The following is a 115343-nucleotide window of genomic DNA, read 5'->3' as shown; positions in this document are numbered from 1 at the left end:
CGCCGCCGAGATCGCCGCAGCCGTAGCGAACCGGAGCACCACTGCGCTCGCCGCCACCGAGGCCGCACTCAGCCGTATTACCAAGGCCGATCCGACCCTCAACGCTTTCACCGATGTCGTCGCCGAGCGGGCCCGCGCACGCGCCCGAGACATTGATGCCGCGATCGCGCGCGGCGAAAGCGTTGGCCCGCTCGCTGGCGTGCCGTTCGCGGTGAAGAACCTGTTCGATGTCGCCGGCCTCGCCACCCGCGCCGGCTCCAAGATCAACCGCGACCGCAGCCCGGCCGCCAGCGACGCGCCGCTGATCCAGCGGCTGGAAGCGGCCGGCGCCGTGCTGATCGGCGCGCTCAACATGGGCGAATACGCCTACGACTTCACCGGCGAGAACATCCACGACGGCCCGTCGCGCAATCCGCACGATCCGACCCGGATGACCGGCGGATCCTCCGGCGGATCGGGTGCCGCGGTGGCCGGCGGCGAGGTGCCGCTGGCGCTCGGGTCGGATACCAACGGCTCGATCCGCGTCCCCTCCTCGCTGTGCGGCATCTTCGGGCTCAAGCCGACCTACGGACGGCTGCCGCGCACCGGCTCGTTCCCGTTCGTGGCGAGCTTCGATCACCTTGGTCCGCTGGCGCGCAGCGTCGCCGATCTGGCGCTGGCTTACGACGCGATGCAGGGGCCGGACGACGGCGACGCCGCCTGCACCACGCGGGCACCGGAGCCGGTCTCCGGCTCGCTCGCGGAAGGCATCGACGGCCTGCGGATCGCAAAAGCCGGCGGTTACTTCGAGGCCAATCTGTTTCCGGAAGCGCGCGAGGCTGTCGACCGCGTGGTGAGGGCGCTCGGCATTACCCGCACGGTCGAACTGCCGGAAGCCGCCCGCGCCCGCGCCGCGGCTTACGTGATCAGCACGACCGAAGGCGCCTCGCTGCATCTCGACCGGCTGCGGCAGCAGCCGAACGATTTCGATCCCGCGGTGCGCGACCGGCTGCTGGCCGGCGCGATGGTGCCGGCGCCGTTGGTCGACCGCGCGCAGAAATTCCGTCGCTGGTACCGCGCCCGGGTGCTCGAATTGTTCGAGCAGGTCGACGTCATCATCGCCCCGGCAACGCCTTGCGTGGCGCCCAAGCTCGGACAAGTCACCTTCACGCTCGATGGCGTCGAACTGCCGGTGCGTGCCAACGTCGGCATCCACACTCAGCCGATCTCGTTCATCGGCCTGCCGGTGGTGGCCGCCCCAATCCCGCTCGAGCCCTTGCCGATCGGGGTGCAAATCATCGCCGCGCCGTGGCGGGAAGACATCGCGCTGCGCGTCGCCGCAGCGCTGCAGCGCGCCGGCGTCGCCCGCGCGCCGCGACCGAAGGATTTCTGACCATGGATATCGATCTGCCCGACGTTGTCGCCGAAGTCGGCGATGCCTTCGCCCGCTACGAGGCCGCGCTCGTCAGTAACGACGTCGCCACGCTCAACGAACTGTTTCACGACGATCCGCGCACGCTCCGCTATGGCGGCGGCGAAAACCTCTATGGCTACGACGAGATCAAGGCGTTCCGGGGCGCCCGCTCGCCGGTCGGACTGATGCGTACCACCGCGCGGACGATTATCACGGCTTACGGCCGTGACACCGCGGTCGCATCGACCTTATTCTACCGCGACAACGCGCCCGGCAAGGTCGGACGTCAGATGCAGACCTGGGTACGGTTTGCCGAAGGCTGGCGCATCGTCGCGGCTCATGTCAGCATGATCGACGAACCGCGGGCGTCGCCATGAGCTTCGATGATGCGCAGACTTCACGCCGAACACGGTCGCCTCTCGCACCGCCGGGATTAATCACTCCGGACGCGCGGATCGTGCGGGCCCCTCCTCCAATCAAGATCACCCGCGCCGAGGAGCTGCGGCGCCAACTCGCCGACGAGATCGTGCGCGGCACGCTACGCCCCGGCGCGGCGCTCGACGAAACCGATATCGCACAGCGTTTCAAGGTCTCGCGCACGCCGGTGCGCGAGGCGCTACGACAGCTCGTCGCCAGCGGCCTCGTCGAGTCGCGGCCGCATCACGGCGCGGTGGTGGCGCAGCCGTCGTTCGAACGGCTGACCGGCATGTTCGAAGCGATGTCCGAACTCGAAGCACTGTGTGCGAGCTTCGCGGCCGAGCGGATGACGCCGCTGGAGCGGCGGACGCTGGAAACGATCCACGAGGAGCTGCGAATGCTCAGCTCACAGGGCAACCCAGAGCGCTTCCACGACGTCAACGAGCACTTCCACAACGCGATCTATGCGGGCGCGCATAACGACTACATCGCCGAGATTACCCTGGCGACGCGGGTGCGAGTGCAGCCGTTCCGCCGCGCCCAGTTCCGCAATCTCGGACGGCTGGCGAAATCCCACGCAGAGCACGACCGCGTGGTGATCGCGATCCTGCGCGGCGACCGCGACGGCGCCGCCAAGGCCATGCGCCATCACATCGATCTGGTGCGCGACGAATACGAAATTTACGCGGTGTCGGTATGAGCAAGTTTGAAACGATCAGTGAAATCGTCGCCGCGCATCGCGCCGGCACCACCACCCCGGCGCAGACGATCGCGCGCTGCTATCAGCGGATCCGCGCCTATGCCGACCCGGCGCTGTTTATCACCCTGCGGGACGAGGCCGATGCGATCGCCGAGGCGGTTGCGCTGGCAGCACGCGATCCGTCGCTGCCGCTGTACGGCGTACCGGTCGCGGTGAAGGACAATATCGACGTCGCCGGCCTGCCGACCACCGCCGCCTGCCCGGCATTTGCGTATCAGCCAGCCCGCGACGCCACCGCGGTCGCCAAGCTGCGCGCCGCCGGTGCGATCGTGATCGGCAAGACCAATCTCGATCAGTACGCAACCGGTCTGGTCGGAGTCCGCTCGCCCTATGGCGTGCCGCGCAACGCGATGCGCAGCGATCTCGTGCCCGGCGGATCAAGCTCAGGCTCAGCGGTCGCGGTCGGTGCCGGTCTGGTGCCGCTGTCGCTCGGCACCGATACGGCGGGCTCTGGCCGAGTGCCGGCGATGCTCAACAACATCGTCGGGCTGAAGCCGAGCCTCGGAATGATCTCGACCACGGGTGTCGTACCGGCGTGCCGCACGCTCGACTGCGTCTCGGTGTTCGCGCTGACCACCGATGACGCGATCACCGCCCTGCGGGTGATGACGGCACCGGATGCTGAAGATCCGTTCTCGCGCGAGCGGCCGGTGGCGGCAGTCACGGCGATGCGGCCGCGGGTCCAACTCGGCGTACCGCAGAAAGGCCAGTTGCGTTTCTTCGGCGATGACCTCGCGGCACGGGGTTATGAGGAAGCGCTGGAGCGTTGGCGGCGGCTCGGCGCGGAGCTGATTGAGATCGACGTCGAGCCTCTCTACGAGACGGCGCGGCTGCTCTACGAAGGGCCATGGGTGGCTGAGCGCTATCTGACCATTCGGGAGCTGCTCGAAACCCAGCCGGACGCGGTGCATGCGGTGACGCGGCAGATCACGCTCGCCGGCGCCAGGCTGTCAGCCGCCGACACCTTCGCGGCGCTCTACCGGCTGCAGGCGCTGCGCAAGATCGCCGAGCGTAGCTTCGCCGGCATCGACGCGCTGGTGCTGCCGACCGCGCCAACCGCCTACACGGTCGACCAGGTGCTGGCCGATCCGATCACGCTGAACAGCCGGCTCGGCACCTACACCAATTTCGTCAACCTGCTCGACCTCTGCGGCCTCGCGCTGCCGGCATCGATCCGCAGCGACGGCATTCCGTTCGGCATCACCCTGCTGGCGCCTGCCGGGCGCGATGCCGAACTTGCCAGCCTCGGCCGCGTCTTCCATGCTGACACCGCGCTGCCGATCGGCGCCAGCGGCCAGTCCCAGCCACCGCTCGCGGACGTCACAGACGGTGATGCGCCCGAGGAGATCGCAATCGCGGTGGTCGGAGCGCATCTGTCCGGCATGCCGCTGAACCGCGAACTGACGGCACTCGGCGGCCGGCTGCTGTCGGCTACCGCCACGGCACCGGACTACAAACTCTATGCGCTGAAAGGCACCGTGCCGCCGAAGCCTGGCCTGCTGCGCGTGGCTCCCAGTGGTGGTTCTGCGATCGCTGTAGAAGTGTGGGCGCTGTCGCCGGCCGCATTCGGCTCGTTCGTCGCGGCGATCCCATCGCCACTGTCGATCGGCACGCTGACGCTCGCCGACGGCACCGCGGTGAAGGGCTTCCTCACCGAGCCGGCGGCGATCGAAGGCGCCCGCGATATCTCGCATTTCGGGGGCTGGCGCGCCTATATGGCCGATCTGGCGGCGACTGGCTGAACGGTCGCCGCCATCAGCGGAAGAACACTTCCTGATTACGGCGCTCGAGCTCGGTCGAATAGGTCCGCAGCACGTGCGCCTCGCTGACGGTGCCGATCGCGCGGCGATCCTCGGCATTGTCGATCACCACCAGCACGTCGGCCTCGGTGCGATCGAACGCTGCGAGAATGTCCCGCACCGTCACTTGCGGCAGCAGGAACTGATCGCGCTGCTGCGCCAGGGTCTCCAGCAGTGTCTCTCCGGGATCGGCAACGCCGTGCAGTTCGGCCGAGTTGACGATGCCGGCGTAACTGCCGTCGACATGCCGCAACACGATCTGCTTGACGCGGCCGGGCGGGAACAGCTTCTGCGCCTCGACGATCGGCAGGTCGGCCGGCGCGGTCGGGAAATCCGTCCGCATCAGCGTGGCGGCGCTGATCTGCTTGACCCAGCCGATGTCCTGTGGCCCGCGGATGGTCTCGCCGCGCAGATGGAAGCGCCAGGTGGCGAAGCTGTAGCCGAACAGCTCGCGCACGATCAGCGCGCTCATCGACGCCGCCACCACCGCGCCGATCGTCACCCAGAAGTCGCCGGTCAGTTCGAGCGCGAGACAGATCATGCTGAACGGCGCACCGATCACGCCGGTGCCGAGCGCCACCATGCCGGCGACCGCAGCCGTGCCGGGCTGCAGCGCGATGTCCGGGAAGTACGGCGTGAGCACCGTGCTGTAGAGCTGGCCGATCAACGAGCCGAGCATCAGCGAGGCGAAGAACAGGCCGCCGCGGAAGCCGGCGCCGAGCGAAATCGCCGACGCCAGCGTCTTCAGGATCAGCGTCGTCAACAGCATCAGCCAGGTCGGGTTGGTGATCAGCAACAGCTGCATCGCGCCATGGCCCGAGCCGAGCACGGTCGGGCTGAGTAGCGCCAGCCCGCTGAGCAGCAGTGCGCCGATCACCAGCCGCAGCGCGCCGCGCCAGATGCTGATGCGCTGAAACACCCGCTCCGAGAACGCCACCGCCAGCATCACCAGGATGCTGAAGAATGCGCACAGCACGCCGAGCAACATGGTCTGGCCGATCATCTCGACCGAGGCCGGCGTCGGCACGCCGGGGATCTGCAGGAACGACGGGTGCACCAGATTGCGCATCACCAGCCACGACGACACCGCGCTGGCGATCACCGGCACCAGGCTCGCCGAGGTGTAGGCGCCGAGTACGACCTCGAAGGCGAAGAACGTACCGGCGAGCGGCGCGGTGAACGCCGCACTGATCGCGCCGGCGGCGCCGCAGGCGACCAGCAGCCGCATATCGGCCCGCCGGGCGGCGAGCCGCTGGCCGATCTGCGAGCTGAACGCCGCGCAGATCTGAGTGTAGCCCGCTTCCAGGCCGACCGACGCGCCGCAGCCATTCGACAGCAGCGTCTGCAGCGAGATCAGCAGGCTGCCGCGCATCGACACCCGTCCGCCGTACAGCGCGTTGGCTTCGATCGCGTCGGCGAGCCGGCCCTTGAACCGGCCGGCGTAGAACAGGCCGATGAGGGTCAAGATAATGGCGCCGCCGAGCGGCACCAGCAACGTGCGCTGCCAGGAGATCACGCCGTTGGCGCTGAGCCGTGTATCGAATGGGATATTGAACAGCACCGCATGAGCGAATTCGCTCAGGCGCCAGATGATCGCCACTAACAGGCCCGACAACAGCCCGATCACCACCGCGACCAACACCAGACCGATTTCCCGGTTGCGCACGAAATTGCGCACCACCGCAGGCAGTCGCCACGGCGTGGACGCCGCCGGCACCGCGGAGGTGGGGCCTGCAACAGCGGGCGTATCCGGGCGCGAGACCACGCTCATCGGGCGGCCCCGCCGGCAAGGACGGTCATCGACATGAAGCGGGGCACATGGCTGCGGGCGATCCTCGGGAAAATACAAGCCCGTGCCGGCTCGGACGCCGCACGAACTCGGCTGATTGGCGCCAGCTTCTACCGGCTGATCAGACGGATCGCCAGTGCAGAGCTGGCAACCAATTAAGGCAGCATCGTCGGGCTCGATTTTCGTCGTTTTGGCTGTATGGTCCGAGGGTTGTCAGGGAGGACAGGATGACTGGCAGAGCGGTGGTCGGCGTGATCGGCAACGCCCATCTCGTCGATAATCGGTTTGCCGTCCAGCATGTGGGCGAACGCAACCTGCGCGCGGTGGCCGAGGTGGCCGATGCGCTGCCGCTGATGTTCGGCGGCTCGTCCGAGTTCGCCCAGATCGAGGATCTGCTGGCGGTGGTCGACGGCATCCTGCTGACCGGCGGCCGGGCCAATGTGCATCCGACCTACTTCAAGACCGAGCCCAATCCGCGCCACGAGCCCTACGACCAGCCGCGCGACGAGCTGGCGCTGGCGCTGGTGCGCACCTGTGTCGAGCGCGGGGTGCCGCTTTTCGGGATCTGCCGCGGCTTTCAGGAGATGAACGTCGCCTATGGCGGCTCGCTGCATCCGGAGATCCGCGAGCTGCCGGGGCGGATGAACCACCGGATGCCGCGGCTGGAGAACGGCGAGATCCATCCCGATCCGACCGTGGTGTTCGCCGATCGCCACGACGTGCAGCTCACGCCGGGCGGCGTGTTCGCGCGGCTGTTCGGCCGCGATCTGATCCGGGTGAATTCGCTGCACGGCCAGGGCATTCTCGAGCCCGGCCCGCGCATTGTGATCGAAGGCGTCGCCGAAGACGGCACCATCGAGGCGATCCGCATCGCCGATGCGCCGGGCTTCGCGCTCGGCGTGCAGTGGCACGCCGAATATGATCCGCAGGTCAATCCGATCAACCGCGCGCTGTTTTTGGCCTTCGGCGAAGCGGTCACCGCGTATCGTACGGCGCGGCAGCGGCCCCCCGTGCTGCGGCGGTCGGGCTGAGGCACAGCATCATTGCTACATGCAATGCGTCCTCGCCCTGAGGATGTCGTTGTATTGAGAGCGGTCGCGGGCAGTTCTGCGTTCATCAACACAGAACTGCCAGCCCGTCAGTCAGCCGCTTAGTTCGGCTTACCGAACCGGCGTTTCACATCGCGCACCGCGCCGTTGGCGGCGCTGGTGGTCAGCATCGCGTAGGCCTGCAGCGCCGCCGAGACGTTGCGCTTGCGGTCCTTCGGCGTCCACGCTGCTTCGCCGCGCGCGCGCTCTTCCTCGCCGCGCTTGGCGAGTTCGGCCTCGGAGACGTCGAGGCTGATGGCACGGTTCGGAATGTCGATCGAGATCCGGTCGCCGTCGCGCACCAGGCCGATCAGGCCGCCTTCCGCCGCTTCCGGCGAGACGTGGCCGATCGAGAGGCCCGAGGTGCCGCCGGAGAACCGGCCGTCGGTGATCAGCGCACAGGCTTTGCCGAGGCCCTTCGACTTCAAGTAGCTGGTCGGATACAGCATCTCCTGCATGCCCGGACCACCGCGTGGACCTTCGTAGCGGATCACCACGACGTCGCCGGCGACGATCTTATTGGTCAGGATCGCCGACACCGCGTCGTCCTGACTCTCGAACACCTTGACCGGGCCGGAGAAGGTCAGGATCGAGGCGTCGACGCCGGCGGTCTTCACGATGCAGCCGTCCTGCGCGATGTTGCCGTACAGCACGGCAAGACCGCCATCCTTGCTGAACGCGTGCGCGGCGTCGCGGATCACGCCCTTCTCACGGTCGAGATCGAGCTCGTCGTAGCGACGGTCCTGGCTGAACGCGGTCTGCGACGGCACGCCGCCCGGGGCCGCTCGGAAGAAGGTGCGGACGCTCTCGCTGTTGCTCTGGCGGATGTCCCACCGCGCCAGGGCTGCGCCGAGCGTTTCGGAATGCACGGTGCCGCAGGAGGTATCGAGCAGGCCGGCACGATCGAGCTCACCGAGGATCGCCATGATGCCGCCGGCGCGATGCACGTCTTCCATGTGCACGTCGGACACCGACGGAGCGATCTTGCTGAGGCACGGCACCCGGCGCGACAGCCGGTCGATATCCTTCATCGAGAAATCGAGTTCGGCCTCGCGCGCGGCAGCGAGCAGATGCAGCACGGTGTTGGTCGAGCCGCCCATCGCGATGTCGAGCGTCATCGCGTTCTCGAACGCCTTGAAGTTCGCGATGTTGCGCGGCAGCACCGAGGCGTCGTCGTTTTCGTAGTAACGCCGCGCCAGATCGACGATGGTGTGGCCGGCCTCGACGAACAGCCGCTTGCGGTCGGCGTGGGTGGCGAGCACCGAGCCGTTGCCGGGCAGCGACAGGCCGAGCGCTTCGGTGAGGCAGTTCATCGAATTGGCGGTGAACATGCCCGAGCACGAGCCGCAGGTCGGGCACGCCGAGCGCTCCATGGTCTGCACATCTTCATCGCTCATCGCGCTGTCGGCGGCGGCCACCATCGCGTCGATCAGATCGACCGCGTGGGTCTTGCCCTTCAGCACCACCTTGCCGGCTTCCATCGGGCCGCCGGAGACGAACACGGCGGGAATGTTCAGCCGCATCGCCGCCATCAGCATGCCGGGCGTGATCTTATCGCAGTTGGAGATGCACACCATCGCGTCGGCGCAATGCGCATTGACCATGTACTCGACGCTGTCGGCGATCAGTTCACGCGACGGCAGCGAATACAGCATGCCGTCGTGGCCCATCGCGATGCCGTCGTCGACCGCGATGGTGTTGAACTCCTTGGCGACGCCGCCGGCCGCCTCGATCTCGCGCGCGACGAGTTGGCCGAGGTCCTTGAGATGGACGTGGCCGGGCACGAACTGGGTGAACGAATTGACCACCGCGATGATCGGCTTGCCGAAATCGGAATCCTTCATACCGGTGGCGCGCCACAGGCCGCGCGCGCCGGCCATATTGCGGCCGTGGGTCGTCGTTCTCGAGCGATAAGCAGGCATTGAACTGTTCCGTGAAAATGTCCGTCGCCGGAAAGGCGCGCCGGCGGCCGAAAACAGGCTTCAGTGAAAGGCGCGCCGAAGCAAAGCGACCATCAACAAGCCTTACTGCAGAACCAACGGCCTCTCAATGGTCGCCGGGCGCGCAGCTCGATGCGAGCGGCACGAAAGCAACGCCGATCGCAGGCTAGCTCCAGGCCGCCACTGCCTGCGCACGATCAATTGAACGGCGTCCGTCCAAGCCGAACCGCGGCCGCTTGCCCACCTCATATGTAATGTTATAACGTTGCATTCGCAATCCTCCAGTACCTGCAACGAAGGCCTTCCTCGTCATGGATCACCCCCTGCTCCCGGTCACCGTGCTGTCCGGCTTTCTCGGCGCCGGCAAAACCACCCTGCTCAACCGGATGCTGTCCAACCGCGAGGGGCGACGGCTGGCGGTGATCGTCAACGACATGAGCGAGGTGAACATCGACGCCGAACTGGTGCGGCAGGACGGCGGGCTGACGCGGTCGGAGGAAACGCTGGTCGAGATGACCAACGGCTGCATCTGCTGCACGCTGCGCGAGGACCTTCTGCAGGAAGTGCGCAGACTCGCCGAAAGCGGCCGGTTCGACGGCCTGGTGATCGAATCCACAGGGATCGCCGAGCCGCTGCCGATCGCCGCGACGTTCGAATTCCGCGACGAGAACGGCGCCAGCCTGTCGGACATCGCGCGGCTCGACACCATGGTGACGGTGGTCGATACCGCGAGCCTACTGGCCAACTACTCCAGCCAGGAATTCCTGCGCGACCGCGGCGAAGTCGCCGGCGCGGACGACGAGCGCACGCTGGTCGATTTGCTGGTCGAGCAGATCGAATTCGCCGACGTCATCGTGCTCAACAAAGTGTCGGCGACTTCACCGAGCCGGCGCGAAACTGCGCGATCGATCGTACGGGCGCTGAACTCGGATGCGAAGATCATTGAGGCCGATTTCGGCGACGTCCCGCTGTCGTCGGTGCTACACACCGGGCTGTTCGATTTCGAGCGCGCGCATCAGCACCCGCTGTGGTTCAAGGAGCTGAACGGCTTCGCCGACCACGTGCCGGAGACCGAAGAGTACGGCATCCGCTCGTTCGTGTACCGCGCGCGGCGGCCGTTTCATCCGCTGCGGTTTCAGTCGTTCTGCAACCGGAGCTGGCCGGGCGTGATCCGGGCCAAGGGCTTTTTCTGGCTGGCGACACGACCGCAGCATGTCGGCGAAATCGCACAAGCCGGCGCGATGGTGCGGACTTCCAAGCGCGGGTTGTGGTGGTCGGCGGTGCCGAAGACGCATTGGCCGGATAGCGACGACTGGCATGAGGCGATGAAGCCGTACTTCGATCCGGTGTGGGGCGACCGCCGCCAGGAGATCGTGTTCATCGGCACCGGCGAGATGGACGAGACAGCGCTGCGTCGCCAGCTCGATCTGTGCCTCGTCGGCGAGGATGCTGAGTTCACACCGGATGCGTGGCGTCAGTTGCCCGATCCGTTTCCGAGCTGGGCGCCGGCACAGAACTGATTACCGACCTCCCGTCACGCCAAGCTTGATCCGGTCGTGCGCTCTGGCACATTTGGATCAAGCGCCGCGCTGCGTTCGCGGCAAAGCCTTGGCGTTGGGGGATACCGTGCATCGAACAATCGCTCCGTCCGCAGCAGCCGTTGTGGCTGCGCTGATGACGTACTGCCTGCCGGCGCGAGCCAATGATACCACCGCAGCCCTGACGACCGGCGGGCTCGAATTCCGCACCAACGCCGACATCGAGATGCTGTCGGAGGATCTGTCGATCTCGCGCGAGCGGATCGAAGTTCGCTACCGCTTCCTCAATCGCTCCGGCACCGATCAGCACGTCACCGTGGCGTTTCCGATGCCGGAGATCGACTATTCGGACGCCAACAATATCGAAGTGCCGAACAACGAGGCCGACAACTTCCTGAACTTCCGCACCAAGGTCGATGGCCGCGACGTTGCGGCTCAGCTCGAACAGAAAGCGCTGGTCGGCAAGACCGACGTCACCGCCCGGCTGCAAGCACTCGGCGTGCCGCTGCAGCCGCGGGCGAAAGCGACGCAGACCGCGCTGGAAGCGCTGCCGGCGCAGGCGCAGCAGCAACTGCTCAAAGACGAGATCGTCCGGCCCGACGACTTCGACGCCGGCAAGGGCATGGAGCATCACCTCGCGCCGAACTGGCGGCTGCGGGCAACCTATTATTGGGATCAGACCTTCCCGGCCGGCCGCGAGCTGGTGGTCGAGCACAGCTACACCCCGAGCGTCGGCGGCAGCGTGCAGACCGGCATCACGGGCCCATATTCGACGGCAGAGGAGCGCGCCAACTACACGCGCAAGTTCTGCGCCGAGCCTTCGTTCGTCCAGGCGGTCGCAGCGATGACGCGGAAGAACGGCAACCAGCCGCCGCCGCAACAGCGCGTCTCCTACGTCCTGACCACCGGCGCCAATTGGGCCAAGCCGATCGGCGATTTCCATCTGACGATCGACAAAGGCAAGCCGAACTCGCTGGTCAGCTTCTGCGAGACTGGCGTGGTCAAAACCGGCCCCACCCGGTTTGAAGTGCGCAAGACCAACTTCAAGCCGAGCCGCGACCTCGACATCCTGATCATCGACGCCCCGCAATAGCGGTCGCGAACGTCTGCCGCTGATCGGCTGGAACTTCCATCCGGCGCCGTACTTGACCTGGGTTTCCGCTAGGCGGCGAGCGATCCGGCTTGCGTGCCTTTGCGGCCAAGGACCGTCGATGGCGTCAGCGCAGCACCACACAGCATCCTCCTCGTCGCGCCGGCCCGACGATCCGCAGGACAATCACGCCGCGATCACCGAGCGCGAGGTCGAGGACGTCGAGTCGCGATCGAGTCCGCGGACGCCGGTGATCTACGAGATCGTCCGCCGCCTCGGCGAAGAGGAGATGGCGCGGCCGGTGGTGTCGCTGTGGTGGTCGGGGCTTGCCGCCGGCCTGTCGATCAGCTTCTCGCTGCTCGCGCAGGCGGTGCTTCAACAGCATTTGGAGCCGACCGGCTGGCGGCCGCTGGTCACCAGCTTCGGCTATTCGATCGGCTTTCTGATGGTGGTGCTGGCGCGTCAGCAGCTGTTCACCGAGAACACCATCACAGTGGTGCTGCCGGTGATGGCGAATTGGTCGCTGCGTAATTTCGGCTGCGCCGCCCGGCTATGGGCCGTGGTGCTGCTGGCAAATTTCGCCGGCACGCTATTCGCCGCAGCATTCTGCAGCTTCACGCCGGCGATTACGCCGGAGCTCAAGCACGAGATGCTGGAGATCAGCCGCCACGTCGTCGAATACGGCTGGTTCGCCGCGATGATGAAGGCGATCGCCGCCGGCTTCCTGATCGCCGCGATGGTGTGGCTGCTGCCGAGCGCGGAAGGCAGTCAGGTCTGGATCATCGTGGTGATGACCTGGCTGATCTCGGCCGGCGGCTTCATGCACATCGTCGCCGGCAGCATGGAGGCGTTCATGCTGATGTTGGACGGCTCGGTCAGCATCGCCCAGGTGTTCGGCGGATTCGTCGCGCCGGTACTGATCGGCAACGTCATCGGCGGCACCGCGCTGTTCGCGTTGCTGACCTATGCGCAGGTGATGAAGGAGATGGAGTGAGCGGCAGCCGCCGGTCACCCCATCAGGTTGCGGTAGATGCCGGGGAGCGCGGCGGGCAGCCGGCCGATATGTCCGACGATCGCATAACCGGCGCGGCCGAACAGCGTCGGAAAATACGACTGCGCATCGACATCGATGGTGACGCCGAACACCGCAATGCCGCTGCGGCGCGCTTCCTGCACCGCCCTGCGGCTGTCCTCGAGCGCGAACCGGCCCTCGTAGTGGTCGACGTCGTTGGGCTTGCCGTCGGTCAGCACCAGCAGCAGCTTCTTGCGCTGCGGCTGTTTGGCCAGCTCCGCGCTGGCATGGCGCAGCGCCGCGCCGATCCGGGTGTAGTAGCCGGGCTTCAGCGCGGCAATCCTCCGCTCAACCAACGGGCTCATGCTCTCGCCAAAGCCCTTCACCGTCTCCACCCGCACCCAATCCCGGCGGCGCGACGTAAAGGTCAGGATGCTATGCTGATCGCCGCAGGCTTCGATGCCGTGGGCCAGCACCGTCAGCGCTTCTTTCTCGACATCCAGCACGCGGCGATTGTCGATCCAGGCATCGGTCGACAGTGAGACGTCGACCAGCAACGTCACCGCGAGATCGCGCGCCTGCGGCCGGGCCGCGAGATGGAAGCGGTCAAAGCCGCCATCGCCGGCGGCAATCTCGCAGCGCGAGCGCACCAGCGCGTCGAGATCGAGATCATGACCGTCGGCTTGCGCCCGCAGAACCTCGTGCCGCGGCCGCAACGCTTCGAACTGACGCCGCACCCGCTTGACCAGCGCCCGCGTCGCCTCACCGCATTGCCAAGCCTCGCCCTGCTCCGGCGCGTCCTGCGCCAGAATGCGGCAATGATCCGCAAGATAGGCGCCGCGCTTGTAGTCCCATTCCGGATACAGCTTGCCGGCGGTGAGCCGGCTGTGCTCGATCGCCTGCGGCGGCAGATCGAGATCGAAACGGAATTTGCTCGCGGGCTTCTTGGTCGATTTGCCGATGATGATCTCGTCGAGATCATCGGCCGCCTTGTCGGCGTGCTCGTCGTCGTCCTCGTCGGTCGGCCGATCGACATTGACCATCTCGGCCATTGCCAGGATCTTCTCGAACCGGTTGAGCGCCAGCGGATCGCGCTTCGGCCCGTCGTCCGCCTTTCGCTTCGCCGCCTTGCGCCGCGGCTCCGAACACGGCTTGGACGCCGCCTCGTCGGTTTCGTCGGGATCGCGGACCGGAGCCTCGACATCGCGGGTCCAGACTTCACCCCACAATGGGCACGGCAGGAACGGCTGATAGCCCGGTGGCGACCGAACCGAGATCTCCCTATCAGTCACGATCATCCGCCACAGCTCGGGGTCCGGCGTGATTTCCGCGCCGAGCAGTGCCTGGATCGCTGTTTCGAGATCGCTCTCCATCCGCGGCAAGGTCCGCCGCGGCCGCGCCGCCGCAGTCGCGGCCGCAAGCTGATGATAAGAGCGATGAAGCCCGGGATAGGCCGCGAGCACCTGCTGGGTCGTGGCGTGCGCGCGCCGCAGCAGCAGCACGTCCCGCCGCAGCGGATCGGCTTCGTGTACGTTGCCGGTCGGCGCCACCGCGAACCAGGCCGCCAGCCAGCGATACAGTGCGCGATTCAGCGCGACATCGGCGAACAGCGCGATTCGGTCGGGCAAGAACAGCGTCGCGTCGTCGCGGCCGGGCTGCATCAGCCGCTCCTCGCCGAGCCCGATGCGCTGCCGCCAGCCGAGCCGGTGGCCGGAGGTGCGGGCGCTGCTGCCGGCAAGCTGCACCGCGGTCTCTCCCCCGAGCCCGCGATACATCACGCCAAGCGCGGCGCGGCAGTCGTTCAGCGTCGCCGCGTGCTCCGGATGCTCCGGATAGCTCGCCGCACGCCCGACCATCCGGTGCCAGGCGCGACCGACGGTTTCTTCGAGTTCGAGGAAGTCGAGCATGGCAGGCCTCTCAGCGGAGTTCGGACCATCGACTCGTCATTGCGAGGAGCGAAGCGACGAAGCAATCCATCGCCGTGCAGTGACCTGGATTGCTTCGCTTCGCTCGCAATGACGGAGGAGACGCATCACCCCATCACCGCGCTGGCAACTTCGATCAGGGCGGCCTTCACATCGGCATCGTCGGTCAACGGCTCGATCAGGCCGGCGAGGACGGCGTCGCGCACCGAGAGGCCTTCGCTGATCAGGCTGGCGCAATACACTAATAGCCGGGTCGAGACGCCCTCTTCGAGATCGTGACCCTTGAGCTTGCGCAGCCGGCCGGCGAGTGCGACCAGCGGCGCGACGCGCTCGCTCGGCAGACCGCTCTCGGCCGCCACCACCGCGACCTCCTGTTCGGGCGCGAGGAAGCCGAATTCGATGGCGGCGAAACGCTGCCGGGTCGACGGCTTCAGCGCCTTGAGTAGGCTCTGGTAGCCGGGGTTGTAGGACACCACGAGCATGAAATGCGGTGGCGCCTGCAGTTCCTCGCCGGTGCGCTCCAGCGGCAGCACGCGGCGATCGTCCGCGAGCGGATGCAGCACCACTGCGACGTCCTTGCGGGCCTCGACCACTTCGTCGAGATAACAGATGCCGCCTTCCCGCACCGCGCGGGTCAGCGGACCATCGACCCACACCGTCTCGCCACCCTTCAGCAGGTAGCGGCCGGTGAGATCCGCCGCGGTGAGATCGTCGTGGCAGGACACCGTGAACAGCGGCAGGCCGAGCCGCGCCGCCATGTGCGCGACGAAGCGCGTCTTGCCGCAGCCGGTCGACCCCTTCAGCAGCAGCGGCACCCGCCGCTTCCAGGCGTGTTCGAACAGCGCACATTCGTTGCCGGCGGGCGTGTAGGGCGGCGGAGCGGGCAGCGTCGCATCAATGGCATGCAGAGCGGGCTTCATGGCGATCTCCGTGAATGGAAAGAGGCGGCCACGGATCCCCGTGGCCGCCAGGGGGCCTATTCGGCCGGTTGCAGGGCGCCAGTCAGCGTGGCCTGCTTGGTGCGTCCGGCGACGAGGATCGCCCAGACGAACATCAGCGCAGAGATCAGCACGGCGACGCCGGAGCCGAGCCGCACCCAGTAGAACAGCGCGATCTGGTCCTGCACCTCCATGTAGCCCTGGCCGAGCACGCGCTGCAGATGCACCTGGATGATGCCGGCGAAGGTCAGCGCGAAGGTCATCACGCTCATCGCCGTGCACATCAGCCAGAAGCTGGCGATCGACAGCGCCTGGTTGTACGGCGCCCGGCCGCGGAGCTGCGGGATCGCGTAGGTCATCATCGCCAGGTTCAGCATCACATAGGCGCCGAAGAAGGCGAGGTGGCCGTGCGCCGCGGTGACCTGGGTGCCGTGGGTGTAGTAGTTCACGCTGGACAGCGTGTGCAGGAAGCCCCAGACGCCAGCACCGAAGAACGCCATCACCGAACAGCCCACCGACCACAGCAGCGCGGCTCGGTTCTCATGCTTGCGGCCGGCCTTCCAGGTCATCTGCACGGTGAACACCACCATGGTGAAGAACGGTGCGACTTCGAGGGTCGAAAACAGCGAGCCGATCCACTGCCAGTAGCCCGGCGCACCGATCCAGTAATAATGGTGGCCGGTGCCGAGGATGCCGGAGAACAGCGCCAGGCCGATGATGACGTAGAGCCACTTCTCGACCACTTCGCGATCGATGCCGTTGAGCTTGATCATCAGAAACGCCAGCACCGACGCCATGATCAGCTCCCACACGCCCTCGACCCAGAGGTGCACGACGTACCACCAATACATCTTGTCGAGCGCGAGATTGGCCGGGTTGTAGAACGCGAACAGGAAGAAGATCGCCACGCCCCACAGCCCGAACAGCAGTATGTTGGTGATGGTGGTCTTGCGCCCTTTCAGCACCGTCATGGTGATGTTGAACAGGAAGATCAGGCAGACCACGACGATGCCGACCTTGATCACGAACGGCTGCTCGAGAAACTCGCGCCCTTCGTGATAGTGGAAAAGATAGCCGACCACCGCGGCACCGGCAGCGCCGAAGAACAGCCAGAACTGCACTTTCGCCAGCAGCGGACTGAACAGCTCGTTCTCGGCCTCTTCGGGCACCAGATAATAGGCACAGCCCATGAAGCCCATCAGCAGCCAGACGATCAGCGCGTTGGTGTGGATCATCCGGACGATGTTGAAGGGCAGAAGCTCCGACAGCGTGTTCGGCAGCACATAGATGGTGCCGGCGAGCACGCCGAACGACACCTGGGCGAGGAACAGCGTCAACGCGCCGTAGAAATACAGCAACGCGACCTTTTGGGTTTGATATTTCATCACGAGGTCTTTCTGATGCGGATGCGTGAAGGTCGGATCAGCCGGCGTCGTTCGGTGGCCAGTGCTGGGTCTTGATCTTGCTGGTCCACTCCAGGAAGTCGGCGAGGTCACCCACCTCCTGATCGGTCAAATGGAACTGCGGCATCTGCCGCCGTCCCTGGACGCCGGACGGCTGCGACGCCATCCAGGATTTCAGCATCTCGCGGGCCTGAGCCGGATCCTTATCGCCGCCCCAGCGCACCCAGACGTTGCTGAGTTCAGGAGCGAAATACGCACCCTCGCCGAGCAGGGTGTGACAGTTGATGCAGGAGTTCTTTTCCCAAACATGCTTGCCGCGGGCCACCGAGGGGGTCAGCGTCGAGACGTCGGTCGACTTGGTCGCGATGTAATAATGGCTGTGAGCGGTGAGCCCGATGAAGATCGCGAAGAAGAAGGCCGAGCCGCCGAAGAACACATTGCGCGCGGCAGACTTGGTGAGGCGTTCAGCCATCACGTGATTCCTTTTCGATGTGGGGGAGGCGAAGGTGCGGCGCTGCAGCTTCGTCAGCGACACTAATCGACCGGATCGCCGCAACTTTGTGCTGGCTCAAGGTTCGGAACGATTAGCGAATGGTTTGTACCAATGGCGAGGCGAGTGCGCCGCACGCCACCAGCGCGATCCAGCCGAACAGCAGCGCCCGCCACGGCCCGGGCGCACCGCGGAACCCGAAATAATCGAGTACAACTAGGCGGGCTTTTAGCACTGCGATCACCATCAGCACGGCGCCGCCGGCAAACGCAGCAGCTGCACCACGACTGAGTAAAACACCGAGGATGGTCAGCAGCAGGAGAGCAATCGCGCTGCGATCTCGGCGCTGAGCGAACCGGATCATCGCGTCACCGCATCAGATAGACGATCGGGAACATCACCAGCCACACCAGATCGACCATGTGCCAGAAACAGGTTCCGCTTTCGACCGCAGCCGCATTGGCGCGCCACGCCACGCCGAGCAGGATCGCGATCCCGAGCCCGACATGCAGCAGATGGAATCCGGTAAGCAGAAAGTACAGCGTGAAGAAGGTGCTGCCATCGATATCGGCACCGCGGCCGATCTCGCCGGCATATTCGAACAGCTTGATGGCGATGAACCCGGCGCCGAGCAGACAGGCACCCAGCGTCCAGTGCCACGTCGCCTGGCGTGAGCCAGCATGAGCAGCGGCGTTGGCCTTGGCGGCGAACCAGCCGCTCGACACCAGGCAGAGCGTATTGGCGGCGGCGAGCGCCGGATCGAGCTGGCCCTGCCCGACCGCGAACGCTTCAGGCTGCAGCGCCCGCGCGATCTGGAACCCGATCAGCAGCGCGCCGAATGCGGCGAGTTCGCTGAAGATCAACACCCACATCATCAGGTGACCAGGCAGCGAATCCAGCGCGCTGGCACTGGACGTTGCGCGGCTATCGGTGCTGTCGGAAACCGCGGGCAGGCCCGCTGCGATCGCGTCGGTCATGGCGCGACGATAGAGGCGGCTCCTGCCGGAACGTTGTGCCGCGACAAACTCGCAGGCAACTCACCCGAGCTTGCGCCCCGACAAACAGCCCGTCCCGCCGGCCGCTAGGATGGCTCCGTCAAACCATGAGGGACCCATGACCGAAGCCAAGCTGGGGCTGATCGTCGTCTCGTTGATCATTATCGCCTTCGCATTCGCGATGCGGCGGTTCGGCGCACTGCAAACCACGGGCGTGGTCGCCACCGCGATCATCACGGTGGCGATTGCGGCCAGCCTGTTCCTGACCCAATAGGCAAGACTATCCCGTCGGATACAGCGCGGCGTATTCCTGCGCATAGGGGCCGTAGGAGTCCTTCAGTGTCGCCGAGTTCAGCAGCATGGTCGCGACCAGGCGATCGGTCGCGTCATAGGCTTCGCTGCGCACCCACATGCTCTCGGTTCGCTTGCTGCCGGACAGCGCCACCACTTTGCGCTCAATCCGATACGGCTCGCCGACATAGAGCGGCCCCTCGATCAGCCGGATCTCCTGATCGGCGAACAGGCCGACCACCGGGCCACGCACCGGCAAACCATCCTGCTTGCTGAGGTACTGGAACAGCACGCTCAGCATCTCCAGCGGGATGATCGCCTTGCCCCACGGCGAACCGCCTCCCGGTCGATAATATGGCGACGACTCGGTGATGACCTCGAGCTTCTGCGCCAGCGAGAACGGATACAGCTCGCCCATGACCTGATCGTGGTCCATGCGCGCCGCCTGAGTCTTGGTCGTCATTCCGACCGAGACGTCGCGCAAGATCACCGGATCGGCCAGCGGCTTCAGTTCGGTAAGGCGGACGTCGAGCGCGGACGGCGGCGCGTCGCGGCCGACCGAGACCGTGCCGCGCAGCACTTCGGTGCCGTCGCGCTTGACCATGCGGATGGTGGTGTGACGGCCACCGGCCGCGGGCTTGTCGACGATCGCCTGAACGTCTTCGCCCTCGAACGCGGCGTTACGGTAGTGAGCCGAGATGCAACCGGTCTCGAACCATTCCTTGCCCCACAGCCGTTCGCACAGCGGCGCGAACTGGCTGAAATGCGTCGGGCCTTCGATCGTGCCGCCCTTGAAGCCGAGCTTCTGAGCGGTGGCGTCGTCGTGGATCGAGGCGTGCGAATCGTACACCTGGGCATGCAGCATCTGCCGCGGCTGCCGCCACGGCCCGACCAGCGCCTCGCCGGTGTCGTCGATCGGCGTCTCGAATGCAGCTTGCGTCATCGTTTCGCTCCCAATCGTTTCCGCGCCGGCTGTTACCAAGTGTCGATGCAGGGCCGCTTGCGCTCGCTGCGCTCCGGCGGCGTCGGCACCGAGCGCAGCCCGGCCATGATCCAGCGCCGCGTCTCGGCTGGATCGATCACATTGTCGATCTCGAACACCGACGCGATCGAGACCGCCTTGCCGTTGGCATACAACTCCGCGACCTTGTTCTTGTAGTAAGCCTCGCGCTCGGCCGGATCGGCAATCGCCTCCATCTCCTTGCGGAAGCCGAGCCGCACGTAACCCTCAAGTCCCATGCCGCCAAATTCACCGGTCGGCCAGGCCGCGGTGAAGAACGATGCGTGGAAACCGCCGCCGATCATCGACTGCGCGCCGAGGCCGTAGCCCTTGCGCAGCACGATGCCGAACAGCGGCACGGTGAGGCTGGCGCCGGTGACGAACATCCGCGCGACGTGGCGAACGATCGCGGTCTTCTCGGCTTCCGGGCCGACCATGAAGCCGGGCGTGTCGCACAGCGACACAATCGGAATGTCGAACGCATCGCAGAGCTGCAGGAAGCGCGCCGCCTTGTCGCCGGCATCGGCGTCGATCGCACCGCCGAGATGCTTAGGATTATTGGCAATCAGGCCGAACGGTTTGCCTTCAATCCGGATGAAGGCGGTGATCATGCCGACGCCGAAATCGCGGCGCAGTTCGAGCACCGAGTCCTCATCGGCAATCAGATCGATGACGGTGCGGATGTCGTACACCCGCAGCCGGTTCTCGGGGATTGCTCGGCGCAGCAGCCGCTGATCCGGAGCCTTCCACTCGCTCACCGCGCCCTGGAAGTAGGACAGATATTTCTGCGCGACGCGAGTCGCCTCTTCTTCGTCCTGCACCAGGATGTCGACCACGCCATTCGGCGACTGGAACGACACCGGGCCGACTTCGGCCGGATGATACACGCCGAGGCCGCCGCCTTCGATCATCGCCGGCCCACCCATGCCGATCGAGGCGTTCTGGGTGGCGATGATGACGTCGCAGCAGCCGAGCATCGCGGCGTTGCCGGCGAAGCAATAGCCGGAGACAATGCCGACCACCGGCACCAGGCCGGACAGCTTGGCGAACTGCACGAACGACGGACCGTCGAGGCCGGTCATGCCGAGCCGATCGGTGTCGCCCGGACGGCCGCCGCCGCCTTCGGCGTAGAACACCAGCGGCATCCGCCACTGCTCGACCAGCGTCAGCATCCGGTCGATCTTCTTGTGGTTCATGTGGCCCTGGGTGCCGGCCAGCACGGTGTAGTCGTAGGCGATTACCATGCAGCGCGCGGCGTGCTCGCCGAACTGCTTGGCGTTGACGGTGGCGACGCCGGTGACGAGGCCGTCGGCCGGCGTATTCTTAATGAGGTCGTCGAGCGGACGGCGGCGGCGCTGCGCGGCGATCGCGAGGCTGCCGTATTCCATGAACGAGCCTTCGTCGACGAGCTGCGCGACATTCTCGCGCGCGGTGCGCTGGTTGGTCTTGCGCCGCCGCCCGACCGAGTCGGGGCGGTTCTCGTCGAGCGTATTGGCCTGGCGCGCCAGCATCTCGGCGAGGTCCGGCCGGATTGCATCGAGATCGATATCCTCTTCGGCGACGACGTGGTCGCCTTCGACGTCCTGCGGCTCGAAATACAGGATCGGCTCGCCCTGCATCAGCGTCACGCCATCGGCGGCGACGATGCGCCGGATACGGCCGCCCTGCTCGGCCGCAACCAGATGCTCCATCTTCATCGACTCGATCACCGCGAGCTGCTGCCCCGGCCGCACCACGTCGCCCTCTGCAACGGTGATCGCCACCACGGTGCCCTGCAGCGGCGCGGCGATCGCGACAGCGCCTTCCGGCACCGGCTCGGCGTTGGCAGCAGCGGCACCGCTGCTCCGCTTGTCGGCGCTCTCCGTCGCGATCAGCGGCTGACCAAACTGCTGCGCGGCTTCGACCAGATCGGCGACGTGCCGATCGATGAAGCTGGTGCTGACGCGATTGGCCTTGAAGTCGGTATGCGCGAGGATCGCCTGCAGCAGCGGGATGTTGGTGGCGACGCCGCCGATGCGGAACTCGCGCAGCGCACGGGATGCCTTGGCGACCGCCTCGGCCCAATCGCCGCGGCCATGCACGATCACCTTGGCGAGCAGCGAGTCGTAAGCCGCGCTGGTGGTGTAGCCGGCGTAGCCGAACGTATCGACGCGAACGCCGGGGCCGGACGGCGGCTCGAAGATCGCCAGCGTGCCGCCGGTCGGCTTGGTCGCGCCCTTGGCGTCCATCGTTTCCATGTTGACGCGGAGCTGGATCGCGAACCCGCGCGGCCGCGGCACCGAGGCCTGATCGAGCCCGAGCGCTGCCAGCATCGCGCCGCCGGCGACGGCGAGCTGCGAGCGCACCAGATCGACCGACAGCACCTCTTCGGTGACGGTGTGTTCGACCTGCAGCCGCGGATTGGCTTCGATGAAAGCAAAAGCGCCGTCGCCCTCGCCGGCTTCACCGTCGACCAGGAATTCGAAGGTGCCGAGGCTGTCGTAGTTCGCCGCTGCCGCGAGGGTCTTGGCCGCCTCGACGATGCGGCTGCGCAGCCCCTCCGGCAGCGACGGGCTCGGTGCGATTTCGATCAGCTTCTGATTGCGCCGCTGGATCGTGCATTCGCGCTCCCACAGCTGGCTGACATTGCCGTGACGGTCGCCAATGATCTGCACTTCGATGTGCCGGGCATTGCGGATCAGCCGCTCGGCATAGACGCCCTCATAGCCGAACGCCGCCTTGGCCTCGGATTGGCAGCGCGCATAGGCGTCGGCGAGATCCTCGGCGCGCTCGACCACGCGCATGCCGCGGCCGCCGCCGCCGGCCATCGCCTTGATCATCACCGCCGGCTTGTCGCCGAGCGAGGCGAAGAACGCCTGCACCTCTTCCAGCGTCGAAGGCCCGACCGTGCCGGCGATGATCGGCACGTCGCAGCGTTTCGCCAGTTCCTTGGCAGCGACCTTGTCGCCGAACAGCCGCAGCGCTTCCGGCGACGGACCGACGAAGGTGATGCTCTCCTCGGCGCAGCGCCGCGCCAGATCGGCATTCTCGCTGAGGAAGCCGTAGCCGGGATGCAGCGCATCGCAGCCCGCCGCCTTCGCCGCCGCGATCACCGCTTCGATATCGAGATAGGCCCGCGCGCCGCGGCCGGGAATCTGTTCTGCGTGATCGGCGATGCGGACGTGCAGCGACGCCGCATCGTCGGCGGGATGGATCGCCACCGTGGTCAGACCGGACTCGGCGGCGGCGCGCGCGATACGGATCGCGATCTCGCCGCGGTTGGCGATCAGCAGTTTTCGGAACGGCATTGGGGATTTCCTCGGCAGGTAGCTTTGGGCCGGCAACGCCTGTGCGTCGCCGGCCGTCTCGTTTCACAGCGGCGCGTTGGCGTTGAGCTCTTGCTTCTTCACCTTGCCGGTCGCGGTCATCGGCAGCGCGTCGATAATACGGATCTCCGGAACCTTGTAGACCGCCATCCGCTCGGCGCACCAGGCCTGCAACTCAGCCGGCGTGATGGTGCCTTCGGCCTCCGGCTTGAGTTGGACGAAGGCGACCGGCACTTGGCCCTTGCCGGGATCGTCGCGTCCGACCACGCCCGAACCGAGCACCTTCGGATGCTGACCGAGCAGCGCTTCGATCTCCGGCGGAAACACGCTCATGCCCTTGACCTTGAGCATTTCCTTGCGGCGGCCGAGGAAGTGCAGAAAGCCCTGCGGATCGATGGTGCCGATATCGCCGGTGCGCAGCCAGCCGTCGACCAGCGATTGGGCGGTCGCCTCCGGCTTATTCCAGTAGCTCTTGAGCAGCGACGGCGTGCGGACACGGATTTCGCCTTCACCGCCGAGCGGCACCAGCTCGCCGGTCTCGAAGTCGGTGATCTTGAACTCCGCACCCGGCACCGGCAGGCCGACGAAGATCGGCTGGGAGACCAGATCGAAATCGTCGCCCTGGAAGCCGGCCGTGAAGGTGTTCGAGGTGTGGGTCTCGGTCATGCCCCACGCGGCTTCGGTGAGGATCGTGCCGGTGAGATCCTTCCAGCGCTTGCGATAGGTGGGGTTGAGCTTCTTGACGAACGAAACCACCCGCACCTGGCTGAGCGAGGACAGATCGAATTCCTTGAAGCGCGGATGATCCATCAGCTCGACCGCGCCGTCGACCGGCATCGCGGTGACGTTGACCTTGTAGCGCTGGATCGCGGTGAGCACGCCGAGCGCATCCCAGCGCGCCAGCAGCACCAGCGTCGCGCCGGTGAACAGGGGGAAGATCAGGCCAAAGTTTTCACCCGCGATCCAAAACTCGGGGAAGAACGACAGGAACACGCTGTTCTGATCGGCCACCACCGAGATGCCGTGATTGGCTGCCGCCGTGTAGACCATGTCGCGCTGGGTGTGGACGCAGCCCTTCGGCATGCCGGTGGTGCCGCCGGTGTAGTTGAGCGCTGCGACCTCGTCGAGCGCGGCCGGCGGCAACGGCTCCGGCTTGGGCAGCGCGGCGAGCGCCGGCAGCAGGTCGGTCGCGCCTGGCACGGCGATCCGCGGGCCGCTCACCGAATCCGGCACCGGGATCGTCGGATTGGCCGGGATCACATCGGCAAAGCTGGTGACGATCACTTCGCGCAGCGAGGTCTCGGAGCGGACCTGCTCGACCACGCCGGCGAGCTGGTCGAGCGCCACGATGACTTCGGCGTCGGTGTCGTTGAGCTCGTAGGACAGCTCGAAGGCGCGCGACAGCGGGCTGACCGGCACGTGGATCGCGCCGAGCTTGAGGATGCCAAAGAACACGATGTGGAACTGCGGGCAGTTCGGTAGGAACACCGCGACGCGGTCACCCTTCTTCACGCCCTTCTGCATCAGCAGCGCCGCGAAGCGATCGCTCTGCTCGTCGAGATCCGCATAAGTGGTGACGTGACCGTAGAAGATCACTGCCGGCCGCAGCGGCGCGGATTTGGCCCAGGCGCGCAGATATTCGCTGAGGGCGACCTCGCCGTGCAGATATTGTGGCTCGCGCGGCGTGCCCTTCGGCCACGCCTTGGCCCACAGCTCGTGCAGCTTTGCCAGATAGTCAGCTTCCTTGGCGTCCACGGTCATGTCTCGTCCTTGTTGTTCTTGTTTGATCAGTTGCGCTTCATCGTCGGATCGAGTGCCGCCCGCAAGGACTCGCCGAGCGTGTTGTAGGCGAGCGCCGTGAACAGGATGGCGAGCCCGGGCGGATACATCTGCTCCGGCGCGATCTCCATGTTCTGATAGGCGCGCGCCAGCATGGCGCCCCAGCTCGGATCGGGCGGCTGAATGCCGAGACCGAGGAAGCTGAGGCTGGCCTCGGCGAGCAGCGCGGCAGCGAGCAGCAGCGTCACCTGCACGATGACCGGCTGGATCGCGTTCGGCAACACGTGGCGCCACAAGATGCGCGTGGTCGAACCGCCGAAGCAGCGCGCCGCATCGACATACAGTTCCTGCCGGACCACCAGCGTGCGGGCCCGCACCAGCCGCGCAAGCTGCGGCGCGAACACGATGCCGACCGAGATCATGCCATTGGTGAGACCGATGCCGAGCGCGCCGGTGACGGCGATCGCCAGCACGATCGCCGGGAACGACAGAAAGCTGTCGATGACGCGGCTGATCATGGTGTCGACCCAGCCGCCGAGATAGCCGGCCAGGATGCCGACCGGCACACCGATCAGCACCGCGATCGCAACCGCCAGGAAGCTTGCATACAGCGACGCCATGCCGCCGTAAATCAGCCGGCTCAGCGTGTCGCGGCCGAGATCGTCGGCGCCGAGCCAATGCTGTGCCGACATCGGCGCCAGCGCCGCATCGATGTCCTGGGCGACAGGGTTATACGGCGCAATCCACGGCGCCAGCAGCGAGATCACCAGCAGGATCAGCAGAAACGTCAGGCTGATCGCGCCGCGCAGATCGGACACGAACCAGCGCAGGAAGCGGCGCATCCGGCGGCGGCGATGCTGATGCGGAGGGGCGGTGAGCGAGACCGACGTCATGACGCGATCCTCGGGTCGAGCACGCTGTAGAGGATGTCGGTGAGCAGGTTCAGCGTCACCACGATCAGCACCATGGTAAACACCACCCCCTGCACCACCGGGAAGTCGCGGTGCATCGCGGCGTTGACGATCAGCCCGCCCATGCCGGGGATCGCGAACACCGCCTCAACGACAACGGTCGCGGCCAACATCCGGTTCGCCAGCAGGCTGATGACGGTGAGCAGATTGACGCTGACGTTCTTCAAGCCGTGCCGCCACAGGATCGACGATGGTGGCAGGCCTTTGGCATGCAGGGTGCGGACCTGCTGCGACGACAGGATCTCCACCAGTGAGGAGCGTAGCTGACGCGCCACCTCGGCGATACCACCGGAGGCCAGTGCGAGCGCCGGCAAGATGGCATGGCTAAGCGCGGCGGCAGGGTCCTTCATCAGCGACACGGCGCCGGTTGCCGGCAACCAATTGAGCTGCAGCGAGAAGAACGCCACCAGCAACATGCCGAGCCAGAAATTCGGCACGGCGACGCCGAGCGAGGCGATCGCCATCACGATGCCATCGATCCACGAGCCCGGCTTTGCCGCCGCCGCGATGCCGAGCGGCACGCCGATCACCAACGCGGTCAGCAGCGCCAGCGCCACGATCAGCAGCGTGTGCGGCAGGCAGCGCTCGATCGAGGTCAGCACCGCCTCGCTGGACACCAGCGAGGTCGACAGATCGCCCTGCACGGCCTTCCACAGCCAGGCGCCGTATTGCACCAGGAACGGCTGGTTCAGGCCATACAGCTCGCGGATCTCGGCGATGCGCTGCTCGGACGCGTTGTCGCCCGCCAGCGTCACCGCGACGTCGCCGGGCACCAGCTTGAGCAGCCCGAACACGATGAAGGTGGACAGCACCACCACCGGCACCGCGTGCAACAGGCGGCGACCGATGATGCGCAGACGCATGGCGTTCAACATGACCAAACCCATTTGGCAGAACGGCGCCGCGAGCAGTCGCGGCGCCGTTTGATCAGGCGAGCGAGATGTTCTCGAACTTCGGCTTGCCGAGCAGGTTCGGCTGGAAGTCCTTGACCTTCGCCGACAGCGCGTCGAGCTCGTATTGGAACGCCAGCGGCGCCGACAGCGCCTGCTCCACGGTGAAGCGCTGGATCTTGGCGAACACGGCGGCGCGCTCGTTGAGATCCTGGCTGGCGCGGCTTTCCTGAATCAGCTTCGACAGCTCAGGATCGGCGGTGCGGCCAGCATTGTAGTAAGCGCCCTTATCGAAGCCGAGCCCGTAGGTCATGCTCGGATCCGGGCGACCGGTCCAGGCCGACACCAGCATGTCAAACTTCTTCTCCTGGGCGAAGAACTGCGCGCTAATCTCGGCAATGGTGCCGCGAGTAAACTTCAGCTTGATACCGACCTTACCGAGCTGGTCCTGAATGACCTCGCCACGCCGCACCGAGTCCTGATCGGTGTAGCCGCCGATCGTCATCTCCAGCCCGTCCTTGTAGCCGGCCTCGGCGAGCAGCTTCTTCGCCTTCTCCGGATCGTACGGATAGGTGCCGGCAACGTCCTTGGCATAGGCCCAGTGCGAGCTCGGCAACGTCATCCGCGCCGGCTCGCCAAGGCCGCTCAGCGCCGCCTTGACGAAGGTATCGCGATCCAGCGCATAGTTGATCGCCTGGCGAACCTTGACGTTGTCGAGCGGCGCACGGGCGTAGTTGAAATACACCTGAATGCAATACAGCGTCGGCGACGACACCAGCTTGAGGTCCTTGGCGCGTTCGATCACCGGCTTCAGCCGCGCCGGCAGCTGGAACGCCATGTCGTTCTGGCCGGCGACCACCGACCGCAGCGCTGTGGCATTCTCCGGGATGATGTTGAACTCGATGCCGTCGAGGAACGGCCGCCCCTTGCGCCAGTAGTTTTCGTTGCGCGCGACGACGACGATCTCATTGTCGTTCCAGCGGACGAACTTCCACGGGCCGGCGCCGACCGGCTTGCGATCGGTGTCGTTGCCGAGCGCCTTGATGTTGGTCGGCGACACCATCATGCCGGCGCGATCCGACAGGATCGCCGGCAGCGCGGTGTCGGGATTCTTCAGCTTCAGCGTGACCTGCAGCGGGCCGGTGACTTCGACGCTGTCGACACTGGACAGGTCCGGCTTGACGTTGGAGCGCTGGTCGGAGCGGTTGCGATCGAGGTTGAACTTCACCGCCTCGGCGTCGAGCGGCGTGCCGTCGTGGAATTTGATGCCTTCGGAGATGTCCAGCACCATGACCTTCGGATCGGGATACGACCACTTCGCGAGGCCCGGCTTCGGCTTCAGGGTGTCGTAGTCCCATTCCACCAGGGTGTCGTAGATCGTCCACAGGATGCTGTGATCGGAGCCGGCGCCGCCGGTCGCCGGATCGAGCGACGACGGATTGGCGGGCGCAGCGACCTTCAGAATGCCGCCGGTCTTGGCGGCGAATGCCTGCCCCGGCAGTCCGAGCACGCCGGTCGCAGCCGCGCCGCCGAGCAGCGCCAGAACCTCGCGACGGCGCAGCGTGCGTTCACCGAAATCGATCACGCGCATGTTGGTCCTCCCATGATTGTTGTGTTTTGTGCTTGTCGTTGATCGGGCGGCGGACCGTCGGCGGTCGCGAAATGGCAAGCGACGCGGTGCCCCGGCCTGACCTCGCGCCACGCCGGCATCTCATCCGCGCAGCGCGGCTGCACCGACGGGCAGCGGGTACGAAACCGGCAGCCGGACGGCGGCGCGACCGGACTCGGAATCTCGCCTTCGAGAATGATGCGGCGATCGACCCGCAGGTGCGACGGCAGCGGAATCGGCTCGGCCGACAGCAGCGCGCGCGTATAGGGATGCAGCGGATGCTCGATCACGTCTTCGGCGGGGCCGAGCTCCATCAGCTTGCCCAGATAGGTGACGGCGATCCGATCCGAGATGTGCGACACCACGGAGATGTCGTGGGTGATGAACACGTAGGTGAGGCCGAACTCGCGCTGCAGATCGGCGAACAGGTTGAGCACGTCGCCGCGGATCGAGACGTCGAGCGCCGCCACCACCTCGTCGCAGACGATCACCTTGGGGCGCAGCGTCAGCACCCGCGCGATGTTGACGCGCTGCTTCTGTCCGCCGGAGAGCTGATGCGGATAGCGATCGGCAGCTTCCGGAGACAGGCCGACGCGCTCCAGCGCCGCGATGCAACGGCGGCGGCGTGACGCCGCGTCGCCCTCGCCGACGATCTCCAGCGGCTCCATCACGCTGTCGATGATCGTCATCCGCGGGTTGAGCGCCGCATTGGGGTCCTGAAACACGATCTGATAGTCGCGGCGATGCTTGCGAAACGCCCTGGCGCCCAGCGCGGCGGGGTCGACGCCCTGATGCAGGATCTGGCCCTCGGTCGGCTTCAGCAACGACACCAAAGCGCGGCCGAGCGTCGTCTTACCTGATCCTGACTCGCCGATAATGCCGAAGGTTTCGCCGGTGCGAACCTCGAAATCCATACCATCGACCGCCTTGACGGTGTCGTGGCCGTCGCGCGTCGGAAACAGGATGCGCAGATCGCGCACCGCGATGACATCGCTCGGAGACGCGGACACTGGCTCGGTCAATTCACTGCTCCCGGCAACGCCAGTTCGGTCGCCCGCCAGCAGCGGGCATCATGGCCGGCATCGACCGCGACCATCGCCTGCTCGCGCTCGCAACCAGCCGCCGCATGCGCACAGCGCGCGCGAAACCGGCAGCCGGCCGGCATCGCATTTGGCGACGGCACCCGTCCTGGGATTGACGACAGCACACCGCGGCGGGCGCTGAGCCCAGGTAGCGAACGCAGCAAGCCCGAGGTGTAAGGATGGCGTGGCCGCATCAGCACGTCGTCGACCGGCGCGTCCTCAACGACCTCCCCGGCATACATCGTGATCATCCGCGTGCAGGTTTCGGCGACGACGCCGAGATCATGGGTGATGAAGATCAGCGCGGTGCCGGTACGCTCGCTCAGCGACCGCAACAGGTCGGTGATCTGCGCCTGCACGGTGACATCGAGCGCCGTCGTCGGCTCATCGGCGATCAGAAGCTTCGGCTTGCAGATCAGCGCCATCGCGATCATCACGCGCTGCCGCATGCCGCCGGAGAGTTGATGCGGATACTCGTCGCAGCGCCGCTCCGGCGCCGGAATGCCGACTTCGCGCAGCGCCTCGATGGCGCGGTCGCGACCCTCGGCGCGGCTCACCGGAAAATGCACCCGATAGGCTTCGCTGATCTGATCGCCGACGGTGAACACCGGATCGAGCGCGCTCATCGGCTCCTGGAAGATCATCGCGATATCGCGGCCGCGCACCGCACGCATTCGCCGCGGCGACAGCTTCAACAGATCGACGCCGTCGAACACGATCTCGCCGCGTACCTGTGCGTTGTGCGCCGGCAGCAATCGCAGCAGCGACAGCCCGGTCACCGTCTTGCCGCAGCCGCTCTCACCGACCAGTCCGACGCGCTCGCCGGGCGCGATCGAGAAGCCGACGTTGCGCGTGATCGGCAGCGAACCGCCGGCGGTCGCGAACGACAGCGACAGATCGCGCACCGAAAGCAGCGGCGCTCCGGCATTGCCAGGCACGGCTGCACGATCCAGCGTAATGGTTTGACTGGCCGACATCACGACACGTCAGCTCACAAGGCCGCAAGCAGCTACAGCAATAGCCGAAGCGATTTGCTTGAACTCGGAGGCGTGCTGCGGCGCTGCGGATAGTGAGCGCACCTTCGCCCCGACATTTCGGGTGCGGGTTCGCATCTGCGCGAACGTCATCGCCGGCTACCTCCCTTGATCCGCAGCGTGCGCATGCGGTCCGTCGCCTGTCCGGCTTTGGCGCCGGTATCTGTCCGGCGACGGTGAGGCCATCAAAGGGCACCGGTTGTCGATTGTCAACAATCGACTGTCACGCTACGAATGAGAACCAGCACGCGAACCGCCGCGGGGAGCCGAGGAGACAATATGGCAGCGACAACCTATCGCAGGGCCGCTGGCGACGATGAGGCCGCACCGGTGGGGCGGTTCTCTCTGCGCACGCTGCCGGATCAGATCGCCGAGGAGCTTGGCGCCGACATCGTGTCCGGGCGTCGTAAGGCAGGCGAACGTTTGGTCGAGCTCGACCTCGCGCGTGACTTCGGCGTCAGCCGCGGCCCGATCCGCGAAGCGATCCGCATTCTCGAGCGGCGCCGTCTGGTCGAGCTCAATCCGCGCCGCGGCGCTTACGTCAAACCGCTGTCGCTGAAATCCGTCGCCGATCTGTTCAACGTCCGCACCGCGCTGTCGATGCTGGCGGTGCGGACGATGGCGACCTCGCCGATCGAGAGCTTCGTTGATACTTTGGCGCGGCGCTGCGATGAGCTGAATGCAGGTGTCGAGATCGACGATCCGCTCAGCTTCGCGCGCACCACGACGCGCGCCGTGCGCACCATCGCGCGCGGCTCCGGCAACGAGCTGCTGGTCGAACTCCTCGCCGACCTCGCCAACCAGACGGTGTGGACGACGATCTGGAAATCACCGCTCGACTATCAGACCCGCAAGATCCGCCGGCAGAGTGCCGACCTGATGGCCTCGACGCTGCGGGCGATCCGTCAGCGCCGCCCGAATGCGGCCGAGACGCACTATCGCGAACTGCTCGAGGGCGACCGCGACCGGGCGCTTGCGACGCTATCGCGGATGCGCGGCGAAGCGATCGACTTCAGCGGGATTGCGGCTGCGGAGAGCGCCGGTATTGCAGAACGTTCGGCCCGCTCTCCGGGACGTCCAGTGGCTCAGCCCTGATACAGCCCATCTGTACGCCAAATGACGCTTCGCAAAGCTGGCAGCGTCGTCACCGACAGCTACATAACGCCTTGAATTTACTCATTAATAGCTACTATTTCTAATTGACGGACAGATCCGTTAGCGACACATTTGGCGGGTTCCACCAAGGAGCCAGCTACCGCAACTGTTTCGGTTTGCGGTGCTCTGCTGCCAGACGGCCGAGGCCCCTGCCTCCCATAAACGCCAGCGCGAATCCCTCTCTGACGCCGCCCCGGCAGCGTTGACCTGCCTATGCACAAGGAATCTTTCATGGCCCACACCCCTGCGGAGCTCGAAGCGCTGCTGATGCAGCGATCGATGTCCGATCCCGAGCTTCTGGCCGCTACCGAAGCTGCAGCGGATTATCGCATCCTGCCCGACGCCACCGTGATCAAGATCGGAGGCCAGAGCGTGATCGACCGCGGCCGTGCTGCGGTCTATCCGCTGGTCGAGGAGATCGTCTCGGCGCGCAAGGACCACAAGCTGCTGATCGGCACCGGCGCCGGCACACGCGCGCGGCACCTGTATTCGATCGCGGCAGGCCTGAACCTGCCGGCCGGCGTGCTGTCACAGCTTGGCGCTTCGGTCGCCAGCCAGAACGCCGAGATGCTCGGGCAACTGCTCGCCAAGCACGGCATCTCGTCGGTCGGCGATGCCGGGCTGTCGGCGGTGCCGCTGTATCTCAAGGAAGTAAATGCCGTCGTGTTCTCGGGCATGCCCCCCTACGGCCTGTGGATGCGCCCCTCCGCCGACGGCGTGATCCCGCCGTATCGCACGGACGCCGGCTGTTACCTGATGGCCGAGCAGTTCGGCTGCAAGGCGATGATCTACGTGAAGGACGAGAACGGCCTTTACACCGAGAACCCGAAGACCTCGAAGAACGCCACCTTCATTCCGAAGATTTCGGTCGACGAGATGAAGGCCAAGGGTCTGCACGATTCGATCCTCGAATTCCCCGTGCTCGACCTGCTGAAGTCCGCACGCCACGTGCGCGAGGTTCAGGTCGTCAACGGCCTGGTGCCGGGCAATCTGACGCGCGCGCTCGCTGGCGAGCACGTCGGCACCATCATCACCGCGAACTGAGGATCGACCATGGCTGATACCAACCACATCAAGCACGTCGCCTCGCCGCTCGCGCGCCAGACGCTGCTCGACAGCAATCTCACCCGCCCGGTCGCGGGCAAGAAGCCAATCCGCATCCTACCCTGGCTACAGGTCGTGAAGATCGGCGGCCGCTCGATCATGGACCGCGGCGCCGAAGCGATCCTGCCGGTCGTCGACGAACTGCGCGCGCTGCTGCCCGAGCATCGCCTGCTGATCCTGACCGGCGCCGGTGTCCGCGCCCGGCATCTCTACAGCGTCGCGCTGGATCTCGGCCTGCCGGTCGGTTCGCTCGCGCCGCTGGCAGCCAGCGAGGCCGGACAGAACGGCCACATCCTCGCGACCATGCTGGCGCCGGAAGGCGTATCGTACGTCGAGAAGCCGACGGTGGCGAACCAGCTCGCGATCCATCTCAGCGCGGCGCGTGCGGTGGTGGCGAGCGCCTTCCCGCCCTACCACAACCACGAATTCCCCGGCGCGCGGCTGCCGCCGCATCGCTGCGACGTCGGCGCCTTCCTGCTGGCGGATGCGCTCGGTGCCGCCGGCCTGACAATCGTCGAGGACGTCGACGGCGTTTACAGCGCCGATCCGAACGCCCCCGGCGGCGACAAGGCCAAGCTGATCGCCGAGACCAGCTATGCCGATCTCGCCAAGCACGACGGCACCCTGCCGCTCGACCGCGCGCTGTTCGACGTGATGGCCAATGCGCGCCACATCGAGCGGGTACAGGTCGTCAACGGCCTGAAGCCCGGCAAGCTTACCGCGGCGCTGCGCGGCCAGCATGTCGGCACCTTGATCAAGACCGGCGCGCAGCCGGCCTGACCGTTGCGACACGGAGGCGCGCAGCTTTTGATGCAGCGCGCTTCCATCTCTCGCCGCTTTTGCTATCCTGATGACGGTGCCGCGCCGTAAGCGCCCACCGTCGTCAGGAACGAGGGTTCCAACCATCTGCAACTCGACCGCATTTTCTGCGGGTCGAAGGTTGGAGCCTGCATGATGTCGATCGCACGCGCCCCGCAGGCCGCGATCATTTTGATCCTTCTCGGAATTTCCACCATCACGGCCGGCGCCGCGGAGCCGAGCGGCTGCGCCGCGTTCAAATGGCCGATCGATCGGGAGCGCGCCAGCCTGACCGCGCCCGACAAAACGCAACTCACGTCCGGTCAGACATTAGACGCGCTGCCAACGCGCGCGATCGTGCTGGCGTTGAAGCCGGCGGCCGAAGCTTCTCTGCCGAAGCCGCCCGAACGCGGCTCGGCGCCGGAGCGTTTCGCCGGCTTCGTCCGCATCAAGCAGGTCGGCAAGGCCGGCACCTATACGGTGGCGCTGCCGGCGGCCGCGTGGATCGACGCCGTGCAAGCGGACCGAACACTTAAGCCCGGCGGCTTTAGCGGCGCCACCGATTGTGAAGGCGTGCGCAAGCTGGTGCGCTACGAGCTCGGCGCAGGCGAGTTGCTGCTGCAACTCAGCGGCGTCAGTTCCGAAACGATCGCTCTGGCGATCCTGCCGGTGGAGTGAGCGATGCCGATGGCCCAAAACCAACGCCGCGTCCCCGCCGATCCGGTGCAGCCCGAGCGCGCAAAGCGCCTGACAACGCTCGACCTCGGCAACGAGCCCGAAGGCTTCGTCGACGAATTCACGCACTGCTTCACCGGCGAATGCCGGGTGAACGTGTTGCAAATCCTGTTTCGCATCAATCAGGTCCTGACGCAGAACGCCGACCTCGCGACGCTGGTGTCGATCATTCTCGACGGCATGCGCCAGCAGATGCGGATGCAGCGCGGCGTGATGATGCTGTACGACCGCCACTCCGACGCGATCTTCATCCACGACAGCTTCGGACTGACCGAGGAAGAGCGCGGCCGCGGCATCTATGCGCCAGGCGAAGGCATCACCGGCAAGGTGGTCGAGACCGGCAAGCCCATCATCATCCCGCGCGTGATCGACAGCCCCGATTTTCTCGATCGCACCCGCGCCCACAACAAGGGCCGCAAGCAGGACAAGCTCGCGTTCTTCTGCGTGCCGATCGTACTCGCCCAGAAGGTGGTCGGCACCATCTGCGCCGAGCGAGTCTATATGAATCAGCGCCTGCTGAAGCAGGACGCCGAGCTGCTGGCGATGGTCGCCTCGCTGATCGCGCCGGCCGTCGAGCTGTACCTGATCGAGAACGTCGACAAGGTGCGTCTCGAGACCGAAAACCGGCGGCTGAAAAGCGAGCTGAAGCAACGCTTTCGCCCGGCCAATATCATCGGCAACTCCAAGCCGATGCAGGAAGTTTACGCCATGGTGCACAAGGTGGCCTCGACCAAGGCCACCGTGCTGCTGCTCGGCGAAAGCGGCGTCGGCAAGGAGCTTGTGGCGAGCGCCCTGCACTACAACAGCCCGGTCTGCGATGGCCCCTTCATCAAGGCGAACTGCGCGGCGCTGCCGGAGGCGCTCGCCGAAAGCGAACTGTTCGGCCACGAGCGCGGCGCTTTCACCAGCGCAGTGGCGACTCACAAGGGCTATTTCGAACAAGCCTCGGGCGGCACGATCTTTCTTGACGAGGTCGGCGAACTCAGCCTGCCGACGCAGGCCAAGCTGCTGCGCGTGCTGCAGGAGCGGACGTTCGAGCGGGTCGGCGGCGCCAAGCCGGTCAAGGTCGACGTCCGCATCATCGCCGCGACCAACCGCAACCTCGCCGAGATGGTCGCTGAGGGCACTTTCCGCGAGGACCTGTTCTATCGCCTCAACGTGTTCCCGATCACCATCCCGCCGCTACGCGACCGCGGCTCCGACGTGATCACGCTCGCGGACCACTTCGTCACCACCTATTCGGCCGAAATCGGCAAGCCGATCAAACGGATCTCCACGCCTGCGATCAACATGCTGATGAGCTATCACTGGCCCGGCAACGTGCGCGAACTGGAGAACGTGATCGAACGCTCGGTGATCCTGGCCGAGGAAGGCGTGATCCACGGCTACGACCTGCCGCCGTCGCTGCAGACGCCGACCGAGACCGGCACCGGCTTCAGCGGCACGCTGGAAGACCGCGTCACCGCAGTCGAATACGAGATGATCGTCGAGGCTCTGAAAGCCTCCAACGGCAATGTCGGCCAGGCCGCCACCGCGCTCGGCCTGACGCGGCGCATGCTCGGCCTGCGGATGGACCGACACGGCCTCACCTACAAGACGTTCCGAACCGCAGGGCTGCGACCAAGGAACTGACGTCCTCTCGCCCGATGCGTTGAAGACCCTGACGGCGGCTCTCACGAGCCGCCGTTTTGCGTTGGTGAGGGGGTCCCGCGCAATCGACCGCCAGGTAACTCTTGTCCCTGAAATCTACGCCTGACGTAACTTTTGCCGCGCCCGGCACAAAGGAGCAGGAAGTTACGCCGTGCGTCACGCCTCCATCAGAATTTACGCATCCAGAACATTTTCGCTGCGAGCTCGCGACGCGACCAGAGATCGATCCTTCTCGTCCACTCATCGGCTCGCCGCCGCCGCGGCCGAAGTACCGGATTCCATGGCGCTCGCCACGATCCGTCATCGCGCCGCAACGTTACGTTATCGTCGACGGATGCGAACGCTTAGCATCCTTCTCGCTTCGGTCTCACGCGCTTTTGCCACTTCGCGTACTTCCGATTCAGCACCGCGCAATACGCACGCGTTGGCACGTCCGTTGCTCTTAAGGATGGCGAGGCGATGGATCACTCATCGTCCCGTCAATTCATCGCAGGAGCTTCGGACCATGACCCGCAAGGTGGCGATCTACGGCAAGGGTGGCATCGGCAAATCGACGACTACTCAAAATACGGCGGCGGCGCTCGCTTACTATCACGACAAGAACATCTTCATTCACGGCTGCGACCCCAAGGCGGACTCGACCCGCCTGATCCTCGGCGGCAAGCCGCAAGACACCGTGATGGACACGCTGCGCACGCTCGGCGCCGAGAAGGTGACGCTGAACAACGTGGTGAAGAGCGGCTTCAAGGACATCCGCTGCGTCGAATCCGGCGGTCCCGAGCCGGGCGTCGGCTGCGCCGGCCGCGGCGTCATCACCGCGATCGATCTGATGGAAGCCAACAAGGCCTACACCGACGACCTCGACTTCATCTTCTTCGATGTGCTCGGCGACGTGGTGTGCGGCGGCTTCGCGATGCCGATCCGCGACGGCAAGGCGCAGGAAGTCTACGTCGTCGCCTCGGGCGAGATGATGGCGATCTACGCCGCCAACAACATCTGCAAGGGCCTCGTCAAATACGCCAAGCAGAGCGGCGTGCGTCTCGGCGGCATCATCTGCAACAGCCGTAAGGTCGATGGCGAGCGCGAATTCCTCGAGGAGTTCACCTCGGCGATCGGCACCAAGATGATCCACTTCGTGCCGCGCGACAACATCGTGCAGAAGGCCGAGTTCAACAAGAAGACCGTCACCGAGTTCGATCCCGCCGCCGATCAGGCACTCGAATACAAGCAGCTCGGCGCCGCCATCATCGACAACAAGGACTTCGTGATCCCGAAGCCGCTGACGATGGATGAACTCGAAAAGATGGTCGTGAAATACGGCCTGATGGACTGACCTGCGCACCCGCGCCTGACGGCGTACTTCCCGCACGAGGACAACAAGATGCCATATCACGAGTTCGACTGTTCGAAATGTCTCCCCGAACGTCAGAAGCACGCCGTCACCAAGGGCGCGGGCGACAATCTGGCGACCGCACTACCGCTCGGCTATCTCAACACCATCCCGGGATCGATCTCCGAGCGCGGCTGTGCCTATTGCGGCGCCAAGCACGTGATCGGCACGCCGATGAAGGACGTGATTCACATGAGTCACGGCCCCGTTGGCTGCACCTACGACACCTGGCAGACCAAGCGCTACATCTCCGACAACAACAACTTCCAGCTCAAATACACCTTCGCCACCGACGTCCGCGAGAAGCACATCGTGTTCGGCGCTGAGGGCCTTTTGAAGCAGAACATCATCGAGGCGTTCAAGGCCTGCCCCGACATCAAGCGGATGACGATCTACCAGACCTGCGCCACCGCGCTGATCGGCGACGACATCAACGCGGTCGCCGCCGAGGTGATGGAGGAGATGCCGGACGTCGACATCTTCACCTGCAACTCGCCCGGCTTCGGCGGCCCCAGCCAGTCCGGCGGCCACCACAAGATCAACATCGCCTGGATCAATGACAAGGTCGGCACCGTCGAGCCGGAGATCACCTCGGATTACGTGATCAACTATGTCGGCGAATACAACATCCAGGGCGACCAGGAAGTGATGCTCGACTATTTCACCCGGATGGGCATCCAGGTGTTGTCGACCTTCACCGGCAACGGCACCTATGACGGCCTGCGGGCGATGCACCGTGCCCATCTCAACGTGCTCGAATGCGCTCGCTCTGCCGAATACATCTGCAACGAGCTGCGCGTCCGCTACGGCATTCCGCGGCTCGACATCGACGGCTTCGGATTCGAGCCGCTGTCGCAGTCGCTGCGCAAGATCGGCATGTTCTTCGGCATCGAAGACCGCGCCGAAGCGATCATCGCCGAAGAGACCGCGCGCTGGAAGCCGGAACTCGACTGGTACAAGGAACGGCTGAAGGGCAAGAAGGTCTGCCTGTGGCCGGGCGGCTCCAAGCTGTGGCACTGGGCGCACGCCATCGAAGAGGAGATGGGCGTCAAGGTCGTCTCGGTCTACACCAAGTTCGGCCACCAGGGCGACATGGAGAAGGGCATCGCGCGCTGCGGCGAGGATGCGCTGGCGATCGACGATCCCAACGAACTCGAAGGCCTCGAGGCGCTGGAGAAGCTGCAGCCCGACATCATCTTCACCGGCAAGCGCCCCGGCGAAGTCGCCAAGAAGGTCCGCGTCCCCTACCTCAACGCCCACGCCTATCACAACGGCCCGTACAAGGGCTTCGAAGGCTGGGTGCGGTTCGCCCGCGACATCTACAACGGCATCTACTCGCCGATGCACCAGCTCTCCGGGCTCGACATCAGCAAGGACGAGATCCCGACCGACCGCGGCTTCGTCACGCCGCGGATGCTGTCGGACGCCAAGCTGCCGGAGGAGATCGCCAAGTCGGAGACGCTGCGGCGCTACACCGGCAAGGACGACATCATCTCCGATCTTCGCAAGAAGAACGCGCCCTACTTCACCCCGATCGTCAAAGCCGAAGCGGCCGAGTGAGACGAGAGCCCCATGACCAAGATCACCTACAAAGTCGCCTCGGAACATCCGTTCCCCGCCGACGCCGCCGCAGCGGCCGCCTCGCTCGCGGCCTATGAGGCTCTCGACGACGTCACCAAGGCCCGCGTCGACCAGATGGTCGACTGGATCATGAAGAACTGCCTCTGGCAGTTCCACTCGCGGGCCTGGGACCGCAAGCGGCAGAACGAGGGTATCCTCGGTATCGCCGCCAAGCTGCTCGCCGGCGAGCCGTTCACGCCGGAGACGCCAGAAGACCGCTGCTACTGGGTCGATTCGGTGACACTGCAGCGCGCCTATCAGGCCACCTGTCCGTGGCTCGCCACGATGTCCAAGGACGACATCAAGGCGCTGATGAAAGAGCTGCACGCCCGCGTCGACTATCTCACCGTCACCGGCTCGCTCAACGAAGAGCTCACCGACCAGCACTACTGATTGGATCCCGCCATGAACTGTCAATTCAAGCCGAAGGACCGGATCGGCACCATCAATCCGATCTTCACCTGCCAGCCGGCCGGCGCGCAATACGCCTCGATCGGCATCAAGGACTGCATCGGCATCGTCCACGGCGGCCAGGGCTGCGTGATGTTCGTCCGCCTGCTGATCTCGCAGCACCTGAAGGAGAGCTTCGAAATCGCCTCCTCGTCGGTGCACGAGGACGGCGCGGTGTTCGGCGCGCTCGACCGTGTCGAGGAAGCGGTCGACGTGTTGCTGATGCGCTATCCCCACGTCAAGGTGGTGCCGATCATCACCACCTGCTCGACCGAGGTGATCGGCGACGACGTCGACGGCGTCGTCACCAAGCTGCAGGAAGAACTGCTCGACGTGAAGTATCCGGACCGCGAGGTCCACCTGATCCCGATCCACTGCCCGAGCTTCGTCGGCAGCATGGTGACGGGCTACGACGTCGCGGTGCGCGACTTCGTCAAGCACTTCTCCAAGAAGGACAAGCCGAGCCTGAAGATCAATTTGATCACCGGCTGGGTCAATCCGGGCGACGTCAAGGAGCTCAAGCATCTCTTGGCCGAGATGCAGGTCGAGGCCAACGTGCTGTTCGAGATCGAGAGCTTCGATAGTCCGCTGATGCCGGACAAGAGCGCGGTGTCGCACGGCTCGACCACGATTGCCGACCTGACCGCGACCGCGGATGCGCAAGGCACCATCGCGCTCAACCGCTACGAAGGCGGCCTCGCCGCCACTTGGCTGCAGACCCGCTGGGACGTGCCGGCGGTGATCGGCCCGACTCCGATCGGGATCCGCAACACCGACACCTTCCTGCGCAACGTCAAGGAGATGACCGGCAAGCCGATTCCGGAATCGCTGGTCAAGGAACGCGGCATCGCGCTCGACGCCATCACCGACCTCGCCCACATGTTCCTGGCCGACAAGAAGGTGGCGATCTACGGCAATCCGGATCTGGTGCTCGGCCTTGCCGAATACTGCCTCGATCTGGAAATGAAGCCGGTGCTGCTGCTGCTCGGCGACGAGCACGCCGGCTACGCCACCGACCCGCGGATCGCGGCGCTCAAGGACAACGTCGACTATCCGATGGAGATCATCACCAACGCCGACCTGTTCGAACTCGAGGATCGCATCAAGAACGGCCTCGAACTCGATCTGATCCTCGGCCACTCCAAGGGGCGGTTCGTCGCGATCGACTACAACATCCCGATGCTGCGGGTCGGCTTCCCGACCTATGACCGCGCCGGCCTGTATCGCTACCCCGTCGTCGGCTACGCCGGCGCGACCTGGCTCGCTGAACAGATGGCCAACACGCTGTTCAACGACATGGAGGTCAAGAAGAACCGCGAATGGATCCTGAACGTGTGGTGATCACGGTCATGATCTGGTCCGGCGACGGTTTGCCATGTCCGTCGCCGGACTCTTCTTTCTCCTGACGGCCGCGAGACAACCGATGAAGATCGCAGCTTACGTCAACGCCGAGGGCGAGGTCGCCAAGGTCTCGGACAAGGGCGTGATCCTGCTGTTCGAGCAGCAGGGCGAAGTCTGGAAGGTCCGCAAGACGATCCGCTTCGCGGTGCGGCCGGACGATGGGCTGGCCGAGATTCACGCATCGCTCGCCGCGATGGTCCCCGAGCTGGAAGACTGCCGGCTGTTTCTCTCCAGAAGCGTGCGCGGCGTCGTCAATTCGCTGCTGCAGGAGATGGGCGTGCAGACCTGGCAGTCGCACGGCCCGCTGTTCACCCAGCTCGAGACCATCGCCCGCAAAGAGAACGAACGCGCGCAGCAGAGCGCCAAGGCCGCACGCGCCGAGCGACGCTCGCGCCGGCGGCGCCGACGTCAGGACGATGCGGGCAGCGATCTCGACGACATCAAGCCAGTGCTGGTCGGCGATGACGACAGCGGTCACTTCCGGCTCGATCTGGTGCGCCTGCTGCAGGACGATCCCGGGCTAAATTCCTGGGACATTCTGATCCCGTTCCTCACCGGCACGCCATTCCGTCAGCTCGACCTCGTCTGCGACCACATTCCGCGCTGGTTCTCCCGTGCCATGCGCGCGCTCAACATGGATGCCGAGATCATGGAGCTACCAGGCCTCGGCGTCGCCGCCACCATCACCCCGAAACAACAGGCTGAGGCGACATGACCCCGACAATCACCACGCCGCTCCCGACCGCGCCGCGCGCAAAGCCCGCCCGCCGGCCGACCACGCTGCTGTTTGCCTATGGGGCGACGCTGAACCCCGAGCACATCATGGTGCGGCTGTGCCAACCGAAGATCCGCACGATCGCCCGGCTGCCGGACTACCGGCTCGGCTTCCACGGCCATTCGGAGATCTGGGACAGCGGCCTCGAAACCCTGGTGGATGAACCCGGCGCTGAGGTGTGGGGCGTGCTCTACGAGCTATCGGCCACCGAGCTCGACCGCTTCGATGCTTGGCAGGGCATCAAGCTCGACGGCGGCGGATCGTATTTCCACTACCCGGTCGAAGTGATCGATGAGCGCGGCCAGGCGCTCGACGCGCTGTTTCACCGCAAGACCGAGATGGGGCCGCAGCAGCCGGCAAGCCGTGACTATCTCGACTTCATCCTCGCCGGCGCACGCGCCCGGGGCCTACCGGCACATGCAATCGCAGCGCTCGAAACCTGCCCTGCGGTGCAGCCGCGCTATCCGGTGCCGAAGATGAACACCGACATCAAGGCACTGGCCTCGAAGCTGTCCTGCGCTTGCTGACAATCCGATCCCGAGGTCCCGGCCAAGCCGGAGCACCGCGCCATTAGGAGACTTGGAATGACCGACCCCGCCTCCGACCTGTTGTCCCGACCGATGCGGCGGCGGAGCCGCGAAATCACCGACCGCGCCGAAATCGATGCGATCCTGGCGAGCGACAAGGTGCTGCATTTGGCGCTGGCGCGCGACAACGTGCCGTTCCTGGTGCCGGTGTTCTACGGCTTCGACGGCAAGGCGCTGTATGTCCATTCCGCCAGCGCCGGCACCAAAATCGAGATCCTCAAGACCAACAACCGCGTCTGCTTCGAAGTGACGACCGAGAACGGCGTTGTGACGGCCGAGGCGGCCTGTGATTTCGAAGCCAAGCATCGCACCGTGATCGGCTTCGGCCGCGCCAGCTTCGTCGACGACGTCGCCGAGAAGACCCGGGCGCTGGACCTAATCGTCAGCCGCTTTACCGACCGCAAGTTCGATTACCCGGCGGAAAAGCTCGGCATCACCAAGGTGATCCGGATCGACATCGACAGCATCAAGGGCAAAGCCTACGGCTTCGGCGAGCCCCGTCCCGAGCAGCCCGGCGAGACGGATTGATCACTCCTGCCACCGCACGTCATTCCGGGGCGCGGCCCAAAGGGCCGTGAACCCGGAATCCCGAGATTATTCTTCGGGGCCGAGATTCCGGGTTCGCTCGCTGCGCGAGCGCCCCGGAATGACTCGTGGAGGCGCGGGACGCTTCACCACCGCACAAACGCTGAGTGACCCTCAAAACCACCCGTGATACGCGCGCACCTTGTAGTTGCCGCCGATCACCAGGAACTCGCCTTCATAGCCGAGCACCTGGCGCTGCAGAAGGCCGGGAAAGAACAGCAGCTTCACCGTCGGCACCTCGGTCTCCAGCACCCAGTCGCCGAACTCCTCGGCGCGCTCTTTGGAATCGCTGAACGACACCAGATTGTTCAGCCGCACGGTGCATAGCCGCTGCCTTGCATCGCCCTCGACCAGCTGCTGCTCGACATCATTGGTGCCGCGCCACAGCCGCACGAAGCGCGGGCCCGGCGTCTTGAAGCGGCGGATGCTCCATTGGCAATATTCGTACAGCAAATCGAATTGCTGGAAGATGCAGTTATTGTGAAAGCGGACGTCGGTCTTCTCCTGCAGATAGGTCGCCCACGCCGCCGACGGAAACAGCCCGAGCCGCTGCTTATGGAAGGTCGGCACCAGCCCGAACCGGCTCTCGACCCAGCCCTTCAGTACGGCCGCCTTCGGGCAGTCGGACTCGACGCCCCAGCCGCGTAGCAGATCGAGATAGCTGGTCGGATGCCGCGCTGAGCCGGGCTGCTGCGCTCCCGGCGCGAGACCAAACTCGAGTTCCATGTAGTGCTCGAACACTTCGGCCGCCGTCGCCGGATACTCGCAGGCGGCCAGCAGCCGGAACAGCCCCGGATGGGTCTCTCGCGTGCCATGGATAGTGATCCGCCGCAGGCAGCGATTGAACGCCGTCGAGCCGATCAGCCCGACCGGCACGCCCACCATATTGGTGCAGTACCAGCGTTCGGGATCCTCGCTCACCGGAGGAGAAGGGATAGGTTCGTCCATGCGTGGCTGCGAGACCGGAGTGGCGGCGCGCCATTTGATCGGGACATCAGTCCCTCATCAAGCCCACCTGTCGGAGGGGGGCTGCGGCTCTGATCACGAGTGACTCGCAACTTATCCTGAATGACACCTCTTCAAGCGAGCCATCGTTTCCGTACCCGACAGAGAGTCGCGAACAGAGTGCCTGTTTCGAGCCGGTTCGCGGGTGCGTGCGCTGCAGCAGAAAGTTCTCTTCATCCGATCGCGCAAACCGCGGCGTTTTCTCATTCGCGCGATCCCGCGCCAAATCGATCTTATTTTTCGGCGCACGTTGACTTCACAACGGCGTTTGGCAGAGTTGGCTCGTCCGATGTTCTTCGTGAGCGCGGATCGCGGGATTTGACGGAGCAGCTTGCGCCGCGGGTTTAATCGCTAAAGCGCCACGACACGGCTCGTGGGCTCCTTTGTTGACGGAGATCGGCTCATGAACGCCAACATCTCGACCATTGCTGACTTAACTGCACCGCAATTCGGTACTCCGCTTGCGCTCATCACGGCCGTCTCGGCCTCGCGCGGCGTGATCTCGTCGGAGCGCGCACTCTCCCGCTCCGGCCTCTGTTGTAGCTGTCGAATGAATCTCGGCTGACGCCGACACCGTTTCGACACCACCGACATCATCAGAGATCAGAAGGCGCTGGCTTTGCCAGTGGGAGAGTCATGTCCGACGCTTACGTTATCGAAGTTCAAGCCCGCACTGCCGGCATCGTCGTCCGGGATGGACGCAAGTTCTGCTTCTTCGCCGCGCATCACGACTTCAACAGTCTGGAGCGCCGCTCGTTCGGTTCGCTGGTCGCCGCCCAGAAGGCCGCGACCCGCTGCTGGAAGGAAGGCCGTCCGCGGCTGCAATAGCCCGGAGCGGCAGCGTTTCTCACTCCTATCCAAAACGGCTCGCCAAAGCCGCTTTCGCGACGTGATCGTCGCGGAGGCGCGGCTGGCACCATGAGCCGCGCCCACGACACGAATCTTCTGCGGCAGCGCAGGATCGGGGAATGCCGATCTCGCTCCGCCGCGGATTTTGAAATGGCCGCCGGATCAGGCGGCCGATAGTTTCCCCGCAAACCACGACCACCAAGATGGTCACGTATCGAGGTTGAATTCCCATGGCTCGTAAACTCGTTTTCGCCGCGGCCGCCTTTGCTGCGCTCACCGCCGCGGCTCCGGCCTTCAGCACAGAGGTGGTCCGGATCGGCACCACCGCCGGTCCGTACGCCGAGATCCTGCGCTACGCCGGCGACATCGCCGCCAAGCAGGGCATCGAGGTGAAGATCACCGAATTCACCGACTACACTGTGCCGAATGCGGCACTGGCGCAGGACGATCTCGACATCAACAACTTCCAGCACCAGCCTTATCTCGACAACCAGGTGGCGCAGCGTGGCTACGACATCGTCTCGATCGCCAAGAGCATCATCGTGCCGATCGGGATCTATTCGAACAAGGTCAAGACGCTGACCGACATCAAGGACGGCGCCAGCGCCGCGATCCCGAACGATCCCTCCAACGGCGCCCGTGCGCTGCAGCTGTTCGAGAAGGCCGGGCTGATCAAGCTGAAGCCGGGCATCGGCATCAAGGCGACGATCGCCGACATCGCCGAGAACCCCAAGCATCTGAAGATCGTCGAACTCGACGCCGCGCAGCTGCCGCGCTCGCTGAACGACCTCGACTTCTCGGCGGTCAATCTCAACTACGCACTCAGCGCCGGGCTTGATCCGAAGAGCGCGCTGCTGCTTGAGGGCGCTGACACCAACTGGAACCTGGTGTTCGCGGTGCGCGCCAAGAACAAGGACAACGCCACACTGAAGAAGTTCGTTGAGATCTATCGCTCGCCGGAGGTGAAGGCCTTCACCGAAAAGCGCTTCAACGGCACCATTCTCACCACCTGGTGAGACCGGCCGCCGCGACGACGATCCACGCCATTTCTGTCATCGACAACGCGACCGGCCGCCCTGCGGCCGGTCGTCGGCATTCAGGAACACTGCAAATGACCACGACTTCCGACGAGCGGCCGTATTGGGACGCCAAGCTCGAAACCCAATCGCGCGCCGACTGGGACGCGCTGAAACTGTCGCTGCTGCAAAAGCACGTCGCCCATGCCTATGCGGGCTCGCCGGCCTATCGCGCCGCTTTCGACGCCGCGAAGGTTTCGCCCGACCAGATCAAATCGCTCGACGACATCCGCCGCTTTCCGTTCATCGACAAGCGCACGCTACGTGACCGCCAAATCGCAGTGCCGCCGTTCGGCGATCTCGTCGCAGTGCCGGAGCGCGACATCGTCTACATCTCCGCATCGTCCGGCTCGACCGGCGTGCCGACCGCCTCGCCGTTCACGCAAGCCGATTTCGACGGCTGGATCGACTATGAGGCGCGGCAGTTCTGGTCGTCCGGAATGCGGCCAAGCGATCGCTACGTGCATTCGCTGAACTTCTCGCTGTTCATCGGCGGCCCGTGCGTGCTCGGTGCGCAGAAGCTCGGCGCGCTGACGATCCACGCCGGCACCATTCCGTCCGACCGGCTGCTGCAGATCCTGCGCCAGTTCCAGGCCACGGTGATCTGGACCACACCGTCCTACGCCTGGTACCTCGGCGAGACCGCGATCAAGGAAGGCTACGATCTCCGCAAGGATCTGGCCGTGCGCCGGATCTTCGTCGCCGGCGAGCCCGGCGGCTCGATCCCCGAGACCCGGGGCCGCATCGAACAACTGTGGGGTGCGTCGGTGTACGACTATTACGGCCTGTCCGACATCTTCGGCTCCTGCGCCGGGATGTGCGAGCAGAAGGAAGGGCTGCACTGGGCCGAAGACCACATCCTGGTCGAAGTGATTGATCCCGACAGCGGCGAGCCGGTGAAGCCGGGAGACCGCGGCGAAATGGTGCTCACCACGCTGCAGAAAACGGCGCGGCCGATGATCCGTTTCCGCACCGGCGACATCGTCAGCTTCAATCCGGAGCCGTGCCGCTGCGGCCGCACCGCGATCCGGCTCAACGGCGTGCATGGCCGGCGCGACGACATGCTGATCATCAAGGGCGTCAACCTGTTCCCGAGCGACGTCGAAGCCGTAGCGCGGCAGGATCATGAGCTGACCGGCGAATATCGGCTGGTGGTCGACCGGATCAATCACCTCGACCGTCTCACCGTCGAGGTCGAGCACATCCACGGCTACAACGGCGAGACTCACACGCTCGCCGACCGGTTCGAACGCAAGCTGAAGGCCATCACCGGCGTCTCAGCCGCGGTCTCGGTGCTGAAGCCCGACACCCTGCCGCGCGCCACGCACAAGGCCAAGCGGGTCGAAGACCGGCGCAGCGGGGTGTGGAGCTGAGGAAGAAGACGGAGGACCAGGCGGCGGAGCGTCAGCGTTCCGCCGCACCTCTCCACACCGTCATTGCGAGGAGGCGAAGCCGACGAAGCAATCCAGCTCCGTACATGAGGCTTTGTGGATTGCTTCGCTGCGCTCGCAATGACGGGGAGAGGACGTGATTAACCAGCGAAGCAGGCGCGCGTGCCGATCCCTGCCGTCATCGCCCGCGAAAGCGGGCGACCCAGTATCCCAGAGAGTTGCTGTTGGGGTACTTTGCTTCAATCACTGAAGCACTGAAATACTAGATCCCCCGCTTTCGCGGGGGATGACGGTGATTTGTGTGGTTTGCGCGCAGTTTTATCCAACTCACCACGCCGGGATATACGTGCCCTTGAAGCGGGTTTCGACGAACTGCTTGACCGGGTCGGAGTGATAGGCGTCGATCAGCTGCTTGACCCAGGGCTTGTCCTTATCCTCTTCGCGCACCGCGATGATGTTGACCCAGGGGCCTTCGACATTCTCACGGGCGAGCGCGTCCTTGGACGGGTCGAGGCCGGCCTGCACCGCGTAGTTGTTGTTGATCGACACCAGATCGACGTCCTGCAACGAGCGCGGCAGCTGGGCGGCGTCGAGTTCGACGAATTTCAGCTTCTTCGGATTGTCGATGATGTCGGCGACCGTCGCGGTGGCGCCAACGCCCTCCTTCAGCTTGATCAAGCCATGGAGCGCCAGGATCTGCAGGCCGCGCGCGCCGTTGGACGGATCGTTGGCGATAGCCACAGTAGCGCCCGGCTTCAGATCGGCGAGCGCCTTGACCTTGACCGAGTACACGCCCTGCGGCGACGCGATGGTATTGGCGACCTTGACGATCTTCCAGCCAGTCTTGGCGACCTGCGCCTTCAGATAGGGCTCGTGCTGAAACGAATTGGCCTCGAGTTCCTTCTGCGCGAGCGCTTGGTTCGGCACCACGTAGTCGGTGAACTCGACAGGCTTGATGTCGAGGCCGCGCTCGGCGGCGACTTTCTTGACCACGTCGATGATCTCGGCATGCGGACCGGCGGTGACGCCGACACGGATGGTTTCGGCATGGGCAGCGCCGGCGAAAGCCAGCGCGATCAGGGAAACGGCAAGACGGCGCATTCGAATACTCCTGGTCTGAACAGCGAAAATTAGTGACGACGGATGCGGCGCTTATCGAGCTTGCGCGCCAGCGTGTCGCCGAGCGTCTGCACGCCCTGCACCAACGCGATCAGCACCAGCACCACGGTCAGCATCACCTCCGGCATGAAGCGCTGGTAGCCGTAGCGAATCCCGAGGTCGCCGAGACCACCGCCGCCGACGGCACCGACCATCGCCGAATAGCCGAGCAGGCTGACGATGGTGAGCGTCAGCGCCATCGTCACCGCTGGCATCGCTTCGGGCAGCAGCACCTTACGGACGATCTGCAGCGGGCTGGCGCCGAACGCACGCGCGGCTTCGATCAGGCCGTGATCGACCTCCCGGATCGCCGCTTCGATGACGCGGGCAATGAACGGGATCGCAGCGATCGTCAGCGGCACGGTCGCCGCCGCGGTGCCGATCGAGGTGCCGGCGATCAGCCGGGTCAACGGCACGATCGCCACCACCAGGATGATGAACGGCGTCGAGCGCGTCGCGTTGACGACGACGCCGATCAGGCGATTGGCGATCGGCGCGGCAAACAGCTCGCCGGCCTGAGAGGTGGCGAGGAAGATACCGAGCGGCAGACCGATCAGCGTGCCAAACAGCCCCGCCAAGCCGACCATATAGAGGGTGTCGAGCGTCGACGACGCGATCATGCGAATGAGTTCAGGCGACATAGCCGAGCTGCTCCACCAGATTGTTGCCAGCCGAGAGTTGCGCGATCACCTGGCGCAGCACGTCGGGACCAGCGTCGAGCGACACGATCAGCGTGCCGAACGGATGGCCGGCGATCATCTCGACTTGCCCCGACAGAATGTTGAGATTGACGCCGAGATCGCGCGACACCCGCGACAGCAGCGGCTGGTTGGCATCGCTTCCCTTGAAGGTGATGCGCAGCACCGCCTGACCGCCCGGCGGCTGCTGCGGCTGCAACTTTTCCAAGAGCCAATCCGGCGCGCCGCTGCCGGTCACTGACGAGACAAACCGCCGCGTCACCTCATGACGCGGGGTGGCGAACACATCGAAGGTTGCGCCGTCCTCGACGATCCGGCCGCCTTCGATCACCGCGACGCGGTCGGCCAGCGCTTTCACCACCGCCATCTCGTGGGTGATGAACAGGATGGTAAGATGCAGATCGCGATTGATCTGCTTCAACAGCTCGAGGATCTGATCGGTGGTTTCCGGATCGAGCGCCGATGTGGCTTCGTCCGACAGCAGCACCGAGGGTTCGGTCGCGAGCGCGCGGGCAATGCCGACGCGCTGCTTCTGACCGCCGGACAGCTCCGCCGGATAGCGATCACGCTTGTCGGCGAGCCCGACCATGTCCAAGAGCGGCAGCACGCGCTTTTCGATCTCGGCTTTGGGCGTGCCGGCGATCTCGAGCGGCAGTGCGACGTTGCCGAACGCGGTGCGCGACGACAGCAGATTGAAGTGCTGGAACACCATGCCGATCGAGCGCCGCGCGGTGCGCAGATCGCGTTCGGACAGCGCGGTGATTTCGACGCCGTTGACGACGACGCGACCGCTCGACGGCTTATCGAGGCCGTTGATCAGCCGGATCAGCGTCGACTTGCCGGCACCGCTGCGGCCGATCACGCCGAGGATCGAGCCTTTCGGCACGGTCAGGCTGATGTCGTCGAGGGCGACCACTTCGGCGCTGCTCTTCCGCGCCGGATAAACCTTGCGGACGCGGTCGATCAGGATACCGGTCGTCGGCTGCGACGATACAAAGGCGGGGCGCTCTCCCGCGGGCGGTTGCCAGGGAGCATTCATAATGGGCTCGTTCATCGATTCCAGGTGGCCGCCCGCGTGGCGGCGTTCCCTATCGACTACCGGCCGGCCTCCCGCATCGCAATGCCTGGAGAATAAAAACAACGCGTCGGTCGCGCTGACAGTAAATCGCGACCAAGATCTGACCCGAAAGCGCCAATCGGGAGAAAATTCTTTCGCAGGCGCGCGGCCTCAGATACCGCCACCGTCCTCGAAGGCGTCATACCGCGCCTTCGCCTGGGTGATGACGCTGTTCGGCGGAACGTCGCGCGTCAGCCAGACGCCGCCGCCAATCGACGAGCCCTGCCCGATCGTCACCCGCCCGAGCACCGTGGCGCCGGCATAGATCACGACCTCGTCCTCGATGATTGGATGACGGTCGCCACCCTTGACGATGCGGCCGTGCTCATCGGTCTCGAACCGCTTGGCGCCGAGCGTCACCGCTTGATACAGCCGCACCCGCTTGCCGATCCGCGCGGTCTCGCCGATCACCACGCCGGTGCCGTGATCGATGAAAAAGCTCTCGCCGATGGTCGCGCCGGGATGAATGTCGATCCCGGTCTGCGCATGGGCGATCTCGGCAACGATCCGCGCCAGCATCGGCACGCCGAACACGTAGAGCCGGTGCGCGATGCGATGCCGGATCATCGCGGCAACGCCCGGATAGCAGAACACGACTTCGTCCAGGCTCTTCGCTGCCGGATCGCCATCGAACGCGGCGCGGATATCGCTGTCGAGCAGCGCGCGGATGCGCGGCAGATCGTGGGCGAACTCCGCCGCGATGGTCAGCGCTTGCTGTTCGATCTCGCCGGGCTTGGCGGCGCCGTCGAGATCGGCAAGGCGCAGTTCGCGGCCGACCTCGCGGCGCAGCCGGCGCAGCGCCTGCTCGATGGTGTCGGCAACATAGATGTCGAGGCTGTCTTCCGACAGGCCAGCCGGCCCGAAATGACGCGGATAAAGCGCCGCCACCAAGGCATCGACGATGCCAGCCACCGCTTCGCGCGACGGCAATTCCGGCAGCGATCGGCTGCGATAGCGCCGCCGCTGAGAGATGGCGCGGAGCCCTGCGAGTTCGGCGACGATCTCGCCGAGGTCCCATGCTGGCTCAGTGACGACACGGGGCTCGGCGGATTGCGACATGCAGGCGGCTCCGGTGAGTTGGCCTTACAGCGTTCAGTGACAATCTCTCCCCGTCATTGCGAGCCGAAGGCGAAGCAATCCAGCTCACTGCACGAAGCTGGATTGCTTCGTCGCTTCGCTCCTCGCAATGACGACATCCTGAGACGCGACATCTTCCCATCAGTTCCCGCGCACGCCCCGCCCGCTCTGCAATCGGCGCAACGCGTCGACCAGCGCGTCGATGTCGTCATGGGTGTTGTAAAGAGCGAGCGACGGCCGCACCGTGCTTTCCAGCCCGAACCGGCGCAGGATCGGCTGGGCGCAATGATGGCCGGCGCGCACTGCGATGCCTTCACGGTCGAGCGCCTTACCGACATCCTCGCTGCGGCAGCCATCGAGCACGAACGACAGGATGCCGGCCTTCTCGCGCGCGGTGCCGATCAGCTTGAGGCCCGGCACCGTCAGCAGATGCTCGGTGCCATAGGCGAGCAGCTCGTGCTCGTGCGCCGCGATGTTGGCCATGCCAATGCGGGTCAAGTAATCGATCGCCGCGCCAAGACCGACCGCATCGGCGATATTGCCGGTGCCGGCTTCGAACCGATCCGGGGGCCCCTGGAAGATCGTCTTCTCGAACGTGACATCGGCGATCATGTTGCCGCCGCCCTGCCACGGTGGCATCGCTTCGAGGACATCGGCCTTGCCGTACAGCACGCCGATGCCGGTCGGCGCGAACATCTTGTGACCGGAGAAGGCGTAGAAGTCGACATCCAGCGCCTGGACGTCGACCGGCATGTGGCAGACGCCTTGGGCGCCGTCGACCAGCACCTTGGCGCCGTGGCGATGCGCCAGCGCGGTCATCTCAGCAACCGGGGTGACCGTGCCGAGCGCGTTGGAGACTTGCGTGAACGCGACGATCTTGGTCTTCGGCCCGAGCAGCTTTTCGTATTCGTCGAGCAGGATCTGGCCGTGATCGTCGACCGGCGCGACGCGCAAGCGAGCGCCCTTCTCGGCCGCGAGCTGCTGCCACGGCACGATGTTGGCATGATGCTCGAGATGCGACACCACGATCTCGTCGCCTTCGCCGACATTGCGGCGGCCCCAGGCCTGCGCCACGAGGTTGATCGCCTCGGTGGCGCCGCGCACGAACACGATATCCTTCACCGAGGGCGCATTGATGAAGCTGCGCACCTTGTCGCGGGCGGCCTCATAGGCATCGGTCGAACGCGCCGCCAGCGTGTGGGCGGCACGATGGATGTTGGAGTTCTCGTGCGTGTAGAACTTCACCAGCCGGTCGATTACGCATTGCGGCTTCTGCGTCGTGGCGCCGTTGTCGAGCCACACCAGCGGCCGACCGTTGACGGTCTCGCGCAGGATCGGGAAATCACGCTTGAAGACGTTGGCGTCGAACGGCCGCGCGCCGGACAGATCAAGCACATGAACGTCGGTGCGATGCTGCGGCGCCAACCCGGTGAGGTCGAAGGTCTCGACACGGGGCGGCGCGGCTGATGCCGGCGTCGCATGGGCCAGGGTCGTATTGTCCGCAAGAAAGTACAACGGCGCTGCCGTCGCCGCGGCGTCGGCACCGAACGGCCCGGCGCTCGGCAATGCGGTGCGCGGCACGAAGCTGCGGGATTCGTCGAGCCGGCCTGGGAGCGCGGCCAGATCGGTGTCGCGCGCGAACACCGGCTGAACCGCCGGTGCAGACGGAGGCGGCGGCGCCACAGGCGGAGCCGCGAGCGGCACCTTCAGCTCCTGCGGCAGCGAGCCAACCGCCGTGGTCGGCTCCGGTCCCAGATTGGGATCGAGCGCGAAGATCGGTGCCGACGGCCGCGCCGCGCCCACGGTGGGGATCGGCGAGGCCGCGCCGGGATTGTGGTTCGGCTTATAGGAGGGCGATAGCGCCGGCGTGCCGGGAATCGCGTTGTGCAGCGGCTCGGCGGCAAACAGTGGCGCCGAGCCGAGCGCGGCGCCGGGCTCCGGCACCGCCCCGGTCGGCAGCGCCGAGAAGAACGCATTCGCCAGCCGCGCGATCGAGGCAACATCCGGTGCACCGACCGCTGCGGCGGACGCCTGCTCCAGCGAGGCCGGATGCGGCAGCGCTCCGCCTTGCGGCAGCGCCGCAGAGCCCGGATGCGGCAGGGTCGGCTCAGGCGTACTCATGATACGTACCGACCTCGACGTCATCGAGCACACCGAGCGCGTCCTCGGTCAGCACCGCCAGCGAGCAGTACAGCGAGATCAGATACGAGGCGATCGCCTTGCGGTTGATGCCCATGAACCGCACCGACAGGCTCGGCGCCACTTCGCCCGGCACGCCGGGCTGGAACAGGCCGACCACGCCCTGCTTCTTCTCGCCGGTGCGCAGCAGCAAGATCTTGGTGCGGCCGGCTTCGTCGAACGGCACCTTGTCGGACGGCACCAGCGGCAGACCGCGCCATGTGAGAAACGGCGAGCCAAACATATTGATGGTCGGCGGCGGCACGCCGCGGCGGGTGCACTCGCGACCGAACGCCGCGATGGCGCGCGGATGCGCCAGGAAGAACGCCGGCTCCTTCCAGACCTTGGTGATCAGTTCGTCGAGATCGTCCGGGGTCGGCGGCCCCTTCCGGGTCGAAATCCGCTGCGACGGCGCGGTGTTGGCGAGCAGGCCATATTCGGCGTTGTTGATCAGTTCGCCTTCCTGCCGCTCCTTGACCTTCTCGATCAGCAGCCGCAGCTGCTCCTGGATCTGATCGAACGGATGGCTGTAGAGGTCGGACACGCGGGTCTGCACGTCCAGCACGGTCGTCACCGCATTGAGGAAGTACTCGCGCGGATGCTCCTCGTAGTCGACGAAGGTCTCCGGCAGATCCGGATCGCGGTCGCGCCGCGGGCTGCATTCGACATCGAACGAGGCAGATGCGGTCGCGCCGCGCGTTTCCTTGACGCGGTTGAGACGGAAGATACCAGCCTCGACCGGGGTCCATTGCAACAGCGGCACCAGCCAGCGCGGGGAGATGCCGCCCCATTGCGCGCGGGTCTTGGTCGCGTTGGCGAGTTGGCGCGCTGCGCCTTCAGCGAGCGTCCTGCGAACTTCGGTATCTTCAGTCATGAATCACTACCCTCGGCGCCGCGGCACCTAAGTGCCGGCGCGTCGCTCAAATGGACCACCTTTGCGGAATAGGAGAAGATTTGAGCTGTGTCCATGTCAGCGATCTGTCGCGGGACACGCAACTAATAGAATAGATTTCTACTAACAGATGCACTCAACTCATTGCTGTCGATTCAGCCCGGGTGATTAGCAGTGCATTTTCTCGAAGGCTGCCGCCGAAGAATGAGTTCCTTCGCGCCACGAGAATAATTCTTTAGATGGATGTGGAATTGTGTCCCGGCGGCCACTGCAGGGCCGGCAGCAGGCAACGGACAGGTGTCACCGCACCAGGGAAGGCTCGATGTGGCGCCCGGCGCGCGCCCAGCCCCGTGGCGGATGCCGAAACGCCCCCCCTTGCGCCTGGATACCCTGCAGGGGTATGATCGATCAAGTCGAGACCGTCGCGCCTTCCATAAGCGTCGGTCTTGAAATTGACGCGTGACAAGTCTTACCTCTGGCGTCGTGCTATCGGATCACCGATAGACCTTGGCGAGCTGAAAGCGGGATGCGACTGTTCCGGACGATCTTGGCGCTGATGATTGCGTTGTCGCTGGCGGCTTTGCCGGTCGGCTCGGCGTCGGCCGTCATGCTGCCTATCGGACCGGCGGAAGCCGCGCAGCACGTCCAGCACCACGAGCATCACGCTGGCACCCACTTCACCGCCGCCGTCGAATCCTGCCACGGCGCTACCGCCGATGCGGCGCCAATAACGCCCTCCCTGCCGGAACATCCGGCCAAGTGCCCGCTCGGGTTCTGCTGCGTCGGCGCCTCGGTCGGCTTCTCGCCGGTGGCTACGGTGCCGGTGAAGTTCATCGCCCAACGCGCAGGCACGGTGTTTCCGCCGGCCGACCTGTTCGTGCCGGACCACGCCGGCAGCCCGCCGTTCCGGCCTCCTCGCGTCTGATCTCTCGCTGACCGCCGCGCGAGCGTTTCGCCCGCGCCGATAAATGCTGCGTGCCGTTCGGCCGCGGCACGAGATCAGACACGTTTGGAGATCATGATGACTGCGAAATTCAGCACCGCAGCGGCCTGCGCCGCCGCGCTCACCCTGTTTGCGACCGCCGCAATGGCCGGCGCGGGTGACTACACCTTCGAGCCCAAGACCCCCGAGATGAAGAAGGGCGACGACGTCACCGTCGCGATCCGCCTCACCCACAAGACCACCGGCAAGCCGGTGGAAGGCGCGGTGATCTTCAAGACCCGCGTCGACATGGCGCCGGACAACATGGCCGACATGGTGTCGCCAGTGACGGCACTGCCGTCGCCGGAGCCCGGCGTGTATGCCTTCAAGACCGACCTGCCGATGGCCGGCCGCTACCAGATCACGCTGTTGGCGAAGGTCCAGGGCGAGCCCGAGACCGTCACCGGCAAGGTGATCGTCAAGGCGTTCAAGTAGGCGCAAGCGGCGCCGCAAGCCGCGGCGCCGCCGTCCCTCACTTCTCCCGACAATCGAACTGCGCCCTCGCGGCGCGCGACGGTGCACGTCATGGCTACACTGCGCTCACCCTCCCTGCTGCTTCTGATCGGACTCTGTCTCGCTGCGCCTGCCGCGGCTGACGAGCGGTCGCCGCTGTACTACCGCGATCCATCCGGCGCGCCGCGTTGGTCGGCCGTGCCGGCGACCGACGCCCAAGGCCGCGCCTATCTGCCGGTGTATGAGGTCGACGAGCCCTCTGCACAGCCGGCGCCGAAGCCCGCGGCCGATCCCACCCGCAAGATCCTGTACTACCGCAATCCAATGGGGCTGCCCGACATCTCCGAGGTGCCGAAGAAGGACTCGATGGGGATGGACTACGTCCCCGTCTATGAGGGCGAGGACAGTGCCGACGGCACGGTGAAGCTGTCGCCCGGCAAGATCCAGCGCAGCGGAGTCAAATCCGAGCCAGCCGAACGCCGCGCCCTGCATGTGATGGTGAAGGCGCCGGGCGTGATCCAGCTCGACGAGCGCCGTGTCTCGGTGATCGCGATGCGCAGCGAGAGCTTCGTCGAGAAGATCGCCGACGTCACCACCGGCAGCTTCGTCAAGGCCGGGCAGCCGCTGATGCAGATCTACAGCTCGGCAATCGCGTCGGCCGCAGCCGAATATCTGTCGACCATCAACTCGAAGACCACCAGCACGATCGAAGCGTTCGGCCGCGGCTCGCGGCAGCGGCTGGTCAATCTCGACGTGCCCGACGAGACCATCGCCGAACTGGAGCGGACGCGGACCGCGCCGGTGACGGTGCAATGGCGCGCGCCGCGCGACGGCATCGTGCTCGAGCGCAACGCGATCGACGGCATGCGCGCCAATGTCGGCGACGTGCTGTTTCGGATCGCTGACATTTCGACGGTGTGGGCGCTGGTCGACGTCGCCGAACGTGATCTCGGCTCTCTCGCTGTCGGCCAGAAGGTAGCGATCCGGGCCCGCGCCTTCCCGGACCGCGCGCTGTCCGGGACGATCGCGGTGATCTATCCGCAAGTCAATCGCGACACTCGCACCACGCGGCTGCGCGTCGAACTCGCCAATCCGGATCTGAAGCTGCTGCCGGACATGTATGTCGATGCCGAGATCGACATCGCCGGCAATGAGCCGGCGCTGACGATCCCGACCTCGGCCGTGCTCGATAATGGCAGCCGTCGCATCGTGCTGGTGGACAAGGGCGACGGCCGGTTCGAACCGCGGACGGTGACGCTCGGACGCCGCGGCGACGGCGTCGTCGAGGTCAAACACGGCATCGACGAAGGCGAGGCGGTGGTCACCTCCGCCAACTTCCTGATCGACGCCGAAAGCAATCTGAAGGCCGCGCTAAAGGGCTTTGCCGACGGAGCGAACGCCCCCACCACCGAGCCGCAAGCATCGTCTCACAATCACGCACACGACCATGCCGGAGCCCAGCCATGATTGCCCGGATCATCGCCTGGTCGGCACGCAATCTGCTGCTGGTGCTGTTCGGCACCGGATTCGCAGCGGCTGCGGGCCTCTACGCCCTGCTGCATCTGCCGCTCGACGCCATTCCGGATCTCTCCGACACCCAGGTCGTCGTCTACACCGAATATCCCGGGCAGGCGCCACAGGTGATCGAGGATCAGGTCACCTATCCGCTGACCACCGCGATGCTGACGGTGCCGAAGTCGAAAGTGGTGCGCGGCTTCTCGTTCTTCGGCGTGTCGTTCGTCTACGTGATCTTCGAGGATGGAACCGACATCTACTGGGCGCGGTCGCGGGTGCTGGAATTCCTCAACGGCGCCGCCTCGCGCCTGCCGGCAGGCGTCGCGCCGAGCATCGGCCCAGACGCCACTGGCGTCGGTTGGGTCTATCAATACGCGGTGATGTCGAAGCAGCTGAACCTTGCAGACACCCGCACCATCCAGGACTGGAATCTGCGATTTGCGCTAGCCAAGGCCGAAGGCGTTGCCGAAGTCGCGAGCATCGGCGGCTTCGTCAAGCAGTACAACGTGGTGCTCGATCCGCAGCGGATGCGCGACCGCGGCATCACCATGGCGCGGATGCGCGAGGCGATCCGCGCCTCGAATGCCGATGTCGGCGGCCGCACCGTCGAGCTGTCGGAGTTCGAATACGTCATCCGCGGCAAGGGCTACATCAAGGACATCAACGACCTCGGCAACATCGTGCTGAAAGCCAGCGGCGGCACGCCAGTATTGCTGAAGGACGTCGCGCGTGTCGAGCTCGGCCCCGATGAGCGCCGCGGCATCGCCGAGCTCAACGGCGAAGGCGAAGTCGCGAGCGGCATCGTGCTGCAGCGCTTCGGCGTCAACGCGCTCGATGTGATCGAGCACGTCAAGAAACGCTTCCAGGAGATTGCCAGCAGCCTGCCGAAATCGGTCGAGATCGTGCCGGTGTATGATCGCTCGACGCTGATCTACAGCGCGATCGACACGTTGAAGCACACCCTGCTCGAAGAGAGCCTGGTGGTCGCCGCGGTGTGCATCATCTTCCTCCTGCACGTCCGCAGCGCGCTGGTGGCGATCCTGATGCTGCCGATCGGCGTGCTGATGGCCTTCGCCGCAATGAAGCTGCTCGGCCTCGGCTCCAACATCATGAGCCTCGGCGGCATCGCGATCGCGATCGGCGCCATGGTCGACGCCGCGATCGTGATGATCGAGAACGCCCATAAGCACCTGGAGCGCGCCGAGCCGGGCAAGTCTCGCGTCGTGATCCTGATCGAGGCAGCCTCCGAGGTCGGACCGGCGCTGTTCTTCAGCCTCTTGATCATCACCGTGTCGTTTCTGCCGATCTTCACGCTGGAATCGCAGGAGGGGCGGCTGTTCGGACCGCTCGCCTTCACCAAGACGTTCGCGATGGCGGCGGCCGCGCTGCTGTCGGTGACGCTGGTGCCGGCGCTGATGGTGATCTTCGTCCGTGGCAAGATCGTTCCGGAGCATCGCAACATCATCAACCGGGCGCTGATCTGGATCTATCGTCCGGTGATCCGCGGCGTGCTGCGCGCCAAGACGCTGGTGATCGTGCTGGCTTTGGTGGTGCTCGGCGTCTCGATCTGGCCGGCGCGCCAACTCGGCACCGAGTTCATGCCCGCGCTCGACGAAGGCACGCTGCTCTATATGCCGACCACCCTGCCCGGCCTGTCGATTACCAAGGCGGCCGAGCTGCTGCAGATGCAGGATCGCATCATCCGCGGCTTCCCAGAGGTCGCCTCGGTGTACGGCAAGGCCGGCCGCGCTTCGACTGCGACCGATCCGGCGCCGACCGAAATGTTCGAGACCGTGATCAACCTGAAACCGAAAGCAGAATGGCGACCGGGTCTGACCACCGACGGGCTGATTGCCGAGATGGACAAGGCGCTGCAATTCCCCGGCGTCTCCAATGCCTGGACAATGCCGATCAAGGCGCGGATCGACATGCTGTCGACCGGCATCCGCACGCCGGTGGGCGTCAAAGTGATCGGCACCGATCTGGTCGAGATCGACCGCCTCGCCAAACAGGTCGAGCAGGTGCTGAAGACCGTCCCCGGCACCTCATCGGCCTATGCCGAACGCACCATCGGCGGCTACTACTTGGAGATCGTTCCGGATCGAACGGCGCTCACACGCTACGGCCTCGCGATCCAGGACGTGCAGGACACCATCGCGACCGCGCTCGGCGGCCAAACCGTGACTACGACGGTGGAAGGCCGGCAGCGCTTCACCGTCAACATGCGCTATCCGCGCGAGCTGCGTGACGATCCGCAAGGAATCGCCCGGGACGTGCTGGTGCCGCTGCCGGCCGGCGGCGCCGTGCCGCTGGGCGAGGTGGCGACGGTACAGCCGGCGCGCGGCCCAACCTCGATCCGTACCGAGAACGGCCAGCTCGCGACCTATATCTATGTCGATATCCGCGACCGCGACCTCGGCGGCTACGTCGCCGACGCCAAGCAGGCGGTGCAGGCCGGCGTGAGCTTCCCGTCCGGCACCTATGTGACCTGGAGCGGGCAGTACGAGTACCTCGAACGCGCCACCGCGCGGCTGAAGATCGTGGTGCCGCTGACGCTCGCGATCATCTTCCTGCTGCTCTACCTCAACTTCCGATCGCTGACCGAAACGCTGATCGTGATGCTGTCGCTGCCGTTCGCGCTGGTCGGCGGGCTGTGGCTGATGTGGGCGCTCGGCTTCAATCTGTCGGTCGCGGTCGCGGTCGGCTTCATCGCGCTGGCGGGCGTCGCAGCCGAGACCGGTGTGGTGATGCTGATCTATCTCGACCACGCCCTGGCCGCCGCCAAAGCGCGATGCGCCGCAGAGGGCCGGCGGTTGACGCCGCGCGATCTGCAGGAGGCGATCATGGAGGGCGCGGTAGAGCGTGTCCGGCCGAAGATGATGACCGTGGTGGCGATCATGGCCGGCCTGCTGCCGATCCTGTGGAGCAGCGGCACAGGGTCCGAGATCATGCAGCGGATCGCCGTGCCGATGATCGGCGGCATGGTGTCGTCGACACTGCTGACGCTGATCGTGATCCCGGCGATCTACGGCCTGATCGAAGGCTTTAGGCTGAAGCGCGCGGCTCGCCGCCGCGATGCGGGGGCAGCGCTGGCGCCGGGAGCGTAGTCGCTCCCGGCCGCGATGGCCGGCTTACGACGCCGAAGCCGGCCGCGGCTCCGGGCCGCGGCGGCGCAAGCTGCGCCACGCCCGTTCGGCGAGCGGCAGCAGGCCGCGCGGTGTGACGAGGATCACCACGATCACGACGACGCCGTAGATGAAATAGTGCAGGCCTGGCACCGCCCCGCCGAGCTGGCCGCGCAGCACCTCGCCGAGCGGCACCAGCAACAGCGCACCGAGCGCCGGACCGAACGCGCGGCCAAGCCCGCCGACGGTGGCGAACAGCACGATCTCGATGGTGATCGTCGGGGTCGCCAGCAGATACGGATCGGCGAAGGTCAGGTAACGCACATAACAGGTGCCGACGATTGAGGTCAGCACCGCCGAGATCGTCATCGCGGTGATCTTGTGGCGCAGCACATTGACGCCGATCGCCTGCGCGGCCTTCTCGTTGTCGCGGATGGTGCGCAGATAATAGCCGAGCGGCGCATTGAGGATCGCGACGTTGACCAGCACCACAGCGGCCGCCAGTCCCAGCATCACCCAGAATGCACCGCGTCCGCCGCCGAACTGGAATGCCCAGAAATCACCGGTGTCACGCGGCAGCAGCAAGCCTGAGGCGCCGCCGAGGAATTCCCAGCCTTCGACGATGATCGCGCCCATTTCGGCGAACGCCAGCGTGATCAACACGAAGGAGAGATGGCCGAGCTGAAAGCGGAAGTCGATCCAGGCGATCATGGCGCCGAGCGCGCCGGCGATCGCCGCGGAGATCACCAGCCCGGCCCACATGTTGATGCCGAACTTGACCAGCAGCGCGGTCGACAGCATCGCGCCGATGCCGATGAACAGGCTGTGCGCCAGCGACACCTGCCCGGCCATGCCGCCGACGATGTTCCAGGCCGACGCCAGGGCCACATAGACCAGCGCCAGAGTCAGAAGGTGGAGATGGTAGCTGTTCAGCGCCAACGGCAGGCAGGCCGCAAGCACCAGAATGCCCCACAGCCACGGCGACGCCAGGGTCTGGTAGAAGCCCTTGCCGATCATGACGTCCTCCAGGTCAGGCCCTGCGGCCGGAACAGCATGATCAGCACGAAGATCGCGTAAGGCACCAGACGGCCGAGCGTATCCGACACGTAGATCTGGCCGAACGCCTCGGAGATACCGATCACCAGGCCGCTGAGCATGATGCTGACGAAATTGGTCATACCGCCGAGCACTACAACGAGCAGCGTGATCACGGTGTACTGCAGGCCCTGGGTCGGGGTGATCGGCGTGCCCGGCAGCAGCAGCGCCGCGGCGACGGCGAGGATGGCGACGCCGATCGCGAAGGTGACGACCTGAACCCGCCCGACATCGACCCCCATCAGCGCCGCGGCACGCGCGTTCTGATGCACCGCGCGGATCGAACGGCCGAAATCGGTCGAGCGCAGCATCACGTAAAGCCCGATCGCCATCGCAAACGCGACCGCAAACGCGATCAGATGCGGCAGCCGCAGCACGACGTCGCCGAGGATGATCAGCTTGGATTCGACGATCGACGGGGTGCGCGCCGGCTGGCCGCCGAACACCATCAGGATGCCGTTCTGCAGCACTAGACTGAGACCCAGCGTGAGCTGCACAATCATCAGAAACTGGTGCCCGGCCATCGGCCGTAACAGATAGCGATAGACCAGCCCGCCGATCAGCGCCATCACCGGGATGGTGATCAGCGCCGAGACGTAAGGATCGAGCGCGAACGCCGAGAACAGCGCCAGCGCCATGAACATCGCCAGCGAGATGAAATCGCCGTGGGCGAAGTTGACGATGCCGGACACGCCGTACACCAGGCCCATGCCCAGCGCGAGCAGCCCGTAGGTGCTTCCGATCAGGACGCCTTGCGCCAAGGCCTGCCAGAATTCGCTCACTTGCCGTCTCCGTTCACAGGCCCAGATAGGCCTGCCGCGTGCGCGGATCGTCCCTGACCAAATCGGCCGCGCCCTCGACCGCGACTTGGCCGCGTTCGAGTACGTAGCAGCGCTGCGCATGGCGCAGCGTCAGATTGAGGTTCTGCTCGACCAGCAACATGGTGAGACCGCTCTGGTGCAACTGGTCGATGATCTCGAAGATGTACTGAACGAACAGCGGCGACAGGCCGAGCGAGGGCTCGTCCAGCATCAGGATGCGCGCTTCCGCCATCAGCCCGCGGCCGATCGCGAGCATCTGCTGCTCACCGCCGGACAGCGTGCCGGCGGCCTGAGTCAGCCGCTCCTTCAGCCGCGGGAACAGATCCAGCACCTTTTCCATCTGCGCCGGGCGATGCGGCCGGGCGCGGTCGCAGAACCCGCCGAGCAGCAGATTCTCGCGCACGCTCATCTCCGGAAACACCAGCCGCCCCTCGGGCACCTGGATGATGCCGAGTTCGACGCGTTCGCGCGCCGTGGTGCGGGTGACGTCCTGCCCCTCGAACAGGATGCGGCCGGACATTGGCGTCACGATTCCCGACAGGCAGTTGATCAGCGTGGTCTTGCCGGCATTGTTGGCGCCGAGCAGGCCGACGATTTCGCCGGATGCGAGCCTGAGCGACACGTCGCGCAGGATCGGCGAGCCGCCATAGCCTGCGACCAGACCTTCGACCTCAAGCATCGAGATGCTCTCCGAAGTAAGCGTCGATCACCTTGCGGTCCTTGATGATCTCGTCGGGCGTGCCCTCGGCGATCTTCTCGCCGAAATTGATCACCACCATTCGGGTCGCCATCCGCATGATCACCGGCATGACGTGCTCGACCATCACGATGGTGACGCCGGAGCGGTTCAGTTCGCGGATGATCGTCATCGGCGCTTCGGTCTCGGCCATGGTGAGGCCGGCCATCACCTCGTCGAGCAGGATGCACTGCGGATCGGTCGCGACGCATTTGGCGACCTCGAGCAGCTTCTTGTCCTGCAGCGACAGCGTCGCCGGCGTTTCATCGAGCTTGGCGCCGAGGCCGACGCGGGTAAGAACTTCGGCCGCATAATCGATCGCCTGCCGCAATGGCCGCCGGGTCAGCGCCGCCGTGGTGACGACCTCCAGCGTCGTCATGTCGGCGAAGGTCTGGACGATCTGGAAGCTGCGCACCAAGCCGCGGCGCGTCAGCCGGTCGGGCGAAATGCCGGTGATGCGCTGGCCGTCGAACCGGACGTCGCCGCTCGACGGCGCAATGAAGCCGGAGACGACGCCGAACAGCGTCGTCTTGCCGGCGCCGTTTGGGCCGATGATGCCGAGGATCTCGCCCTTCTCAACGCCGAACGAGACGTCGTTCAGCGCGAGCAGGCCGCCGAAGCGTTTGCTGATGTTGTCGACTTCGAGAAGGGCCACGACGAGATCAGCTCTTGGGACGCGGAGCTGCCTGTGCGAACTCCTTCGGGAACACGACCTCCTGGCTCTGATCCGGCATCCACTGGATCATCATCGCCGAACCGTCGGTCAGCAGCCGGTCTTCGGCGAACTGCAGGCCCTTCGGCTTGGCGATGTAAAGATGCGGATCGCCGAACGGGATCTTGAAGCTCTTAAAAGCGTCGAGCAGCGCGTCCGCCTCGAGCGACTTGGCGTTCTCCAGCACCTGCTGCAGCACACGTGCGCCCTGGGCATATTGAACCGCGCCCTGACCGATGCGATCGAGCTTGGCGACGTCACGCAGCTCGGTGATGATCTTCTGCATCGAGTCCATTTTGGCACCGGCGCTGAAGCCGGTCATGCCGAACAGGTTGCGCGTCAGCACCGCCTTGCCGATCTCCGGGCCGAGATCCTTCCACAGCGACAGGTCCGAATAGCCGCCGGTGCCGCCGACAAATAGGCTGCCCTGGTAATTCAGGTTATAACGCGCCTGATGCATCAGAATGCCGTCGCGTGGCGTCACCAGCCCGGTGACCACGTCCGGCTTCAGCGAGCGGATGCGGATCATCGCGGAGGTCTGGTCCTGCGCCTTGGTGTCGAGCGGCGCTTCGCCAATCACCTCGATGCCGCTGGCCTTCAGCTTCTCCACCAGGAACTTGTTGACCTGCTGGCCGGCCTCGTAGTTCGAGTAGCACATCACCGCGGTCTTGATCGGGAACTTGTCGTTGTCGCGCAGCGACACGATGAAATCGTGCATCGACTGCGCGTAGCCGCGGTCATACGGATAGCCAAGCGAGAACATGTAGTTCGACTTGGCGCCGCCGGCCCAGATCGACAGCGTCGGCACTTTCAATTCGTCGAGCACCGGCGTCAGCGCCAGCATCTGGGCGCTGAGGATGGTGCCAGTGAGCAGCGGCACCTTTTCTTCGGTGATCAGGCGGCGCGCTTCGGTCGCGGTCCGCGCCGGCTGGCTGGCGTCGTCGGCCTGCAGCAACTGAATCTTGGCGCCATCTTTGCTCTTGATGCCGCCGTTCTTGTTGATCTGGTCGATGATGTAGTCGAACGCCGGCTTGCCTTCCTGCGCGTAGGCCGACAGACCACCGCTCATCGAGTTGATCACGCCGATCTTGATCGGGGCCGGCTCGGCGCTGGCGTTGCGAACCCAAGGCGCTGCGACCGTTCCGAGCACCAGACCAGTCGCACCGATTCCGAATGAACGTCGGGAAATGGACACGGGCGTTCCTCTTTGTTGTTCGTTGTTGTTGCAGCGTCGGCGGACTTATACGTGATGCCCACCGAAAGTCACTCTCCGCAGGCCGGCCCTTCGTTTTCCTGCGCGCGGAATAATCCAACCAACGTCATGAAACCGCGGCGAGACCGTTGTTGATCACAACGACATCTCGTTCGGCCACTTTGGCGCGGAACGAAACTCGTCCTTCCGTATCGTTCCACACTTCGGTGACGATGGTTTCGCCGGGATACACCGGCGATGAGAACCGCACCTGCATCTTGGTCAGCCGCGTCGGATCGCCATCGCAGCACAGCTCGACCAAGGCGCGGCAAACCACGCCGAAGCTGCACAGCCCGTGTAGAATCGGCTTGTCGAATCCGGCCTTGCGCGCGACTTCGGGATCGGCGTGCAGCGGATTGTAGTCGCCGGACAGCCGATACAGCAGCGCGGCGCGCGGCGAGGTCGCGATCCGCAGCGACAGATCGGGCATACGCTCGGGCAGCGCATGCGGCACCGGCAATGGCCCCGAGGGGCCGCCGAACCCACCGTCGCCGCGCAGCATCGTGGTCGAGGTCAGGCGGCACAGCAGCTCGCCGGTCGCCTTGTCGACGACGTCGCGCTCCGACAGCAACACGGCGCCCTTGCCAGCACCCTTGTCGAACAGACCGGTGACGCGCGAACGTCCCACCACCGTTGCCTTCGGCGGTAGCGGCTTGAAAATCTCGAAGCCCTGCTCGCCATGCAGAACCTTGCGCCAGTCGACGCCGGTCTCCTCATTGCCGAGCCAGAACCCCGGATAGCCGAGCACCACCGACATCGACGGCAGCACTTGCAAATCCTGCTCGTAGACGTAACGCAGTTGCTTCGCGTCGAGCGGGGCGTCGCCATAGCCGACGCCGAGCGCGTACAGCATGGTGTCGCGTTCCGTATAGCTCTGCTCGATGTCGGGAATGGGCCAGTTGCGCAAGCGCGCGGGGTCGATCGGCATCCTTCCGCTTCCTCTTGTTTTTTGTGCAGCTTGCCACCGCGGTGGCTGTCGCACAATATGCGAAATCGATTTTCGCAAACATCTTTGACTCGCGGCCGCGCCGCACGGAAACCACGATCATGGCGGCGAAGACAACCACGCGCGGGCCCGCAGCCGCCAAGCGACGCGGTGGCGCGAAAGTCGCGAAGCGACCTCCTGCTGCGAGCTCGGAAGATCGCGCGCAACGCCGCGCCGAGCGGCAATCGTTGCAGCGCGCATCGCGCCGGCCCCGCGCCGACGCCGCCGAGCGAGATGATGCCGGCGGCCGGCTGTTCGTCTCGGCGCTGGCGCGCGGCCTCGACGTGCTCGGCGCGTTTCGCGCGGGCGACCGTGCGCTCGGCAATCAGGAGCTCGCCGAGCGCACCGGCCTGCCGAAGCCGACGATCTCGCGGATGACTCACACGCTGATCCAGCTCGGCTACCTTACCTACGAGCCGCGCTCGGCGACCTATCAGCTTGGCGCCCGCGCGCTGGCGCTGAGCTACGCGGCGCTCGCCAATCTCGACGTCCGCAAAGCCGCGCTGCCGATCATGACCAAGCTGGCCGAAGACAGCCAGCTGCATGTCGGGCTCGGCACCCGCGAACGGCTGATGATGCTGAACATCGAAAGCTGCGAGAGCGACGCGCTGATCGGCCTGCGGCTGCCACCGGGCTCGCGCGTGCCGCTCGCCACGACGTCGCTCGGCAAAGCCTATCTGGCGACGATCGGCGACGACGAGCGCCGGACGCTGCTGGCGGAATTGCGCGAGCATCACGGCTCAGACTGGCCAAAGATCGAAAAATCGATCACCAAGTCGATGCGCGAAATGGCCCGACAGGGCTTCTGCATCTCCACCGGCGAGTGGCGCAAGGACATCAACGCAGTCGGCGCCGCAATCGTGCCGCCGAATGGCGGCCCGGTATATGCCTTGAGCTTCGGCGGCCCGGCCTATCTGGTGTCGCAGCAGCAGCTGATCGAACACCACGGCCCGGCGCTGGCACATGCAGCGAGAGCAATCAGCGCGGCGCTGGGCGGGTGATGAACACTCATCATATTCGGTCGGGAGTTTGCCGACGGCCTCTCCCCGTCATTGCGAGCGAAGCGAAGCCATCCATCGTCCGGCGCACGAAGCTGGATTGCTTCGTCGCTGCGCTCCTCGCAATGACGACGCGGGTGACGCTGTGCCTGAGACAGAGCCTCAATTCATCCGCCGATCCTTGTCGTTCCAATACGGCGCGCGTAGCGCCGCCTTGTTGATCTTGTTGACGCTCGACAGCGGCAGCGGGTCGTCGCGAAATTCGATGCTGCGCGGCGATTTGTAGTCGGCGATCACCGAGCGGCAGAACGTGATCAGCTCTTCCGCCGTCAGCGAGGAGCCCGCACGGCGCACCACCACCGCATGCACCGCCTCGCCCCATTTGGCATGAGGGATGCCGATCACCGCGCATTGCAGCACGTCGGGATGCGCCGCGATCGCGTTCTCGACCTCGATCGAATACACGTTCTCGCCGCCGGTGATGATCATGTCCTTGATCCGGTCGGAGATGTAGAGATAGCCATCAGTGTCGAACCGGCCGGAATCGCCGGTATGCATCCAGCCGCCGCGCAGCGCCTGCGCGGTCAGTTTCGGCTGTTTCCAATAGCCCATCATCACCATGGGGCCACGGACCACCACCTCGCCGACCTCGCCAGGTTTCAGCTCGCGGTCCTCGGCATCGACGATCCTCACTTCTGCCGACACCACCGGCCGACCGGCGGAGCGCAGCCGATGCCGCGGCGCAGACGGCAGGTGATCGTCAGGTGACAGAATGGTCGCGACCGGCGACAGCTCGGTCATGCCGTAGGATTGGCCGAACCTGATCGACGGAAATCGCCGCAGACACTCCTGCAGCACCGCTTCGGGCATCGGCGAAGCACCATAGGTGATCAGCTTCAGGCTCGACAGATCGTAACTGTCGAGATCCGGCAGTTGCAGGATCATGCCGAGCATCGTCGGCACGAACGTCGCCACCGTCACCTTGTGCTGGCTGATCGCAGCCAGCACGTCGTTCGGCGAGAACCGTGGAATCACCACATGGCGCCCGCCCATGATCGAGGTGGTGTAGACGCGGGCACCGGCGCCGAGATGGAACAGCGGCCCGGCGTGCAGCGCCACCGTGGTCTGATCGAAGCCGAAAGACAGCGACGTCACCACCGCGTTGACCCACAGATTGCGGTGGCTGAGCATCACGCCCTTGGCGCGCCCAGTGGTGCCACCGGTGTAGAACAGGCAAGCAAGATCGTCATTGCCACGGCCGGCGTCGGCGCAAGACTTCTCGTCCGCGAGCAGAGCCTCGTAGTCGTAGAGCTTCGGCAGCCCTGCGGTGTTCGGCGCGGCAGCGATCACAGCGGTGATGCAGTGGCAGGCGTCGGCGAGCTGCAGCGCACTGTCGAGAAAGCTGCGATCGCTCACCAGCACCGTCGGCTCGGCATCGGTCACCTGCTCGATCATCTCGGCGAGCGAGAACCGCGAATTGATCGGCACCACGACGCCGCCAGCCCACAGCACGGCGAAATAGCACTCAATGTAAGCGTTGCCGTTGGCCGCCAGGATCGCAACCCGTTCGCCGGCTGCAATGCGGAAGCGGCGGAACACGCTTGCGAGCCGCGCCACGCGGTCCAGCACCTCGCCATGGCTGAAGCTGCGCTCGGGGGTCACGAGCGCGATATCGTCGGCGCGGAACGAGGCCGCCTTGCGCAAGCCCGCCGTCAACTGCATGTCGCGCTCCCACCCTGTTCGTGTTGTTGCTTGAACGCGTTTTAGCATTGCGAAAATCGTTTTCGCAAATCGTCGCCGACTGCGTTATCGTCACCGGAAACAAAACAAGGGTGGAAACACATGCCTGCAAACAGCGCCGCCGACGGCGATGCCGTCGCGTTCGAACGCCATGCCGACGTCATGGTGGTTCGCCTCAACAGCCCGTCGACGCGCAATGCACTGCAACCGGCGGTCAAGCAGCATCTCGAACTCCGCATCCCGGAATTGCTCTCCGATCCCACCGTGCGCTGTCTGGTGATCACCGGCAGCGAGGGCTCGTTCTGCGCCGGCGGTGATATCAACAATATGGGCGAGCGCGCCGCGCCGCAGGTGCGGCGGCGGATGCAGGTGACGCACGGCTGGGCCAAAATGTTGCTCACCGCCGAGAAGCCGGTGATCGCCGCAGTGAACGGATCGGCCGCCGGCGCCGGCTTCTCGCTGGCTCTGCTGTGCGACATCGTGCTGATGTCGGAGCAGGCTTACTTCCGCGCGGCGTTTCCCGGGCTCGGTGCCGCGCCGGATCTCGGCCTGGCGCTGACGCTGCCGCGCGCGGTCGGCGCGATGCGCGCAAAGGACATCCTGCTCACCAACCGCCGGGTCGAAGCGGATGAGGCGCTGGCGCTCGGCATCGCCAAGCGTGTGGTGCCGGCAAATGCACTGATGGACGAAACGCTGAAGCTCGCCGCCGACCTCGCCGCCGGTCCCGCCACTTCGCTCGGCCTCACCAAGATGCTGGTCAACGGCGCGTTCGAGCCGATCGAACAGTTCTTCGCCCTCGAAGCTTTCGCCCAGGGCGTCGCCTTCGGCAGCACCGAATTCGCCGAAGGCGTCGCCGCGTTTCAGGAAAAGCGGAGGGCGGACTTCAGGCGCTGAGAAAGCCTCGCAGAAGATACAGCCGAGCTCGGTAGCAGATCTGTGCAGATCGGTAAGGCTGGTCGTCGCGACCACACGATCATACCGATACCGCCGAGCCGCTGGGCAGTTGACCGAACTACCGCCAGGGATTGCACATTGTTTGTGCCGTGCGGACCTTCAAAGATGCCGTCCGTTCGGGCAACAATTGATGCAGAGTTGGTGGCTAGGGTTCCGGCCTGTTTCAGGCGCTGGTCCGAGAGCTGCCCCCCGAAGGGAGAAATCCTTCGGACGCACGGCGGGACAAAAGCCCGGGAGACCTCGTAAGCCGAGGAATTGGCAAACGATGGTCCACGTCAATTCCTCATCGCGACCAGATTCTGAGGAATGATCCGATGCGGAAGACTCGTTTCCTATCTTCTCTGATCCTTGCTGGCTCGATCGTCGCGCTGAGCGTCGCCGGAGCCTCCGCCGCCCCCAAGAAAGACTTCAAGGTCGCCTGGTCGATCTATGTCGGCTGGATGCCCTGGGGCTATGCCGCCGACACCGGCATCGTGAAGAAGTGGGCGGACAAATACGGCATCACCATCGAGGTGAAGCAGTTCAACGACTACGTCGAGTCGATCAACCAATACACCGCGGGCTCCTATGACGCGGTGACCATCACCAACATGGATGCGCTGTCGATTCCCGCCGCCGGCGGCGTCGACACCACCGCGGTGATCGTCGGCGACTTCTCCAACGGCAACGACGCGGTGATCCTGAAGGACAAGAAGGACTTTGCCGCGATCAAGGGCCAGAAGGTCAATCTGGTCGAATTCTCGGTGTCGCACTATCTGCTGGCGCGCGCGCTCGAATCCAACAAGCTGAGCGAGAAGGACGTCAAGGTGGTCAACACCTCCGACGCCGACCTCGCCGCCGCCTACAAGACGGCCGACGTCACCGCGGTGGTGACCTGGAATCCGATCGTCTCCGAAATCCTCGCCTCGCCCGACGCCCATAAGGTGTTCGATTCCTCCCAGATCCCCGGCGAAATCATGGACCTGATGGTCGCCAACACCGCGGTGGTGAAGGACAATCCGAACTTCGCCAAGGCGCTGGTCGGGATCTGGTACGAGACCATGGCGAAGATGACAGCGGAAGGCGCCGAGGCCAAGGCCGCCAAGGAAGCGATGGCTAAGGCGTCCGGCACCGATCTGGCCGGCTTCGAAAGCCAGCTCGCCTCGACCAAGCTGTTCAGCAAGGCCGCCGACGCCGAAGCCTTCACCAAGAGCGCCGCGATCGGCAGCACCATGGACCGCGTCCGCAAGTTCCTGTTCGACAAGGATCTGCTCGGCAAGGGTGCGAAGTCGGCCGACGCCGTCGGCATCGAGCTCGCGGACAAGAGCGTGCTCGGCGACAAGGCCAACGTGAAGCTGCGGTTCGACCCGAGCTTCATGAACGCCGCCGCGGCCGGCAAGCTGTAAGCGATCACGTCACAAGCCAAGCCGGAGCACGACGATGCGATGGGTGAACATCAGGCCTGGACGGCAACTCGCCATCTACATGGCGGCGCTGCCGTTCGTGCTGGTGATCATTGCGTATCTGCTGGGCTCCGGCGCGCGGCTGGCGGACAATCCGAACGACAAGCTGCTGCCGGCGCTCTCCAGCATGGGCCAGGCGGTCAAGCAGATGGCCTTCCAGGTCGATGCCCGCACCGGCAGCTATCTGCTGTGGTCGGACACGCTGGCGAGTCTCGAACGGCTGGGCGCGGCGCTGGCGATCTCGACCTCGCTGGCGCTCGTGTTCGGCATCGTGATCGGCCTGCTGCCGGCCGCGAATGCCCTGCTCGGCTCGTTCGTGTCGGTCACCTCGATGGTGCCGCCGCTGGCGCTGCTGCCGATCCTGTTCATCGTGATGGGTCTCGGTGAGAATTCCAAGATCGCACTGATCGTGATCGGCACGCTGCCCTGCATCATCCGCGACCTGTCGATGAAGGTGCTCGAACTGCCGCGCGAACAACTGATCAAGGCGCAGACGCTCGGCGCCTCGACCTGGCAGATCGCGCTGCGCGTGGTGCTGCCGCAGATCCTGCCGCGACTGATCGACTCGCTGCGCCTGCAACTCGGACCGGCCTGGCTGTTCCTGATCGCCGCCGAAGCGATCGCCTCGGACTCAGGGCTCGGCTATCGCATCTTCCTGGTGCGGCGCTATTTGGCGATGGACGTGATTATCCCCTACGTGGTGTGGATCACGCTGCTCGCCTTCTTGATGGACCTGGCGTTGCGACTGATCCAGCGCAAAGCCTTCCCCTGGTTCGCCGCGGTGAGGGCGGAATGAGCGCGATCCGTTTCGACAACGTCTGGAAAGAGTACGGCGACCACATCGTGCTGGAGCGGATCACGCTCGACGTCGCGCCGCGCGCCTTCGTCGCGCTGGTCGGGCCTTCCGGCTGCGGCAAGACCACATTCCTGCGCATGCTGCTCGGCGAGGAGACGCCGACCCGCGGCCAGATCCTGATCGATGGCCAGCCGATGCCGAGCGAACCCGACGCCGATCGCGGCGTGGTGTTCCAGCGCTATTCGGTGTTTCCGCATCTCACCGTGCTCGACAATGTGCTGCTTGGCCGTGAGCTGCAGCAGTCGCGTCTGCTCGGCCGGCTGTTCGGCCGGGCGCGGCGCGAGGCGACCGAGCAGGCGCTGGCGCTGCTCGACGAGGTCGGGCTGAAGGGCCACGAGAGCAAATATCCGTCCGCGCTGTCCGGCGGCATGCAGCAGCGGCTGGCGCTGGCGCAGGCGATCATGCGCGGCCCGAAGATCCTGCTGCTCGACGAGCCGTTCGGCGCGCTCGATCCCGGCATCCGCGCCGACATTCACGTGCTGATGAAACGGCTGTGGAACGAGACCGAGCTCACCGTGGTGATGGTCACGCACGATCTGTCCGAGGCCTTCAGCCTGGCGACGCGCGTGATCGCCTTCGAGCGCAATCGCAACCGCCCCGAGGAACGCGAGCGCTACGGCGCGACGATTTCCCGCGATCTCGAAATCTTCCCGCGGCGCGTCGCGCAGCCGCGCACCGACCATCCAATCCGCTCCGGCCGGGACGACCCGGCCGCACAGGGAGCATGAGCCGGGACGACCCGGCATTTGTTCACCGTGAGGACAGCATGATCCTGACCGAGCAAGAGAAGGCCGAAGTCGAGGCCAACCGCCGGCGCTACGAACAGCATAAGGCGCTGGGCCAGCAGCAGGCGCCGAAGGCCCTGCCGCCGCCGACGCCGCGCGACGGCGCGCCGATCGCCGCCGAGGCAATCATTCATCGCGAGACCGTGCCGGGCGGCTGGTACTACGTGACTAAGCTCGGCCGCGGCGAAGCGCTGCGCCTCGTCAACACCAGCGGCACGTCCTGCGTCAGCATCCAGGCCTGGAATGCGCTCGATCCGAGCGAGCGGCTGAACCACGCCGACACCATCAAGGTGCAGTGGGCGGCGTCCTTGCGCAAAGGCCGTGTGATCCTGTCCGACATGGGCCGTGCGCTGCTGTCGATCATCGAGGACACCAGCGGCGCACACGATACCATGGTGGGCGGCTCCAACGCCGCGACCAATGCGGCCCGCTATGGCGCCGGCGATTTCCGCAACACCCGCGACAACTTCGTGCTCGCCGCCGGCAAGCTCGGGCTCGATCGCCGCGACGTGCATCCATCGATCGGATTCTTCGCGCCGGTCGCCGTCGACTCGCAGGGCCGGTTCGAATGGCACGGCGAGCGTCGCCACAAGGGCGACTTCGTCGACCTGCGTGCCGAGCTCGACCTGCTGATCGCGGTGTCGAACTGTCCACACCCGCTCGATCCATCGCCAAGTTACGCCCCGGGCGACATCGATCTCATTCGCTACCAGGCACCTCAACCCGCTTCCGACGATTTGTGCCGCACCGTGTCACTCGAAGCCAAGCGTGCGTTCGAAAACAACGCCTTCTATCTCGCTGGCGCCGCAGGGAGGGCCTGAGCATGACCGCGATTCCCGCTTCCGCCCGCATCGTGCTCGATACCGAGATCCCGGCGCGCGTGCCGTGGTCGGCGATCATCCGTAAGGGGCAGACGCTGCGCATCGTCGACAGCCACGGCCAGCAGGCGGTGGACACTCTGTTCTACGCCGCCGACGATCATGGCGAGCGCTACAGCGGCCAGGACACGCTGCGCGCCCAGGGCTCGGCCTACGTCACCACCGGCACGCGGATCATGTCCACCGAGGGCCGCACCATGCTACGGATGGTGGCCGACAGCTGCGGCCTGCACGACACCTCCGCCGGAGCCTGCTCCTGCGAGAGCAATACCGTGCGGTTCGGGCATCAGACCAAATATCTGCACGCCTGCCGCGAGAACTTCGTGCTGGAAGCTGCCAAGCATGGCCTGTCGAAGCGCGACATCGTGCCGAATCTGAACTTCTTCATGAACGTGCCGCTCGATCCCGACGGCAATTTCACCGTGGTCGACGGCGTCTCCAAGCCCGGCGACTACGTCGAGATGGTCGCCGAGATGGACGTGCTGTGCCTGATCTCGAACTGTCCGCAGGTCAACAATCCCTGCAACGGCTTCTTCCCGACGCCGATTCAGGTGGTGATCTACGAGGCAGGCGAGGACTGATCATGTTCAGCAAAGTTCTGATTGCCAACCGCGGCGAGATCGCCGGGCGGATCGGCCGCACCTTGCGTCGGATGGGGATCGCATCGGTCGCCATCTATTCGGACGCCGACCGTTTCACCCGTCCGGTGCGCGAGGCCGACGAAGCGGTTCGTGTCGGCGGCGACGCCGCCAGCGACAGCTATCTCAACGTCGACGCCGTGATCGACGCCTGCCTCGCCACCGGCGCGCAGGCGGTGCATCCCGGCTACGGCTTCCTGTCGGAGAACCGCGGTTTCGCCGAGCGGCTGAAGCAACACGGCATCGCCTTCATCGGTCCGCGTCCCGAACATCTCGAGGCGTTCGGCCTGAAGCACCGCGCTCGCGAACTGGCGGAGGCCAGCAACGTTCCGCTGCTGCCCGGCACCGGGCTGATCGACAGCATCGAGGAAGCGCTCGAGGCCGCAGGCCGCATCGGCTTTCCGCTGATGCTGAAGAGCACGGCGGGCGGCGGCGGCATCGGCATGCAGCTCTGCCACGACGAGGTGACGCTGCGCGAGCGCTTCGCCACCGTGCAGCGCACCGCACGCGCCAGCTTCGGCGACGCGCGGGTCTATCTCGAACGCTTCGTCGCCGACGCCCGGCATATCGAAGTGCAGATCTTCGGCGACGGCCAAGGCGACGTGATTGCACTCGGCGAGCGCGACTGTTCGCTGCAGCGACGCAACCAGAAAGTGGTCGAGGAAACCCCGGCGCCCGGCATCTCGGATGAGATGCGCATCCGGCTGCATCAGGCCGCGGTCGCGCTCGGCCGGAGCGTGAACTACGAGTCCGCCGGCACCGTCGAATTCATCTACGATGTCGCCCGCGACGAATTCTATTTCCTTGAGGTCAATACCCGCCTGCAGGTCGAGCATCCGGTCACCGAAGCGGTGTTCGGGGTCGATCTGGTCGAATGGATGGTGCGCCAGACTGCCGGCGACAGCCCGCTTGCGACCTACACACCGCGTCCGCCGCAAGGCGCGGCGATCGAAGTGCGGCTGTATGCCGAAAATCCCGGCGCCGGCTTCCGGCCCTCGGCCGGCCGGCTAACCCAGGTGGCGTTTCCGGATGACGCGCGTATCGATGGCTGGATCGAAACCGGCGACGAGGTGACGCCGTTCTACGATCCGATGCTGGCCAAGCTGATCGTGCACGCCGCCGACCGCGACGCCGCGATCGACAAGATGATCGGCGCGCTCACCACGACCACCGTGGCCGGAATCGAGACCAATCTCGATTATCTGCGCGCGATCGCTGCGTCCGACCTGTTCCGCAGTGGCAAGGTCGCCACCAAGGTGCTGACGGATTTCAGCTTCGCGGCGCGTACCATCGACGTGGTGGCGCCCGGCGCGCAGTCCGGCCTGCAGGAGCTGCCGGGCCGGCTGCATCTGTGGCACGTCGGCGTGCCGCCGAGCGGGCCGATGGACGAGCGCTCGTTCCGCCTCGCCAACCGGATCGTCGGCAATCCCGAAACCACCGCAGCATTCGAACTCACCGTGAGCGGCCCGACGCTGCGCTTCAACGCCGACGCCGTGGTGGCGCTGTGCGGCGCCGCCATGGCGGCCAAGCTCGACGGCGTGGCGGTCGGCAACGACGCGCCGATCGCGGTGCGTGCCGGCCAAGTACTGGCGATCGGCAAGATCGAAGGCGCCGGCCAACGCTGCTACCTCGCCATCCGCGGCGGCTTCGACGCGCCCGAAGTGTTCGGCTCCCGCGCGGTGTTCACGCTCGGCGCGTTTGGCGGCCATGCTACCGGCGCGCTGAAGGCCGGCGACGTGCTGCATTTCGGCTCGATCGCTCCTGTCGCGCAGCCCCGTGCGCTCACCGATGAAGAAAAGCCAGCGCTGACGCGAACCTGGCAGATCGGCGTAATCTACGGCCCGCACGGCGCTCCCGACTTCTTCCGGGATGACGACATCGCGACGCTGTTCTCCTCGGACTACGAGGTGCACTTCAACAGCGCCCGCACCGGCGTGCGGCTGATCGGACCGAAGCCGCAATGGGCGCGTGCCGACGGCGGCGAAGCGGGCCTGCATCCCTCCAACATCCACGACAATGCTTACGCGGTCGGCGCGATCGACTTCACCGGCGACATGCCGATCATCCTCGGCCCCGACGGTCCGAGCCTCGGCGGCTTCGTCTGCCCGGCCGTGGTGGCGCGCGACGAATTGTGGAAGGTCGGTCAGCTCAAGCCCGGCGACAAGCTTCGCTTCGTGCCGGTGACGCGCGCCGATGATCCGGTCGCGGGGCCGACTGTCATCAGCACGCCTGCCGAGCTCGGCTCGGCGATCGTCGGCCGCCGTGACGATGGCGAGATCCCGGTGGTGTATCGCCGCGCCGGCGATGACAATCTGCTGGTCGAATATGGCCCGATGGAGCTCGACATCGCGCTGCGGCTGCGGGTTCACGTGCTCGCCGAGGCGGTGGAGAAAGCGAAGCTGCCTGGCCTGATCGATCTCACCCCGGGAATCCGCTCACTGCAGATCCACTACGACAGCGCGGTGATGTCGCGCCGCAAGCTGCTCGACGCGCTGGCGAGGATCGAGCGCGAACTGCCCTCGGTCGAAGCGATGGCGGTGCCGAGCCGCATCATTCACCTGCCGCTGTCGTGGAACGATCCGCAGGCGGCGCTGGCGATGCGCAAGTATCAGGAGCTGGTGCGGCCGGACGCGCCGTGGTGCCCGTCCAACATCGAGTTCATCCGCCGCATCAACGGCCTCGCCAGCGAGGACGACGTCAAGCGCATCGTGTTCGACGCCAACTACCTCGTGCTCGGCCTTGGCGACGTCTATCTCGGCGCGCCGGTCGCCACGCCGGTCGACCCGCGGCATCGCCTGGTCACCACCAAGTACAATCCGGCCCGCACCTGGACGCCCGAAAATGCCGTCGGCATCGGCGGTGCATATATGTGTATTTACGGCATGGAAGGCCCCGGCGGTTATCAGCTGTTCGGCCGCACCATCCAGGTCTGGAACACCTGGCGCAGCACCGAGGTGTTCAAGCCCGGCCATCCCTGGCTGCTGCGGTTCTTCGACCAGATCCGATTCTTCCCGGTGACGCCGGAAGAACTGCTGGACGCCCGCGCCGCATTTCCGCACGGCGGCTATCCGCTCAAGATCGAAGAGACGACGTTCTCCTACGCCGACTACAAGGCGTTTCTGACGCGCGAAGCCGAAGGCATCGCGACGTTCAAGACCCGCCAGCAATCCGCGTTCGAAGCCGAGCGTCAGCGCTGGCGCGACGCCAAGCTCGACGAGGTGGTGGAGGACGACACCGCGGCCGCGCTCGGCTCCGGCGGCGATGTTCCGGACGGCTGTGTCGGCCAGTTCACCGAAGCGCCGGGCAACGTCTGGAAACTGACCGTCGAGCCGGGCGAGCACGTCGAGATCGGACAGACGCTGGCAGTGATCGAGTCGATGAAGATGGAGATTGCGATTCCGGCGACCGCGCGCGGCATCGTCAGGGCGCTCAACGCCAAGCCGGGGCAGACGCTGCGCGCCGGCGACCTGATCTGCGCGCTGGAGGAAGTGTGATGTCGGCTGCACTCGCCTCCTTCCCGACGATCGTAACGCTGCACGCCGCTTATGCGGCCGGCGCCTCTCCGGCCGAGATCATCGCTACGACGTATCGCCGGATCGAAGCCGTGGCCGATCCCGGCATCTTCATTACGCTGCGGCCGGAGCATGATGTTGTTGCCGACGCTGCCGCGCTCGGATCGTTCGATCCCGATACCAAGCCGCTATGGGGCGTGCCGTTTGCGGTGAAGGACAACATCGACGTCGCGGGCCTTCCGACCACGGCCGCCTGCCCGGGCTTCGCCTATACGCCGAGCGAAACCGCGTTTGCGGTTCAGCGTCTGCTCGATGCCGGCGCAATTTTGATCGGTAAGACCAACCTCGATCAGTTCGCGACTGGGCTGGTCGGCGTCCGCACGCCCTATCCGGTGCCGCGCAATGCGGTCGATCCGCGCTACGTGCCCGGCGGATCGAGCAGCGGCTCGGCGGTCGCAGTGTCGCATGGCCTGGTCACGTTCGCGCTCGGCACCGACACCGCAGGCTCCGGCCGCGTGCCGGCTGCGCTCAACAACATCGTCGGGTTAAAGCCATCACTCGGCAGCGTGTCGTCGCGCGGCATGGTGCCGGCGTGCCGGACCCTGGATACGATCTCGGTGTTCGCCGGCACGGTCGACGACGCCCACGCGATCTATCGCGTCATGGCGACGTTCGACCGCGCCGATCCCTGGTCGCGGCCGCATCTCAGTGCAGCTATTAAGCCCGCGGCTTTGCCGCCCGGTCTGCGCGTCGGTGTGCCGGACACGGCCAGCCGCAAATTCGCCGGCGATCTGCAGTCCGAACGCGCGTTCGATCTTGCGGTGACGGACCTTGCGACGGTGGTGTCTGCACCCGCTCGTGCAGTTGATATGTCGCCGTTGTTCGAGGTCGCCAGCCTGCTCTACAGCGGGCCGTGGGTCGCAGAGCGCTATCAGGCGATCCGTCAGGTGATCGAGACCACCCCGGACCTGCTGCATCCGGTGACGCGGAAGATCATCGGGTCTGCGACGGCGTTCAGTGCCGCCGATGCGTTCGCCGGGCTGTATCAGCTGGCAGAGCTGCGCCGCGCCGCGGATACGATCTGGAGCAGCATCGACGTGCTGATGGTGCCGACCTATCCGCGTCCGCGCACGGTCGCAGATTTGGAGGCCGATCCGATCGGCCCCAACAGCGAGCTCGGCACCTACACCAATTTCGTCAATCTGCTCGATTTGTGCGCGCTGGCCGTACCCGGCCGATTCCGCGACGACGGCTTTCCGTCCGGCGTGACGCTGATCGCCCAGGCCGGCCGCGACGATCTGCTCGCCGCGCTCGGCGAACGCCTTCACGCCGCAAGCGGTGTTCACTTGGGCGCCAGCAGCACCAAAGTGCCTGCCCCAACGGACACTTCGACATCTGCGGCTGCAAACGAGATCGAGCTGGTCGTGGTCGGCGCACATCTCTCCGGCATGCCGCTCAATCACGAACTCACCAGCCGCGGCGCGCGTTTCCTGCGCGCGGTGCCGACCGCGCCCGACTACAAGCTGTTCGCCCTGCAAGGCGGTCCGCCGTTCCGGCCCGGCCTGCTGCGCGTCGCGGCCGGCGAAGGCGTCCCGATCGCCACAGAGGTCTGGGCGATCTCCGCCGAAGGCTTCGGCAGCTTCGTCGCCGGCATCCCCGCCCCGCTCGGCATCGGCACCACGCGCTTGTCTGATGGCACCACGCCGAAGGGCTTCATCGTCGAAGCCGAAGGCCTGAAAGGCGCAACCGACATCTCGGCATTCGGCGGATGGAGGGCTTACATCAAAAGCCTTGCCGGGTAAGGCCGACGCCGAACGGCAAATTGATCTGGAGAGCGCTGATCTGGATTTCGAAGTCGCGGACCACGGTCGAGAGGGCGTCTGCACGACGAGCTCATCGTCCGCGATCAGCAGGCCAAATCCGCGAGGACGGTTTTGTCCGTCTCGAAGCGCGCGTTCCAGCGATGTCAGGAGAATGTGGTAGCGGGAGAGGGACTCGCTACCACATTCTCTCAGGCCCGCCGGGCTATAAATTTCTTGATATTTTTCAGATACTTGGTCGAATTCGAGCGCGCAGAGCGGGATGTGACATGTCAGCCGCATGTCACGTCCTCTGGCCCTCGAGGAGCTCAACTTGGCCCGGCCATCTTATCTAGCTCGGAGTCCATCGGGACGATATTACCTCCAGCGAAGGCTGGGGAAATCGGCGAATCAGATCTTCGGGCAAGCTGTTCTGCGTGTCAGCCTAAGGACAGGAGATTTTCAGGAAGCGCGCCGAAGGCTGCCAATGATGCTGGACTGGGCCAATCAGGCTGTAGCTGCGCCGGATTTGGAGGCGCTCGGGCGGTTGTTCGACCAACAACTCAAGCGTCATGTTGAGGAGGGTGAGCCGCGGGACGATCGAACGCTCGCCGTCCGCCTAGGCCTTGAGCATCAAATTCGAAATTTTATGCTTCGAGCCAATGAACGCGGATTTCTATTCGCGCGTCTCTTCGAAGGTTTTGCTTATCGGTGGGGAGATTTCGTCAACCAGAATAAAGACGCGGAAGCGAACCTCGCCGCCGGATTGCCCTCTGCGTTCACACCGGCGGTCCTTCCGGTCGTGGGATCTCCAGCACTCGGTTCAGTGGACGTCGGCTTTATCCGAAATCTCGTGCAGCAGGAATTGGCTGCAAAGGAAGTCCGCTGTCTTCCGATTGACACAGCAACAACGGCTGTTGTGACGCAGCAAGAGGGCGAGCCGCCGATTCCTAGTGCCTCCTGTCCCCACCGAATGGCTGATCTGTTAGAAAAATTCCTCGCGCCACCGGATCGTAAACGCGCACGCAACTTCAAAGGCCGCCCAGAGGCCAAGCCGATCGTGCAGTTCGCGATCGATTTTTTCAAAGACCCTATCTTGGAGCAGATTGGTCCGGCCCAATGGGCTGCCCTTGACGAGCCATTATCCGATATTCCCCATCCGACCAATGTGCCCCGCAACCATGCACACTCCCTTTTTGCGCGCTACAAATATGCCCAGGACCATGGTTGGGACGATCTGGTCCGACTTACTGAAAAAACTCTAAAGTCACGTTATTGGTACGGACTCTACAAATTTATCGACTGGGCAATTGCCGAACGATTTTACTCGGGGGTCCGGCCTAAATTCGAGTGCATTGATCCCGAAAATCTCGCGAGCCTGCCCCGCGATGCCTTCGAAGATGAGGAGATCTTAAGGATCTTGCGCCTCCCGTTGTTTACTGGCTGCCTCAATCGAACCAACGTCTGGAAGCCTGGTGTCTGCTTCGTTCAATCCGCGATTTATTGGGGTTATTTAGTCTGTCTCTTTACCGGGATGCGTCCTGGCGAAGTCGGACAGCTCGAATGCGCCCAGATCCGGACAGACGGGACATTTTTTTATTTCGACCTCCGCCCGTTCGAGGCGCGAAACGGCAGGGTTGCTTTGCAAGACCTCCGAAACCTGAAAACGAACGCCGCTGGCCGTGTGATCCCGATCAACCCTCTGCTGATCGAACTTGGACTGCTCGACCGGATGCAGGAATTATCCGACCAAGGAGAGAAGCGAGTGTTTCCTGAATGGGAACAATACGTGAGGCGGGATGGCACGGTTCGCTGGTCACAGCCATTGTCGAAGTCATGGCAATACTTAAAAAATAAGGTCCTCACAGGTCTTAGGGCAGACGTGAGCCTCTATTCCACCCGGCATTTTTTCGCTGACATTCTCGACTCCCACTCGATTGCGCAGAGGACAAGAGATCGAATCCTTGGACATGTCGGAGATGTGCGCGGCCGTTATGGCCGAAAAGGCATTCTTGATCCGACTGTGGCTGCGCAGATTGAATCTCTGGAGCCTGCCATCATGAAAAGTGCGCGCGAGATCCTTCTAAGTGCCAAGCAAAAGGCAGATCGGGGCGAGCTGACCATCTTGAGGACATACCGCTGATTCGCGACGCGAGCCGTCGAGGAAGGCTGCGGCGAAGAAACGTTGATCAAGCAGGCCTTTGCAGAGCAAACCGCGGTTCTTCTCACATTTTATAGAAGTTACCGTCGTAACAAGCGAAGCTACCTTGTGGCAGGTCGATCGTCTTTTCATACCTTAACAGTCTGTCGCTCCGCAGCGAGGCGTTCTCAGCAACGGTAGCCCCTTGAATTGGCGGGGCACGACCTCACGACTCCATGTCAGCTAGTGACCCTAAGCGGTCGTCTTCGACAATTGCTGCCTCCGATTGCCGCCTTTGACACGCCTACAATACGTTTGCTCAAATCCCGGGTTGCGAGCGGCACGAGCGAGACCATCCTGTTTCTCCCATGCGCATCCGTTGTCAACTCTGAGGAACGTGTCTAAATCGGACCGCCGCCTTCTGATACTCCCCCGGTGAAACTCCATAGGCCGCCTTAAATCGACGGCCGAAATAGGTCATGTCGGAGAAGCCCCATCCCCGAGCGATTTCACTCACTGTCCGATGCGCCTGGTTCGGGTCCTCGAGGGCGGAGCGGCAACGGGCGAGCCGTCGGGATAGAATGAGACGGTGAAGTGACGAGTCTTGATCGGCGAGCAGCTCATTGGCGTATCGGACGCTAATTCCGACAATATCGGCGACCGTCTGTCCGTCGAGATCGGGATCAGCAAGCTTCGCATCCACTATCGAACGAATCTGTCCCAGCAGCAGCGCTCTTGGATTTGAGACGCGGCCTGCAACGTTTGTGATGGTTCTGGCGACGGATAGTCCCACGAGGTCGAGCACATGGTTGGCCATCAATTCTTCCGTCACAGTGCTCGTTTGCCCTGCGAGCGATGGCAACTTTGTAGCCCCGTCCAAAGTTAGCGCATCGTCCAGCCGCTCCGCCGTCACGCGATGCCCGATTAGTTCGCGGTTTCGACCAACCCTTGCGCACATCTCGCGCCGCGGCGCCTTGATGAGCAGCGTCCGGGAATTCTCAGAGAATTCGGCACTGTAAGGCATCAGCGGCTCAATCAGCATCAATGTGCCTGCACACAGGTCAACCTCGCGAGCATTCTGAACGACACGCATCTTTCCCGACAGCTGTATACAAACAAACATCGTGTCGGGCCTGGTGCGCTCGACGTGGGCCAGTGTGTGGGCCACCCGCATCGGCGAGTTGCTGAACTCGACTAAATCCAGGTTTGCAAAGCTGGCTGCTCTGATATCGGCCTGGAAAGTCAGCCGATCATCCGGCACCGAGTCGTGACCGACGATCTGCTTGCAGGCGACGCTGTGCCAATAGTCAAATCGATCGCGAGGATGGACCAACGCGGTGGAGAACAGGGATCGCAAGTTTAGTGTTTCCTAACTGTAATTAGGCCCATGAATCGCGCCGTTTAGGCCGATCCAAAGGTTCGCGCGTCGATTATCAGTGGGATTGATCGTTCAATCGGGCCGGCGCTGCGCCAGCACTTGGCGTGGAGTTGGCACGTATTGACTCAACTCTCAAGGTTCGCGTGCCCCGCAAGGAGCGCGGACGATGGGCACCTGCTATGCAAGACAGCGTTGCCGCGACTGCAACCGGAACTCATTCATCATCCGGGGTGAAAACTCCTACTCGCCGCGCGATCGTGCTTCGATCCGCTGACGAGAGCACGACACCAGCCGCTTCGACTGTCAAGACAACTAGACAGAAGACCGTGTGGCTGGATCCTCCTTGGCCCGTCCTCTGCATTATCAATGGAGAGGCATCAAACGTCGAGTGTCTCGTCCTCGCGATCTGGGACGGCGGTGCCACACTGCGCACGAAGGACGTCAATCTGCTCACGGAATTCGACCTGCAGTTCTCTTCCGGACCGAGGCCGGTGCGGCGGCGATGTAAGCGCTCTGTCGTGCGGGGAAACGTGATGGATGTCGAATTCAAGCCCGAGACGCTTCGATGATCAGTCCAAGAGCGGGTGCGTAGACATGAGCTTTCCAGTACTACCGGACGAAACGACGCGGTTGGCGGCTCTGCGCACCTTGCAGATACTCGATACCGCACCGACTCTGGACTTTGATAGTCTAGTCAGGCTGGCCTGCGATCTGCTCGAGGTCCCGATCGCCGCGGTCTCGTTCGTCGACGAGCACAGGCAGTGGTTCAAGTCTGTCGAGGGGCTCGCGTGCAGACAGACACCTCGCGACCAGGCCTTCTGCGCTTATACCATCTGTTCGGCCGAACCGTTGATCGTGCCCGACGCCACGGAGGACGAACGGTTTCGGGACAATGCCCTGGTCACAGGCGCGCCGAACATCCTGTTCTATGCGGGCGTCCCTCTGCAGATCGCAGGTGGACCGCGAGTCGGCAGCCTCTGCCTCATGGACATGAAGCCGCGGACCATGACGGAGCTGGAGCTCACCCGGCTCAAGCATCTGCGCGACGTCGCCGTCGGCCTTCTCAGCAACCACGCCAGATCGATGCAGGCGAGTCAGCATGAGAAGACGATCAGGGAGCAGGAGCAGCTGCTCTGGAAGAATAATCGGCTGCTCGAGTCCGCTTGCGAGATCGGGAAGCTCGGCGCCTGGGAATATGACGTCGCGACCGGGGAGCTCAGGTGGACACGCGGCATGTTCAGTCTGCACGAGATGGCCGCGGGAACGGAGTGCAATGTCGCGGAGCAATTCGGCCTCTATCCCGAGCCGGAACGGTCGCGCCTCGCCGCTCTGGTCAGCGAAGCGGATCTCGCACGGCGCCCGTTCCGCTTCGAGGGGCGCATGTACACGGCCAAAGGCAATTTGAAGTGGATGCGGCTTGTTTCTGAGGTGGAGCTCGACGGGGACCGGCTGGTGCGCCGCTATGGACTGAAGCAGGACATCACGGAAGAGAAACTGCTGCTGGAGCGTGTCAGGCAGTTGGCCAATTCCGACGACCTCACCGGGCTGGGCAACCGTCGCGCGGCACGACGAACACTGGTCCAGCTCGGAAGATCTCCGCGAACTCGCATCACGCTGCTGGCGCTCGACCTCGACGGCTTCAAGGAGATCAATGATACCCACGGCCATGCGGCCGGCGACGCCTGCCTGCGCCGCATTGGACGACGCTTGCGCTGCGTTGCAGGACCTGAGGTGGTGGTTGCGCGAACCGGCGGAGACGAATTTTCCCTGATCTGGACCGGGACCGACGAGGCCACGCCCGAGCGCCTGATCGAAGGTGTTCTGAAGTCCGTTCGCGAGCCGATATCATGGCGCGGTCACAGCTTCCATTTATCATGCTCGATCGGCGTCGCGACCCGTCAGGATAGCTGCTGCTTCGTGCCGGACGATCTGTTCCACGAAGCAGATCTGGCGCTCTATGAAGCCAAGCGCGATGGGAAAAACTGCTGGCGTCGCTTCCGCGACGAACTTCAGGCGGCAACGATGGAGCGCAAGGCTGTTCTCACATCGGCCAAAAAGGGATTGAGCGAAGATCGGTTTCGGCTGTTTTTCCAGCCCAAAGTGTTGCTGGCCAACCGAGCCCATTCCGGCTTCGAGGCGCTGTTGCGCCTGGTCGGCGAAGATGGCTCGGTGCTCACGCCCGGGTCGTTGTCGGCGGCTCTGGAGGACCCGTCTCTTTCGAGGTCGTTGGGTGACTTCGTCGTCGAGGCCGCGTTCCAGCAGGCGCGTGCCTGGAGCGATGCCGGTGTCGAGTTTGGCCACATCGCGATCAACTTGAGCGCAAGCCAATTGCGATCGCCAGGCTTCTCCCGACACTTTCTCGATCGACTCGATGCGTACAGGCTGCCTCCTCGCCTGATTTCGGTCGAGGTCACGGAAAATGTCCTGCTGTCGTCCCACACCGATGACATCACCGCGAACTGCCTTGTCCTCAAAGAAGGAAGCATCAGCATCGCCTTCGATGACTTCGGAACCGGATATGCCTCGTTGACCCACCTCCGCGATCTTCCCGTCGACACGATAAAGATCGATCGCTCGTTCATTGCGGGGCTCAACGACGGCGCGTGCTCGCTGGCGATCGTCAACGCCATCGTCGGCTTGGGAAACAATTTGGGGTTGGACGTTGTTGCTGAGGGCGTAGAAACGCAGCCGCAGCAGGAATATCTCGCCGCGATTGGCTGCCAGTTCGCTCAGGGATTCCTGTTCGGGAAGCCGATGCCTGCCGAAGACGCTGAACGATTGCTGATCCGATCACCCAAATCCGTCGATGAAGCGGCCTAGAGCAGCTCTGCTTTTCGTGGAATCAGACCGGCCGCTTCATCTGAGCAGTCTCGTCACGGCGGCGATCGCTGTCGCGTACCAGCCAATACACCGTCCCAAGCGCGAGGATCACCGCCGCAAATGCCAGCGTGTGGAATGCGTCCGTTTCGGTGAGATCCAGAATGATGACCTTTCGGCAGACGGCAAGCAGCGCAATCACGATCACGGACCGGATCTGCACCACCGCCTCTCGGCGTTCGGCCACCACCAGCAGCGATTTCTTGAATTCCAAAGCAATGATCACGGTGAGGATCATGCCGAACACAGACTGGAATACCCGGTAATCTGACGGATCCAGACTGCCGGCGAGTACCAAACCGAATAGAATCTTCAGGCTGAGCGTCCAGACCGCCGCGATCACAACGATCGCGATCAGCAACGTCAGCAACAGTACGACGGCTCGCTCAAACCATTCATAAAGTGATGCCAGCCCCGGTTCGCTCTTCGTCTCCTCGACTTCATCCTTGTTCGACATGATCACCTTCGCCCTCAACGTTTCGCCGGCCAGCCGCGGAATGTCGGGCGACGGCTCATCCACGATCGAAGGGCACGATATGGCCGACGGATGGTGTTGCGCACTGACTGCTGTCAGCAGACGTCGAGCGCTCGAGGCGTCGCGCTCCTTATTTTTAGGGCGACCGGATTGAGACCTATCAATGCGCGACACCGCGGCTGTTGCGATGATGCAGGTGCGATGCGTCGCACCATTGTGGCCCGTTCTCGGGCGTCCTCCCTAGACTTGGACCGTCGTCAGCACACAGCTGCGCGGTCCTTTCTCTTTCGACACGATGCTGCCGCTGCAGGATCATGCGCACAGTTTCCTGTCGGACGGATCCGGTTTGATAAGCGCGAGGATGGCAGGCTGCGTGTTCCGGTTCGCTTTAGTCAGCTTCCTCGCCTCGTCATCGCTCTCCAACTGGTCACGTCATTCAGGATGAAAGTGACCAATTTGATCAACCGCGCTGGCCGCATGACTGAAAGAGGACCGAAATGATCAAGGACATCCTCGTTCGTCTCGACGGAACGGCGCAGGACGACCTTCGTCTGGCGGCCGCTGATCAGCTAGCCACGACATTTTCATCTCACATCACCGCTCTCTACTTCAATGTGCAGTCTGATCTCATTACTGCCGAAGCCGCGAACGAAGATGGCCGCGCCGTCGAAGCAGCCGCGTTGGCGCGTCTGCAACGTCTGCAGCCGGAGACGCACCTTCGTCGCTTTGAGGTCGCCGGCGAGGAGGACGTTCCCGATACGGCCATGCGGCCGGCGCGCGCTGCCGACACATTCGTGGAACTGTGTCCCGATAGCCTATCGGGCACCTCGGAACGTTTGATCGAGCGGCTCCTGTTCGGCGCGGGCCGCCACCTTTTCCTGATGCCGAACGAGCTCAGACCGCTCAGTTTCCTGAAGCATGTCATCGTCGCATGGAACGGCAGTCGTGAGGCGGCGCGCGCCATGGCCGAGGCCATGCCGTATCTGCAACTGGCTGAGAAGGTCGGCATTTTGGTCGTCGAAGGTGAGAAGACGACGGAGGAAGACCGCCTCATGGGAAACGATGCGGTGCAACATCTCCGGCATCACGGCATCAATGCCGTCAAGCACCGGGCATCTGGCGAAGAAGACGAGACCGCCGGCGTGCTGATCGAAGAATGCGGCACGTTGGACGCCACTCTGCTGGTGATGGGCAGCTACGGGCATTCCGCCCTTCATGACCTGTTGCCCGGCAGTACGACGCGCCGCCTGCTTCGTCGCTCGCCGATCCCGCTGGTCATTGCGCATTGATAAGCGAAATCATGCTCGACAGAAGCTGTCGTGCCGACAGCTCTCCGCCCCTCCTCCCCGATCGCGGCAAACGCGTGCTGACAGTTTACGTGCCTGATTGCAGCAGCTCCTCCTCTACGAGGGGTGACCCGGATCCAGATAATAGAGCGGCGTCTTCTTGGCGCGCTGCGGCGTCATCTTGGCGGGGTCGGGCGCTCCAGGAACACCACGGGGGCCCAACAGCTCTCGTTGGATGTCATCCTCGGACTTCTCGGGTTCGACCCCATTCATGGGAGGCTTAGCTTGCATTGCATCGTCTCCTTGGTCTCGGCACAAATCCTGCTGCACCGGCGCAGAAGACTGCCCGTGACGCCGCGATACTGCGATTCAGCAATACTACGTAAGCCGCGAGATCCGGATGGTCCCGCAGCCAGCACAGCCTGACAGCTGTCAAGGCACGTCGTCGTGGAAACTCATCACTATGGTTACACACGAGGCGACAGCCATTTGCGGAGCCAGACATGACCAGTACGACGGAAAACAGGACTGCCGACATTCAGATCGACACTGCCTCCGCAAGGCTTGCCACCAATTGGTGGCTGTTTTTGCTGCGAGGCGCATTCGGAATTATCTTCGGATTGCTCGCGTTTCTCTTGCCGGGTCCCACGATGCTCTCGCTGGTGCTGTTGTTCTCGGCCTACATGCTGGTCGACGGCATTGCAGCGATCATTTCCGCCGTTCGCGCGATGCGACGGTCGGGGCAATGGGGATTGCTGATGTTTGAAGGCCTTCTCAATATCGCCGTAGGCGTCGCCGCCTTCATCTGGCCTGGCCTTACGGTGATTGCCTTTCTCCTGCTGGTCGCCGCTTGGGCGATCGTCTCGGGTGCGCTGCTGACGATTGCTGGCTTCCGCCTCAAGCTTGACCATGGCCGCTGGTGGATGGTTTCGGGCGGGCTGCTGTCGATCGTCTATGGCGCGCTGCTCGTGGCTATGCCGCTGATCGGGGCCGTGGTGCTGACCTGGTGGATGGGAGCTTATGCGATGGCCTTCGGGGCCGCGTTGGTCATTCTGTCCTTCAAACTGCGCGCCCGCCAGCGCGAGCAGACTGGCTCCCTCGCTGCAGCGGTGTGAGCCATTCTGCTGAATGATCTCGAGGCGCCGGTCGTGAAGGACTCTGGCGCCCCAACAAGGCGCGACGCATCAATTTGGGCGCAACTCGGCCGAGACGGCGGCGAGGCCGGCGTTCGGATACTTTCTGCCGATTTGGTGCTGCAGTGCATTGCGATCCACGATGCGGACTGTTCGTATCCCGATCAGGGCAATGACCCCGCGGTGCTGCAGATCCGAAAACGCACGACACACCGTCTCCACCGACACCGCTAGGTACTCCGCCAGATCATATCGGGTGATCGGAAGCCTTATGTCTCCCCGCTGATCGCCATAGCGCTCCTCGAGATGCAGCAGGAATGCGCTCACCTTGTCCGCCGCCGTGACGCCGCCGAGCACGACGAGCTGCTGGCGGGAGCGTTCGAGTGATTGAAACGTGATCTCTCGCAGCTCTCTGGCAAACCGATGATCCCGCTCGCCCAGATTTTCGAGCCGAGTTCCGGAATAGCTCGCGAGCACGGTCTCTTCCGTGACGGCCTCGATGGTGTCTTCTCGCTGGCTGCTTCCGACAAGGAAGAAATCCCCTATCAGCATCAGGTCAAGGAGCTGTCGGCGGCCGTCGGGACGGATTGTCGAATAACGCACGGCGCCGGCAATGACGTAGTACCAACGCCCCACGGCGCCTGCTTCCTCGGGAACTTGCTGATCACGGCTCAATTTGACGATCGCGACCGAAGCATCGAGCGACTTCAGCGCATGCGGCTGAGCGGCGAGAAGCTTCCGATAATAGTCCGCGGGGTGAATGATCGGCTTCATTTCCCTGTCCTTCCCTTCCTGGCGCCCTCGGCGGCAGTTACGCTCCGCCTTCCGGTCATCAACTATCAGCCACGCGTGCGGGTAAACTTGGGAAATTCTCGTAACGTAAAAATACGTAAAGGAACTTCGGCCACACTCCTCGACCGTGTGAAGCGATCCGCGGCGAGCTTCGCCATCCGGCGACGCACTACAACGCGTTCCACAGCCGGACAGTGTCATGACAGGTTGCGCGGCGACAATCTCGGCGGGATGCGCGGCCGAAGCCATGCCATTCCGCTCTTCTCCCCCCCCCCCGCTTGAGCCACGATGGTCGCTCGCGATGTCGTATTTCTCGGGCACACTATGCGGGTGCAGTTGCAGCGAATGTGCAGCCCGCGGGTTTGACAATCGGCGCATGCACCGACGCCGTCGATTAAGCGGCCTGCAAATTGACAATGGTCAGCGCACTCCAGGGGCGAAGAGAGGTACCTGCTAGATCACGGATCGCCCCCGAGGAGAGAAATATGAAAACAACCCCATCCGCTCGCCTTTCGAATCTCATCATCAACGCACCTCCGCCGAGCCACCGCAGCGTGGTGCGGCGGCTGCGAAACTGCAGCCTGGCGGCGCTTGTCGGAGTGTTGGCTGTGCTGAGCAGCAATCCCGCACTGCCACAGGCGGGCGTCGCCCTCGTCAAGGTCGACGTCAGCGTCGTCGCTCAGGGCTATCGCATGAGCAAGCTGATCGGCGGCACCGTCGTGAACGACAAGAACGAGAAGATCGGAAGCCTCGACGACGTGATCGCCGGAAAGGACAAGAAACAACTCGACTATGCGATCCTGCAGGTCGGCGGCTTTCTCGGCGTCGGCGCTCGTCTCGTCGCAGTGCCGTTCAACAGCTTCGTCATTGACGAAACCGGCAGCAAGATCACCCTGCCCGGCGCATCCAAGGATGAACTGAAGAAGCTGGCGGAATTCCACTACTGATCAGACCGACGGTCTCATCACATGACGACGGCAACATCAACCGACACGATCCTGGACCGCGACCGGACCCGCGAAGTGACCGGCGTCTTTCACTCGCGACGCACGCTCGACGACGCGGTCCAGGATCTTCTCCTGTCGGGGGTCGATCGCTCCGACATCGATGTCAGCGCATCTCCCGACGAATTTCAGCGTCCGCTGGACTACGTGGTGATTCCTCCCGCTGATCTCGCCGACCGACCGACCACGCCGAGGCAGCCCTTCTTTGGCGACGACGATTTGCTCGGCGCCGAAGCCGTTGCCAGCGGCGTGCTCGGTTGCATGGCGGCAGTCGGGGTCACCGCGTTCCTGGTGCTCAAAGGGTATGACGCTCTCGTGGTCGCCGTGTGGTCGATCCTGATCGGGACCGTCACCGGCGCCTTGATGATATGGCCCATCCACCGTCTCCTGCGCCGCGAGAAGGTCAGTGGCGTGGAGCCGATGGCGGAGTGGCTCGGCCTCCTGATCTGGGTTCGGGTTCGCAAAGCTGAGAAGGCGGCTCTGGCCCAGGAGATTCTGGTGCGGCATGGCGGAGGTGCCGTGCACGTTCATGAAATCGACCTGGTCAAGCGACCGGAAGATCTGCCGCTGCACGCACTTCGCCCGGACCCCTGGCTGAGTGACGAGCGTCTCGGGCGACCGTAACAAAGCTGCGGCATAGCTGCGCGCACGTCATTCGTCCCCGACGTGCTCACCCGCTTTGAAGATCATCGTTGCCGATCTTCAATCAGCGCGGCTTCACCAGCTCCAGCGAGAAACACGAGCTGGAAGTTGACGATCGTCATGGCTCGCACGCTTACCACGCATACGCTGCCTCTACCGGCGATGACGGGCCGGCGCCGAGAATGCACTCGCAAACGCCAGGAGCCAATCATGAAGTCAGACAGTGAGATCGAACGCGACGTCCGTGACGAGCTGAAATGGGACCCGCACGTCGATGACAGCGACATTGCCATCTCGGTGAAGGATGGCGTTGTCACGCTCGCAGGCTTCACCCACAGCTACGCCGATCGTCTCGAGGCAGAGTCTGCCGCGAAGCGCGTAGCGGGTGTCCGTGCCGTAGCCAATGACATCGAGGTTCGTCTGCCATCGATCGATCAGCGACCGGATCCCGATATCGCGCGCGACGCGGTCGCGGCGCTCAAATCCGAGCTTCCGATCTCTCACGACAAGATCAAGGTGACCGTTCGAGACGGCTGGATCACGCTCGAAGGCTCCGCCGAATGGCAATATCAAAAGACCTCAGGCGAAAAGGCGGTTCGCAAGGTCAAGGGCGTGAAGGGCGTCGTCAACCTCATCACGGTCAAGCCGAAAGTCCAGCCCTCCGAACTCAAGCAGAAGATTCTCGACGCGTTCAAGCGGAACGCGGAAGTCGACGCCAACCGGATTCAGGTCGAGGCCAACGGCAGCGAAGTCGTCCTCAAAGGAACGGTGCGTTCCTGGATCGAGAGGGAGGAGGCCGAGCGCGTCGCCTGGTCGGCGCCCGGCGTGAGCAAGGTCGACGATCGCATCGTCGTCAGCCCCTAGAACCCGGAACTACATCGCCAACCGTAGAAGGAGATTCCAATGAGGTTACGATCACTCGTCCCGTTGCGTGATGCGGGAGTGCCAATGCCGCCCGGCTTCGGCCTGTTCGGCCTGCACCGCGAGATCGACCGCCTTTTCAGCGAGTTCTCGCAGGGATTGGGCGCCCAAGGACAGCAACTCGTTCCGAAGATCGATATCGTGGAGACAGACAAAGCAATCGAGGTCACCGCTGAAATGCCGGGTCTCGAGCGCAAGGACGTCGAGATTTCGCTCGAGGATGACACGCTGACTATTCGTGGCGAAAAGAGGATGGAGCAGGGCTCGGAGGGCGGCAACACCGACAAGAACGTCCAGCACAGCGAACGCAGCTACGGCGTGTTTGTTCGTGTTCTGCAGTTATCGCCCGGCATCGACCCCTCCTCCGTCCAGGCGACCATGACCAACGGCGTGCTGAAGATCACGATTCCGAAGCCAGCGAAGCCCGAACCGAAGAAGATCGAGGTCAAGGAAGCCGCTTGATCGTCGGCACGGCGAGACGCCCGAGCCCTCTGTATCCGCACGGCGCGGCTCGGTGCGCCTCGCCTTCTCATCGAACAGCGAGTGATGACCAAAGCTCTTGATGAGAAAGCTAAGCACGGCTGCAACCTCCAAGGATTCAAACACGAAGGAACCCGATCATGGCAAAAGCAATCGGCATCGATCTCGGAACCACCAACTCTTGCGTGGCTGTGATGGAAGGCAGCAAGGCCAGGGTGATTGAGAATGCCGAAGGCGGGCGCACCACGCCGTCGATGGTTGCCTTCACGGACGACGGCGAAGTGCTGGTCGGGCAGCCGGCCAAGCGGCAGAGTATCACCAACCCCGAGAACACGGTTTATGCCATCAAGCGACTGATCGGCCGTCGTTACGACGATCCTATCACGGCCAAAGACAAGACCATGGTGCCCTATCACATCGTGCCGGGCGACAACGGCGACGCCTGGGTCGATATCCGTGGCAAAAAGTACAGCCCCAGTCAGATCAGCGCCTTCATCCTCACCAAGATGAAGGAAACCGCAGAGGCCACGCTCGGCGGCCCGGTGACGCAGGCTGTGATCACCGTGCCCGCCTACTTCAATGACGCGCAGCGTCAGGCGACCAAGGACGCCGGCCGGATCGCTGGGCTGGAAGTGCTGCGCATCATCAATGAGCCGACTGCGGCCGCCCTCGCCTATGGCCTCGACAAGAAAGGCAGCGGCAAGATCGTGGTCTATGATCTCGGTGGCGGGACGTTCGACGTTTCGATCCTGGAGGTCGGCGACGGCGTATTCGAAGTCAAGTCGACCAACGGCGACACCTTTCTCGGCGGCGAGGATTTCGACAAGCGGATCATCGACTATCTGGCGGACGAGTTTCGCAAGGACAACGGCATCGACCTCCGCAAGGATCGCCTTGCCCTGCAACGGCTTAAGGATGCCGCTGAGAAGGCCAAGATCGAACTCTCAAGCGCTACTCAGACCGATGTCAATCTTCCGTTCATCACGGCAGATCAGGCCGGTCCCAAACATCTCAACGTCAAATTGTCGCGCGCCAAGCTCGAAGCGCTGGTCGACGATCTGATCCAGCGCACCATCGATCCCTGCAAGGCGGCGTTGAAGGACGCCGGCCTGCAGCCATCGGATATCAACGAAGTCGTACTTGTCGGCGGCCAGACCCGCATGCCGAAGGTTCAGGAGACCGTCCAGCAGCTGTTCGGACGCGCCCCCCACAAGGGCGTCAATCCCGACGAAGTGGTCGCGGTCGGCGCCGCGATCCAGGCCGGCGTTCTGCAGGGCGACGTCCAGGACGTACTGCTGCTCGACGTGACGCCGTTGTCGCTCGGCATCGAGACGCTCGGCGGCGTCATGACGAAACTGATCGAGCGCAACACCACCATCCCCACCAAGAAGAGCCAGACATTCTCGACCGCGGAAGACAATCAGACCGCGGTCACGATCCGCGTCTTTCAGGGCGAACGCGAGCTGGCGGCGGACAACAAGCTGCTCGGTCAGTTCGACCTGGTCGGCATTCCACCAGCGCCGCGGGGCCTGCCGCAGATTGAGGTGACCTTCGATATCGACGCCAATGGCATCGTCAACGTCTCGGCCAGGGACAAGGCAAGCGGCAAGGAGCAAAGCATCCGCATCCAGGCCTCCGGCGGTCTGACCGAAGCGGACATCCAGCGGATGGTCCGGGAGGCCGAGGCCCATGCCGACGAGGACAAGCGGCGCAAGGAGCTGATCGAAACCCGCAACCAGGCCGACGCAGCGATCTACAGCTCCGAAAAAGCCCTGACGGATGCCGACGGAAAGCTCCCTGCCGACGTCAAGAGCGAGGTCGAACAGGCGATCGCCGATGCCAAGCAACGGCTGAGCGCCGAGGACGTGACAGCGATTCAGCAGGCGACCCAGCGGCTGCAACAGGCGGCGTCGAAGATCGGCGAAGCCCTGAACCGCGCGGCGTCGCAAGGCGGCGCGACCGGCAGCGAACAGGCGGGATCGTCTGATAGCAACGACGACGTCGTCGACGCGGAGTTCGAGGAAGTCGATCCCGGCAACCGCAGGGCTTCTTGAAGCCTCCCGATCCGAGGCGAGCACCACGAGTGGAGCACGACGAGTGGAGCCCTACATGGCGACCAACATCATCGACGATGGCCTCGGCGAGCTGCCCGCGGGTGAGCGCGACGAAAACAATCAGGCCCAGGAGACCAGCGCCGAGCGCGATCGCCTGTTGCGTGCACTCGCGGACGCCGAGAATACGAGGCGCATCGCCGAGCGCCGGGTGCAGGACGCCCGGCAATATGCGATCGCCGACTTCGCCCGCGAACTATTGCAGGTGGCGGATAATCTGCGACGCGCCATCGAGGCCGCCGCGCCGGACACTGGCGCCCGGGACGACAGCCTGCGCGCCGGGGTCGTTGCCACCGACCGCGTCCTGACGCAGATCCTGAAACGCTTCGGCGTTGACGTCATCGATGCTCTGAACCAGCCATTCGATCCGATGAAGCATGAAGCCGTGATGGAAGCGGATCGGCCCGATCAGCCTCCCGGCAACGTCGTGGACGTCCTGGAGACTGGCTACACGCTTCACGACCGACTGTTGCGGCCGGCCAGAGTTGTTGTCGCCAAAACGCCGAAACCACAATCGTCGTCACCTCCGCAACAATGACCCATGGCCCGATCGGTTCGGGCCGACGCGGAATCAGGAGCTGGTGTTGGCTACAGACCCGTATGCAACGCTCGGCGTCAAGCGAGACGCGACACAGGCGGACATCCAGAAGGCCTACCGTCGGCTCGCGAAGAAACTGCATCCTGATCTCAATCCAGGCAACAGGGCGGCAGAGGACAAATTCAAAGAGCTGTCCGCCGCCAACACGCTTCTGAGCGACCCGGAACAGCGCGCACGCTTCGACCGCGGCGAGATCGATGCATCAGGCACCGAGCAGCAGCCCCGGCGTTACTACCGTGATTTTGCCGATCGGGATGGCTGGTCCGGCTACACCAATGGCTCCGGCTTTGCTGACTTCAGCGACCTCTCCGGCAGCGAGGACCTTCTCTCCGAAATCTTTGGTCGCGCCGGCCGTTCCACCCGGCGCGGGCGCGGCGCTGACGTCCGCTATCATCTCGAGCTCAGCTTTCTCGATGCCGTCAACGGCGGCAAGCAATCCATTGTCCTGCCGGACGGAACGACGCTCGAGGTGAACATTCCTGCCGGCACCCGCGACGGCCAAATTCTGCGCCTGAAGGAAAAGGGTCGGCGGGGAGCCGGAGACGGTCCTGCAGGCGACGCTTTGATCGAAATCAGCGTCCTGCCGCACCCTTACTTCGTCCGCAAAGGCGACGACATCCACCTGGAGCTGCCGATCACCCTGAAGGAAGGCGTGCTGGGTGCGAAACTCAAGGTCCCGACCGTGAGCGGCGCCGTCACCGTCTCCGTGCCGAAATGGTCGAGCTCGGGCCGCATGCTGCGGATCAAGGGACGCGGCGTGCCGCGCGCCGACGGCGGCAGAGGCGACCAGTACGTCACGCTCAAGCTGGTTCTGCCGAAGAAGCCCGACCCGGACCTCGAACGGTTCATGAGTAGCTGGCAGCCGTCCGATAGCCCGCGACAGTCGATGCGAGTGTGACCATGCAAATGCAAGAATTCGTCGATCGATCTCACCTCAATGCGTCCACGATCGAAGCCTGGGTGAAGGCCGAATGGCTGATCGCGGATCGGCCAGGGCATCAGTTCTCCGAGCAGGACCTCGCCCGTGCGCGTCTCATCCAAGACCTCAAAGGTGACCTCGGCGTCAACGACGAGGGGATCGCGCTCGTGTTGTATCTGCTGGATCAGCTCTATGGGCTGCGTTGCCTGCTCCGCGACATCCAGGCCATGCGGACTACGGATGTGACGCGCTCGCATTGATCGTTGGCGGATCGATCGGCGACGTTGAGCTGGCCCGTTCCGGGCGTCGCTGATGCTTTCGAAGGCCGCCGATCCGTCAGCCGCAAGACGGTCTCCCAAGCCGGCGTTCGGCGATGGTACAAGCCTTTAGAGCTGGTCTGCATCTGATAAAATCAACACCGTCATCACGGGGTGCCCGCCGTGCCGCGCTGCGCGCAGATTCAGGACGACGTCTCGGCAGGTGAGAAGGCGTCATCGCTTTGATCAATCGATCGAAGCGTTTCAGCCGCTCGTTGCAGCGAGTTCCGCTGCTCCACTCTTAAGTATCTCGCAGTCTTGATGATTGTCAGGGCGGCGCGGCTCTCCTTCGTTGCATGATCGAGGAAAGGCCGACCGGTCTCCGGATGTCCGCTCAGCGGCAGCTCGACCCCGTCAACTCCGTCGACAAGAGGCAACATGGTCACCGCTTCCACGCGCAGCCGATCGCTGAACGGCGCTCTGAACGGGAACGCTAACCCACTGTTCCAAGCATATCGGCTGGGGCCGTTCATCCTGCCCCATCGCGTGGTGATGGCGCCATTGACCCGCTCCAGAGCCCGACAGCCGGGCAACGTGCCATCGCAGCTCGCGGCCTGTTACTACGCGCAGCGTGCTTCTGCCGCGCTGATCATCAGCGAGGCCACCCAGGTCTCGATGCAGGGGCAAGGTTATGCCTGGACCCCGGGCATCCACAGCCGCGAGCAGGTCGAAGCTTGGCGGCAAGTGACAGCGGCCGTGCACAAGGCTGACGGACTGATCTTCAACCAGCTTTGGCACGTCGGCCGGATTTCCCATCCGGCGCTGCAGCCGGACAACATGCTGCCCGTCGCGCCCTCGGCGATCACGCCCGCCGGCAAGGCCTTCATCGAAAATGACCTCGGCGAGGGAGAGCTGGTTCCGTTCGTGCGTCCACGCGCGCTGACTCTCGAGGAGATGCCATACCTCATCAGGCAATACGAGCGCGCGGCGAGACATGCGCAGGCCGCCGAATTCGACGGCATCGAGATCCATGCGGCCAATGGCTACCTGATCGACCAGTTCATCGAAAGCAGCACCAACCATCGCGGCGATGCTTACGGCGGCACGGTTCAGAATCGGGGGCGGCTTCTACTCGAGATCACCGAAGCCCTGATCCCCATCTTCGGGGCCGACAGGATCGGCGTCCGGCTTTCGCCGCTCGGCATAATGAACGATATCAGCGACGAGGCTCCCGAAGCGACGTTCGGCTATCTCGCCGAGCAGCTCTCCGGCTACGGTCTGGCCTATCTGCACGTCGTCAACCCGGCGGTGGAGCAGATGCAGCATGGCCGCCCCCCCGAGCCGCACGTTCTCAGGATGGCCCGACTGATCCGTAGCAAATATCAGGGGACCCTGATCGTCGCCGGCGGCTTCGATGCCGAAAGCGCCGCGCAATGGCTGCGCGACGACCTGGCCGACTTGATCGCCTTCGGCCGCAAATTCATCGCCAATCCCGATTTGCCCGAACGGCTGCGGGTCGATGCATCCCTGAACGTGGACGACCCCACGACGTATTATGGCGGCGGCGAAAAGGGGTACACGGACTATCCTTCGCTGCAACAGGATCGCGGCGACAAGGCAAAGGCTTGTGTCGATCAGCGTTGGCGATGATGCGGTGGGCGGAGCCAGGCGCATCACTCACCGATCATCCTTCACACTACAGGACGCGAGCACCATCGATGGGCAGAAGCTTCAAGTCATATCTTTGTCCGGACTGCGCGAAGATGATGTGTTTGGCCAGCAGGCGAGCCGCCGAGGCCCAGCACATGGGCGTCAATTGCAGTGATCCGATGCAGCGACAGGATATCTGGAATCTCCTCGACAGCGAATTGCGGCCGCCACAGGAAGACGGTTCGGCAAATCATGAGGCCGCGGGCGCAGCTGCGGGCGCATATTGGCGCAGCCACTCGCGCAAAGCTTCGAGACCGACCGCGCCGGCGCGTTGAGCGACGATGTTGCCTTTGTGGAACAGCATCAGCGTCGGGATGCTGCGAATGTTGTAGCGGGCCGACAGTTCGGCTTCCGCCTCGGTGTCGACCTTCAGAAAGCGAAGCTCGGGTTCGAGTTCGCCGGCGGCGCGCTCGAGAACCGGTGCCATCGCTTTGCAGGGCCCACACCATGCCGCCCAGAAATCGACGACGACCGGAATGTCGCTGCGCTGGATGTGAGTGGCGAAGTCACGTGCGGAAACCGATACGGGATGTCCTGTAAAGAGTTGCTGTCGACAGCGTCCGCATTTTGCCTGCCGCGCATCCCTCCGGTCCGGAACGCGGTTGGTCGCCGTGCAGTGAGGGCAAACGATGCGGCGGATCTCGTTGCTCATGGCTGAAGCTCTCCACAGTCAGTGCGATGCCAGCTGCGTGCGATCCGTCCGGCGACGGAACGAATCATCGGGTTCGAACCGGTTCGAGGCGCCAGCCGGACTACGAGGCCGATAACGACGCGCGAGCTGCATCCGATAGCAAGCGACGATTAAAGCAGCAGTTCGAACACTCGCAAGGCGAGCTCCCAATGTCTGGTCTGCGGATTCTTCAGATCCGGCTCGACGAGCTTCATGGTTCGCGCGACCGCGACGCCAAGTCCCCCGACAACCTCCGGCAGCATGGCTTCGATGTCGTCGCTGTAGCTGAACTGCAGCGGCGGCCGATGAGCGAGACGGTCGAGAATCGGCACCAGCTCTATCGTTTCATTGAGCTTCCTGAATTGTTCGATGCACTCCTGGAGGCCGGCGGTGATCGGCAGATGCCGGGGCTCGATCAGGACGTCGCCGCCGGCTTTGGCGGCAGCTTCGGCGCGAATGAGCAGTCGATATACCGTGTGATCGATGAATTCCTCGTAGCGCTTTAGGTCGGCCTTGTCCAAGTTGAGACTAGCCGCCTCGCGAAAGAGTCGCTGGAGCTGTGGCACGCCCTGTGGGCGGGCCGGCGGCATCTTGTCATGGGGAAGTTGCGCGATCATCAGGCGACTCTGCCATGCCTCGTCGCGGCCGCGTTGACAGATGTCATTCACGCGTAGTTCTTTCGTGTCGAACCGCGTGGTCATCGTCCAAGCGGCGAAGGCCGCCGTCGCAGTCGATCATGCGGCGGAGGCCTGCGCCGATTGTTCAGATCGGCTGGTCCGAGCCGCCTCGAGAAACGCGTGAATCTGCGGTACGACGGTGGCTCCCTCGCCGATCGCCGCGCCGACGCGCTTGACGGACCCGAACCGCACATCACCCACGGCGAACACGCCCGCCACGCTCGACTCGAGCGATGCGGGCGGGCTTGCGCCGTCGACGGCTGAACGGCCACCAGCAGGGATGTCCGTGCCGGTCTGGACAAACCCCTTGCTGTCACGGCTGACGTTGCAATCGCTCAGCCACGCCGTCGCGGGCTCCGCACCGATGAACAAGAAAACATTGCGGATTGCCTTCTCGACGTCGCCGCCGGTCCGGTCGCGCCAGCGCACCCGAGCGAGTTGGCCCTGCTCGTCACCCGACAACTCCACGATCTCCGTGCAAGTCAGCAACTCGATATTTGCCGTCGCTGCGATCCTATCGATCAGATATTGCGACATGCTCTGCGAGAGGCTGGGGCCTCGCACCAGCATCCAGACTTTCTTGGCATAATGGCTGAGAAACACGGCGGCTTGCCCTGCGGAGTTGCCTCCGCCGACCAGCACGACTTCCTCGTTTCGACACAGACGGGCCTCGATCGGGGAGGCCCAATACCACACGCCCCGCCCCTCGAAATGCTCCAGATTCGGTATGTTCGGCCTGCGATAGCGGGCGCCACTGGCGATCACGACGCTCAGCGCGGCAACGCTCCGACCGTCGACGAGCCCGATCGCGAATGGATATTGCTCACAGCGAAGGTTGGTGACCGTCTCGGGAATGATCATCTCGACACCGAACTTCTGCGCCTGCACATAGGCGCGCCCCGCCAGAGCCTGGCCTGAAATTCCCGTCGGGAAGCCCAGATAATTCTCGATACAGCTGCTGGCACCGGCCTGTCCCCCGAACGCCCGTGCGTCGAACACGCCGACCGACAAGCCTTCGGACGCCGCATACACGGCAGCCGCAAGCCCTCCGGGGCCGGCGCCGACGATTGCTAAGTCGTAGCAGCGCTCTTCCAGTTTCGGCGGCACCATGCCCAGCGCCCGCCCTAACTCGACCTCACTGGGATTCTTGAGAATTGCCCCGTTCGGACAAATCACCAATGGCAGTTCTTCCGGCTTGCAGGGATAGTTGTTCAAGAACGCCTGCGCATCCGGGTCCTTGGTGGGATCCATCACCTGATGTGGATAGGCGTTGCGCGCCAGAAATTCCAGCAGACGCACCATTCCGGGGTGGGCGTCATGCCCGATCAGACAAGGGCCCCCAGAACCGGTCTCGATAAGGAATACCCGTCGCAAGACCAGTGCGCGCATGATGCGCTCGCCGAGTTCAACGTCGGCGATCAGCAGGGCGCGAAGTCTGGATGGCAGAATGATCAGCGATTCGACGGGTTCGATCGCGCGTGCATCGACGAGCGCGAGTCCGCCGGAGAGCTGCGCAACTTCGGCGATAAAATCGCCTGCACCCAGTTCTACGATTCTCTCTGTTCGGCCGGGTCGATCGCGGGCCTCGATGGATACCCGGCCGCTGATGATCACGAACATTCCCGGCGGAATTTCACCCGTCAGGAACAGATACTCGTCGATCGCATAGTGTCTGATCTCACCGAACCGGCGCATGCGGTCGATCTCGTTCGGCGCGAACTTGGGAAACATCTGCTCGCGGCGGGACTCGAGCATGCCGTTGCCGCCCGTCTGCAGACCAGCGACAACCGTGTTGGATAAGTCGTCCATCGATGCGCCTTTCAGGACCACGGCCCCTGCACGGCAGAAGCGCTCCAGGGAAAGGCGCGCGGCGTATGCTGCACAGTCAGCCACTGGTCCGCCGTGAACGCCTCGATCACCCAATCGCCGTTGAATCGGCCGATTCCGGAATTCTTCTCGCCGCCGAACGGACAAGTTGGCAGATCGATGACGGGTTGATCGTTGACGTGAGCCATGCCGACCTGCATCTGCCGCGCAAAATGCATGCCGCGGTGGATGTTGCGCGTAAATACGGCGCCGCTCAGTCCGAAACTTGTCTGATTGGCCACCGCCAGCGCCTCTTCGGTGTTGCCGACGCGGATGATCGGCGCCACCGGGCCGAATATTTCTTCTGCTGCAAGCTGCATTTGGTTCGTGACGTTCGCGAAGATATGCGGCGGCAACACCAAGCCGTCCGGCTCGCCTCCGAGCACTTGTTTGCAGCCGTCGTCGCGGGCACGGCGAATGCGCGCCATCAGCTTATCGAGTTGCGCCTTGCTGATGATCGGACCGATCACGGTGTCGCCATCGCTGGGATCGCCGACTTTCAATCTCGCCACCCGCCGCGCGAAGCGATCGACGAACGTCGGATAAACGGACTCCTCGACAATGATGCGGTTGATCGCGATGCAGATCTGGCCTTGGTGCAGAAACTTGCCAAACGCCGCCGCTTCGACGGCGTGATCGAGATCGGCGTCCGCGAGCACAACGAACGGCGCATTGCCGCCGAGCTCCAGGTCGACGCGCTTGATGATCGGAGCCTTCGCCGCGAGTTCCGCGATCCTGCGGCCGACCGGCGTCGAGCCGGTGAACGAAATCACCCGCGGAAGGGGATGACTGACAAAGGTGTCACCGATTTCGTCGCCCGCGCCGACGACGACGCTGAGGAGACCCGGCGGCAGGCCGGCCTCCTCGAAAATTTTCGCCAACAACAATCCGCCCGTGACCGGCGTCTCGCTCGACGGCTTGATCACGACGGCGTTGCCTACCGCGAGTGCGGGCGCGACCGTGCGATTGCTCAGATGGAGCGGCCAGTTCCACGGGCTGATCGCCCCCACTACGCCGACCGGTTTGCGCATGATCAGATTCTCCTTGCCCGGAACGTCGGACGAAACGGAGCGTCCTTCGACCGCGTACGGCACGGAGGTCGCCCACAGCATGACGGTGTGAGTTACTTCCCATTCCAAATTGGCTTTCAGTCGCGTGCTGCCGGATTCCTTGATCAGCCACTCGACGATTTCGTCGCGGCGCGCTTCCATCACGCCTGCCGCGCGGCGAAACACCTGCGCACGCGCCGCCGGCGTTGAGACAGCCCACGCAATCTGAGCTCTGGCGGCCGCCGCAAACGCCGCGTCGACATCGTCGCGATCGGCCTGCTTGATCTCCAGAAGGAGGTCGCCGCTGAAGGGGTTGGTGTCGACCAGCCGATGCTCCGACCGGCCATGGCGCCAGCTGCCGGCGATCGGCAGCAGATCGAACTGATCGTAAGGTTGCGGATCGCGCGTTTGGACGCGCGTGCCATCCGATGCTTCGGCTGCGTGGCGGTTGGCGCTACGGCTGACACTGGGCGCGACCATCGCCGTTCTCCCGAAGTTGCTTCGAACTGACGATGACGCGGCGCGCGGCGTACTACCTTGACAGTCGTCAGCACAAACACCGGAAAACATCATGCGCCATCGACGGGGTGCCTACGGGCGTCCGGACGTTCGGCGTCTACGACCGGCCAGCGTGCTGCGGCACGTCAATAGAACCTGGGGATCGGACCAAGTCGTGGCGTCGGCCTGTCCGACAAGTCGAAGATGAGTTCGTCCACGTAGCACCAGCCCCAGCCCTCCGGCGGATCATAGGCTTCTATGATCGGGTGACCGGTGGCATGGAAATGCTTCGTCGCGTGCCGGTTCGGCGACTGGTCGCAGCAGCCGACGTGGCCGCAGGTCCGGCAGACGCGCAGATGCAGCCATGGGTCACCCAATTCCAGGCATTCTTCACAGCCGAGAGAATGCGGAATGACGTCGTGAATTCCCAACAGGTGCCTGCAACGCTGTGCCATGTTCATCCTGCTCAATGATGGATTGATGCGCTTGGTCTGATCCCAATCCCGCCCGTTGCGGATTCACTCGTCCTTTTCGTTCTGATACTCGCCCGCGGCATGCGGTGCCGGCGTCCAGGCGGACCGTTCAGTTCAGTTTCCGTTTCGGGGGCGTCACGTTGAACTGCGCTATCTGCGCCGTTTGCGGCGCCTTGCCGTTAAATGTCAGCACATTGCCTTCCGCCGAGATCGCGACCTTGTCGCCGTCCTTGACCTCGCCCGCGAGGATCATCTCGGCCAACGGGTCCTGCAGATACTTTTGCATCACGCGCTTCAACGGCCGCGCGCCGTAAGCCGGATCCCAGCCCTTGGCCGCGAGCCATTCCTTGGCGTCCGCATCGAGCGTGAGCGTGATCTTGCGATCGTCGAGCAGCTTTTGCAGCCGGGCGAACTGGATCTCGACAATCCGCCCCATCTCGCTGCGCTGCAGGCGGTGGAACAGAATGATCTCGTCGACGCGGTTGAGGAACTCCGGCCTGAAATGCGCGCGCACCATGCCCATGACCTGCTCGCGCACCGCCGCCGTATCCTCACCCTCCGGCTGGTTCACCAGAAATTCCGAACCCAGGTTGGAGGTCATGATGATCAGCGTATTGCGGAAGTCGACTGTTCGGCCTTGGCCGTCGGTCAAGCGGCCGTCGTCCAACACCTGCAGCAGGACGTTGAAGACATCGGGATGCGCCTTCTCGATTTCGTCGAACAGCACGACCTGGTAAGGCCGGCGCCGCACCGCCTCGGTCAGAGCACCGCCCTCGTCATAGCCGACATAGCCGGGGGGCGCGCCAATCAGGCGCGAGACCGAATGCTTCTCCATGTATTCGGACATGTCGAGGCGGACCATCGCCGTTTCGTCGTTGAACAAATACTCCGCGAGCGCCTTGGTCAGCTCCGTCTTGCCAACGCCGGTGGGGCCCAAGAACATGAACGAGCCGGTCGGCCTGTTCGGGTCCTGCAGCCCCGCACGCGAGCGGCGAACGGCGGTCGCAACCGCATGGACGGCCTCGGCCTGGCCGACGACGCGCTGACTCAGCGCCTCCTCCATTTTCAGGAGCTTGTCCTTCTCGCCCTCGAGCATCTTGTCGATCGGCACACCGGTCCAGCGCGACACGACCTGCGCGATGTGATTGGCCGTGACGGCCTCCTCCACCGTAGCACCCGCATTCTCCTGGGCTTCCATCTCGGCGAGCTGCTTTTCCAACTCGGGAATCCGGCCATAGGCCAGCTCGCCGGCGCGCTGATACTCGCCGCTGCGCTGGGCGTTTGCGAGATCGACCCGGAGAGCGTCCAGTTCGGCCTTGAGCTTCTGCGCGTTCGAGAGCTTACTTTTCTCCGCGGTCCAGCGAGCCGTCAGCGCCGCAGACCGCTCCTCGAGGTCGGCGAGCTCCTTCTCCAGCGATTGCAGCCGCGTCTTGGAACCGGGGTCGCTTTCCTTTTTCAACGCCTCCTGCTCGATCTTGAGCCGGATGATTTCGCGATCGAGCGAGTCGAGCTCTTCGGGCTTGGAGTCGACCTGCATCTTCAGCCGCGCCGCGGCCTCGTCCATCAAGTCGATGGCCTTGTCGGGCAGAAAGCGGTCGGTGATGTAGCGGTTGGACAATGTTGCGGCCGCCACGAGCGCGGAATCGGTGATCCGTACGCCGTGATGCTGCTCGTATTTGTCCTTCAGCCCGCGCAGGATCGAGATTGTGTCCTCGACCGCGGGTTCGCTGACGAAGATCGGCTGAAAGCGCCGGGCGAGCGCCGCGTCCTTCTCGACGTGCTTCTGATACTCGTCGAGCGTGGTCGCGCCGATGCAATGCAGCTCGCCGCGCGCCAGCGCCGGCTTCAACAAATTGGAGGCGTCCATCGCGCCGTCGCTCTTGCCCGCGCCGATCAGCGTGTGCATCTCGTCGATGAACAGGATGAAGGCGCCCTCGCTCCCGGTGACTTCCTGGAGAACGGCTTTCAGCCGTTCCTCGAACTCACCGCGATACTTGGCTCCGGCGATCAGTGCGCCGAGGTCGAGCGAAAGCAGCCTCTTGTCCTTCAGGCTTTCCGGCACGTCGCCGTTGAGGATGCGCAGCGCCAGCCCTTCGACGATCGCGGTCTTGCCGACGCCGGGCTCACCGATCAGCACCGGGTTGTTCTTGGTGCGCCGCGACAGCACTTGAATGGTGCGGCGGATCTCCTCGTCGCGGCCGATCACCGGGTCGAGCTTGCCGTCGCGCGCCGCCTGGGTCAGATCGCGGGCGTATTTCTTGAGCGCGTCATAGGCGTTCTCGGCCGTGGCGCTGTCGGCCGTGCGGCCCTTGCGTAACGACTCGATCGCCGCGTTGAGGTTCGGTGCGCTGACGCCCGCTTTGACCAGAAGCTGGCCGGCCTCGCTGTTCTTGTCGAGGGCCAGCCCGAGCAACAAACGCTCGACGGTAACGAAGCTGTCGCCGGCCTTATCGGCTGCCTTTTCAGCGGCGTCGAACGCGCGCGCAAGTTCGGGCGCAAGATAAACTTGTCCCGCGCCGCCACCCGAGACCCTTGGCAACTTGGCGAGAGCATCCTCCGTCGCCTTCAGAATCGCGCGCGAATTGCCGCCGGCGCGGTCGATCAGACCGCCGGCGAGACCCTCGGAATCGTCGAGCAGGACCTTCAACAGATGCAAGGTGGAAAACTGCTGATGACCTTCGCGCATCGCCAGAGACTGCGCCGATTGGATGAAGCCGCGCGATCGCTCGGTATATTGTTCAATGTTCATCGTCGTCTTCCCTCGGCATGCCGCTCCTCCCCGGACGAGCGATCCGCAACGGGAGCACCAGTTTGCCCTGATCGCGATCGAGGGCTCGAGATCGCGCCCTGGTCGTCACGCCTGCCATCCAGCGCAATGCGAGCAAGAAGCGCATAGCGGATGCTGGTTGGGTTTCCGCGCGCTCGCACTGACGGTTGTCAATCCGGCAGGCCGCTTTCATCACCGCGTTGGCGACGACTGCCGCTGCGAACATGCGATAGTCCAGCGGTCGCGCCGCGCATCGCGGGCAAGAGATCGGGCGGCGCCGAAATCATCGCGTGCGACGTCGCCGCGCAGCGGTTGATAGTTGTCAGGGCGCTTGTCGCGCCCGGATGGCATGACGTTCCGATCATGCCTTCGACGTCGATCCGCAGTTCAGGGCACAACCCGGCTCATCTCGGTGTATCGGCGGTTCATTGAAAGGCCGGCCTTCGCATGCGGATTCCCCTGATCGCACAGATAGGCGCCGACCGACGCGACGGCGAAGAGGTCGCGCTGCAGAAAATGATCCTCGTCGGCTTCGTGCTGACCTCCGCCGTTGCGGCGGCGTTGTGGGGTCTGGCCTACATTGCGGTTGGAGCCCGTAGCGCCGGCGCCATCCCCGCGGCGTACAGCGCGTTGTCGCTCATGAATACAGCCCTGTTCAGCAGGTTCCCCCACTATTCGCTGTACCGCTTTGGCCAGCTGACGCTGATCCTGCTGCTGCCGTGGCTGATGACGATCAATCTCGGCGGCTTTCACAATTCGAGCGCCGTCATACTCTGGTCTACGCTTTGTCCTTTGTGCGCCCTTCTCGTCCATGATCTTCGAACCGCCTCCCGTTGGTTCTGCGCCTTCCTGGTCCTGCTGCCGAGCAGCGCACTGCTACAATCCTACGGCGCCCCTGCCTCCTTGCCTGCTTCGATGGTCACGTTCTTCTACGTTCTGAACATCGCCTGCGTCCTGAGTCTGGCTTTTGCAATGCTTTACTACTTCATCGACAAAAAGAACCGGCTTCAGGAGCGATCCGAAATGCTGCTGCTGAACATCTTGCCGGTCGAGATCTCCAACATATTGAAGGGTGAGCACCGCACCATCGCCGATCAGTACGACGAGGCGAGCATCTTGTTCGCCGACGTCGTGCAGTTCACCCCGCTGGCCCGGTCGATGTCGCCCCTGGAGCTCGTCGGGCTGCTTGACGAAGTGTTCATGTGCTTCGATCTATTGGTCGAGAAGTATCAATTGGAAAAGATAAAGACCATCGGTGACTGCTACATGGTCGTTGCCGGCGTGCCGCGCCCGCGCGCCGACCATGCTCACGCGCTGGCACGCATGGCGCTCGAGATGCGAGCCTGCGTGGCCGAGCGTGAATTCCGCGGCAGACGATTGACATTCCGCATCGGCATGAATTCAGGCCCGGTCGTCGCCGGCATCATCGGACGCAAGAAGTTCATTTTCGATCTGTGGGGCGACGCCGTGAACATGGCCAGCCGCATGGAATCACACGGCCAAAGCCAGGCAATTCAGATCACGCAGGCAACGTACGATCTGATCAAGCACGACTTCGTTTGCGAAACGCGCGGGACCATCGACGTCAAGGGATCGGGCGAGATGGAGATCTGGCATGTCTTGAGTGAAAAGCCGAGCGATCAAGAACACATGCCGGGCCTCGCCGCCTGATGATGGCGAGCGCCGAGTTCGCCGACGGCCTCGCTCTGGCCGCCTCAGGCCGAACAGGAAGACACGGCGCAAGACGCGGAGATCTTCAGGCCCGGCACCGCCGGCAAGTATTCTGACCAGAATACGCCTCCGATCCCTCGATCTCGGGAAAGATCTCGTCCCCCGGGCTGATATCGGTCAACGCAGCGCGCAACCTTCCGCGCTACAGCTCCTTATCATTACTGATATGAGACTCGCGAAGACGAGAACGGGAGGATCGAATGACAAAATTTGCGCTGTACGTCCCGCTGGTGGCGAAGCCCGGCAAGGAGAAGGATGTCGCGGATTTTCTGCGGTCGGCGGTTCCTCTGGTGGAGGCCGAACCCGGCACGATCACGTGGTACGCGATCCAGGAAGGCCCCTCCTCGTTCGCGATCTTTGACACGTTCGACGACGAGGCCGGACGCGACGCGCATCTCAATGGAAAGGTCGCCGCTGCGCTCATGGAGAAGATCAAGGGGGGTGACTTGTTCGACAACACCCCGGAGATCCATAAATTGGGCATCATCGCGGACAAGGGGGCGAAGTAGAGCTTCAAGTCGGTTCGGACAGCGACTGCCGTCCATAGCAGCGCGGGCGCGTGACTCAGCGGAGAAGACGTTCCGCGCTCGTGGCAACCGACCGCAGAAGACGGCCATCTTATTAAGGCCGAGGATGCACAAGAGAAGATGAATCCTCCTCTCAAAGGTCACCGAAAGCCCCGGCAGATCCGGCGACGACCATTGAACTTGAGGCTCCGTCTGACTATCCCCGATAGGATTGGATTGGTCCGGTTCGCGACTGCACCTCGCGGATAAAGTCCTGCGGGCTGGTGAAGAACGAATTTTCGACCAGAACGCCGCCGATGATGACCATTGGGTGCGTGCGCAGAATATCGATGGCATGCGGCGCCGTCAGCAGATTGGCGTCGAAGGTGCAGATCACGGGGTCGGCGAAATTCGGCAGCACGCTGTTGAGCCGCATCTCGTATTCCACCCATTGATTGCCGCTCTCCCAGTCTTCCACCGCCGTTTCGGCGTGCGCGATCATCCGCGTCAAAGGGAAGCCGAGCTCGGCACCCTCCCGCAAGGCCTGCTGGATCAGGACGAGCATCGCGTCTTTGTCGAACCGTCCGGTCTTGAGATAGGTGTCCTCCGGGAGCGCGACCTCGAGCTGACGGCTCTTGATCGTCTCTTCCACATCGACGCCGGCGAGGCGCAGCCAATTGAGGTGGTCCTCCCGGCGATGAGACGGGAGGACATGAAACGCGCGCTGGCCGCAGTTAATGCCGTCGCAGATGAACGGCAGCAACACGTCGTATTCCTCCACGGCCGAATTGAAGAACGCGCAGACGTGCCGGTGCTCCCGCAGCATGGATCGTCCAAAAGGAATCGGCTCGGCGGTCGAACTCATGGGACGCTCCAATTCGCGCTTCTAGTTCTCGTCGTGTCTGGTGGTCCGTCGGCGCAGGCCGCGCGGAATTCTGCCGCGTCCGATACGGCGCCCGCGCCGCAGCGCATGTTGCGATCTGCTTGAGCCGGGAGTATTGCCATCGTCACTCGCCTGATTGAGAAAGCTGAGAGATCGGCTCGCTATGAAAGTGCTGGCCCGGCCGCAGGATCCTCGCCCTGCTCCAGGCTGTTCGCCACTTTCAGAGCAAATCGATCTAGCGTAGCGGGATCGAACTCGCTCTCGATCTGCGGTTTGTCAAAGTGCGTCGAGAGCACACCCCAGAGGCGGCCATTGCTGCTGATGAGCGGCGTCGAATGAACGGCGGCAACGCCACCCGCGCGCAGGACCTCGAGCTCGCGCGTGCCCACATACAGGTAGCTCGTCGAAATATCCCCGACGAACACACTCATGCGCCGCGTCAATGCGGCCGCGCACGACGTTGCCGTGTCGCGTCGGACGGCGCCGAAAAACGTCAGCGCTTCTCGCGAGAGCCCCCGGCTGGCGACAATTCTCAGACAGTCGGCACTTTCGTCGAAGCGCTGCAGGGTGCCCATGTCCGCGCCTGTTATGCCGATCGCGATATCGAGGACCCGCAACAGGTCCTCACCGAGATTCCCGAACGTCGTCAGCCGATCCAGGACGGTGTCGACGTGTTGCCCGGCTGCCGCGTCGACCGGTGCTTTGATCTTTGCCATCGCCTCGGTTTCCGCGACCGCCACGCCGGAGATGTCACGGCCGGAGGACGCACCACTGTAAAGCAAGATTGTCAGCGAGCAGATTGAGCAATTTTACGTAATCGTCATACCAACTTAGTTAGCGAGCTGCGACATCACGCCGATAACGGGAAATTCATCTATGTTATCGACTGATCAGTTTCGCGCGTGTAGGTTCTTCTTTGATCGGTCTTCGATCTGGCGATCGACGACCTGTTGCGATTCGCCTTGTCGCCCCAGCTGCAAGCATCTGCCAGGGGCACGCTGGTGGTTTGCTTGAACGTGCATGGGTAGAGGCCAGGTAAATGCCTTGGGTCGATGAGCTTTCCGAGCCGCAGCAACTCAGGCACTGCATCCGCGATCTCGTCGCGCTGTCGACCCTGCCGGCACTTTGGAAAGACTATGATTCACGGCAAATCGCCGACAGCGCGGCAGCCGCGTTGCTGTCGATGCTCGATGCCGACGTCATATACGTATCTGCACCCGGGCTGCGTAACCAACCTGCCGCCGATGTGATCCGCACGCGGGGAGCAGTGACCGCCGAATCGTCTGGTCGCGTCGAACGCATCCTGCGCAGCGCGTGGCGCGGCAAGCGTGAGCAGATCTCCGTGATCGACAATCCTCTCGGCACGGGCACGCTGCGGATCGCGGCGGCGCCGATGGGCTTCGGCGGCGACGACATCATCGTCGCCGGGTCCCCCGATCCGCAATTCCCGAGCGAGACACACCGGCTCCTTCTCGGGATCACGGCGAACCACGCAACGCTCGCGATCCAGCGCTGGCTTGCAGAGGCAGAGCAACGGCGTCTGGTGAGCGTGATCGAACGCTCGTCCGAGTTCGTCGGTTTCGCCCATCTCGACGGCACGCCGCAATACATCAACAAAGCGGCATTCGAGCTGCTCGGGCTTTCAGAATTTCAGGAGCTCCAGACGGCCAGCATCTTCGATTTCCTGGCCCCCGATGAACAGACCAGGGCGCGGACCGAGCTGCTTCCGATGGTGATGAGAACCGGACGGTGGCTCGGCGAGCTTAATTTTCGTCATTTCAAGACCGGAGAAGTCATCCCCTTCCTGCTCGATTGGTTCCGCATCGACGACCCGCGCACCGGCCGGCCGACCAACATGGCGGCCGTCAGCCGCGATCTGAGGCCACAGAAAAAGCTCGAAGACGATCTCCGACGCCTCAACGAGTCGCTGGAACAGCGGGTGGCGGAACGCACATCGGAATTGGCAGAAGCGCTCGAGCGGCTGACGATCGAAGCCGAAGAGCGAGCCCGCTCGGATGTCCGCGCGCAAAATCTGCAAGCGGAGCTGCATCATGCAGCGCGGCTGAGCACGGCGGGGCAAATGGCGGGCGCGCTGGCGCACGAACTGAACCAACCGCTGACCGCGATCACCAATTCGGTCAATGCCGGTCGCCGGATGATGGCGAACGACGGGCCCCTAAGGGTCGACACGCTCCGCGAGATCCTTGACGAAGCCGGACAACAGGCTCTGCGCGCCGGCGAAATCATTCGGCGGTTGCGGGAGTTCGTGACCCGCGGCGAAACAGACATGCGGATCGAAAATCTGCCCGACCTGATCGGGGAAGCCAGCGAGCTCGCCTCGGCGGGGACCGGACTCCACGATGTCGAAGTCCGGCTCAGCTTCGATCCACGCGCTGCCACGGTGTTTGCGAGCCGCATCCAACTGCAGCAGGTCATACTGAACTTGATACGCAACGCGCACGAAGCGATGACGCAGAGCGAGTGGCGCCAGTTGGCCGTGACGACGGCGCGTCTCGACGATGAGTCGATTCAAATCGTCGTCGCGGATCGTGGTTCAGGCCTGCCGGACAGCATCGTCGAACACCTGTTCGAGCCGTTCCACACGACAAAGATCGATGGCATGGGGCTGGGCCTCTCGATATGCCGCTCGATCGTCGAGGCCCATCGCGGAAAGCTGGACTACGAGCCCAACGACGGCGGCGGCGCAATCTTTCGCGTGACCCTTCCCGTTCCGCTCCAACATTGAGGCCATCGATGGCCACCGGCCGGCTCGTTTACGTGATCGATGACGACCTGGCAATCCGCCGATCTCTAGAGCGGTTGCTGGATGCGGCGGGCTTCGAGGTGGCGACATATGCGACGCCAAAATTGTTTCTCGACGTCGCGGGCAGTCTGGTCGGCGGCTGCGTTCTGCTGGACATCCGTATGCCGGAGATGAACGGCTTCGAAGCTCATGCGCGTCTTCGGCTGATCAAACCGGACTTGCCGGTCATCGTCGTAACCGCTCAAGGCGACGTTCGCACCGCCGTCCGAGCGATGAAGGCGGGAGCTGTAGACTTCATTGAAAAGCCTTACAGCGACGACGCCTTGATAGCCGCGATCGAGTCCGCGCTGAAGACCAGCGTGGCGAAGGGCCGGACCGATGATATTGCGACCGCGGCCGTGTTGATCAACACGCTTAGCCTACGCGAGCGGCAGGTGCTTGAGGCGCTCGTGGCCGGGCAGCCGAACAAGGTCATTGCATTCAATCTTGGCATCAGCGTTCGCACGGTCGAGGTTCACCGCTCACGGATGATGGATCGGCTGGGCGTGCATCAGTTCGCCGAGGCCGTTAAGCTTTTGGTTCTTGCGAGCTTTGCTGAGCGGGCCTGAACGGGTGCTTGCTGTGCTGGAGATACCAGCCAGCATGTCGTCATGCTCGCCATAGCTATCCCGATGCAGACGAAAAATACTCTCGCCCGCGTGCTCGCGAGGATGCGCTGGGCAAGATGGCGCTTTTGACCGGGATCCGATCCTCAGAGCTGAATGAGGTCAGCTCTTCAAGTGAATCGCGCCGAACGGCCGAACACATGGCTGCTCCGACCAAACCGGTAACATGGAGATACGTCTTGCAAGCCGTCAGCCGTCCACGGTGGCCCTTGAGGGACTTTCTTGCACTATGCTGACACGTCCGCTTCTGGCCCTTAGCGAACCTTACGATTCTTTGACTAGGTTCAAATATGATCGAACGAATCGATGGTGGATGGTGGGAAAGGCAGGGTTATTGCCTCACCACCGCTCCCTCCCGTGCATTGATCATCGCTTCGACGACTCGGCGCAGCTTCCTTACCGATCCCCCATGCCAGAAGCGGCGTATGGCGGTGATCTCGTCCTGAGCTAGGGGCGCGATCCAACGCTCGTCGAGACCGCGTTCTTCGGCGATTTCCGCGGTGACGGCCGGCAGCAGCAGTTCGATATCTGCGGGGCGCGGCTTCGGAAACTCGACGATGCGGAAGCGGTCCCTGATCGGCGACGGTAGCGGGTCGATCGAATTCGCGGTCGCGACGTAGCTGACCAGGGACAGATCGAGCGACGTCTGCAGCGCGGGATCCGGATAGCGCGCGGCTGTTTCGGGTTCAAGAAAACCCAACAACGAATCCCAGAGCCGTCCGTAGTCCGAACGGGTGGGCGCCTTCTCGATTTCGTCGATCAGGACGATCGGGTTCGCGATGCGGCCCTGAGCAATCGCCAGGAACGGATGGCACGGCTCTGCCGAGTACCAGCGCTTGTCGGTGCCGCCGAAGGCGGCGCCGTCCGACCGAGCTGCATCGACACGCCACACATGGACGCCGAGCACTTCTCCGAGACGCCGACCGAAACGCGACTTGCCACCTCCGGGTGGCCCGACGAGCAGCAGAGGCCGCAAGTGAACATGAGTACGGCCGACGAGTTCAGTCATGCAGAAGTCGATGACGTCCTGTGCGTAAGGGAATTCGAAGAGAAGCTTCTGCCGGGCGTCGTGCAGCGGCGGCGCTGCGACGATCGGCAAGGCTTTATTGATGACTGCCTTCAGCGGCGCCACGATCTCCTTCAGCTTCGGGCTTTTCAGACTGGCGTCGTCGATAGCACAAACAATAAGGTGGCCATCGGGAGTAAAATCACCGCCGCTTTCAATGAGCGCCTTCTCCTCACTGCCCCCCTGCTTTTCCCTCTCCTTTCGGTCGCGCTCATTGTACTGCTCGTGAACCGTCTCAATCGCCTGTTCGATCCGCTGGCGCGCCATCCTGTCGGCGACGCGGCGGGCATTCGGCAGCGCCCGGACATCGGCGTATAGCGGCAACTGCGGAAGCGCGATCGGCAGCGCGGCCCATCCCCACACCAGTGCTTCAATCTCCGCCGCAACATCGACGTCGAGTTCCTCGGGCAGGGTCTTCGAGGCCATGAGGAGCGTCTTTCCAACGCGCCGATGCTCGGCGATCAGCACTTCGCTATGCGGAACCGGAAGCGAAGTCAGCCTCACGCAATCAGCGAGCGAACGCAGGTCCGAACGGTCGTCAGCAGCCGCTTGCCGATCCAACTCCGCGGCCAAATTGATGGCGGCGTCCGTGGTGCGCGCGTTGGCCCAGATCGCCGTCTCGGGCAGATCCGGGCATAGTTCGGCGATCTCGCCGATCAACCGCTCGCGTACGTAGCTGTCCGTTCGGCCACGCAACAACGCGATCCTCAGGATCCGCGGTAGAGCCTTCAGCCCCGCATCGGCCTCGGCGGCATCCGCCGCGGCGCCGGTCGAAGCAGCCTCCCGCTCCGAAACTGGAATGGTAGCGAGGGTATCGTCGTCGTCGAATTCGGCAGTCATGGCAGGATCTCCGAAATGTCCTCGCGATAGGCGTTATGCTCCTGGCAGCCCCCAAACTTCGCGGCATCCCGATCGCAGGCCCGGACGCGACCGCTGTTGAGCTCCTGTCGCCAGGGCGAAGGCGCCGTGCGCGTCACCGTGGGAGGAGCGCACTTCGTCCAGCTTTCGCTCGACGACGGCACTCTCTGCAACATCACGACGGATAGGGGGCCGCTGCTCGTCGATTTCGTCGAGAAACGCAACGCGATCGGAGAATGACCATGGCATCTGACGAACAGCGACCCATCGACATCGAATGGCGAGCCGAACTGAAGCGCTTGATCGCCAAGCACGACCTGCAGGGAGCGGTCATCATCGCCATCAGGCGCGATGGCGTGGTCGACGCCCACACCTATGGCGAGGACAAGTTCAAGTGCGACGCGCTCGGGACGTGGATCACCGGATTCGCCGAGCGTGCTCTCCCCGTTATCCCGTTCCAGACCGTGTTCGGCTGGCGCAACGGAGGCCTCGCCGAGCACGTCCCGGACGACACCAAGGTGCCCGATGGATGGGAGCAGTTCAGGTAGCTGTAGATGTCAGGGACGAATCATTCTCAGGGTCAATTCTGAAATCCCAGAGTCAAGCCCATTTATCCCAGAAATAACCGTGGTTATTTTGG

99 protein-coding genes, 2 pseudogenes and 1 riboswitch (1 of these 102 running past the window's edge) are annotated in these 115343 nt (G+C 64.2%); of the genes and pseudogenes, 58 read left to right on the top strand and 43 right to left on the bottom strand.

The features are described from left to right. The 4 genes in view from DY467_RS08230 to atzF (DY467_RS08215) are tightly spaced (at most 2 nt apart) and all read left to right on the top strand, a layout consistent with a single transcriptional unit that may run on beyond the window. On the top strand, positions 1-1372 hold the 3' portion of the coding sequence (locus DY467_RS08230) for an AtzE family amidohydrolase (protein ID WP_246701490.1). The gene continues 20 nt to the left of window position 1, outside the view; the window shows 1372 of its 1392 coding nt (coding positions 21-1392); its start codon lies beyond the left edge, outside the window; its stop codon occupies positions 1370-1372. A 2-nt stretch (positions 1373-1374) separates the two neighbouring features. Beyond that, positions 1375-1770: an oxalurate catabolism protein HpxZ gene (gene hpxZ / locus DY467_RS08225; protein WP_107354708.1), complete on the top strand. Its 396-nt coding sequence runs from the start codon at positions 1375-1377 to the stop codon at positions 1768-1770. After that, a complete protein-coding gene (locus DY467_RS08220) occupies positions 1767-2510 on the top strand; it encodes a GntR family transcriptional regulator (protein ID WP_205502164.1) in 744 nt (247 codons plus the stop codon). Before hpxZ ends, DY467_RS08220 begins: the two co-directional genes overlap by 4 nt. Continuing rightward, positions 2507-4312, top strand: a complete 1806-nt coding sequence (atzF, locus tag DY467_RS08215) for an allophanate hydrolase (protein WP_164635212.1) — start codon at positions 2507-2509, stop codon at positions 4310-4312. Before DY467_RS08220 ends, atzF (DY467_RS08215) begins: the two co-directional genes overlap by 4 nt. A 13-nt stretch (positions 4313-4325) precedes the next feature. Here atzF (DY467_RS08215) and DY467_RS08210 read toward each other — a convergent pair whose 3' ends face one another. Next, on the bottom strand, positions 4326-6140 hold the full coding sequence (locus DY467_RS08210; RefSeq protein ID WP_164635210.1) for a chloride channel protein: 1815 nt from the start codon (positions 6138-6140) through the stop codon (positions 4326-4328). Positions 6141-6385: 245 nt separating this feature from the next. On the opposite strand from DY467_RS08210, the gene DY467_RS08205 reads away from it, so the two are divergent. Further along, positions 6386-7189: a gamma-glutamyl-gamma-aminobutyrate hydrolase family protein gene (locus DY467_RS08205; RefSeq protein WP_164635208.1), complete on the top strand. Its 804-nt coding sequence runs from the start codon at positions 6386-6388 to the stop codon at positions 7187-7189. Between the two features lie 119 nt (positions 7190-7308). On the opposite strand, the gene ilvD is transcribed toward DY467_RS08205, so the two are convergent. Next, positions 7309-9168, bottom strand: a complete 1860-nt coding sequence (ilvD, locus tag DY467_RS08200; RefSeq protein ID WP_164635206.1) for a dihydroxy-acid dehydratase — start codon at positions 9166-9168, stop codon at positions 7309-7311. A 329-nt stretch (positions 9169-9497) separates the two neighbouring features. Between ilvD and DY467_RS08195 the strand changes: the two genes are divergently transcribed. The 3 genes from DY467_RS08195 (at position 9498) to DY467_RS08185 (ending at position 12808) form a co-directional block, all read left to right on the top strand. Beyond that, positions 9498-10706, top strand: a complete 1209-nt coding sequence (locus tag DY467_RS08195; RefSeq protein ID WP_164635203.1) for a GTP-binding protein — start codon at positions 9498-9500, stop codon at positions 10704-10706. 154 nt (positions 10707-10860) lie between these two features. Beyond that, on the top strand, positions 10861-11817 hold the full coding sequence (locus DY467_RS08190) for a DUF4424 domain-containing protein (RefSeq protein ID WP_246701489.1): 957 nt from the start codon (positions 10861-10863) through the stop codon (positions 11815-11817). 118 nt (positions 11818-11935) lie between these two features. Next, positions 11936-12808 carry a formate/nitrite transporter family protein gene (locus DY467_RS08185; protein ID WP_164635201.1) on the top strand — a complete coding sequence of 291 codons (873 nt, stop codon included), beginning with the start codon at positions 11936-11938 and terminating at the stop codon, positions 12806-12808. Between the two features lie 14 nt (positions 12809-12822). Here DY467_RS08185 and DY467_RS08180 read toward each other — a convergent pair whose 3' ends face one another. The 6 genes from DY467_RS08180 to DY467_RS08155 all read right to left on the bottom strand — a co-directional run bounded on the left by DY467_RS08180 (position 12823) and on the right by DY467_RS08155 (position 18559). After that, on the bottom strand, positions 12823-14733 hold the full coding sequence (locus DY467_RS08180) for a nitric oxide reductase activation protein NorD (RefSeq protein ID WP_164635199.1): 1911 nt from the start codon (positions 14731-14733) through the stop codon (positions 12823-12825). A gap of 125 nt (positions 14734-14858) precedes the next feature. Continuing rightward, on the bottom strand, positions 14859-15671 hold the full coding sequence (locus tag DY467_RS08175; protein ID WP_164635197.1) for a CbbQ/NirQ/NorQ/GpvN family protein: 813 nt from the start codon (positions 15669-15671) through the stop codon (positions 14859-14861). Between the two features lie 56 nt (positions 15672-15727). Beyond that, positions 15728-17074 carry a cbb3-type cytochrome c oxidase subunit I gene (locus DY467_RS08170; RefSeq protein WP_107354699.1) on the bottom strand — a complete coding sequence of 449 codons (1347 nt, stop codon included), beginning with the start codon at positions 17072-17074 and terminating at the stop codon, positions 15728-15730. A gap of 37 nt (positions 17075-17111) precedes the next feature. Beyond that, positions 17112-17564 (bottom strand): c-type cytochrome, encoded by a 453-nt coding sequence (locus tag DY467_RS08165; protein ID WP_164635195.1) that lies wholly within the window; start codon positions 17562-17564, stop codon positions 17112-17114. 112 nt (positions 17565-17676) lie between these two features. Continuing rightward, complete coding sequence (locus tag DY467_RS08160; protein ID WP_164635193.1) at positions 17677-17946, bottom strand: cytochrome C oxidase subunit IV family protein; 270 nt, start codon at positions 17944-17946, stop codon at positions 17677-17679. A 4-nt stretch (positions 17947-17950) separates the two neighbouring features. Beyond that, complete coding sequence (locus DY467_RS08155) at positions 17951-18559, bottom strand: cytochrome c oxidase subunit 3 family protein (protein ID WP_164635191.1); 609 nt, start codon at positions 18557-18559, stop codon at positions 17951-17953. Positions 18560-18695: 136 nt separating this feature from the next. On the opposite strand from DY467_RS08155, the gene DY467_RS26185 reads away from it, so the two are divergent. Further along, complete coding sequence (locus DY467_RS26185; protein WP_205502161.1) at positions 18696-18851, top strand: hypothetical protein; 156 nt, start codon at positions 18696-18698, stop codon at positions 18849-18851. A 6-nt stretch (positions 18852-18857) separates the two neighbouring features. Here DY467_RS26185 and DY467_RS08150 read toward each other — a convergent pair whose 3' ends face one another. From DY467_RS08150 to DY467_RS26855, 9 genes and pseudogenes are all read right to left on the bottom strand, one after another. Beyond that, on the bottom strand, positions 18858-19811 hold the full coding sequence (locus tag DY467_RS08150) for a hypothetical protein (protein WP_164635189.1): 954 nt from the start codon (positions 19809-19811) through the stop codon (positions 18858-18860). A gap of 32 nt (positions 19812-19843) precedes the next feature. Continuing rightward, positions 19844-23155: an acetyl-CoA carboxylase family protein gene (locus DY467_RS08145; RefSeq protein ID WP_164635187.1), complete on the bottom strand. Its 3312-nt coding sequence runs from the start codon at positions 23153-23155 to the stop codon at positions 19844-19846. 63 nt (positions 23156-23218) lie between these two features. Beyond that, a complete protein-coding gene (locus DY467_RS08140; protein WP_164635185.1) occupies positions 23219-24934 on the bottom strand; it encodes an AMP-binding protein in 1716 nt (571 codons plus the stop codon). Between the two features lie 26 nt (positions 24935-24960). Further along, positions 24961-25845, bottom strand: coding sequence for an ABC transporter permease (locus DY467_RS08135; RefSeq protein WP_164635183.1), 885 nt, complete (start codon positions 25843-25845; stop codon positions 24961-24963). Further along, a complete protein-coding gene (locus DY467_RS08130; protein WP_164635181.1) occupies positions 25842-26798 on the bottom strand; it encodes an ABC transporter permease in 957 nt (318 codons plus the stop codon). The genes DY467_RS08135 and DY467_RS08130 overlap by 4 nt, the downstream gene beginning before the upstream one ends. A gap of 52 nt (positions 26799-26850) precedes the next feature. Beyond that, positions 26851-28404 carry an ABC transporter substrate-binding protein gene (locus tag DY467_RS08125; protein ID WP_164635179.1) on the bottom strand — a complete coding sequence of 518 codons (1554 nt, stop codon included), beginning with the start codon at positions 28402-28404 and terminating at the stop codon, positions 26851-26853. Further along, positions 28395-29444, bottom strand: coding sequence for an ABC transporter ATP-binding protein (locus DY467_RS08120; protein WP_164635177.1), 1050 nt, complete (start codon positions 29442-29444; stop codon positions 28395-28397). Before DY467_RS08120 ends, DY467_RS08125 begins: the two co-directional genes overlap by 10 nt. After that, positions 29441-29746, bottom strand: coding sequence for an oligopeptide/dipeptide ABC transporter ATP-binding protein (locus DY467_RS26860; RefSeq protein ID WP_413776053.1), 306 nt, complete (start codon positions 29744-29746; stop codon positions 29441-29443). Before DY467_RS26860 ends, DY467_RS08120 begins: the two co-directional genes overlap by 4 nt. A gap of 39 nt (positions 29747-29785) precedes the next feature. After that, positions 29786-30349 (bottom strand): annotated as a pseudogene (locus tag DY467_RS26855) (ABC transporter ATP-binding protein); the annotation flags it as partial. Between the two features lie 468 nt (positions 30350-30817). On the opposite strand from DY467_RS26855, the gene DY467_RS08110 reads away from it, so the two are divergent. From DY467_RS08110 to DY467_RS08055, 12 genes are all read left to right on the top strand, one after another. Continuing rightward, a complete protein-coding gene (locus DY467_RS08110) occupies positions 30818-31633 on the top strand; it encodes a GntR family transcriptional regulator (protein ID WP_164635173.1) in 816 nt (271 codons plus the stop codon). A 291-nt stretch (positions 31634-31924) separates the two neighbouring features. Beyond that, positions 31925-32737, top strand: coding sequence for an amino acid kinase family protein (locus DY467_RS08105; RefSeq protein WP_107346481.1), 813 nt, complete (start codon positions 31925-31927; stop codon positions 32735-32737). 9 nt (positions 32738-32746) lie between these two features. Next, positions 32747-33577: an amino acid kinase family protein gene (locus DY467_RS08100; RefSeq protein ID WP_164635171.1), complete on the top strand. Its 831-nt coding sequence runs from the start codon at positions 32747-32749 to the stop codon at positions 33575-33577. A 171-nt stretch (positions 33578-33748) separates the two neighbouring features. Beyond that, a complete protein-coding gene (locus tag DY467_RS08095; RefSeq protein ID WP_164635169.1) occupies positions 33749-34273 on the top strand; it encodes a hypothetical protein in 525 nt (174 codons plus the stop codon). Between the two features lie 3 nt (positions 34274-34276). After that, on the top strand, positions 34277-35962 hold the full coding sequence (locus DY467_RS08090; protein ID WP_415193329.1) for a sigma-54 interaction domain-containing protein: 1686 nt from the start codon (positions 34277-34279) through the stop codon (positions 35960-35962). 523 nt (positions 35963-36485) lie between these two features. Next, the gene (gene nifH / locus DY467_RS08085) at positions 36486-37313 is read left to right on the top strand and encodes a nitrogenase iron protein (protein ID WP_164572502.1); all 828 of its coding nucleotides are present in this window, start codon (positions 36486-36488) and stop codon (positions 37311-37313) included. 48 nt (positions 37314-37361) lie between these two features. Then, positions 37362-38930: a nitrogenase iron-iron protein, alpha chain gene (gene anfD / locus DY467_RS08080; RefSeq protein WP_164635167.1), complete on the top strand. Its 1569-nt coding sequence runs from the start codon at positions 37362-37364 to the stop codon at positions 38928-38930. 12 nt (positions 38931-38942) lie between these two features. Continuing rightward, complete coding sequence (gene anfG, locus DY467_RS08075) at positions 38943-39383, top strand: Fe-only nitrogenase subunit delta (RefSeq protein ID WP_107343473.1); 441 nt, start codon at positions 38943-38945, stop codon at positions 39381-39383. 12 nt (positions 39384-39395) lie between these two features. Further along, positions 39396-40781, top strand: coding sequence for a Fe-only nitrogenase subunit beta (gene anfK, locus DY467_RS08070; RefSeq protein WP_107343472.1), 1386 nt, complete (start codon positions 39396-39398; stop codon positions 40779-40781). Between the two features lie 82 nt (positions 40782-40863). Beyond that, entirely contained in the window at positions 40864-41556 is a 693-nt protein-coding gene (anfO, locus tag DY467_RS08065; protein ID WP_164635165.1) for a Fe-only nitrogenase accessory protein AnfO, read from the top strand. Beyond that, positions 41553-42143 (top strand): gamma-glutamylcyclotransferase family protein, encoded by a 591-nt coding sequence (locus DY467_RS08060; RefSeq protein WP_164635163.1) that lies wholly within the window; start codon positions 41553-41555, stop codon positions 42141-42143. Before anfO ends, DY467_RS08060 begins: the two co-directional genes overlap by 4 nt. Positions 42144-42200: 57 nt before the next feature. After that, complete coding sequence (locus DY467_RS08055) at positions 42201-42731, top strand: pyridoxamine 5'-phosphate oxidase family protein (protein ID WP_164635161.1); 531 nt, start codon at positions 42201-42203, stop codon at positions 42729-42731. A gap of 171 nt (positions 42732-42902) precedes the next feature. Here DY467_RS08055 and DY467_RS08050 read toward each other — a convergent pair whose 3' ends face one another. After that, positions 42903-43736, bottom strand: a complete 834-nt coding sequence (locus DY467_RS08050) for an NAD(+)--dinitrogen-reductase ADP-D-ribosyltransferase (RefSeq protein ID WP_107343469.1) — start codon at positions 43734-43736, stop codon at positions 42903-42905. A 460-nt stretch (positions 43737-44196) separates the two neighbouring features. Here DY467_RS08050 and DY467_RS08045 point away from each other — a divergent pair, with 460 nt between their 5' ends. The 4 genes from DY467_RS08045 (at position 44197) to DY467_RS08030 (ending at position 47091) form a co-directional block, all read left to right on the top strand. Beyond that, positions 44197-44358, top strand: a complete 162-nt coding sequence (locus DY467_RS08045; RefSeq protein ID WP_164635159.1) for a hypothetical protein — start codon at positions 44197-44199, stop codon at positions 44356-44358. A gap of 71 nt (positions 44359-44429) precedes the next feature. Beyond that, positions 44430-44621, top strand: coding sequence for a hypothetical protein (locus tag DY467_RS08040; protein WP_012495068.1), 192 nt, complete (start codon positions 44430-44432; stop codon positions 44619-44621). 251 nt (positions 44622-44872) lie between these two features. After that, complete coding sequence (locus tag DY467_RS08035) at positions 44873-45658, top strand: MetQ/NlpA family ABC transporter substrate-binding protein (RefSeq protein WP_164635157.1); 786 nt, start codon at positions 44873-44875, stop codon at positions 45656-45658. Between the two features lie 95 nt (positions 45659-45753). Then, positions 45754-47091, top strand: a complete 1338-nt coding sequence (locus DY467_RS08030; RefSeq protein WP_164635156.1) for a phenylacetate--CoA ligase family protein — start codon at positions 45754-45756, stop codon at positions 47089-47091. A gap of 345 nt (positions 47092-47436) precedes the next feature. Here DY467_RS08030 and DY467_RS08025 read toward each other — a convergent pair whose 3' ends face one another. From DY467_RS08025 to DY467_RS08000, 6 genes are all read right to left on the bottom strand, one after another. After that, positions 47437-48210, bottom strand: a complete 774-nt coding sequence (locus tag DY467_RS08025) for a MetQ/NlpA family ABC transporter substrate-binding protein (protein ID WP_164635154.1) — start codon at positions 48208-48210, stop codon at positions 47437-47439. Positions 48211-48239: 29 nt separating this feature from the next. Beyond that, positions 48240-48908 (bottom strand): methionine ABC transporter permease, encoded by a 669-nt coding sequence (locus DY467_RS08020; RefSeq protein WP_107343465.1) that lies wholly within the window; start codon positions 48906-48908, stop codon positions 48240-48242. Beyond that, positions 48898-50004 carry a methionine ABC transporter ATP-binding protein gene (locus DY467_RS08015; RefSeq protein ID WP_107343464.1) on the bottom strand — a complete coding sequence of 369 codons (1107 nt, stop codon included), beginning with the start codon at positions 50002-50004 and terminating at the stop codon, positions 48898-48900. Before DY467_RS08015 ends, DY467_RS08020 begins: the two co-directional genes overlap by 11 nt. A 189-nt stretch (positions 50005-50193) precedes the next feature. Then, positions 50194-51141 (bottom strand): serine O-acetyltransferase EpsC, encoded by a 948-nt coding sequence (gene epsC / locus DY467_RS08010; protein ID WP_164635152.1) that lies wholly within the window; start codon positions 51139-51141, stop codon positions 50194-50196. 159 nt (positions 51142-51300) lie between these two features. Beyond that, positions 51301-53280: a family 2A encapsulin nanocompartment cargo protein cysteine desulfurase gene (locus DY467_RS26495; RefSeq protein WP_164635150.1), complete on the bottom strand. Its 1980-nt coding sequence runs from the start codon at positions 53278-53280 to the stop codon at positions 51301-51303. Continuing rightward, entirely contained in the window at positions 53267-54211 is a 945-nt protein-coding gene (locus DY467_RS08000) for a family 2A encapsulin nanocompartment shell protein (RefSeq protein ID WP_013503751.1), read from the bottom strand. Before DY467_RS08000 ends, DY467_RS26495 begins: the two co-directional genes overlap by 14 nt. Before the next feature lie 544 nt (positions 54212-54755). Here DY467_RS08000 and DY467_RS07995 point away from each other — a divergent pair. From DY467_RS07995 to DY467_RS07980, 4 genes are all read left to right on the top strand, one after another. After that, positions 54756-55154, top strand: a complete 399-nt coding sequence (locus DY467_RS07995; RefSeq protein ID WP_164635148.1) for a hypothetical protein — start codon at positions 54756-54758, stop codon at positions 55152-55154. Between the two features lie 96 nt (positions 55155-55250). Further along, positions 55251-55646 (top strand): FixH family protein, encoded by a 396-nt coding sequence (locus DY467_RS07990; RefSeq protein WP_164635147.1) that lies wholly within the window; start codon positions 55251-55253, stop codon positions 55644-55646. Between the two features lie 90 nt (positions 55647-55736). After that, positions 55737-57131: an efflux RND transporter periplasmic adaptor subunit gene (locus DY467_RS07985; RefSeq protein WP_164635145.1), complete on the top strand. Its 1395-nt coding sequence runs from the start codon at positions 55737-55739 to the stop codon at positions 57129-57131. Further along, on the top strand, positions 57128-60286 hold the full coding sequence (locus tag DY467_RS07980) for an efflux RND transporter permease subunit (RefSeq protein ID WP_164635143.1): 3159 nt from the start codon (positions 57128-57130) through the stop codon (positions 60284-60286). Before DY467_RS07985 ends, DY467_RS07980 begins: the two co-directional genes overlap by 4 nt. A 24-nt stretch (positions 60287-60310) precedes the next feature. Here the strand turns inward: DY467_RS07980 and DY467_RS07975 are convergent, their stop codons facing one another. The 6 genes from DY467_RS07975 to DY467_RS07950 all read right to left on the bottom strand — a co-directional run bounded on the left by DY467_RS07975 (position 60311) and on the right by DY467_RS07950 (position 65848). Further along, a complete protein-coding gene (locus tag DY467_RS07975; protein ID WP_164635141.1) occupies positions 60311-61321 on the bottom strand; it encodes a branched-chain amino acid ABC transporter permease in 1011 nt (336 codons plus the stop codon). After that, positions 61318-62181, bottom strand: coding sequence for a branched-chain amino acid ABC transporter permease (locus DY467_RS07970; RefSeq protein WP_011156981.1), 864 nt, complete (start codon positions 62179-62181; stop codon positions 61318-61320). Before DY467_RS07970 ends, DY467_RS07975 begins: the two co-directional genes overlap by 4 nt. Before the next feature lie 13 nt (positions 62182-62194). Then, complete coding sequence (locus DY467_RS07965; protein ID WP_107354667.1) at positions 62195-62899, bottom strand: ABC transporter ATP-binding protein; 705 nt, start codon at positions 62897-62899, stop codon at positions 62195-62197. Continuing rightward, positions 62892-63611 (bottom strand): ABC transporter ATP-binding protein, encoded by a 720-nt coding sequence (locus DY467_RS07960; protein ID WP_164635139.1) that lies wholly within the window; start codon positions 63609-63611, stop codon positions 62892-62894. The genes DY467_RS07965 and DY467_RS07960 overlap by 8 nt, the downstream gene beginning before the upstream one ends. Before the next feature lie 7 nt (positions 63612-63618). Further along, on the bottom strand, positions 63619-64863 hold the full coding sequence (locus DY467_RS07955; RefSeq protein WP_164635137.1) for an ABC transporter substrate-binding protein: 1245 nt from the start codon (positions 64861-64863) through the stop codon (positions 63619-63621). A gap of 124 nt (positions 64864-64987) precedes the next feature. Next, complete coding sequence (locus DY467_RS07950) at positions 64988-65848, bottom strand: MaoC/PaaZ C-terminal domain-containing protein (protein ID WP_164635135.1); 861 nt, start codon at positions 65846-65848, stop codon at positions 64988-64990. A 119-nt stretch (positions 65849-65967) separates the two neighbouring features. Between DY467_RS07950 and DY467_RS07945 the strand changes: the two genes are divergently transcribed. Then, positions 65968-66906: an IclR family transcriptional regulator gene (locus DY467_RS07945; protein WP_164635133.1), complete on the top strand. Its 939-nt coding sequence runs from the start codon at positions 65968-65970 to the stop codon at positions 66904-66906. 159 nt (positions 66907-67065) lie between these two features. Here the strand turns inward: DY467_RS07945 and DY467_RS07940 are convergent, their stop codons facing one another. After that, a complete protein-coding gene (locus DY467_RS07940) occupies positions 67066-68625 on the bottom strand; it encodes a class I adenylate-forming enzyme family protein (RefSeq protein WP_164635131.1) in 1560 nt (519 codons plus the stop codon). 120 nt (positions 68626-68745) lie between these two features. On the opposite strand from DY467_RS07940, the gene DY467_RS07935 reads away from it, so the two are divergent. From DY467_RS07935 to DY467_RS07895, 10 genes and pseudogenes are all read left to right on the top strand, one after another. After that, positions 68746-69537, top strand: a complete 792-nt coding sequence (locus DY467_RS07935; RefSeq protein WP_164635129.1) for an enoyl-CoA hydratase/isomerase family protein — start codon at positions 68746-68748, stop codon at positions 69535-69537. A 194-nt stretch (positions 69538-69731) separates the two neighbouring features. Beyond that, positions 69732-69836: riboswitch (guanidine-I (ykkC/yxkD leader) on the top strand. Between the two features lie 75 nt (positions 69837-69911). Continuing rightward, positions 69912-70982, top strand: coding sequence for a putative urea ABC transporter substrate-binding protein (locus DY467_RS07930; RefSeq protein ID WP_104512160.1), 1071 nt, complete (start codon positions 69912-69914; stop codon positions 70980-70982). 34 nt (positions 70983-71016) lie between these two features. Continuing rightward, positions 71017-71835, top strand: coding sequence for an ABC transporter permease (locus DY467_RS07925; RefSeq protein WP_164635127.1), 819 nt, complete (start codon positions 71017-71019; stop codon positions 71833-71835). Further along, entirely contained in the window at positions 71832-72623 is a 792-nt protein-coding gene (locus DY467_RS07920; RefSeq protein WP_164635125.1) for an ABC transporter ATP-binding protein, read from the top strand. The genes DY467_RS07925 and DY467_RS07920 overlap by 4 nt, the downstream gene beginning before the upstream one ends. A 38-nt stretch (positions 72624-72661) precedes the next feature. Continuing rightward, on the top strand, positions 72662-73501 hold the full coding sequence (locus DY467_RS07915) for an urea amidolyase associated protein UAAP1 (protein ID WP_164635123.1): 840 nt from the start codon (positions 72662-72664) through the stop codon (positions 73499-73501). 2 nt (positions 73502-73503) lie between these two features. Further along, positions 73504-74139, top strand: coding sequence for an urea amidolyase associated protein UAAP2 (locus DY467_RS07910; protein ID WP_011156969.1), 636 nt, complete (start codon positions 73504-73506; stop codon positions 74137-74139). Positions 74140-74141: 2 nt separating this feature from the next. Continuing rightward, a complete protein-coding gene (gene uca, locus DY467_RS07905; RefSeq protein WP_164635121.1) occupies positions 74142-77690 on the top strand; it encodes an urea carboxylase in 3549 nt (1182 codons plus the stop codon). Beyond that, the gene (gene atzF / locus DY467_RS07900) at positions 77690-79510 is read left to right on the top strand and encodes an allophanate hydrolase (protein WP_164635119.1); all 1821 of its coding nucleotides are present in this window, start codon (positions 77690-77692) and stop codon (positions 79508-79510) included. The genes uca and atzF (DY467_RS07900) overlap by 1 nt, the downstream gene beginning before the upstream one ends. Positions 79511-79808: 298 nt before the next feature. Beyond that, positions 79809-79988, top strand: a pseudogene (locus DY467_RS26850) (DUF6538 domain-containing protein); the annotation flags it as partial. 9 nt (positions 79989-79997) lie between these two features. After that, on the top strand, positions 79998-81650 hold the full coding sequence (locus DY467_RS07895; RefSeq protein ID WP_246701488.1) for a site-specific integrase: 1653 nt from the start codon (positions 79998-80000) through the stop codon (positions 81648-81650). Positions 81651-82029: 379 nt separating this feature from the next. Here the strand turns inward: DY467_RS07895 and DY467_RS07890 are convergent, their stop codons facing one another. Beyond that, a complete protein-coding gene (locus DY467_RS07890) occupies positions 82030-83004 on the bottom strand; it encodes an AraC-like ligand-binding domain-containing protein (protein ID WP_164635116.1) in 975 nt (324 codons plus the stop codon). Between the two features lie 615 nt (positions 83005-83619). On the opposite strand from DY467_RS07890, the gene DY467_RS07885 reads away from it, so the two are divergent. Continuing rightward, entirely contained in the window at positions 83620-85845 is a 2226-nt protein-coding gene (locus DY467_RS07885; protein ID WP_164635114.1) for a sensor domain-containing phosphodiesterase, read from the top strand. A gap of 22 nt (positions 85846-85867) precedes the next feature. Here the strand turns inward: DY467_RS07885 and DY467_RS07880 are convergent, their stop codons facing one another. Beyond that, on the bottom strand, positions 85868-86359 hold the full coding sequence (locus DY467_RS07880; protein ID WP_164635237.1) for a phosphate-starvation-inducible PsiE family protein: 492 nt from the start codon (positions 86357-86359) through the stop codon (positions 85868-85870). A gap of 515 nt (positions 86360-86874) precedes the next feature. Here DY467_RS07880 and DY467_RS07875 point away from each other — a divergent pair. Both DY467_RS07875 and DY467_RS07870 read left to right on the top strand, forming a co-directional pair. Further along, on the top strand, positions 86875-87666 hold the full coding sequence (locus DY467_RS07875; RefSeq protein ID WP_164635112.1) for a universal stress protein: 792 nt from the start codon (positions 86875-86877) through the stop codon (positions 87664-87666). Positions 87667-88166: 500 nt separating this feature from the next. Next, positions 88167-88778 (top strand): HdeD family acid-resistance protein, encoded by a 612-nt coding sequence (locus tag DY467_RS07870; protein ID WP_164635110.1) that lies wholly within the window; start codon positions 88167-88169, stop codon positions 88776-88778. 69 nt (positions 88779-88847) lie between these two features. Here the strand turns inward: DY467_RS07870 and DY467_RS07865 are convergent, their stop codons facing one another. Then, on the bottom strand, positions 88848-89570 hold the full coding sequence (locus DY467_RS07865) for a helix-turn-helix domain-containing protein (RefSeq protein ID WP_164635108.1): 723 nt from the start codon (positions 89568-89570) through the stop codon (positions 88848-88850). Positions 89571-90004: 434 nt separating this feature from the next. Between DY467_RS07865 and DY467_RS07860 the strand changes: the two genes are divergently transcribed. From DY467_RS07860 to DY467_RS07820, 9 genes are all read left to right on the top strand, one after another. Beyond that, positions 90005-90535 (top strand): PRC-barrel domain-containing protein, encoded by a 531-nt coding sequence (locus tag DY467_RS07860; protein ID WP_246701487.1) that lies wholly within the window; start codon positions 90005-90007, stop codon positions 90533-90535. Between the two features lie 21 nt (positions 90536-90556). Then, positions 90557-91216 (top strand): hypothetical protein, encoded by a 660-nt coding sequence (locus DY467_RS07855; protein WP_164635106.1) that lies wholly within the window; start codon positions 90557-90559, stop codon positions 91214-91216. A 228-nt stretch (positions 91217-91444) separates the two neighbouring features. Next, on the top strand, positions 91445-92098 hold the full coding sequence (locus tag DY467_RS07850) for a BON domain-containing protein (RefSeq protein ID WP_164635233.1): 654 nt from the start codon (positions 91445-91447) through the stop codon (positions 92096-92098). Between the two features lie 84 nt (positions 92099-92182). Then, positions 92183-92617, top strand: coding sequence for an Hsp20/alpha crystallin family protein (locus DY467_RS07845; RefSeq protein WP_164635104.1), 435 nt, complete (start codon positions 92183-92185; stop codon positions 92615-92617). Between the two features lie 158 nt (positions 92618-92775). Continuing rightward, positions 92776-94689 carry a molecular chaperone DnaK gene (gene dnaK / locus DY467_RS07840; protein WP_164635102.1) on the top strand — a complete coding sequence of 638 codons (1914 nt, stop codon included), beginning with the start codon at positions 92776-92778 and terminating at the stop codon, positions 94687-94689. Between the two features lie 55 nt (positions 94690-94744). Next, entirely contained in the window at positions 94745-95284 is a 540-nt protein-coding gene (locus DY467_RS07835) for a nucleotide exchange factor GrpE (protein ID WP_164635100.1), read from the top strand. A 46-nt stretch (positions 95285-95330) separates the two neighbouring features. Beyond that, the gene (locus DY467_RS07830) at positions 95331-96242 is read left to right on the top strand and encodes a DnaJ C-terminal domain-containing protein (RefSeq protein ID WP_164635098.1); all 912 of its coding nucleotides are present in this window, start codon (positions 95331-95333) and stop codon (positions 96240-96242) included. Positions 96243-96250: 8 nt separating this feature from the next. Further along, positions 96251-96523, top strand: a complete 273-nt coding sequence (locus DY467_RS07825) for a chaperone modulator CbpM (RefSeq protein ID WP_246701486.1) — start codon at positions 96251-96253, stop codon at positions 96521-96523. 435 nt (positions 96524-96958) lie between these two features. Continuing rightward, positions 96959-98170 carry an alkene reductase gene (locus tag DY467_RS07820; protein ID WP_164635097.1) on the top strand — a complete coding sequence of 404 codons (1212 nt, stop codon included), beginning with the start codon at positions 96959-96961 and terminating at the stop codon, positions 98168-98170. A gap of 250 nt (positions 98171-98420) precedes the next feature. Here DY467_RS07820 and trxC read toward each other — a convergent pair whose 3' ends face one another. The 6 genes from trxC to clpB all read right to left on the bottom strand — a co-directional run bounded on the left by trxC (position 98421) and on the right by clpB (position 106212). Continuing rightward, positions 98421-98882, bottom strand: a complete 462-nt coding sequence (gene trxC, locus DY467_RS07815; RefSeq protein ID WP_164635095.1) for a thioredoxin TrxC — start codon at positions 98880-98882, stop codon at positions 98421-98423. 149 nt (positions 98883-99031) lie between these two features. Next, entirely contained in the window at positions 99032-99601 is a 570-nt protein-coding gene (locus DY467_RS07810) for a DUF1931 family protein (protein ID WP_246701485.1), read from the bottom strand. 33 nt (positions 99602-99634) lie between these two features. Continuing rightward, positions 99635-101332, bottom strand: coding sequence for an FAD-dependent oxidoreductase (locus tag DY467_RS07805; protein WP_246701494.1), 1698 nt, complete (start codon positions 101330-101332; stop codon positions 99635-99637). 65 nt (positions 101333-101397) lie between these two features. After that, positions 101398-102972 carry an aldehyde dehydrogenase family protein gene (locus DY467_RS07800; protein WP_164635091.1) on the bottom strand — a complete coding sequence of 525 codons (1575 nt, stop codon included), beginning with the start codon at positions 102970-102972 and terminating at the stop codon, positions 101398-101400. 164 nt (positions 102973-103136) lie between these two features. Further along, on the bottom strand, positions 103137-103445 hold the full coding sequence (locus DY467_RS07795; RefSeq protein ID WP_164635227.1) for a UBP-type zinc finger domain-containing protein: 309 nt from the start codon (positions 103443-103445) through the stop codon (positions 103137-103139). 127 nt (positions 103446-103572) lie between these two features. Then, the gene (gene clpB / locus DY467_RS07790; protein ID WP_164635089.1) at positions 103573-106212 is read right to left on the bottom strand and encodes an ATP-dependent chaperone ClpB; all 2640 of its coding nucleotides are present in this window, start codon (positions 106210-106212) and stop codon (positions 103573-103575) included. 465 nt (positions 106213-106677) lie between these two features. On the opposite strand from clpB, the gene DY467_RS07785 reads away from it, so the two are divergent. Together DY467_RS07785 and DY467_RS07780 are read left to right on the top strand one after the other, a co-directional pair. Next, the gene (locus DY467_RS07785) at positions 106678-107901 is read left to right on the top strand and encodes an adenylate/guanylate cyclase domain-containing protein (RefSeq protein WP_164635087.1); all 1224 of its coding nucleotides are present in this window, start codon (positions 106678-106680) and stop codon (positions 107899-107901) included. Between the two features lie 260 nt (positions 107902-108161). Continuing rightward, on the top strand, positions 108162-108470 hold the full coding sequence (locus DY467_RS07780) for a putative quinol monooxygenase (protein ID WP_164635085.1): 309 nt from the start codon (positions 108162-108164) through the stop codon (positions 108468-108470). Positions 108471-108684: 214 nt separating this feature from the next. On the opposite strand, the gene DY467_RS07775 is transcribed toward DY467_RS07780, so the two are convergent. Beyond that, complete coding sequence (locus tag DY467_RS07775; protein WP_164635083.1) at positions 108685-109332, bottom strand: MEDS domain-containing protein; 648 nt, start codon at positions 109330-109332, stop codon at positions 108685-108687. A gap of 179 nt (positions 109333-109511) precedes the next feature. Further along, the gene (locus DY467_RS07770) at positions 109512-110066 is read right to left on the bottom strand and encodes a GAF domain-containing protein (protein ID WP_164635081.1); all 555 of its coding nucleotides are present in this window, start codon (positions 110064-110066) and stop codon (positions 109512-109514) included. Positions 110067-110389: 323 nt separating this feature from the next. Between DY467_RS07770 and DY467_RS07765 the strand changes: the two genes are divergently transcribed. Both DY467_RS07765 and DY467_RS07760 read left to right on the top strand, forming a co-directional pair. Continuing rightward, positions 110390-112096, top strand: coding sequence for a sensor histidine kinase (locus DY467_RS07765; RefSeq protein ID WP_164635079.1), 1707 nt, complete (start codon positions 110390-110392; stop codon positions 112094-112096). 8 nt (positions 112097-112104) lie between these two features. Next, positions 112105-112722, top strand: coding sequence for a response regulator transcription factor (locus tag DY467_RS07760; RefSeq protein ID WP_164635077.1), 618 nt, complete (start codon positions 112105-112107; stop codon positions 112720-112722). 388 nt (positions 112723-113110) lie between these two features. Here the strand turns inward: DY467_RS07760 and DY467_RS26175 are convergent, their stop codons facing one another. Next, positions 113111-114685 carry an AAA family ATPase gene (locus DY467_RS26175; protein WP_205502159.1) on the bottom strand — a complete coding sequence of 525 codons (1575 nt, stop codon included), beginning with the start codon at positions 114683-114685 and terminating at the stop codon, positions 113111-113113. Positions 114686-114811: 126 nt separating this feature from the next. Here DY467_RS26175 and DY467_RS26710 point away from each other — a divergent pair, with 126 nt between their 5' ends. After that, entirely contained in the window at positions 114812-114943 is a 132-nt protein-coding gene (locus DY467_RS26710; protein ID WP_283811783.1) for a hypothetical protein, read from the top strand. Between the two features lie 2 nt (positions 114944-114945). Continuing rightward, positions 114946-115251, top strand: coding sequence for a hypothetical protein (locus tag DY467_RS07750; protein WP_164635076.1), 306 nt, complete (start codon positions 114946-114948; stop codon positions 115249-115251). The last annotated feature ends 92 nt before the right edge of the window (positions 115252-115343 follow it).

The organism is Rhodopseudomonas sp. BR0G17, from assembly GCF_010907025.1.
Classification (GTDB): Bacteria; Pseudomonadota; Alphaproteobacteria; order Rhizobiales; family Xanthobacteraceae; genus Rhodopseudomonas; species Rhodopseudomonas palustris_H.
This window is presented reverse-complemented; position numbering and strand designations above follow the sequence as displayed.

Bases quoted from the DNA above. Each gene is read 5' to 3' on its own strand.
- hpxZ (WP_107354708.1), top strand. From the start codon at position 1,375: ATGGATATCGATCTGCCCGACGTTGTCGCCGAAGTCGGCGATGCCTTC.
- DY467_RS08220 (WP_205502164.1), top strand. From the start codon at position 1,767: ATGAGCTTCGATGATGCGCAGACTTCACGCCGAACACGGTCGCCTCTC.
- atzF (WP_164635212.1), top strand. From the start codon at position 2,507: ATGAGCAAGTTTGAAACGATCAGTGAAATCGTCGCCGCGCATCGCGCC.
- DY467_RS08210 (WP_164635210.1), bottom strand. From the start codon at position 6,140: ATGAGCGTGGTCTCGCGCCCGGATACGCCCGCTGTTGCAGGCCCCACC.
- DY467_RS08205 (WP_164635208.1), top strand. From the start codon at position 6,386: ATGACTGGCAGAGCGGTGGTCGGCGTGATCGGCAACGCCCATCTCGTC.
- ilvD (WP_164635206.1), bottom strand. From the start codon at position 9,168: ATGCCTGCTTATCGCTCGAGAACGACGACCCACGGCCGCAATATGGCC.
- DY467_RS08195 (WP_164635203.1), top strand. From the start codon at position 9,498: ATGGATCACCCCCTGCTCCCGGTCACCGTGCTGTCCGGCTTTCTCGGC.
- DY467_RS08190 (WP_246701489.1), top strand. From the start codon at position 10,861: ATGACGTACTGCCTGCCGGCGCGAGCCAATGATACCACCGCAGCCCTG.
- DY467_RS08185 (WP_164635201.1), top strand. From the start codon at position 11,936: ATGGCGTCAGCGCAGCACCACACAGCATCCTCCTCGTCGCGCCGGCCC.
- DY467_RS08180 (WP_164635199.1), bottom strand. From the start codon at position 14,733: ATGCTCGACTTCCTCGAACTCGAAGAAACCGTCGGTCGCGCCTGGCAC.
- DY467_RS08175 (WP_164635197.1), bottom strand. From the start codon at position 15,671: ATGAAGCCCGCTCTGCATGCCATTGATGCGACGCTGCCCGCTCCGCCG.
- DY467_RS08170 (WP_107354699.1), bottom strand. From the start codon at position 17,074: ATGAAATATCAAACCCAAAAGGTCGCGTTGCTGTATTTCTACGGCGCG.
- DY467_RS08165 (WP_164635195.1), bottom strand. From the start codon at position 17,564: ATGGCTGAACGCCTCACCAAGTCTGCCGCGCGCAATGTGTTCTTCGGC.
- DY467_RS08160 (WP_164635193.1), bottom strand. From the start codon at position 17,946: ATGATCCGGTTCGCTCAGCGCCGAGATCGCAGCGCGATTGCTCTCCTG.
- DY467_RS08155 (WP_164635191.1), bottom strand. From the start codon at position 18,559: ATGACCGACGCGATCGCAGCGGGCCTGCCCGCGGTTTCCGACAGCACC.
- DY467_RS26185 (WP_205502161.1), top strand. From the start codon at position 18,696: ATGACCGAAGCCAAGCTGGGGCTGATCGTCGTCTCGTTGATCATTATC.
- DY467_RS08150 (WP_164635189.1), bottom strand. From the start codon at position 19,811: ATGACGCAAGCTGCATTCGAGACGCCGATCGACGACACCGGCGAGGCG.
- DY467_RS08145 (WP_164635187.1), bottom strand. From the start codon at position 23,155: ATGCCGTTCCGAAAACTGCTGATCGCCAACCGCGGCGAGATCGCGATC.
- DY467_RS08140 (WP_164635185.1), bottom strand. From the start codon at position 24,934: ATGACCGTGGACGCCAAGGAAGCTGACTATCTGGCAAAGCTGCACGAG.
- DY467_RS08135 (WP_164635183.1), bottom strand. From the start codon at position 25,845: ATGACGTCGGTCTCGCTCACCGCCCCTCCGCATCAGCATCGCCGCCGC.
- DY467_RS08130 (WP_164635181.1), bottom strand. From the start codon at position 26,798: ATGTTGAACGCCATGCGTCTGCGCATCATCGGTCGCCGCCTGTTGCAC.
- DY467_RS08125 (WP_164635179.1), bottom strand. From the start codon at position 28,404: ATGCGCGTGATCGATTTCGGTGAACGCACGCTGCGCCGTCGCGAGGTT.
- DY467_RS26860 (WP_413776053.1), bottom strand. From the start codon at position 29,746: ATGTATGCCGGGGAGGTCGTTGAGGACGCGCCGGTCGACGACGTGCTG.
- DY467_RS08110 (WP_164635173.1), top strand. From the start codon at position 30,818: ATGGCAGCGACAACCTATCGCAGGGCCGCTGGCGACGATGAGGCCGCA.
- DY467_RS08105 (WP_107346481.1), top strand. From the start codon at position 31,925: ATGGCCCACACCCCTGCGGAGCTCGAAGCGCTGCTGATGCAGCGATCG.
- DY467_RS08100 (WP_164635171.1), top strand. From the start codon at position 32,747: ATGGCTGATACCAACCACATCAAGCACGTCGCCTCGCCGCTCGCGCGC.
- DY467_RS08095 (WP_164635169.1), top strand. From the start codon at position 33,749: ATGATGTCGATCGCACGCGCCCCGCAGGCCGCGATCATTTTGATCCTT.
- DY467_RS08090 (WP_415193329.1), top strand. From the start codon at position 34,277: ATGCCGATGGCCCAAAACCAACGCCGCGTCCCCGCCGATCCGGTGCAG.
- nifH (WP_164572502.1), top strand. From the start codon at position 36,486: ATGACCCGCAAGGTGGCGATCTACGGCAAGGGTGGCATCGGCAAATCG.
- anfD (WP_164635167.1), top strand. From the start codon at position 37,362: ATGCCATATCACGAGTTCGACTGTTCGAAATGTCTCCCCGAACGTCAG.
- anfG (WP_107343473.1), top strand. From the start codon at position 38,943: ATGACCAAGATCACCTACAAAGTCGCCTCGGAACATCCGTTCCCCGCC.
- anfK (WP_107343472.1), top strand. From the start codon at position 39,396: ATGAACTGTCAATTCAAGCCGAAGGACCGGATCGGCACCATCAATCCG.
- anfO (WP_164635165.1), top strand. From the start codon at position 40,864: ATGAAGATCGCAGCTTACGTCAACGCCGAGGGCGAGGTCGCCAAGGTC.
- DY467_RS08060 (WP_164635163.1), top strand. From the start codon at position 41,553: ATGACCCCGACAATCACCACGCCGCTCCCGACCGCGCCGCGCGCAAAG.
- DY467_RS08055 (WP_164635161.1), top strand. From the start codon at position 42,201: ATGACCGACCCCGCCTCCGACCTGTTGTCCCGACCGATGCGGCGGCGG.
- DY467_RS08050 (WP_107343469.1), bottom strand. From the start codon at position 43,736: ATGGACGAACCTATCCCTTCTCCTCCGGTGAGCGAGGATCCCGAACGC.
- DY467_RS08045 (WP_164635159.1), top strand. From the start codon at position 44,197: ATGAACGCCAACATCTCGACCATTGCTGACTTAACTGCACCGCAATTC.
- DY467_RS08040 (WP_012495068.1), top strand. From the start codon at position 44,430: ATGTCCGACGCTTACGTTATCGAAGTTCAAGCCCGCACTGCCGGCATC.
- DY467_RS08035 (WP_164635157.1), top strand. From the start codon at position 44,873: ATGGCTCGTAAACTCGTTTTCGCCGCGGCCGCCTTTGCTGCGCTCACC.
- DY467_RS08030 (WP_164635156.1), top strand. From the start codon at position 45,754: ATGACCACGACTTCCGACGAGCGGCCGTATTGGGACGCCAAGCTCGAA.
- DY467_RS08025 (WP_164635154.1), bottom strand. From the start codon at position 48,210: ATGCGCCGTCTTGCCGTTTCCCTGATCGCGCTGGCTTTCGCCGGCGCT.
- DY467_RS08020 (WP_107343465.1), bottom strand. From the start codon at position 48,908: ATGTCGCCTGAACTCATTCGCATGATCGCGTCGTCGACGCTCGACACC.
- DY467_RS08015 (WP_107343464.1), bottom strand. From the start codon at position 50,004: ATGAATGCTCCCTGGCAACCGCCCGCGGGAGAGCGCCCCGCCTTTGTA.
- epsC (WP_164635152.1), bottom strand. From the start codon at position 51,141: ATGTCGCAATCCGCCGAGCCCCGTGTCGTCACTGAGCCAGCATGGGAC.
- DY467_RS26495 (WP_164635150.1), bottom strand. From the start codon at position 53,280: ATGAGTACGCCTGAGCCGACCCTGCCGCATCCGGGCTCTGCGGCGCTG.
- DY467_RS08000 (WP_013503751.1), bottom strand. From the start codon at position 54,211: ATGACTGAAGATACCGAAGTTCGCAGGACGCTCGCTGAAGGCGCAGCG.
- DY467_RS07995 (WP_164635148.1), top strand. From the start codon at position 54,756: ATGCGACTGTTCCGGACGATCTTGGCGCTGATGATTGCGTTGTCGCTG.
- DY467_RS07990 (WP_164635147.1), top strand. From the start codon at position 55,251: ATGACTGCGAAATTCAGCACCGCAGCGGCCTGCGCCGCCGCGCTCACC.
- DY467_RS07985 (WP_164635145.1), top strand. From the start codon at position 55,737: ATGGCTACACTGCGCTCACCCTCCCTGCTGCTTCTGATCGGACTCTGT.
- DY467_RS07980 (WP_164635143.1), top strand. From the start codon at position 57,128: ATGATTGCCCGGATCATCGCCTGGTCGGCACGCAATCTGCTGCTGGTG.
- DY467_RS07975 (WP_164635141.1), bottom strand. From the start codon at position 61,321: ATGATCGGCAAGGGCTTCTACCAGACCCTGGCGTCGCCGTGGCTGTGG.
- DY467_RS07965 (WP_107354667.1), bottom strand. From the start codon at position 62,899: ATGCTTGAGGTCGAAGGTCTGGTCGCAGGCTATGGCGGCTCGCCGATC.
- DY467_RS07950 (WP_164635135.1), bottom strand. From the start codon at position 65,848: ATGCCGATCGACCCCGCGCGCTTGCGCAACTGGCCCATTCCCGACATC.
- DY467_RS07945 (WP_164635133.1), top strand. From the start codon at position 65,968: ATGGCGGCGAAGACAACCACGCGCGGGCCCGCAGCCGCCAAGCGACGC.
- DY467_RS07940 (WP_164635131.1), bottom strand. From the start codon at position 68,625: ATGCAGTTGACGGCGGGCTTGCGCAAGGCGGCCTCGTTCCGCGCCGAC.
- DY467_RS07935 (WP_164635129.1), top strand. From the start codon at position 68,746: ATGCCTGCAAACAGCGCCGCCGACGGCGATGCCGTCGCGTTCGAACGC.
- DY467_RS07930 (WP_104512160.1), top strand. From the start codon at position 69,912: ATGCGGAAGACTCGTTTCCTATCTTCTCTGATCCTTGCTGGCTCGATC.
- DY467_RS07925 (WP_164635127.1), top strand. From the start codon at position 71,017: ATGCGATGGGTGAACATCAGGCCTGGACGGCAACTCGCCATCTACATG.
- DY467_RS07920 (WP_164635125.1), top strand. From the start codon at position 71,832: ATGAGCGCGATCCGTTTCGACAACGTCTGGAAAGAGTACGGCGACCAC.
- DY467_RS07915 (WP_164635123.1), top strand. From the start codon at position 72,662: ATGATCCTGACCGAGCAAGAGAAGGCCGAAGTCGAGGCCAACCGCCGG.
- DY467_RS07910 (WP_011156969.1), top strand. From the start codon at position 73,504: ATGACCGCGATTCCCGCTTCCGCCCGCATCGTGCTCGATACCGAGATC.
- uca (WP_164635121.1), top strand. From the start codon at position 74,142: ATGTTCAGCAAAGTTCTGATTGCCAACCGCGGCGAGATCGCCGGGCGG.
- atzF (WP_164635119.1), top strand. From the start codon at position 77,690: ATGTCGGCTGCACTCGCCTCCTTCCCGACGATCGTAACGCTGCACGCC.
- DY467_RS07895 (WP_246701488.1), top strand. From the start codon at position 79,998: ATGCTGGACTGGGCCAATCAGGCTGTAGCTGCGCCGGATTTGGAGGCG.
- DY467_RS07885 (WP_164635114.1), top strand. From the start codon at position 83,620: ATGAGCTTTCCAGTACTACCGGACGAAACGACGCGGTTGGCGGCTCTG.
- DY467_RS07880 (WP_164635237.1), bottom strand. From the start codon at position 86,359: ATGTCGAACAAGGATGAAGTCGAGGAGACGAAGAGCGAACCGGGGCTG.
- DY467_RS07875 (WP_164635112.1), top strand. From the start codon at position 86,875: ATGATCAAGGACATCCTCGTTCGTCTCGACGGAACGGCGCAGGACGAC.
- DY467_RS07870 (WP_164635110.1), top strand. From the start codon at position 88,167: ATGACCAGTACGACGGAAAACAGGACTGCCGACATTCAGATCGACACT.
- DY467_RS07865 (WP_164635108.1), bottom strand. From the start codon at position 89,570: ATGAAGCCGATCATTCACCCCGCGGACTATTATCGGAAGCTTCTCGCC.
- DY467_RS07860 (WP_246701487.1), top strand. From the start codon at position 90,005: ATGGTCAGCGCACTCCAGGGGCGAAGAGAGGTACCTGCTAGATCACGG.
- DY467_RS07855 (WP_164635106.1), top strand. From the start codon at position 90,557: ATGACGACGGCAACATCAACCGACACGATCCTGGACCGCGACCGGACC.
- DY467_RS07850 (WP_164635233.1), top strand. From the start codon at position 91,445: ATGAAGTCAGACAGTGAGATCGAACGCGACGTCCGTGACGAGCTGAAA.
- DY467_RS07845 (WP_164635104.1), top strand. From the start codon at position 92,183: ATGCCGCCCGGCTTCGGCCTGTTCGGCCTGCACCGCGAGATCGACCGC.
- dnaK (WP_164635102.1), top strand. From the start codon at position 92,776: ATGGCAAAAGCAATCGGCATCGATCTCGGAACCACCAACTCTTGCGTG.
- DY467_RS07835 (WP_164635100.1), top strand. From the start codon at position 94,745: ATGGCGACCAACATCATCGACGATGGCCTCGGCGAGCTGCCCGCGGGT.
- DY467_RS07825 (WP_246701486.1), top strand. From the start codon at position 96,251: ATGCAAGAATTCGTCGATCGATCTCACCTCAATGCGTCCACGATCGAA.
- DY467_RS07820 (WP_164635097.1), top strand. From the start codon at position 96,959: ATGGTCACCGCTTCCACGCGCAGCCGATCGCTGAACGGCGCTCTGAAC.
- trxC (WP_164635095.1), bottom strand. From the start codon at position 98,882: ATGAGCAACGAGATCCGCCGCATCGTTTGCCCTCACTGCACGGCGACC.
- DY467_RS07810 (WP_246701485.1), bottom strand. From the start codon at position 99,601: ATGACCACGCGGTTCGACACGAAAGAACTACGCGTGAATGACATCTGT.
- DY467_RS07805 (WP_246701494.1), bottom strand. From the start codon at position 101,332: ATGCTCGAGTCCCGCCGCGAGCAGATGTTTCCCAAGTTCGCGCCGAAC.
- DY467_RS07800 (WP_164635091.1), bottom strand. From the start codon at position 102,972: ATGGTCGCGCCCAGTGTCAGCCGTAGCGCCAACCGCCACGCAGCCGAA.
- DY467_RS07795 (WP_164635227.1), bottom strand. From the start codon at position 103,445: ATGGCACAGCGTTGCAGGCACCTGTTGGGAATTCACGACGTCATTCCG.
- clpB (WP_164635089.1), bottom strand. From the start codon at position 106,212: ATGAACATTGAACAATATACCGAGCGATCGCGCGGCTTCATCCAATCG.
- DY467_RS07785 (WP_164635087.1), top strand. From the start codon at position 106,678: ATGCGGATTCCCCTGATCGCACAGATAGGCGCCGACCGACGCGACGGC.
- DY467_RS07780 (WP_164635085.1), top strand. From the start codon at position 108,162: ATGACAAAATTTGCGCTGTACGTCCCGCTGGTGGCGAAGCCCGGCAAG.
- DY467_RS07775 (WP_164635083.1), bottom strand. From the start codon at position 109,332: ATGAGTTCGACCGCCGAGCCGATTCCTTTTGGACGATCCATGCTGCGG.
- DY467_RS07770 (WP_164635081.1), bottom strand. From the start codon at position 110,066: ATGGCAAAGATCAAAGCACCGGTCGACGCGGCAGCCGGGCAACACGTC.
- DY467_RS07765 (WP_164635079.1), top strand. From the start codon at position 110,390: ATGCCTTGGGTCGATGAGCTTTCCGAGCCGCAGCAACTCAGGCACTGC.
- DY467_RS07760 (WP_164635077.1), top strand. From the start codon at position 112,105: ATGGCCACCGGCCGGCTCGTTTACGTGATCGATGACGACCTGGCAATC.
- DY467_RS26175 (WP_205502159.1), bottom strand. From the start codon at position 114,685: ATGACTGCCGAATTCGACGACGACGATACCCTCGCTACCATTCCAGTT.
- DY467_RS07750 (WP_164635076.1), top strand. From the start codon at position 114,946: ATGGCATCTGACGAACAGCGACCCATCGACATCGAATGGCGAGCCGAA.